Source organism: Rhizobium sp. PL01, assembly GCF_033447125.1.
Lineage (GTDB): Bacteria > Pseudomonadota > Alphaproteobacteria > Rhizobiales > Rhizobiaceae > Pararhizobium.
Genome location: NZ_JAWQUM010000012.1, coordinates 1 through 115343, shown reverse-complemented (window position 1 = coordinate 115343; position 115343 = coordinate 1). Strand labels below are relative to the sequence as shown.

Annotated in this window: 100 protein-coding genes and 1 riboswitch (1 of these 101 running past the window's edge); of the genes, 45 read left to right on the top strand and 55 right to left on the bottom strand. The window is 58.9% G+C overall.

Features of this window, described 5'->3' with window-relative positions; genetic code table 11:
• From aspT (R6X40_RS25155) to R6X40_RS25140, 4 genes are all read right to left on the bottom strand, one after another.
• Positions 1 to 1111, bottom strand: partial view of an aspartate-alanine antiporter gene (aspT, locus tag R6X40_RS25155; protein WP_318417155.1) — the 5' portion only. The gene continues 578 nt to the left of window position 1, outside the view; only the first 1111 of its 1689 coding nucleotides appear in the window; the start codon lies at positions 1109 to 1111; the stop codon falls past the left edge of the window.
• Positions 1112 to 1357: 246 nt separating this feature from the next.
• On the bottom strand, positions 1358 to 4069 hold the full coding sequence (locus R6X40_RS25150; RefSeq protein ID WP_318417153.1) for a decarboxylase: 2712 nt from the start codon (positions 4067 to 4069) through the stop codon (positions 1358 to 1360).
• 99 nt (positions 4070 to 4168) lie between these two features.
• On the bottom strand, positions 4169 to 5860 hold the full coding sequence (gene aspT, locus R6X40_RS25145; protein ID WP_318417151.1) for an aspartate-alanine antiporter: 1692 nt from the start codon (positions 5858 to 5860) through the stop codon (positions 4169 to 4171).
• 91 nt (positions 5861 to 5951) lie between these two features.
• Positions 5952 to 7577, bottom strand: coding sequence for a bifunctional aspartate transaminase/aspartate 4-decarboxylase (locus R6X40_RS25140; protein ID WP_318417150.1), 1626 nt, complete (start codon positions 7575 to 7577; stop codon positions 5952 to 5954).
• A gap of 454 nt (positions 7578 to 8031) precedes the next feature.
• Here R6X40_RS25140 and R6X40_RS25135 point away from each other — a divergent pair, with 454 nt between their 5' ends.
• Complete coding sequence (locus R6X40_RS25135) at positions 8032 to 8451, top strand: hypothetical protein (protein ID WP_318417148.1); 420 nt, start codon at positions 8032 to 8034, stop codon at positions 8449 to 8451.
• Between the two features lie 4 nt (positions 8452 to 8455).
• The gene (locus tag R6X40_RS25130; RefSeq protein WP_318417146.1) at positions 8456 to 9037 is read left to right on the top strand and encodes an OmpA family protein; all 582 of its coding nucleotides are present in this window, start codon (positions 8456 to 8458) and stop codon (positions 9035 to 9037) included.
• A 402-nt stretch (positions 9038 to 9439) separates the two neighbouring features.
• Here R6X40_RS25130 and R6X40_RS25125 read toward each other — a convergent pair whose 3' ends face one another.
• Complete coding sequence (locus R6X40_RS25125) at positions 9440 to 12010, bottom strand: SH3 domain-containing protein (RefSeq protein WP_318417144.1); 2571 nt, start codon at positions 12008 to 12010, stop codon at positions 9440 to 9442.
• Between the two features lie 363 nt (positions 12011 to 12373).
• Here R6X40_RS25125 and R6X40_RS25120 point away from each other — a divergent pair, with 363 nt between their 5' ends.
• From R6X40_RS25120 to R6X40_RS25110, 3 genes are all read left to right on the top strand, one after another.
• The gene (locus R6X40_RS25120; protein WP_318417335.1) at positions 12374 to 14302 is read left to right on the top strand and encodes an adenylate/guanylate cyclase domain-containing protein; all 1929 of its coding nucleotides are present in this window, start codon (positions 12374 to 12376) and stop codon (positions 14300 to 14302) included.
• Between the two features lie 77 nt (positions 14303 to 14379).
• Positions 14380 to 14847, top strand: coding sequence for a hypothetical protein (locus R6X40_RS25115; protein ID WP_318417142.1), 468 nt, complete (start codon positions 14380 to 14382; stop codon positions 14845 to 14847).
• Positions 14848 to 14996: 149 nt separating this feature from the next.
• A complete protein-coding gene (locus R6X40_RS25110; protein ID WP_318417140.1) occupies positions 14997 to 16142 on the top strand; it encodes an AI-2E family transporter in 1146 nt (381 codons plus the stop codon).
• Positions 16143 to 16321: 179 nt separating this feature from the next.
• On the opposite strand, the gene R6X40_RS25105 is transcribed toward R6X40_RS25110, so the two are convergent.
• The 4 genes from R6X40_RS25105 to ppk2 form a co-directional block, all read right to left on the bottom strand.
• Complete coding sequence (locus R6X40_RS25105; protein ID WP_318417139.1) at positions 16322 to 18136, bottom strand: hypothetical protein; 1815 nt, start codon at positions 18134 to 18136, stop codon at positions 16322 to 16324.
• 123 nt (positions 18137 to 18259) lie between these two features.
• A complete protein-coding gene (locus R6X40_RS25100; protein ID WP_318417138.1) occupies positions 18260 to 19225 on the bottom strand; it encodes a DUF2950 domain-containing protein in 966 nt (321 codons plus the stop codon).
• 24 nt (positions 19226 to 19249) lie between these two features.
• Entirely contained in the window at positions 19250 to 20701 is a 1452-nt protein-coding gene (locus R6X40_RS25095) for a DUF3300 domain-containing protein (RefSeq protein ID WP_318417136.1), read from the bottom strand.
• 311 nt (positions 20702 to 21012) lie between these two features.
• A complete protein-coding gene (ppk2, locus tag R6X40_RS25090) occupies positions 21013 to 21840 on the bottom strand; it encodes a polyphosphate kinase 2 (RefSeq protein WP_318417134.1) in 828 nt (275 codons plus the stop codon).
• A 567-nt stretch (positions 21841 to 22407) separates the two neighbouring features.
• On the opposite strand from ppk2, the gene R6X40_RS25085 reads away from it, so the two are divergent.
• The gene (locus R6X40_RS25085) at positions 22408 to 22713 is read left to right on the top strand and encodes a hypothetical protein (RefSeq protein WP_318417133.1); all 306 of its coding nucleotides are present in this window, start codon (positions 22408 to 22410) and stop codon (positions 22711 to 22713) included.
• 451 nt (positions 22714 to 23164) lie between these two features.
• Here the strand turns inward: R6X40_RS25085 and R6X40_RS25080 are convergent, their stop codons facing one another.
• Positions 23165 to 23419: a YMGG-like glycine zipper-containing protein gene (locus R6X40_RS25080; protein ID WP_318417131.1), complete on the bottom strand. Its 255-nt coding sequence runs from the start codon at positions 23417 to 23419 to the stop codon at positions 23165 to 23167.
• 494 nt (positions 23420 to 23913) lie between these two features.
• On the opposite strand from R6X40_RS25080, the gene R6X40_RS25075 reads away from it, so the two are divergent.
• Both R6X40_RS25075 and R6X40_RS25070 read left to right on the top strand, forming a co-directional pair.
• Positions 23914 to 24354, top strand: a complete 441-nt coding sequence (locus R6X40_RS25075) for a hypothetical protein (protein WP_318417130.1) — start codon at positions 23914 to 23916, stop codon at positions 24352 to 24354.
• A 3-nt stretch (positions 24355 to 24357) separates the two neighbouring features.
• Positions 24358 to 25584, top strand: coding sequence for an HlyD family secretion protein (locus tag R6X40_RS25070; RefSeq protein ID WP_318417128.1), 1227 nt, complete (start codon positions 24358 to 24360; stop codon positions 25582 to 25584).
• 335 nt (positions 25585 to 25919) lie between these two features.
• Here the strand turns inward: R6X40_RS25070 and R6X40_RS25065 are convergent, their stop codons facing one another.
• Positions 25920 to 26852: a DMT family transporter gene (locus R6X40_RS25065; protein WP_318417126.1), complete on the bottom strand. Its 933-nt coding sequence runs from the start codon at positions 26850 to 26852 to the stop codon at positions 25920 to 25922.
• Positions 26853 to 27166: 314 nt separating this feature from the next.
• Between R6X40_RS25065 and R6X40_RS25060 the strand changes: the two genes are divergently transcribed.
• The gene (locus tag R6X40_RS25060; RefSeq protein ID WP_318417124.1) at positions 27167 to 27565 is read left to right on the top strand and encodes a VOC family protein; all 399 of its coding nucleotides are present in this window, start codon (positions 27167 to 27169) and stop codon (positions 27563 to 27565) included.
• Between the two features lie 28 nt (positions 27566 to 27593).
• Here R6X40_RS25060 and R6X40_RS25055 read toward each other — a convergent pair whose 3' ends face one another.
• Positions 27594 to 28670: a D-TA family PLP-dependent enzyme gene (locus tag R6X40_RS25055; RefSeq protein WP_318417123.1), complete on the bottom strand. Its 1077-nt coding sequence runs from the start codon at positions 28668 to 28670 to the stop codon at positions 27594 to 27596.
• A gap of 191 nt (positions 28671 to 28861) precedes the next feature.
• On the bottom strand, positions 28862 to 29743 hold the full coding sequence (locus R6X40_RS25050) for a helix-turn-helix domain-containing protein (protein ID WP_318417121.1): 882 nt from the start codon (positions 29741 to 29743) through the stop codon (positions 28862 to 28864).
• A 115-nt stretch (positions 29744 to 29858) separates the two neighbouring features.
• Here R6X40_RS25050 and pobA point away from each other — a divergent pair, with 115 nt between their 5' ends.
• Positions 29859 to 31031, top strand: a complete 1173-nt coding sequence (gene pobA / locus R6X40_RS25045; RefSeq protein ID WP_318417120.1) for a 4-hydroxybenzoate 3-monooxygenase — start codon at positions 29859 to 29861, stop codon at positions 31029 to 31031.
• Positions 31032 to 31035: 4 nt separating this feature from the next.
• Here the strand turns inward: pobA and R6X40_RS25040 are convergent, their stop codons facing one another.
• From R6X40_RS25040 to R6X40_RS25020, 5 genes are all read right to left on the bottom strand, one after another.
• Positions 31036 to 31446 (bottom strand): type II toxin-antitoxin system VapC family toxin, encoded by a 411-nt coding sequence (locus R6X40_RS25040; RefSeq protein ID WP_318417333.1) that lies wholly within the window; start codon positions 31444 to 31446, stop codon positions 31036 to 31038.
• Positions 31443 to 31703 carry a type II toxin-antitoxin system VapB family antitoxin gene (locus R6X40_RS25035; protein ID WP_318417119.1) on the bottom strand — a complete coding sequence of 87 codons (261 nt, stop codon included), beginning with the start codon at positions 31701 to 31703 and terminating at the stop codon, positions 31443 to 31445. Before R6X40_RS25035 ends, R6X40_RS25040 begins: the two co-directional genes overlap by 4 nt.
• Before the next feature lie 115 nt (positions 31704 to 31818).
• Entirely contained in the window at positions 31819 to 33024 is a 1206-nt protein-coding gene (gene pcaF / locus R6X40_RS25030; protein ID WP_318417118.1) for a 3-oxoadipyl-CoA thiolase, read from the bottom strand.
• The gene (locus R6X40_RS25025) at positions 33025 to 33807 is read right to left on the bottom strand and encodes a CoA-transferase subunit beta (RefSeq protein ID WP_318417116.1); all 783 of its coding nucleotides are present in this window, start codon (positions 33805 to 33807) and stop codon (positions 33025 to 33027) included.
• A 10-nt stretch (positions 33808 to 33817) separates the two neighbouring features.
• Entirely contained in the window at positions 33818 to 34666 is an 849-nt protein-coding gene (locus R6X40_RS25020; protein WP_318417114.1) for a CoA transferase subunit A, read from the bottom strand.
• A gap of 135 nt (positions 34667 to 34801) precedes the next feature.
• Between R6X40_RS25020 and R6X40_RS25015 the strand changes: the two genes are divergently transcribed.
• Positions 34802 to 35557 (top strand): IclR family transcriptional regulator, encoded by a 756-nt coding sequence (locus tag R6X40_RS25015; RefSeq protein WP_318417112.1) that lies wholly within the window; start codon positions 34802 to 34804, stop codon positions 35555 to 35557.
• A 110-nt stretch (positions 35558 to 35667) separates the two neighbouring features.
• Here the strand turns inward: R6X40_RS25015 and R6X40_RS25010 are convergent, their stop codons facing one another.
• Together R6X40_RS25010 and R6X40_RS25005 are read right to left on the bottom strand one after the other, a co-directional pair.
• Positions 35668 to 36132 carry a DUF411 domain-containing protein gene (locus R6X40_RS25010; RefSeq protein ID WP_318417331.1) on the bottom strand — a complete coding sequence of 155 codons (465 nt, stop codon included), beginning with the start codon at positions 36130 to 36132 and terminating at the stop codon, positions 35668 to 35670.
• Positions 36133 to 36320: 188 nt separating this feature from the next.
• Positions 36321 to 36668 carry a hypothetical protein gene (locus R6X40_RS25005; RefSeq protein ID WP_318417111.1) on the bottom strand — a complete coding sequence of 116 codons (348 nt, stop codon included), beginning with the start codon at positions 36666 to 36668 and terminating at the stop codon, positions 36321 to 36323.
• A gap of 395 nt (positions 36669 to 37063) precedes the next feature.
• Between R6X40_RS25005 and R6X40_RS25000 the strand changes: the two genes are divergently transcribed.
• Positions 37064 to 38830, top strand: coding sequence for an SLC13 family permease (locus tag R6X40_RS25000; protein ID WP_318417109.1), 1767 nt, complete (start codon positions 37064 to 37066; stop codon positions 38828 to 38830).
• A 66-nt stretch (positions 38831 to 38896) separates the two neighbouring features.
• Here R6X40_RS25000 and R6X40_RS24995 read toward each other — a convergent pair whose 3' ends face one another.
• The 3 genes from R6X40_RS24995 to R6X40_RS24985 all read right to left on the bottom strand — a co-directional run bounded on the left by R6X40_RS24995 (position 38897) and on the right by R6X40_RS24985 (position 41700).
• Positions 38897 to 39382 carry a heme-binding protein gene (locus R6X40_RS24995; RefSeq protein ID WP_318417107.1) on the bottom strand — a complete coding sequence of 162 codons (486 nt, stop codon included), beginning with the start codon at positions 39380 to 39382 and terminating at the stop codon, positions 38897 to 38899.
• A 117-nt stretch (positions 39383 to 39499) separates the two neighbouring features.
• Positions 39500 to 40105, bottom strand: coding sequence for a response regulator transcription factor (locus tag R6X40_RS24990; protein ID WP_318417106.1), 606 nt, complete (start codon positions 40103 to 40105; stop codon positions 39500 to 39502).
• Positions 40102 to 41700, bottom strand: a complete 1599-nt coding sequence (locus R6X40_RS24985) for a sensor histidine kinase (protein WP_318417104.1) — start codon at positions 41698 to 41700, stop codon at positions 40102 to 40104. Before R6X40_RS24985 ends, R6X40_RS24990 begins: the two co-directional genes overlap by 4 nt.
• 264 nt (positions 41701 to 41964) lie before the next feature.
• On the opposite strand from R6X40_RS24985, the gene R6X40_RS24980 reads away from it, so the two are divergent.
• The 5 genes from R6X40_RS24980 to R6X40_RS24960 all read left to right on the top strand — a co-directional run bounded on the left by R6X40_RS24980 (position 41965) and on the right by R6X40_RS24960 (position 48286).
• Entirely contained in the window at positions 41965 to 42885 is a 921-nt protein-coding gene (locus R6X40_RS24980) for a LysR substrate-binding domain-containing protein (RefSeq protein WP_318417102.1), read from the top strand.
• 111 nt (positions 42886 to 42996) lie between these two features.
• Positions 42997 to 44421, top strand: a complete 1425-nt coding sequence (gene aldA / locus R6X40_RS24975; protein WP_318417101.1) for an aldehyde dehydrogenase — start codon at positions 42997 to 42999, stop codon at positions 44419 to 44421.
• Between the two features lie 25 nt (positions 44422 to 44446).
• Positions 44447 to 45664 carry a mandelate racemase/muconate lactonizing enzyme family protein gene (locus tag R6X40_RS24970; protein ID WP_318417099.1) on the top strand — a complete coding sequence of 406 codons (1218 nt, stop codon included), beginning with the start codon at positions 44447 to 44449 and terminating at the stop codon, positions 45662 to 45664.
• 19 nt (positions 45665 to 45683) lie between these two features.
• The gene (locus tag R6X40_RS24965) at positions 45684 to 47297 is read left to right on the top strand and encodes a GMC family oxidoreductase (protein ID WP_318417097.1); all 1614 of its coding nucleotides are present in this window, start codon (positions 45684 to 45686) and stop codon (positions 47295 to 47297) included.
• 29 nt (positions 47298 to 47326) lie between these two features.
• A complete protein-coding gene (locus R6X40_RS24960; protein ID WP_318417095.1) occupies positions 47327 to 48286 on the top strand; it encodes an NAD(P)-dependent oxidoreductase in 960 nt (319 codons plus the stop codon).
• A 43-nt stretch (positions 48287 to 48329) separates the two neighbouring features.
• Here R6X40_RS24960 and R6X40_RS24955 read toward each other — a convergent pair whose 3' ends face one another.
• The 5 genes from R6X40_RS24955 to R6X40_RS24935 are packed head-to-tail and all read right to left on the bottom strand — an operon-like array spanning position 48330 to position 52584.
• Complete coding sequence (locus R6X40_RS24955; RefSeq protein WP_318417094.1) at positions 48330 to 49091, bottom strand: ABC transporter ATP-binding protein; 762 nt, start codon at positions 49089 to 49091, stop codon at positions 48330 to 48332.
• Positions 49092 to 49093: 2 nt separating this feature from the next.
• Positions 49094 to 50158, bottom strand: coding sequence for an iron ABC transporter permease (locus R6X40_RS24950; protein WP_318417092.1), 1065 nt, complete (start codon positions 50156 to 50158; stop codon positions 49094 to 49096).
• The gene (locus R6X40_RS24945) at positions 50158 to 50865 is read right to left on the bottom strand and encodes a hypothetical protein (RefSeq protein ID WP_318417090.1); all 708 of its coding nucleotides are present in this window, start codon (positions 50863 to 50865) and stop codon (positions 50158 to 50160) included. The genes R6X40_RS24950 and R6X40_RS24945 overlap by 1 nt, the downstream gene beginning before the upstream one ends.
• Positions 50858 to 51481, bottom strand: a complete 624-nt coding sequence (locus tag R6X40_RS24940; RefSeq protein ID WP_318417088.1) for a hypothetical protein — start codon at positions 51479 to 51481, stop codon at positions 50858 to 50860. Before R6X40_RS24940 ends, R6X40_RS24945 begins: the two co-directional genes overlap by 8 nt.
• A gap of 17 nt (positions 51482 to 51498) precedes the next feature.
• Positions 51499 to 52584, bottom strand: coding sequence for an ABC transporter substrate-binding protein (locus R6X40_RS24935; protein WP_318417086.1), 1086 nt, complete (start codon positions 52582 to 52584; stop codon positions 51499 to 51501).
• Between the two features lie 366 nt (positions 52585 to 52950).
• Here R6X40_RS24935 and R6X40_RS24930 point away from each other — a divergent pair, with 366 nt between their 5' ends.
• Positions 52951 to 55053 carry an FAD-dependent oxidoreductase gene (locus tag R6X40_RS24930; RefSeq protein ID WP_318417084.1) on the top strand — a complete coding sequence of 701 codons (2103 nt, stop codon included), beginning with the start codon at positions 52951 to 52953 and terminating at the stop codon, positions 55051 to 55053.
• Between the two features lie 43 nt (positions 55054 to 55096).
• Here the strand turns inward: R6X40_RS24930 and R6X40_RS24925 are convergent, their stop codons facing one another.
• Complete coding sequence (locus R6X40_RS24925) at positions 55097 to 56431, bottom strand: ATP-binding protein (protein WP_318417083.1); 1335 nt, start codon at positions 56429 to 56431, stop codon at positions 55097 to 55099.
• Positions 56428 to 57165: a response regulator transcription factor gene (locus R6X40_RS24920; RefSeq protein ID WP_318417081.1), complete on the bottom strand. Its 738-nt coding sequence runs from the start codon at positions 57163 to 57165 to the stop codon at positions 56428 to 56430. Before R6X40_RS24920 ends, R6X40_RS24925 begins: the two co-directional genes overlap by 4 nt.
• A gap of 351 nt (positions 57166 to 57516) precedes the next feature.
• On the opposite strand from R6X40_RS24920, the gene R6X40_RS24915 reads away from it, so the two are divergent.
• From R6X40_RS24915 to R6X40_RS24890, 6 genes are all read left to right on the top strand, one after another.
• Positions 57517 to 58251 (top strand): MipA/OmpV family protein, encoded by a 735-nt coding sequence (locus R6X40_RS24915; RefSeq protein ID WP_318417079.1) that lies wholly within the window; start codon positions 57517 to 57519, stop codon positions 58249 to 58251.
• A 664-nt stretch (positions 58252 to 58915) separates the two neighbouring features.
• Entirely contained in the window at positions 58916 to 60442 is a 1527-nt protein-coding gene (locus tag R6X40_RS24910) for an ABC transporter substrate-binding protein (RefSeq protein WP_318417077.1), read from the top strand.
• 86 nt (positions 60443 to 60528) lie between these two features.
• On the top strand, positions 60529 to 61470 hold the full coding sequence (locus tag R6X40_RS24905) for an ABC transporter permease (RefSeq protein WP_318417076.1): 942 nt from the start codon (positions 60529 to 60531) through the stop codon (positions 61468 to 61470).
• On the top strand, positions 61470 to 62339 hold the full coding sequence (locus R6X40_RS24900; protein WP_318417075.1) for an ABC transporter permease: 870 nt from the start codon (positions 61470 to 61472) through the stop codon (positions 62337 to 62339). Before R6X40_RS24905 ends, R6X40_RS24900 begins: the two co-directional genes overlap by 1 nt.
• A 3-nt stretch (positions 62340 to 62342) precedes the next feature.
• Positions 62343 to 63554, top strand: a complete 1212-nt coding sequence (locus tag R6X40_RS24895) for an amidohydrolase/deacetylase family metallohydrolase (protein ID WP_318417074.1) — start codon at positions 62343 to 62345, stop codon at positions 63552 to 63554.
• Between the two features lie 38 nt (positions 63555 to 63592).
• Positions 63593 to 64093, top strand: a complete 501-nt coding sequence (locus R6X40_RS24890) for a RidA family protein (RefSeq protein WP_318417073.1) — start codon at positions 63593 to 63595, stop codon at positions 64091 to 64093.
• 16 nt (positions 64094 to 64109) lie between these two features.
• Here R6X40_RS24890 and R6X40_RS24885 read toward each other — a convergent pair whose 3' ends face one another.
• Positions 64110 to 64925, bottom strand: coding sequence for an IclR family transcriptional regulator (locus R6X40_RS24885; protein ID WP_318417071.1), 816 nt, complete (start codon positions 64923 to 64925; stop codon positions 64110 to 64112).
• Between the two features lie 112 nt (positions 64926 to 65037).
• On the opposite strand from R6X40_RS24885, the gene R6X40_RS24880 reads away from it, so the two are divergent.
• Together R6X40_RS24880 and R6X40_RS24875 are read left to right on the top strand one after the other, a co-directional pair.
• Positions 65038 to 66237, top strand: a complete 1200-nt coding sequence (locus tag R6X40_RS24880) for an aminotransferase class V-fold PLP-dependent enzyme (RefSeq protein WP_318417070.1) — start codon at positions 65038 to 65040, stop codon at positions 66235 to 66237.
• A 35-nt stretch (positions 66238 to 66272) separates the two neighbouring features.
• On the top strand, positions 66273 to 68120 hold the full coding sequence (locus tag R6X40_RS24875; RefSeq protein ID WP_318417068.1) for an ABC transporter ATP-binding protein: 1848 nt from the start codon (positions 66273 to 66275) through the stop codon (positions 68118 to 68120).
• A 57-nt stretch (positions 68121 to 68177) separates the two neighbouring features.
• Here R6X40_RS24875 and R6X40_RS24870 read toward each other — a convergent pair whose 3' ends face one another.
• The 9 genes from R6X40_RS24870 to R6X40_RS24830 form a co-directional block, all read right to left on the bottom strand.
• Positions 68178 to 69494: a hypothetical protein gene (locus R6X40_RS24870; protein WP_318417066.1), complete on the bottom strand. Its 1317-nt coding sequence runs from the start codon at positions 69492 to 69494 to the stop codon at positions 68178 to 68180.
• A gap of 222 nt (positions 69495 to 69716) precedes the next feature.
• Positions 69717 to 70151 carry a GtrA family protein gene (locus tag R6X40_RS24865; protein ID WP_318417065.1) on the bottom strand — a complete coding sequence of 145 codons (435 nt, stop codon included), beginning with the start codon at positions 70149 to 70151 and terminating at the stop codon, positions 69717 to 69719.
• Entirely contained in the window at positions 70123 to 70824 is a 702-nt protein-coding gene (locus R6X40_RS24860; protein WP_318417064.1) for a class I SAM-dependent methyltransferase, read from the bottom strand. The genes R6X40_RS24865 and R6X40_RS24860 overlap by 29 nt, the downstream gene beginning before the upstream one ends.
• Entirely contained in the window at positions 70817 to 71836 is a 1020-nt protein-coding gene (locus R6X40_RS24855; RefSeq protein ID WP_318417329.1) for a glycosyltransferase family 2 protein, read from the bottom strand. The genes R6X40_RS24860 and R6X40_RS24855 overlap by 8 nt, the downstream gene beginning before the upstream one ends.
• 590 nt (positions 71837 to 72426) lie before the next feature.
• A complete protein-coding gene (locus R6X40_RS24850; RefSeq protein ID WP_318417062.1) occupies positions 72427 to 74334 on the bottom strand; it encodes a bifunctional sugar phosphate isomerase/epimerase/4-hydroxyphenylpyruvate dioxygenase family protein in 1908 nt (635 codons plus the stop codon).
• Positions 74331 to 75218 (bottom strand): shikimate dehydrogenase, encoded by an 888-nt coding sequence (locus R6X40_RS24845; protein ID WP_318417061.1) that lies wholly within the window; start codon positions 75216 to 75218, stop codon positions 74331 to 74333. Before R6X40_RS24845 ends, R6X40_RS24850 begins: the two co-directional genes overlap by 4 nt.
• A gap of 66 nt (positions 75219 to 75284) precedes the next feature.
• Complete coding sequence (locus R6X40_RS24840; protein WP_318417060.1) at positions 75285 to 76298, bottom strand: TRAP transporter substrate-binding protein; 1014 nt, start codon at positions 76296 to 76298, stop codon at positions 75285 to 75287.
• A gap of 67 nt (positions 76299 to 76365) precedes the next feature.
• Positions 76366 to 77646 carry a TRAP transporter large permease subunit gene (locus tag R6X40_RS24835; RefSeq protein ID WP_318417059.1) on the bottom strand — a complete coding sequence of 427 codons (1281 nt, stop codon included), beginning with the start codon at positions 77644 to 77646 and terminating at the stop codon, positions 76366 to 76368.
• 10 nt (positions 77647 to 77656) lie between these two features.
• Positions 77657 to 78217: a TRAP transporter small permease gene (locus tag R6X40_RS24830; protein ID WP_318417057.1), complete on the bottom strand. Its 561-nt coding sequence runs from the start codon at positions 78215 to 78217 to the stop codon at positions 77657 to 77659.
• Between the two features lie 288 nt (positions 78218 to 78505).
• Here R6X40_RS24830 and R6X40_RS24825 point away from each other — a divergent pair, with 288 nt between their 5' ends.
• The 3 genes from R6X40_RS24825 to R6X40_RS24815 all read left to right on the top strand — a co-directional run bounded on the left by R6X40_RS24825 (position 78506) and on the right by R6X40_RS24815 (position 79806).
• Positions 78506 to 79144, top strand: coding sequence for a TetR/AcrR family transcriptional regulator (locus R6X40_RS24825; protein WP_318417055.1), 639 nt, complete (start codon positions 78506 to 78508; stop codon positions 79142 to 79144).
• 90 nt (positions 79145 to 79234) lie between these two features.
• Positions 79235 to 79495 (top strand): CopG family ribbon-helix-helix protein, encoded by a 261-nt coding sequence (locus R6X40_RS24820; protein ID WP_318417054.1) that lies wholly within the window; start codon positions 79235 to 79237, stop codon positions 79493 to 79495.
• The gene (locus R6X40_RS24815) at positions 79492 to 79806 is read left to right on the top strand and encodes a type II toxin-antitoxin system RelE/ParE family toxin (protein ID WP_318417052.1); all 315 of its coding nucleotides are present in this window, start codon (positions 79492 to 79494) and stop codon (positions 79804 to 79806) included. Before R6X40_RS24820 ends, R6X40_RS24815 begins: the two co-directional genes overlap by 4 nt.
• Before the next feature lie 59 nt (positions 79807 to 79865).
• Here R6X40_RS24815 and R6X40_RS24810 read toward each other — a convergent pair whose 3' ends face one another.
• The 11 genes from R6X40_RS24810 to R6X40_RS24760 all read right to left on the bottom strand — a co-directional run bounded on the left by R6X40_RS24810 (position 79866) and on the right by R6X40_RS24760 (position 93919).
• Positions 79866 to 80657: an ABC transporter permease gene (locus R6X40_RS24810; protein ID WP_318417050.1), complete on the bottom strand. Its 792-nt coding sequence runs from the start codon at positions 80655 to 80657 to the stop codon at positions 79866 to 79868.
• Entirely contained in the window at positions 80654 to 81523 is an 870-nt protein-coding gene (locus R6X40_RS24805; RefSeq protein ID WP_318417049.1) for an ABC transporter permease, read from the bottom strand. Before R6X40_RS24805 ends, R6X40_RS24810 begins: the two co-directional genes overlap by 4 nt.
• A gap of 60 nt (positions 81524 to 81583) precedes the next feature.
• Positions 81584 to 82762 (bottom strand): ABC transporter substrate-binding protein, encoded by a 1179-nt coding sequence (locus tag R6X40_RS24800; protein WP_318417047.1) that lies wholly within the window; start codon positions 82760 to 82762, stop codon positions 81584 to 81586.
• Positions 82763 to 82813: 51 nt separating this feature from the next.
• Positions 82814 to 83899 carry an ABC transporter ATP-binding protein gene (locus tag R6X40_RS24795; protein ID WP_318417046.1) on the bottom strand — a complete coding sequence of 362 codons (1086 nt, stop codon included), beginning with the start codon at positions 83897 to 83899 and terminating at the stop codon, positions 82814 to 82816.
• Position 83900: 1 nt separating this feature from the next.
• Positions 83901 to 85964, bottom strand: a complete 2064-nt coding sequence (locus R6X40_RS24790) for a hydantoinase/oxoprolinase family protein (RefSeq protein WP_318417044.1) — start codon at positions 85962 to 85964, stop codon at positions 83901 to 83903.
• Complete coding sequence (locus R6X40_RS24785; RefSeq protein ID WP_318417043.1) at positions 85961 to 87655, bottom strand: hydantoinase B/oxoprolinase family protein; 1695 nt, start codon at positions 87653 to 87655, stop codon at positions 85961 to 85963. The genes R6X40_RS24790 and R6X40_RS24785 overlap by 4 nt, the downstream gene beginning before the upstream one ends.
• 119 nt (positions 87656 to 87774) lie before the next feature.
• Positions 87775 to 90474, bottom strand: a complete 2700-nt coding sequence (locus R6X40_RS24780; protein WP_318417042.1) for a LuxR C-terminal-related transcriptional regulator — start codon at positions 90472 to 90474, stop codon at positions 87775 to 87777.
• Between the two features lie 152 nt (positions 90475 to 90626).
• Complete coding sequence (locus R6X40_RS24775) at positions 90627 to 91634, bottom strand: iron ABC transporter permease (RefSeq protein WP_318417041.1); 1008 nt, start codon at positions 91632 to 91634, stop codon at positions 90627 to 90629.
• A 78-nt stretch (positions 91635 to 91712) separates the two neighbouring features.
• Entirely contained in the window at positions 91713 to 92675 is a 963-nt protein-coding gene (locus R6X40_RS24770) for an ABC transporter substrate-binding protein (RefSeq protein WP_318417040.1), read from the bottom strand.
• Positions 92676 to 92691: 16 nt separating this feature from the next.
• Positions 92692 to 93486 carry an ABC transporter ATP-binding protein gene (locus R6X40_RS24765; RefSeq protein ID WP_318417038.1) on the bottom strand — a complete coding sequence of 265 codons (795 nt, stop codon included), beginning with the start codon at positions 93484 to 93486 and terminating at the stop codon, positions 92692 to 92694.
• 25 nt (positions 93487 to 93511) lie between these two features.
• Positions 93512 to 93919, bottom strand: coding sequence for a DUF1636 domain-containing protein (locus R6X40_RS24760; protein ID WP_318417037.1), 408 nt, complete (start codon positions 93917 to 93919; stop codon positions 93512 to 93514).
• A gap of 108 nt (positions 93920 to 94027) precedes the next feature.
• Positions 94028 to 94243, bottom strand: a riboswitch (cobalamin riboswitch).
• A 654-nt stretch (positions 94244 to 94897) separates the two neighbouring features.
• Between R6X40_RS24760 and rpsU the strand changes: the two genes are divergently transcribed.
• The 3 genes from rpsU to R6X40_RS24745 all read left to right on the top strand — a co-directional run bounded on the left by rpsU (position 94898) and on the right by R6X40_RS24745 (position 96798).
• Positions 94898 to 95134 carry a 30S ribosomal protein S21 gene (rpsU, locus tag R6X40_RS24755; RefSeq protein WP_318417035.1) on the top strand — a complete coding sequence of 79 codons (237 nt, stop codon included), beginning with the start codon at positions 94898 to 94900 and terminating at the stop codon, positions 95132 to 95134.
• Between the two features lie 749 nt (positions 95135 to 95883).
• Positions 95884 to 96159: a hypothetical protein gene (locus R6X40_RS24750; RefSeq protein WP_318417033.1), complete on the top strand. Its 276-nt coding sequence runs from the start codon at positions 95884 to 95886 to the stop codon at positions 96157 to 96159.
• Positions 96160 to 96351: 192 nt separating this feature from the next.
• Positions 96352 to 96798 carry an acyl-CoA thioesterase gene (locus R6X40_RS24745; RefSeq protein ID WP_318417032.1) on the top strand — a complete coding sequence of 149 codons (447 nt, stop codon included), beginning with the start codon at positions 96352 to 96354 and terminating at the stop codon, positions 96796 to 96798.
• Here the strand turns inward: R6X40_RS24745 and R6X40_RS24740 are convergent.
• Positions 96795 to 97754: a LysR family transcriptional regulator gene (locus tag R6X40_RS24740; protein ID WP_318417030.1), complete on the bottom strand. Its 960-nt coding sequence runs from the start codon at positions 97752 to 97754 to the stop codon at positions 96795 to 96797. The two genes, R6X40_RS24745 and R6X40_RS24740, sit on opposite strands and share 4 nt — an antisense overlap.
• A 136-nt stretch (positions 97755 to 97890) precedes the next feature.
• On the opposite strand from R6X40_RS24740, the gene R6X40_RS24735 reads away from it, so the two are divergent.
• The 6 genes from R6X40_RS24735 to R6X40_RS24710 all read left to right on the top strand — a co-directional run bounded on the left by R6X40_RS24735 (position 97891) and on the right by R6X40_RS24710 (position 104335).
• The gene (locus R6X40_RS24735) at positions 97891 to 98673 is read left to right on the top strand and encodes an ABC transporter substrate-binding protein (RefSeq protein ID WP_318417028.1); all 783 of its coding nucleotides are present in this window, start codon (positions 97891 to 97893) and stop codon (positions 98671 to 98673) included.
• A gap of 81 nt (positions 98674 to 98754) precedes the next feature.
• The gene (locus R6X40_RS24730; RefSeq protein ID WP_318417027.1) at positions 98755 to 99402 is read left to right on the top strand and encodes an amino acid ABC transporter permease; all 648 of its coding nucleotides are present in this window, start codon (positions 98755 to 98757) and stop codon (positions 99400 to 99402) included.
• Between the two features lie 11 nt (positions 99403 to 99413).
• Positions 99414 to 100073: an amino acid ABC transporter permease gene (locus R6X40_RS24725; RefSeq protein WP_318417025.1), complete on the top strand. Its 660-nt coding sequence runs from the start codon at positions 99414 to 99416 to the stop codon at positions 100071 to 100073.
• A complete protein-coding gene (locus tag R6X40_RS24720) occupies positions 100070 to 100834 on the top strand; it encodes an amino acid ABC transporter ATP-binding protein (RefSeq protein WP_318417024.1) in 765 nt (254 codons plus the stop codon). Before R6X40_RS24725 ends, R6X40_RS24720 begins: the two co-directional genes overlap by 4 nt.
• Positions 100835 to 101236: 402 nt before the next feature.
• On the top strand, positions 101237 to 102208 hold the full coding sequence (locus tag R6X40_RS24715; RefSeq protein ID WP_318417023.1) for a sugar-binding transcriptional regulator: 972 nt from the start codon (positions 101237 to 101239) through the stop codon (positions 102206 to 102208).
• Positions 102209 to 102280: 72 nt separating this feature from the next.
• Positions 102281 to 104335, top strand: a complete 2055-nt coding sequence (locus R6X40_RS24710; RefSeq protein WP_318417022.1) for a bifunctional aldolase/short-chain dehydrogenase — start codon at positions 102281 to 102283, stop codon at positions 104333 to 104335.
• Positions 104336 to 104483: 148 nt separating this feature from the next.
• Here the strand turns inward: R6X40_RS24710 and R6X40_RS24705 are convergent, their stop codons facing one another.
• The 3 genes from R6X40_RS24705 to R6X40_RS24695 all read right to left on the bottom strand — a co-directional run bounded on the left by R6X40_RS24705 (position 104484) and on the right by R6X40_RS24695 (position 108168).
• Positions 104484 to 105536 (bottom strand): substrate-binding domain-containing protein, encoded by a 1053-nt coding sequence (locus R6X40_RS24705; RefSeq protein WP_318417021.1) that lies wholly within the window; start codon positions 105534 to 105536, stop codon positions 104484 to 104486.
• Positions 105537 to 105599: 63 nt separating this feature from the next.
• Complete coding sequence (locus tag R6X40_RS24700; RefSeq protein ID WP_412178459.1) at positions 105600 to 106541, bottom strand: ABC transporter permease; 942 nt, start codon at positions 106539 to 106541, stop codon at positions 105600 to 105602.
• A gap of 118 nt (positions 106542 to 106659) precedes the next feature.
• Complete coding sequence (locus R6X40_RS24695; RefSeq protein ID WP_318417017.1) at positions 106660 to 108168, bottom strand: sugar ABC transporter ATP-binding protein; 1509 nt, start codon at positions 108166 to 108168, stop codon at positions 106660 to 106662.
• Between the two features lie 196 nt (positions 108169 to 108364).
• Between R6X40_RS24695 and mtnK the strand changes: the two genes are divergently transcribed.
• The 7 genes from mtnK to R6X40_RS24660 all read left to right on the top strand — a co-directional run bounded on the left by mtnK (position 108365) and on the right by R6X40_RS24660 (position 115080).
• The gene (mtnK, locus tag R6X40_RS24690) at positions 108365 to 109633 is read left to right on the top strand and encodes an S-methyl-5-thioribose kinase (protein WP_318417015.1); all 1269 of its coding nucleotides are present in this window, start codon (positions 108365 to 108367) and stop codon (positions 109631 to 109633) included.
• A complete protein-coding gene (mtnA, locus tag R6X40_RS24685) occupies positions 109630 to 110724 on the top strand; it encodes an S-methyl-5-thioribose-1-phosphate isomerase (RefSeq protein WP_318417013.1) in 1095 nt (364 codons plus the stop codon). Before mtnK ends, mtnA begins: the two co-directional genes overlap by 4 nt.
• Before the next feature lie 3 nt (positions 110725 to 110727).
• Positions 110728 to 111663 (top strand): transketolase, encoded by a 936-nt coding sequence (locus tag R6X40_RS24680; RefSeq protein WP_318417011.1) that lies wholly within the window; start codon positions 110728 to 110730, stop codon positions 111661 to 111663.
• Positions 111664 to 111665: 2 nt separating this feature from the next.
• Positions 111666 to 112667, top strand: coding sequence for a transketolase family protein (locus R6X40_RS24675; protein ID WP_318417009.1), 1002 nt, complete (start codon positions 111666 to 111668; stop codon positions 112665 to 112667).
• Positions 112667 to 113791, top strand: coding sequence for a RuBisCO large subunit C-terminal-like domain-containing protein (locus R6X40_RS24670; protein WP_318417007.1), 1125 nt, complete (start codon positions 112667 to 112669; stop codon positions 113789 to 113791). The genes R6X40_RS24675 and R6X40_RS24670 overlap by 1 nt, the downstream gene beginning before the upstream one ends.
• Positions 113769 to 113990 carry a hypothetical protein gene (locus tag R6X40_RS24665; protein WP_318417005.1) on the top strand — a complete coding sequence of 74 codons (222 nt, stop codon included), beginning with the start codon at positions 113769 to 113771 and terminating at the stop codon, positions 113988 to 113990. The genes R6X40_RS24670 and R6X40_RS24665 overlap by 23 nt, the downstream gene beginning before the upstream one ends.
• A gap of 385 nt (positions 113991 to 114375) precedes the next feature.
• Positions 114376 to 115080, top strand: a complete 705-nt coding sequence (locus R6X40_RS24660) for a GntR family transcriptional regulator (RefSeq protein WP_318417328.1) — start codon at positions 114376 to 114378, stop codon at positions 115078 to 115080.
• Positions 115081 to 115343: the final 263 nt, after the last annotated feature.

The window sequence follows — 115343 nt, the reverse complement described above, 5'->3', positions numbered from 1 at the left end:
CCGCGCTCGACACCACTGTTTCCGGGCCCACCACGTGCAAGATATCGCCGCGTTCCAGTATAATACCCGGTGCAAGTGGAATGGCCTGGCCCCCACGTGAAAGTGCGCGGAGATAGAGGCTACGCGCCCAGCTCTCCTTCGCCACGTCCTCGATGCTTCTGCCTTTCAGCTCGCGACTTGTCAGCAAGACGTCGGCGATCGATATCGGGACATCGAGAAGCTCGCGGTCCTCGACTTCCTCGCTTCGCGGACCGAGTAGGTTCACCAGAGTTTCCCGTGGGCCGGACACGGCAACGATATCCCCCGGGTTGATCTCATGCTCTGGAGCCGCTTCAAGGATCTGACCGTCTCGGCGCATACGCTGTATGAAAAGTCTGTGTTGCGGAAATATTGCCTCCGCGTCGATGATGGACATGCCGGCGATCGGGGCGTTGTCCGAGATCCGGTATGCGCGAACTTCAAATTTGCGCCAGGCCGAGGCGACGCCGCTTGTCGTGCGGGTAATCCCGTATTCTTTTTCAAGTTCCAGTGCCTCGGTGACCAGGTTGATGCCCAGCAGCTTGGGGCCGACGACGCTACAGAACAGAATGACGCTGACAGCGCCGAACATGTAGCAGACAGCGTCAGCCACCGCGATATGAGCGACAAACCTTGCCCGGTCGGCCTCCGGTAACGGCAGCGCATTGATCGCCTCGGTTGCCGTGCCCATGGCTGGGCTTTCGGTCAGCGAACCGGAGAGAAGCCCCGCGGCGAAACCGGGATCAAGGCCAAGCATCTTGGCCACTGCGATGGCTGTCAGAAGTCCCGTGACGCAGACGACAATCGCCAGCAGCACGGGTTTCATCCCGTCCCGCTTCAGGGCCTGTAGGAATTGGGGTCCGACCGAGTATCCGATGCCGAAGAGGAACAGCAGAAATAGAAACGATTTTGCTACGGCGGAAACCGGCACATGGGCGAACTGACCGATCAGAATGCCGGCAAACAATGACCCTGTAACCGGCCCTAGACCGAACCCGCCGAACTTAACGGCCCCGATGAGATAGCCGAGGCTGATAGCAAGGAATACGGCAAGCTCAGGATACTTGACCAGGAATTGTTCGACCCAAATCATAACCAGACTAGTTCCCCCTGCCCTGACCCAAAGCCTCGGCGACCTTGGCACCAACCCAAACCTTCACTTCAAACCGGGCAGTTGGAAAAGATCGCTACGATGGACGAGCTTCCCAGCGTTGCGGCGATATTGCCTCCTGAACCGCCGCCTCCTCATATCGCTTGCCTACCCGCAGCGCCGGCAAAGAAAGCTCAGACCCGTAGCAGTAGGCGCAAAGTTCCCCCCTGCGCCCTGCCAGCCCACAGGTCATCGTTTTGACTTGGCGGAGACGCTGTCGGTTTTGATCAATTTCAACCCCTTCGTTTTTTCATAGCCATGGATCTCTTTCACATCGAGCTTGCGCATGAAGTCGATCGTCTCCTGCGTCAAAACCTGACCGGGCACCATGATCGGGAAGCCCGGAGGATAGGGAATGACAAAGTTGGCTGAAACCATGTCTGGCCCTTCGCGCAAACGCCGGTCGCATTCGGCACCGATAAGCGGCACGTATTCGCACACGGAGGCATCATACGCTTTGAAGAAGGCTGTGCGCATGTCACCTTCAGGTGTCGTCCGCCCTGCATCTCCGCGGAACACCTCGTGGAAGTGGCTGAAGTTCGGAAGGTCTGGCACGTCGGTCATCAGCGACTTTACGCGTGCTGCGAAGGCTGCACGTTCACTCTCGCCGCCGTCGGCCAGGCGCTTTTCGATGCCGTGGCATATCTCAACAAGAACGCGGATGAGATGCGCGACGTCGCTGCGGGTATTGTTGATGTTCGACTGCAGCAGCACGCTATTGCGTGACGTCTTGTTCAGCTGGATGCCATAGTCGTTCGCCAGCAGCCCCTTGAATTGCGTTCCGTCAAAACCCGCCGTGCCGCAAACCAGGGTCATACGCGTGGGATCGAGGTAAAACTCGTCTTCCCGCATGGCTTTCACCACCGTGGCCCACGTCGAGCCGGGTGTCAGATAGTCCTTGAACCCTGACTGCCGGTATGTCTCGGGGATCATCTCGTCGGCACCAAGGACGCGTAGATATTTCGAGATCAGCGGATGCTCGTTGATCGATTGGCGGATTTTGAGCGCGATTTCGATCGCGTTCATCACCAGGCCATAGCCATCGAGCTCCATCTGCCTGCGTGCAACGTCGAGACTGGCGATCAGCTGCTGGTTCGGACTGGTCGAGGCATGCGTGAAGACCGCTTCATGAAATTGGGCCTCGACCGTGTGGAAATCCACGTCCTTGACCAACAGCATCGATCCCTGCCGGATCGCCGACATCGACTTGTGCGTGGAGTTGGTCTGGTAGACGCGGAGGCGCACGAGACGGGGGTCGGGGATCAGGTGAGCGGCGAGCAGGGCTTCTTCCGTAGGATTATCGCCGAGGTCCGCTTGCTGCTTTTCATAGGCCTTAACCGATCCGGGATCGCGCAACCATTCCTCGAGATCGGCGGCAGCACCCATGGCCGTACGTGGACGTAGGAACGGCGAGAACCGGGCAAATCCGGACCATGCTTCGTCCCAGAGGAAAATAAGGTCCGGCTTGATGGCGAGGCACTCCTCCATCACGCGTCTGACGTTGTACATGTGCCCATCGAAGGTGCAGTTGGTCAGGTCAAGCAGCCGCAGCCGATCAAGACGGCCCTCCGTCTTCAATGCCAGCAGCGCCCGTTTGATGGTGGCCAACGGAACAGCGCCATACATTGAATATTCCGTCATCGGGAAGGCTTCGACATAATACGGCTGCGCGCCTGTCAACACCATGCCGTAGTGATGGGACTTGTGGCAGTTGCGGTCGACGATTGCGATGTCGCCAGGCGCTAGCAGCGCCTGCACTGCCATCTTGTTGGACGTGGATGTGCCGTTCGTAACAAAGAAGACGTGGTCAGCACCGAAAGCGCGTGCCGCCATTTCCTGCGCGCGCTTGATGGTACCTGTTGGCTCCAGAAGGCTGTCGAGACCACCGGTCGTGGCGCTGCTTTCGGCCAGAAACAGGTTGAGCCCATAAAACTCGCCCATATCGCGAATCCAGTCCGACTTGAAGACAGATTTTCCGCGCGCGATAGGCAGTGCATGGAATGTGCCGATTGGCCGCCGCGCATATTTCTTCAGATTGTCGAAGAAGGGCGTTTCGAAGCGCGCCTGCACCCCTTCGAGGATGGAGAGGTGCAGCTCTAGTGGCTCTTCGACTGCATAGAAGACGCGCCGCACGCTATCCGCTGCCGGGTCGCCAGCAATGTGTTCCACGTTGCGGTCGGAGAGCAGGTAGATGTCGAGTTCCGGCCGGATCCGCTTCAAAGCGCCAGCGAGACGAAGCGCCGACATATCGGGGCCTTCCTTTTCCCCGAGCGGGTCCAGTACGGAACGAAGCGCCGGTGCGTCATGGCGAGAGCGGTAGGGAAATCCTTCGGCGAGGACCACCGAAATAATATCGGGGTTGAGTGCCGCAGCGCAGAAAGCATCCTCGAAAGATCCCACCAGGATGGGCTCATAGATGAAAGGATCCTCGGAGCGGCGCAGCTTGCGGATCTCGGCGGCGAGTGCAGGCCATCTCGTGGCTGGCTGGCTGTTGACAAACAGAACTTCGAAGTAAGGCCGGCGGCCACCGGCTTCACCGTTGCCATGCGGCAGGACGTCAGCCACTTCGGTCGCCGACAGGTCCTCATGAACGTCCCACTCGCTCGGCCGCCCACGATAAGCATGCGTGAGCAGTGCGTTAGAAATGCGCCGTGCGAGCCTTGCGGCTCCGCCCGCCTCATTTGTTGCAATCCTTTCCATCAGTGCCGCGAGCAATCGCGCGCCGGGATAGGCGTGGTACTCTTCTGTCGCAGCGACAGCGGCGATCGCCGCCTCCAGCGCCGCTCGCTCGCCGCGATTGGCTGCCCAGGCATCGGCCAATGTGGTGATTTCGCGCCAGTTGTCGGCACGTGCCGAATGGATGAGCAGAAACTGGTCGACACTTTTGGTCTTGTTTGGCATCTGATGCTCCCAACTGGTCCGGATGCGCTGGCCATTGCGACCAGTCCTCTACGACGATATGATGTGGCCGCAATGCGGATTGCAGCCACCGTCAAGCGGTTAAGCAAGCAGCATTACGATCACCATTCCCCAGATCGTCAGGAGTGTGTTGCCAATGGCGTAGGTTACTGTGTAGCCCAGTGCCGGCACCTGGCTTTTGGCAGCATCCGTGATCATTCCGAGGGCCGCAGTTGTGGTGCGTGCGCCGGCGCATGCCCCGAACAGAATGGCCGGATCGAACTTGAACAGATACCTGCCCGTGTACATCGCCAGTATGAGCGGAATTGAGGTGGCAAGCATGCCCCACAGGAAGAGGCTGACGCCGAGCTCCTTGAGCCCCGCCACGAACCCGGGTCCGGCGCTGATGCCGACCACCGCGATGAAGATGTTCAACCCGACCGAGTTCATGAACCACACGGTCGATGACGGTATCCGTCCAAATGTCGGACGCACGGATCGCAACCAACCGAAGACCAGACCGGCGATCAACGCCCCACCTGCTGTCGATAGCGTCAACGGGACGCCCGCGACATTCAACACGAGCGAGCCAATCAGCGCACCCAAGGTGATCGCAGCGCCGATGAACGCAACATCGGCAACGTCGGTGGCACGGTCGGCATAGCCAATGTTTTTTGTCGCCGACGCAATGTCTTTCGACCGGCCGACAAGTGTCAGGATGTCGCCGCGATGGATGATCGTATTCGACAGAATCGGGATGACTGTTGCAGTCGCGCCCCGAACGATCTTTCGCAGGAAGATACCGCGGGCGAGCGGCAGCTTGGCAATCTCGGAGAGCGGTTTGCCATCAAGTTCCTTACTTGTGACATACACATCGACACCTTCGGCTGGAACATTCAGCAGTTCGGGATCATTGACCTCCTCAGCTTCGTGACCCAGCACATCGACGAGAACTTCCCGCGGGCCAACCAAAGCAACGATGTCACCCGCCTTTAAAGTTGTGTCGGGGGCTGCTTCCTGGATCGAACCATCCCGGCGAAAGCGTTCAATGAAGACACGTGCGTTGGGTACGAGTGCCTCAGCCTGCGTCGCGGTCAAGCCGACGACGGGACCACCGGGCTTGATCCGGTACGCCCGTAGTTCAAAGCGATGCCAGGCCGATCCTGCCCCACCCAATTCGGCTGCAGCGCTGTGGCGTGTTTCGTAATCTTTGCACGCGGCCGCGAGGTCGATGCCGAGAAGTCTAGGGCCGATGATACCCAATATAACGGCCGAACCCGCTGTACCGAAGATATAGGTTACCGCATAGGCGATCGGCATTGCGTTCAGCATCGTAGTCGCCTGATCCGGCGGCAGGCCGGTACGGTTAATCGCATCGGTAGCTAGACCCATGGAGGCCGAGATCGTTTGAGACCCTGCGTAGAGACCGGCGGCGGAGCCGACATCATAACCCGCCAGCATCGCGATGATGACCGGGACGGCCAGGCAATAGATGCAGACGACAACAGCAAAGGCGGCCTGAGGCAGACCGTCGGATGCTATGCCGCGTACAAATTGCGGACCGACGCCGTATCCGACGGCAAACAGGAACATCAGAAAGAAGACCGATTTAACGTTCGGTGAGATGGTAATTCCGAGTTGTCCGATGATCACGGCGGCAAGCAAGGTTGACGTGACCGCACCGAGGCCAAGTCCTTTATAAGTAAACTTGCCAACGAAGTAGCCGATTGCGAGTGACAGGAAGAGGGCAATCTCTGGGTATTTTTGAAGCGTTGAGGCGAACCATTCGAACATGATGATATGATCTCCTGACTGGGCTATGGACGGGTCCTCACGACAGTTGCGACCTCACCATTCAAGGTGAAATCGCAATATTGGGAGCTGGCTACGGTTGTGCCAGTTCACCCTTTGCTGCGCGATACGCCTGCAGGTAACCGCGCGCGACTGCACGGATTGCGCGCCCGATAGAATCGTAGGCTTCGTCAGGCAGGTTGGCGAAGGAGACGCGCACCGACCAGTTCGGCGCCTCGAAGCCGGATCCGTTGAGAACCACGATGCCGTGATCCTCCGCGAGCTTGAAGGCAATATCGAGCGGATGAACGTTTTCCTTCATCCAGTCGGTCACTTCATCGCCGACATATTTCCGCGCCCAGAATTCATAGTCGATAATGCCGTAGTACCGGTCGAAGTAGGGGCGAGGTTGAAACTCGATCCCCATCCCGTTCATCAACTTCTCGAAGCGGCGCTGGCAGATGGCCATGCACGCCTTCTGATAGATCTTGTCGACGTCCATCATCTCCACGAGACCGAACAGTGACATCATCACCTGCTGTGGAAGCGAAAGGCCGGCGGTGTGGTTCAGCGCCACGTCACGACTGTCGGCAACGATCCTGTCGATGAACTTCACGTCGCGCGGCGTCAGCGTCAGCGCCTGATAGCGCTTGTCGAGCAGCTTCTGGGTCGCCTCCGGATGGCTGCGGATCATCTTGTCGAAGATATTGTCCTGGGCAACCGCGACGACCCCGAGACGCCAACCCGTGCAGCCAAAATACTTGGAATAGGAATAGACGCCGATGGTGTTGTGCGGCAGGTGACCCATCACAGACTCGAAATTCGGGACGAAGGTGCCGTAGACGTCATCCGTCAGGATCATCAGGTCGGGCCGCTTCGTCTTGACGAATTTCACCAGTCTATCCATCGTCTCTGGATCGATAGCCACGGCCGATGGATTGCCGGGATTGACGATAAACAAGGCCTTGACCGTCTTGTCTTCAAGCGGCTTCAGATCATCATCCGTGAGCTGAAAACGATCCTCGGCATCCGCTGAAATGTGAATTTGCTTCAGCGCGTAGTCTTCGAGATGCGGCATTTCCAGATAAGGCGTAAAGATCGGCGTGACCATCGCGATCGTATCGCCGGCATTCAAAAGCCGGGCATTCTTCAAAGCCTTGAAGATGTAGCACATCGCAGCTGTTCCGCCCTCTACAGGGTAGAGGTCGAATTTTTCCTTTGGGCGATGGCCGGCGCACATGGCCCACATCAGGTACTCGTGGGTAATGGCCTCGTTGTGCACCAGGGACCGGTCAGGCACGGGATAGTGGTCCCCGATGATTGAATCGGTCAACTCGTTGACGAATTGGTCGGGTTCGAAGGCGAATTTGAGTATTGCAAAATCCACAACCGCTTCGAGCGTCTCGGCGCCTGGCGTGTCAGGATCGCCTTTTCGCTTTTGTACCCAAGCTTTGAAACGGCTGTGGCAACCGTCCATCGGAGGCATGCCTGCGAGTCCGGCAACGTCATCGTGGAAAACACGTTTGGACTCGGTCAGCGCGAATTGCCCGAGCAGAAAGAACGCCTCGCGCGCACGCGTTGCAACCCAGTTCGGATTGCCTCGCCCAGCGTTCAGATAGGCGCGCTCCGACTTGTCGGCCTGCGCTAAGCGGATAAGCTCGTCCTTGATTTCGAATGGGCTGAGATCCTGGAATTTGGCGTAGATACCGGCGTTGGTCATGACCGTTCCTCCCTGAAAGGCAGCACTCGCCAATCGCGTTCTTGATGCTGCTGTTACTGTCAGTTTGTGCAACCATCATTTGAATGGACCCGACATGGAAGTAGTTTACGCTGTAGTCTGGGGTAGAATACGTTGGAAACGGCTGTGTTTGAACGGGGCGCGAAGTAGAACGGGCACGGGCAGACATCGATTAAATGTGCTGCAGAGCGGTCTACGCGCGACGATAGCTGATACCAGCTTTGGGATGTGTGCGATGGCGGCTGATCTGGTATGGCCAGATTTTACCGCTGGAAAATCCCGCGCGCGTCGGCAGCGAAAAACCCCGTGCTGTTTCCAGCAAAGAGCTCGATAGTACGGCCAAAGCCTACCGTAACATACGTCTTCATCCTCCCCCACTTCGGGCAATCTGTCGTCAGCTTGGCGTGGCCGGCTCCCTGACGGAAAAGAGGACGAAATGTTGAAGATCAGAAATCTAACGGCGGCGGTAGCTCTCGCCTCCATAAGCTTTATCGGGACGGCATCCGCGCAAACTTTGAGCTACGCCGACGCCGTCACGAAGCTCGCCGACGATTGCGGGACAGACATCCAGAAGCTGTGCAAAGGCCTTAATCTCGGTGGTGGCCGAATTGCCACTTGCCTGCAACAGAACTCGGCGAAGGTGTCGCCGGCGTGCAAAGGGACGTTGTCCACGGTGTTCCAGTCGATCGGCCAGCGCCAACGGGCACAGATGTCATACGAACAGGTTTGCCAGCGAGACATGACCAAGAGCTGCTCCGGCGTTAAAGGGGACGGTTTCGTCCTTGCCTGCCTGATGACAAAGAAGCGCGTGAGCGCTGAATGCAAACAGGTGATCACCGATGCGGGATGGAGATAAGCCGATGACAAGAATTCTTGCGAAAGCATTTGCTTTGGCGGTCACCGCCGTGCTTCTCCCCAACTTGGCGTCCGGTCAGGAAGTATCCCAGGAGCGGATCGTCAAAGGGCTTGGAAAATTGACCGCGGCGGCCCCCGCTATCGATATGGAAATCCTGCAACAGGAGGCCATCAAGGGCGGAGGTCAACCGATGTCGGCGCTGCCCAACTGGAAGCGGATCGCAAAGCTGCCGCAGATGGTGGTCGAGATCAATTTCGAGAACGACTCGGTTGCCATCCAGCCGAAGTCCTATCGCACTCTCGGCCTGCTTGCCGACGCCCTGCACCACCCGAATCTATGGCACTACAAGTTCCTGATTGTCGGTCATTCAAGCGCGACAGGAGACGCGAAACACAATCTCGAACTCAGCGATCAGCGGGCAGCCGCCATCAAGGAAGCTCTGGGAACGACGTTCGCGGTGGACCCGCAACGCCTATATGCCGTCGGCGTGGGCGAGCATCTTCCCATCGAAGGCACTGATCCCGATGCTTCGAAAAACCGCCGCGTGCAGCTCATTAACCTCGGGGTCTTCAAGAAAAGGTCCTGAACGATGGATATCTGACCGCACGGCACCCGTATGATGCCGTGCGGGGAATTCTCCATCTGATCCAGGAGAACAGTTCACAGGGTCGTCAAGGAAAGATCGACATATCGCGCTGGCGTGCTGCGGCCATCGTCTCGGTGAAACGAGGGATCGGACTTCGCGTCGCGCCCTGCAGAGCGCAATTTCGGTCGTCTAGTTTGTATTGATCGATTGCATGAGGCGAACCTCGCGGAATTGACTGGAAGCTGGCCCGCGTGCGCGGGCCGCAGAATATCGTACACAAGGCCGAGCTCCCATCCGATGGAAGGGAGATCGGAAAAACCCTACATTGCGGTTTTCTCGCGTCACATGCAGCTCTTCAACGCCAAAGGACTGCACCGGCTGAACTTGGGGAGACGGAGCCGTTCATCGCCCGCGCCCTCCACCGCCTCGACCGCCACCACCTCCACCGCCCCGGCCACCGCCGCCGCCATGATAGATCGCTCCGCCACCCCGGCCGCCGCCGCCGTGGAAACCACCTCCACCGCCGTAATTGCCGCCGCCGCGATTGTAGTTCTGGAAGTTTCCACCCTGTTGCGGAGAACGCCGCCCGTAGTCGCGGTTCAGCTCATACTGATTGCCGAACTGCCGTCCGGTCCTGTCAAAATTGAGGTGATCCGGCGCCCTCTCAAGAGCGCGCTGCTGGTTGCGCCTGGGAGCGGGCTTGTTGGCCCGGTTCTGTAGGCGTTGTGTTGCTTGTGGTCTCTTGTCTGCTGCACGCTGTTGTGCGTTCTTGAGATTTTCCCCATCCGGGCGCTGCACTAGTTGCCAGCCGTCCGGTGAGTGCTTCTGCCACTGTCCATCCTGGCGCCGATAAACACTACCGTCGCGCCCTGCATAGACGTCGCCGCCCTTGCTTCCGACGACGAAACCTTTGTCGCCCTCCGAATTGCGCCAGCGCAGACCGCCGGCACTGCCCGTCGAACCACCGCTGATGCGTGCGAATTCACCGCCGTGTTTGACCGAAACGCTTCCCCATGAACCATAGAGATTTTGCCCCCCGCGCGCTGCGAAGGCGTTGCCCGTACGCGGATTATAGGCTGATATAAACCCGCGCTCACCGTTCGGCCCTGCGACCGCACCGGCACGAATATGGGTTCCGGTGCTTGGGTTGTAAGCAGAGCCGGCGATCAGGCCCCGATCAGGCCCGTAGGCATAACCGTAACGCCCGAAGGTACCATAGGCGGGGTTGTAAAAAGCACCGACGCCATAACTTATCGGCGGGGAATAAGACGGCCAGTTGTCATTGTAGTCATCGTCCCAATAGGGCGGATAATACCAGCCTGAACCCCACACAAGAGTATCCCACGCCAGGTAAGCGCCGAGATAGCCGAGCGTGTACCCATACCAGATGGCATCGTCCTCGGTATCATAGATCCGCACATAGGTGGCGTTGTAGACCGGTGACGAAGGAGGGATCGAATAGATTTCATCGGCGACGGCGCGGGCGACAGCGAATGGCCCGGTCGGGGTATCTCCGACGAACCAGATACCATCCTTGAGCACGAAGTACTTTTCGGCAACCTTGATCACCTGTTGGCTCGCATTGACCGCATAGAACATCGACGTGCCTTCGATCGGTTCGAACTCCGGCTCGCCGTTGTAGCTCACCTCAACCTTCACCGATCCGTCGGTCAACACGCGCGCCAGTTTCGGAATGCTGGCCTTCAGCCGTGCCTCTGCCGCTTCGGATGTGCCGGGTATCGAAGCGCGCACTGCCGAATAGGACGCATCGTCCGGTATGCTCAGAAAGCCGGTGGGCAGACTGGTGGTCGCGAAGACCCAGGGACCATCGAGCGATGTCGACGAAAACCATCTGCCGGAAAGAAGCGTGTACCAGGTCTTGCTCGCCTTGTGATAGAAGACGGCGCTCGTCGTATTCGACACCCATTCGAGATCTGTGCCCGGCACCGGCTCGAGAACTGGCTTTCCTTCGAAGTTCATCAGTTCCGCCGGCTTCTCCGAATAAAACACCTTTGGCACCGTGTTCTCTGCAAATCGAACCGGCGGAAGTGCTGCTTTCGCGTCTTTCCAATTCTCGTCCCCAGGCAGTTTGGAAACAAGATCCGGAATAGTGTCCGCCTCCGCCCAGCCGCTCTCCAGAGCCGTTGATGTCAGCCAGTTCTTCTCGTCTCTAAGATAATACGTATTTCCTGTATCGACCTTGAACAAATCCCAGTTCGTATTGGCGACAAACGAAAGCCCCTGTACGCCTTTCACCGGTGCAGCAACCGCCTTGCCGTTGGTCTGAACCAGGATCGCTGGCGTTTCGCTGGTGAAGATCGGTGGCGGATCAGACTTTATGTCCGTCACATCGGCGAGCCGCTTGTAGTTTGCGAGGCTGGCTGTCAGGCGGTCCTGCGAGACGACGATCGGCTCCGTGGGCACGAGCTTGCCCACGTCAAGCGACAAATCCGAAAGCTGCTTGCGCTCCAGTGTCGAAAACTCCACGCGCGTGGCCTTGATGTCGGTCAGCGTGACATTGTCGGTTTCATCGTCAGCGACGGTTTTGGCGGAGAATCCAATGATCCCGTAAATCGGCTTTGCCTCGGCGGAAAGCTTGAGCTCAGTTGCAACGAGCGCTTCCAGCCGGGTGAAATCGGGCCAATCGGTTATCTGCGGCTGAAAGAGCGTAATCGTCGCTCCGGTTTCGGTAGTGAAAACTCTCGGCCATGCCGGTGCGTTGGAATCGGATTGATTGAGATATCTGTCGGCAACAAAGCCGTTCGCTCCGGAATAGCTCACCGCACACCAGGAGGCTCCTGCGTCGCACTCCTTGATGTCGACCTCCTCGCCTTGCGGAATAATCCGCATCGCGTTGAAACCGGTCCCCGGACCCGTTCTGAGATTCACATTGGCCGTCAGCACGGCGGGGTCGGCAAAGGCGGACGTCGAGACAAATGAAGCAATCGTCAGATAGGCGAATATTCTACGCATGACCGTATTCCTTGATGGAGCTGCGCCGGATCTGCCGCATGCCTTTGGCTTCCCTTGTACCGTCACGTCTTGTTCGAGCCATGCCGGCTAATATTGCGTCTTTGCACCGGTGGCATGTGCAGCGCCGGAGACTGTCCCGATCGCCATGAAACTCGCCCAACTCCGATAACCAGAGTGTATCTGGTCATCATCGGGCTTGGACGTATCTTACCGGAGTATACTGACTGACAACGCGTAATATGGTGTTTTTATCGACCCTTTAGCTCTAGTCAGGACAAGGCACATTGCGGGCATGTCTTGTGCCGAGGTTATCCAGTTCGCGTAGTCCAGCGCTTCTGCCTCTGATGCCGAGTGGGTCTTATCGTGCACTGGTCAAAGCCACTCAGGGTGCATCTCAGCGTATTGGTCGTGGCGCTGCTTCTGTGCGTCGCAATTCCGCTGATCTGGATGGCTTTTGCGCAAGGACGACATGCGGCGATCCTGGCCGGCGAAAAGCAGATGCGCGAGATGAGCCTGCGTGTTGTCGATGGGTACCGGAATGCCCTGGCGGAAGGCTACGAGGCCGCCTCAGTCGCATCCGTTTTTCCCCAGCTGCTGTCACCTCCACCTGGCGAGTTGGCTGCCAAACAGGATTACCTGCTGCAGGTTCTGCGCAATGCCCCCAATATCAGCACCATATATACGGGTTATCCCGATGGCTCCTATTTCCAGGCGATCCGTATTGGCGACGATCCGAAATTGAAGGCCGTTCTTGCCGCACCATATGGCGCAAGATTTGCGGTGCGGTCGATCACTCAAGACAGCGGGCAGGAGTCCGCCAGCTCGACAATCCGGTTCATCGACGACCATGATCGGTTGATCTTCGAACGCACCCGGCACGATTCTCAATACGACCCCCGTCAGCGCCCTTGGTATCGCTCGGTACTTCGTTATGGCAGAGCTGTCTCGGTCGGCCCGTATGTTACAGCGGTTCTCAAGTCTTCAACGATTACCATGGCCGTACCGATGAGGGGTAATGCCCAAGTGATCGTCGGCGTCGATATCCATCTGGAGATTGTCGGCCGATTGCTGAACAGCAAGGCGATCTCATCGAACGCCCGCAGTTTCATTATCGACAACCGAAAGCGGCTTGTCGTCCATTCTGATCCCGCCATCATGGCAAGGATCATCGATACGCTCACGGATAGTCGACGGGCCGACCAATCCGAGCTCTTGAAGATGGATGAGACGATTGAACCGGTGATCGGTAGGGGATCGGAAACGCTCCCGTTGTCCGAGGGGCTCACGCGGTTGAACCTTGAACGTCGAACCTATCTGGCAGAGATTGCGCCCATCGCTTTCGCAGAGCTGTTCCAAGGCAGCCGGCTTGCAATCGTGGTGCCGCTTGAGGATCTTCTGCAACAGACAAACCGGCTGCTGATCCGCAATCTGCTGATCGCATCCGCACTCGTTGCCGCAGGTGTCGTCGCCTCCATCCTTCTTTCCCGCATGATCAGCCGGTCTCTGTACCAACTCGCCAGCGAGGCGCGGAAGATCGGAGACCTTGACCTTATCAGCACGAAGACGCCCCACTCCCTGGTTGCCGAAATCAACACGCTCGCAGGTGCCCTCTCTTCCGCGCAGCGGGCCGTCGGGCAGTTCGCCCTTTACGTGCCGCGCGAGGTGGTACGGCGCATCGTCGATCCATCGGGTGGAGCCGTCGTTAAGGCAAGTAGGCAGGATGTCACGGTGCTCTTCACGGACATCCGCGATTTCACCACGATTTCGGAAAAGCACTCGCCCGAAACCGTCGTTGAAATCCTGTCTGCCTATTTTGAATGCCTAAACCAGGTTGCCGAGCGCCATGGCGGAACTGTCGTGCAATATCTCGGCGATTCAATCTTCGTGATGTGGAATGCGCCCGTGGCTGACAGCCGGCATGTGGAAAACTGCTGCCGCTGTGCCCTTGAGATGAAAGCTGAAATTGATGGTCTGAACGTCGAGAACAAAAAGGCCGGTCGCCCCGAGCTTCTCACCCGCTTCGGCGTGCATACCGGCCCCGCCGTTGTCGGCAGCTTCGGTGCCATCTCGCGCAAGCAATACAACGCGATGGGCGACACCATCAATGTCGCCTCAAGACTGGAGGGACTGAACAAGGAGTTCAGCACATCCATCCTCGTCAGCGCGCCCGTGCACGAAATCGTCAAGGATTCCTTCAGTTTCCGCTCGATCGGTCTCGTCACACTCAAAGGCCGTGTCGGAAGAATCGAGGTATTCGAGCTCGGGGCACCTGGCGACGAGTCATTGTACTAGCGATGTTCACGTATGTTACTTCAGGGGCCTTCTGTCAGAGCGTATTCTTCGGCAACCAACAATCAGGAGCCACTGATATGTCGCAGACACCCCTTGATCCGAACGCCCCCGTTCCCAGCGCGGACGAACTACGCAGGGAGATGCTTGAGAAGCAGCTGGCCGAGATGGAACGTGAGGACAAGCTCAGGGACCTCAAGCGTGAGCAGCTCTCGAAATTTGCTGACGAGTTCTTCAACAAGCATGTCGGCGAGCAGGAGCGGTCGATCATCCGGAACGTCGTTTCGAGAGCCGTGAAAGACGGCAAGATGGAAGCCCTGGTCTACAGCTTCCCCTCCGATTTCTGCACCGATAGCGGTCGCGCCATAAACAGTGCCGACCCCGATTGGCCTCAGACCCTGCAGGGCAAGGCCAAAGAACTTTTCGACCGTTTCAAGGAAGTGGCCCAGCCGCAGGGCTATCGGCTGAAGGCCATGGTGATCAATTTCCCCAACGGCGTTCCCGGTGACATTGGGTTTTATCTCAACTGGGAACCACCTGTCGCGTGATCCGGTCCGGTATTCAATTCGAACCCAATCCCGCTTCTCGCACCTGCTGCCAGAAAAATCCGCACGCCCTTTAAGCATCGGCTGTAATTTTATGTCTGGCGGCAGGCAACTTTGAACGTTCCCGGAGATTTCACCGAAAGAAGATACCTATGGACGAAACACTGATTTCGTCCGCCGAAGAGGATGCCAGCGGACGCTCCACCATTGAAACGCGTATCACCGACTTCGTGCGCTTGGCCGTCATTGTTCTGTTGGCCTACTGGTCATATACGCTAGTTGCGCCCTTCATACTGATCGTCATCTGGGCGGCCATCCTGACCGTTGCCCTTTATCCGTTCTACGAAGGCCTTCGCACGCTGCTCGGCGGGCGCCGGCGCATCGCTGCGTTTCTGATCACGGTTGTAGGCCTCGGTATCATCATCGGACCACTCGCAGCCATTGCTTTAAACTTCGTGGAAGCCACGCAGTGGCTGATCGAAAAGCTGACGACTGGCACGCTGCATTTTCCCGCGCCCTCGGAAGCCGTGCGTAGCTGGCCCCTGGTCGGCGAGCGGATATATTCGGCCTGGAACCTTGCGGCCACAAACCTTGCAGGAACCCTGGAGTATCTGCAGCCGACACTCGTGCAAGCCGGCAGGTTCATTCTCGGAAAGAGCGCCGCAATCGGACTGGGCCTGCTCAGCTTCATCACCTCGATCATCATTGCGGGTTTTTTCTTCGGCCATGGGCCAAAGCTTGCCTGGGGTGCCAGCCGTTTTGCCGAGCGGATTGCCGGACAGAGGGGCATCGGGTTCATCCGCCTTGCCGGTGCCACGATCCGAAACGTGGCAAGTGGCGTCATTGGGGTTGCCATCGTTCAAACGCTGTTGGCAGGACTGGTGCTCCGTTTCTTCGCCATTCCCGCATCCGGTGGCCTGACCTTCATCATCCTCATTCTCTGCATTATCCAGATTGGCCCGGCGCTCGTTCTCCTGCCAGTCGTGATCTGGGCCTGGGCGACGCAGGATTTCACATATGCGCTGTCCTTGACGCTGCTCCTCGTGCCCGTCGCCGTAATCGACAACATCATGAAGCCCCTGCTTGTCTCTCGAGGCCTTTCAACGCCAATGCTGGTGATCTTTATGGGAGTGATCGGCGGCACGATCGCCTATGGCCTGATCGGCCTTTTTCTAGGGCCAATCGTTCTCAGTGTTTTCTATGATTTGCTGGTTGCGTGGGTGCGGGTTCAGGTCTCCCCTTATCAGTTGCCGCCACCGTCTGAACGCACGGTTTCCGAAAGTTTGAAGGAGTTTTAAGCGCGTTATTGTCTAAGAAAAACATACAGCTGTCGGCCATCTCGCTCATCCCGGAGCGGCATAAAATTTCCGCCACGGCGAGGCTGCTTCCCAGTCAATGGGTCGGCGTTTCTTATGACAATGGCGAATGGCCGGTATTTCTTTCGGAAAATTCGATTTCATTTAAGCATGAAATGCTTTTAGTTCCGGGAAAGGTGCACTTCCGCGACAGGACCTTCGAAACCGGACGCGGGGGTCGGGGATATGGCTAGCCCAGATTTTCGTAATCCATCCATAAAATGGTCCTGATCTTCCGCGCGCATCAGGCGCATCGCCACTTCCCTGCGCGTGTCCTGGAGAACCTCGGGTGCATTGGCCTCTAGCCACCGTCGCTCGACCTGTGCCTGGACAAGTTTCCCTGTCTGGCCGTAGGTGGCGGCAAGGATCAGATGATAGACTGGATTGTCCGGGAGGTTTGAAGCCTGGGCCAAGCGTTCGGCGGCCTGGTAATCTTGTTGCATGTAAGAGCATATCGCCATGGCCGACTGGAAATATCCCATCGGTCCCGGACTGCGCTCTATACTCTTTGAGATTAATCCGCAGCCTCGGTCCCACTGACCAGATAGAGCCAAACGCAAACCGTATTCACCCACGAATTCGGTATCGTTGGGATTGATTATAAACGCGCGTTCGCCAATGGCCAGCGCGCTGTTGACATCGCCGCGGAAAAAATGGGCTAGCATTTCGGCCTCAAGGGCACGCACATTGCGCGGATCGAGCTCAACAGCCTTTTCTGCGGCTTGTCTGGCGAGGTCGATCGAGGGTTGCCCAGGCAATTTCGCTCGATAGCCAAACCGCAGGTCGTCCAAGTAGGTGAACGATAATAGTGCCCAAGCTGTCGCGTAGTTGGGAAATTCGAAGACAACCTGCTTAAGGCAATTTTGAACCTGGGCATGCGCTTGCTTGCCCAGGTTGGCTCGGTATTCGTAATAGGATGACGTGCACGCGTAAGCCTTGGCATCCTTCGATGCGGTTTCAACAATTTCTGATGGATTGGCCTGGAAGATAACCCCATAGGGCTGCGCAAGCGCAGTCGCGATTTCGCTCGCCATCAACGTCTCGACGTCGAAAATCTCGCGCTGGCCGAGCTGCGCGTCATAGGCTTTCGTCCAGACAATAGCGCCGTCGGCCTGGTTGACAAGGCGAGCGGAGAGCCGCAGCCGGTCTTGGTCTAATCTGATCCTGCCCTCCAGCCCATAGAGCGGCGTGGCCGAGCCGTTCGCTGCAGCTTCAGTGGGAATGGTTGGCGAACTTCCCGCAATGACCACGATTTCCTTGAACCGGGCCATCTGAGAGATCACTTCATCAGTGAGGCCGCGAGCGAGAGCGGCTGAGCTTGGTGTCCCTGTGATGTCTTCGAACGGAGCAACAATAACCTTGGGGATTTTCGGCGTGGTAAAAGCGACGTCACTCTGTTCTTTCGCCGGAGACTGTTGGAAGGCCGTCCAGTCAACGATGGCCCAGATACCGAAACTCAAGAATAGAGCAGCAGTAGAAAGCGACACTAAGGCCGTCGTTCTGGTCTTGAACCAGCCGGAGTGCTGCTGCACTGGCTGCTTACTGCCTCTTGGCTCCAACGCATTGAATCGGGTGAAAGCTGGAACATACCCGCCCTTCGGTATTGTAATGAGAACGTGATTCCTCTGACCCGCAAGCAGATAATAATGTTCAAGCGCGCGGCGAACCCGGCCTGCCTCTATGCGGACGACAGGATCGTTCTGGGCATCAAACGTCTCATTGCGACCAAAGACCTCGAGCGCAATTGAATAGGCTTTGATGCGGTCCGCACGGCCCTGCAAAGCTTCTTCGACCACGTAACACAGAAATTTTTGAGCACGGCCGGGAGCGTCGAATGCCGGACTGGCCCGGATTCTCTCAAGCTGATCACGTATATCCTGGTCCAAGGGCGGAGCAAAATCATCCACCGAAGCCGTATCCGGACGCACAAAACCCATCGTCAGGCCCCCACCTTACGCATCGCTAAAAAGGTACATATCGGCACGCCTAGGTATTCTTCGGGAGTGTACGCAACAAAAAGGAGCGACGCAACGCCATTTATATTGAAATTTTACTCCTGATTACTCGCTGACGACGCTCCACTTGTCTCCGGGATTGAATGTACGGATCTTCTCGGCCACGCCGGAGGTGTGATCTCCAAGATCCGCCTCGTAAACAACACCGGCTTTGTTGACGACAAATGTTTTGACGCCGGTGAAGCCGTATTTCACGGGCCAGGCGACCAATCCAAAACCCGCGATCATGTTGCCATTGATGATATAATCGAACTTGCCACCGGCAACATTCTCCCCCTGGCCGGTGAGGATCCGGTAGCGGTAGCCGTTATAGCCCAGACCCGCCTTGGCCTTTTCAAGAGCATTGCCATCGACCAGGGCCGGACCGGCGGGACTTTCATCGCCATCCCCCTGCTCGGATGGCCAGTAGAGCCCATCATGTGTCCGATCGCTGCTGATCAGCTTCTGCGCATATTCCAGCACGCCGTCGCCGTCGCGATCTTCAGAGGCGTAATCTTCTTGCGCGTCGACATAGGCCCGTACTGTATCGATGGTCGAAATTTCGTTTTCACCAACGCGACGGTTTGCGATTTCTTCAAGTCCGGCATAGGTGTCGAACACCCATTTTCCGCCTTCCGTCTTTACCAGAGGGAATGGCAAGGGCCAAAGCTGGTTTCCGATCTCCAGTACCTTCGCCTTATCCTGGTCCTCGAGGACAACCTTTTCTTTCACGCCGGTTTCGATCGCAGCAAAGTTATCGGTCGCGCCGTCACTCGCCTTGGCTTTCGCCGCATCCAGTCCGAGCAGTTGCGCCAACTTGTCAAAATCGCCACCGGTGACGGTCGTTTTGAAAGCCTCGACCGCCTGTTCGGGCGTATCGAATTCGGGCGGGCTGTCCGCCGACATATACTCCTCGAGTGGCGGATCCTTGTCCTGATCCGCAGCAAAAGCTGGCCCCGTCAACACTGTTCCGCTGAGAAGCAGCGCCCCGAAAGCGGCGAACATCAGTCCTTCACGTGCAGTTTTCATCATCGTTAACTCCTGACCACCTCTGTGTTATCGACCACGTCCACCGCCGCGCCCGCCACCGCCACCACGATGAATCTGACGCCCGCCGCCGCCGCGATTGCCGCCCATCGACTGCGGCCGGCGCTGCCCGCCTCCGTTCATCGATTGGCGGCCGCGGTTCGAAGACGCCTGCGTTTGGCGCTTGTTGCTAACGTTTCCGACCGCAGAGCGATTACCGGACCTGTTGTTGGCCTGCCCACCCGGTTTCGGTTTATTAACCTTGCGGTTGGCGTTGTTCGGCTTGTTGGAAACCTTGTTGTTGCCAGCTGCGGGCCGGTTGGCGGCCGCATTGCCACCGTCCTTTCGTGCTGCCGCAGCCTGACCTACGTTGTTACCAGCGTTGCGGTTGGCATTGGCTGCCCGGTCGCGGTCCGCGCGTTGACGGTTGGCATCGACCTTGCTCTTGCGAACGTCATCCACCGTCACCTTGGGCCTGTTGGTCACGCGGTCGCCACCATTGCCGCGAACATCCTTGGCGCGGTTGGCGATGTTGTTGCCGCGATTCGATTTGAAGTCGTTGGTGAATTTGCTGCGGTCGATATTGGCGATCTGGTTCTTGTCGAAGTTGATCTTCGACCGGTCAACATTTTTCCAGTCGACGTCGCCCATCTTGAACTTGTTGCGGTCGATATCGATGTTGTTGAAGCATTTGTTGCAATCGATATCGACATCGCCATTCCAGCGGCCGCCCCAGACACCCCCATCGCCCCAATCGACCACGGATGCCCAGATCGCGGCGCCGGTTATGGCCGCTGCAAAATAGGGTGCCGATGGATAATAGTAGCTCTGATAGGGCTCGTCGTAGTAGGCGATCGGCGCCTGCACGTAGCCAGGCTCATAGAGCATTTCCGGCTCGTATTTCGGAACGTAGATCTTTTCCGGGTCTGCCGCCCGGATAATGACGTTCTCGCCCTGCGTTTCGACCTTCACCTTTTCGTCCGTCTTGATGACACCGCTGGCTACCGCTTTGTCGCGGAGGTTCTGGATCGCCATCAGCACGTCCTTCTGCTGATAGGCAAGAGCGCTGCCGAGTGCCTGCGTCCAGTCAAGGTCGTCGCTCATCATCCTGACGATTTCTGGATAATTGAGCACCGAGATGACGCTGTCGTCCCAGCTGTCCTTGGGCTTGGCGTCCTTGTCCTTCTTTTTCTGATCGAGGAAACGTTGCGCCTCGATGATCTGCAGCGGAAAGAGCGAAGCGGAAGAGATCAACGCCACCAGTTCATCGGGATAAAGCGCGATGCGCGCTACCAGCACCTCGAGTTCGTCCTCGGTCAGCAGATCCGGCGTTTCATCCGTCTGGCCGCCGCTCGCAGCTGCTGGGGAGGCCTGCTGCTGCGCTTGGACAGGACCTGTTGCACCACCCGCCAAGCCAATCGCCAACGCCAGAAGGGTGGCCGACAAAGAGCGTGAATATATCGAAAGTCCGCGGAATTTCATCACTTGAATCCTCACGTTCGGCCGCACCGAAGATGCCGCTCAGCTATGGACAGAGTTGAAACACCACCCGGAACGGAGCCAGTATGGGCTCCAACGACCAGGCGACGGCAGTCAGAAAGATCAACCCGCGGGCCGATCCTGCGCTTTCATCCCGGCGAATGGTAGTATTCCACCTGTAGATACATGTAACTTCGCGTGCGTGACGCCATCAGTCAATGATGTGGCAGCAGCCATCGGTGCACAGCCCTTCGCCGGTGGTGAGACGACCGCCAACGTGCCGGCGCAGCGGCGCCACAGAAAGTGACCTTCGATCAGGTGACATCCGGCACGGTTCGACGCGAGCTTGTATCCTCTGTGTAGTCGGCCGGCCGCTTCTGGCGTTTTCCAAGATCCGGTGGATCAAACTTCACGCGCTCATAGGGAATGGACTGCAGGATATGCGATATGCAGTTGATACGTGCACGCTTTTTATCGTCGGAGGGAACGACCCACCAAGGCGCATGCTCGCTGTCCGTCATACGCAACATGTCGTCATAGGCGCGCGAATAATCCCACCATTTCTGATAGGACGTGACGTCCATGGGGCTCAGCTTCCATTGCCGCACCGGATCGTCGATACGGCGCTGGAAGCGGCGCTCCTGCTCTTCGTCACTGACGGTGAGGAAGTATTTGAGGATAATCGTGCCGCTCTCGACGATTGCCGCCTCGAAACGTGGCGCGAGTTCCAGAAAACGGCGCGCCTTCTTTTCACTGCAAAACCCCATGACCCTGTCGACACCCGCCCTGTTGTACCAGCTGCGATCAAAAATCACGACCTCGCCGCCAGCGGGCAGGTGGGCGATGTAGCGCTGCATGTACATCTGGTTTTTTTCGCGATCACTCGGCGCCGGCAGTGCGATAACGCGAAAGACACGCGGACTGACGCGCTCTGTAATGCGCTTGATGATGCCGCCCTTGCCGGCCGCATCGCGGCCCTCGAAAATGATGACAACACGCGCGCTGGTCTTTTTCACCCATGCCTGCAGATGGGCAAGCTCGATTACAAGTTTCTCCATCTGCTTATCGTAGTCGCGCACTTTTTTATCGCCACTTTCCTCAGACGATGCGGATTCGCTCTTATCGTTCTGTTTCTTTCCCATTGTCGTGCCTCCCACATCAGGACTTCATGTTAATTGTGTCGAACTACTCAGCCTTCCCGTGCCGCAAGCACGTAAACTATGGAGGGCGTCGTCGATATCCAAAGGCCAATGCGCTCGATCAGACCGGCCGTTGCAAACACCGCGCCGCCTCCTGTCTTGGATAGTTTCGCGACGATACCAAGAGGCGCCGAATATCGCGGATGGGGATGACGTCGTAAAAGAGTGTCATCACGACAAGGAAAAGAAAACCCGGGAAAATCGCCCAGGAACATGGGTGACGCTTTGGACGTTAAATTTCGGTATTCCTATAAAATCGATTGCGAGCAGCAACTGCTCCCATCTTAGCGTGCTTTCAAAGCGGGAGCCTGTAGCATCACGTAGCCTCTATCGGTCGAACGGACATAAGCTCTTGCAAACACCTCAATTACCAAGGCGGCCAAACGCGTTTTCCTACGCGGGTTCCATGAACACGCGTAGTCTCAAGTATGTTACGTTAAGCTTTGCCCGCAACATCCTATTGTGATGGTTCGCAACACCGGAATGGTGTCGTCAGACTGGAGGTTGGCAATGAAGGAGCGAACCAGCTTTAACTCGGGGGATGAGGGCCTAGCTGCAGTGCTCCGGCGGTTTCCAACACATGCGGCCCAGATGCGGACCCTCATAGAGAGAAATGAGAATTTTCGAACTATGTGCGACGACCTGGCATGCGTTGAACAGGCTCTGCTGGCGGTCGAACAGATGCCGAGCGACATCCGCGACGATCGGCGACGCGAGTTCACCGAACTGGTTGATGGCCTTGCAGTTGAGATCGAGCGGGCACTCAGCCAAGTAAAAATTGTCTCAATCGGCGCGTACATTAATCGATCGCAGTGACAATGATCGTTTGCTCAGAGGTGTTGTGTTGAACCTCAGGATCAAGCCAAGCAGGCGCTTGACGTGGGACAACCGTATGCCTTGATCGTGCCTGCAGTCCCGAACATGGTCCATGGATTTCATGGCGGATTGTTTGGGAGATGGCAGGTAATCCCGGCTGCGCTTCTGTCTCGATCCTTCCGCGAGTCACGGGCGTATGGATCGCAATGGTTGCCTGAAGCAAGGCTTCTCGGTTCTCATTTCCACTCCCTGCGAGGATTGCAAGGTGGGGAAAAGAAACAACAAGTTCGGAAGGGATCTTCTAAGCCGGACTTGCCGGCCGGCCGCGCAGCTATCAGGTCGACGACAGAGAGGTGGCGTCATGCAAATGCAACCGCTCTAAGTCATCGACGATAGTCTCAGCGTCCTCTGGGCGCAGCTCGCAACAAGCCTTAAGAGGATGGACAGTTCGTTATCGGCAGCGCGCCTCGAAGCGCCGACCGTTGCGATCACGATAGACGCAGTAGCCTTGGCGCTCGTGGGAACGGCCGATAAGGTTGCCTACAACTCCACCAGCCACGGCGCCAATAGCTGCGCCACCCCAGCTATTGCTGACAACGCCGCCAATTATCGCTCCGGAGCCTGCTCCGATTGCAGTCCCTCGTTCTGTCGCCGTGCAAGACGTTAGGGCAACAATTATTCCAACCGCAGCGACAAACTTCTTCATGGCAGTTTCCCTTACTTCAAACTGAGAGTTTCACCAGATTGATTCAGCATCTATGCAATCCGTGCATTTGTCCATAGTGCAGCCGCACGCTAGGTGACCTTCCTTCTCAGTCGGCCGTATCACGACAAGCCGGCTGGCCGCTTAACACAGCTTGTGGTCGGACAGCCGTCGCCCGCAGCATGTCAAAGCGTCGAGAAGTTGATTGTCGGGAAGAGTGAATCGCCCTTCATTTCGTCACTCTGCCATTTTCGGCTTTGTTGGCGATGCACTGGTGTTTTCTGAAGTGCGAAACAGATGGCGCACCAAATAACAAGGGCTCAGCAGTTCGTCGGAAATATATCCAGACAGCTTGGTAGACAGCTCAACTGTTCGTAATATACGCTGCATAAAACGCGGAAGATTTACTCATCTCGGCGGGTTCTTCGCCAGGTAAAACAGTATTTTTCCCGTTTATGTAGCCGAACCGCAACTGTGCTCCGCCAGGGAGGATATAAGTGGCCGAACCGATTCATCCAGCCGCTATCGAACACTTACCTGTTTTCATCACGCAGCCTGGACAAACTGACTACCTCTTCAATGGGGTCGTGGTTTTTCTGCTGATCGCCGTCCTCGTCGTGGGGAACCTGTACTTTCAGCTTCATTCCATTCCCGAGCGCAGGGCGCACCGGACCAGCAAGGTGCAGATGGAGATCGTGGCGATCCTGGCACTGATCTCGCTGTTCACGCACAATCATCTCTTCTGGATCGCTGGTCTTTTGTTGGCCTTCATTCAGATACCCGATTTCTCATCTCCGCTCTATTCAATAGCGCAGTCGCTGGCGAAGCTTTCCGGGCGTGATGCCGCTGCAACAGGAGATCCGGCGTTAATCATTGAAGAGCCAGTCAACGCAATCGACCCTGCGGCCAAGACGGACGCACATGGTGGGGGTATTTGAACCATGTTTGAATTGATGCTCTGTTCAATGCTGACGATCCTCCCCGACTATCTCATCCGCCGATATGCCCAGGGAAAACGGATCGGGCGCGAAATTACCCTTTACAGCGTGTGGTATGAACTGCGGTGGGGTATCACCGCGTGCCTGTTATTGACCGTTTTGCTGATTACGATGATTTTCTATTTTCACCCCACGACGAAGAGCGTCACGGCGGTGTTTAGAACCGTGACAATTCTACCCGAAACGGTGGGCCGCGTTGAAGAGGTCTATATCGGTATCAATCAGAAGGTCGAGATAGGTACACCGCTGTTCCGGATGGACGGTTCCGAGCAGGAGGCGGCCCTTGAGACCTCCCGCCGCCGCATCGCGGAAGTCGTTGCTGAGACGGAAGTAGCTCAAACCGAACTTGCTGGCGCAAATGGACAAATCCGGGAGGCGCAGGGCGCCTATCAGATGGCCGTGGACGAATACGAAATGAAGGCGCAGCTCTTGAAAAGTGATGCTGTTTCCAGGCGGGAAGTCGAACGTTTGAAGACATCCATCGACAGTCGTCAGGGCGCTGTGGATTCAGCATTAGCCAAGAGAAAGACCTTGGAGACGCAGCTTTCTACCCTGTTCCCCGCTCAAAAAGCGAGCGCTGAAGCTGCGGTGGCCCAAGCGCAGGTTGAGCTGGACAAGACCGTTGTCAAGGCGGGCGTTTCAGGCTCGGTCCAGCAATTTACGTTGCGCCCTGGCGACATTGTCAATTCGATGCTGCGTCCTGCTGGCATCTTGGTGCCCAGCGAGGCAGGTAGGGTGGCTCTCATAGCGGGGTTCGGGCAGATCGAGGCACAAGTTCTGAAGCCGGGGATGATTGCCGAGGCGACCTGTATCGGCCGACCCTTCACCATCATTCCGATGGTGGTAACCGCCGTCCAAGATGTCATTGCAGCCGGCCAATTGCGGCCGACGGATCAGCTTATCGATGTGGCCCAAATGAGCAAGCCTGGAACCCTCACCGTCTTTCTGGAGCCGCTCTATCCTGGACAGCTGGAGGGAATTCCGCCGGGAAGCAGCTGCATTGCCAATGCATATACAAACAACCACGACGCGCTCGCAGACAAGAACATCGGCGCTCTACGTTGGGCCTTCCTGCATATGGTGGATGCGGTCGGGCTTGTGCATGCCATGATCCTGCGAATGCAGGCCGTGCTTTTGCCTGTGCAAACACTGGTTCTGTCCGGTCACTGAAGCCGCCGTTGTCAACGGGAGAGAAAAACAGGCCAGCGTTGGCTGAATGTTTCAGCGGATAGCTGCCACTGTCCATGGTCAGAATGTAAGCTTAGGGGATAGCTTGTCGTAAGCCAAGCAGTCGGGGGTTCGGAGGCGAGACAAGCTCTGGGAGAAAGTCTTGAGCAGAAACTCTGCGCGGGTCGATAGCAAGTGCTTGAGATGTTGGTGCAGAAGAATTTCCAGCGTTCCGCCCGGTGCGTCTGACGGCATCGTGATCCCGGCTTTGCGGGGCATGCTGCAGCGCTGAATATTTGCCGATGGGTGTTCTTGCCCAACCTCACCGTGCGGCTGGGCTATCCGGCTTCCACCGTGTTTTCTTGAGCTGCTGGCGATGAGAGCGCGAAAAGACCGGCGATGACGATCAGGCAGGCGCCGGCGATAGTCGTGAGATAGGGGATTTCGCCGAAGAACAGGAAGCCCCACAGCGGCGCCCAGAGCATGCCGGTATATTCGAACGAAGCGACGACGCTTGCCTTGGCGATCCGGTAGGCATGGGTGAGCAAGGTCATGGCGATTGCGGCGATCACGCCGCATGAGCCCATCAGCAACGCATCTGTCGGCGTCGGCCAGACCCAGGGGCGGATCAGGAACTCAATCGACTTGTGGTTCGCCTGGTGAATGCCGGTCAGATGAAAGAACCCGGCGATCGCCAGCGCACCTGCGAGATAGACGCCATTCTGGTAGAAAGCCATCACGGAAGCCGTCGTCCCGGTCCCCATCTTACGGGCCATCAGCATGGCCAGCGCATAGGTGATGGCTGACGACAGCGACAGCAGTGCTGCAGGTTCGAAAAGCCCTGCCCCGGGTCTGAGCATGATTACGACGCCGATGAACCCGACGAAGACGGCCGTGATGCGCCGCCAGCCGACGGTTTCGCCAAGGATGAAAGGCGCCAAAGCGAGCATGAACAGCGGCACGGTAAAATAGAGTGCGACGGCATCGGCCAACGGCAGCGCGGGAAAAGCCATGTAATAGGTGGTGTAGCCGACTAACAGCAGAGCGGCGCGCCAGATCAACGGCCAGAATTCGCGCGTGAAAAGCGTACCTGTGCCCCCCTCGAAATGCACGAGCAGCAGCAGGATGGGCACGGAGACGAGACACCGGAACGAAACGACCTGCGTTAGCGCATAATCGCCCGATACCGCCTTGATAACCGCATCCTGAAGCGAGAAGACGAGGATGCCGAGACTAAGAAAGAGAATTCCGAGCGTGGCGCGGTTCTGCACGTGACTGCCCCAGTTGAACTTCACCATACTGAATTGAGAAAAGGCCTATCGCCCTTCCCTTCGCGACATTGGTGAGCCGAGCGTCAAATATATTTTCGGCCGCCCGGCTCACCCACCCCACAAAGCAGATCGTCGTTGGGAACGCGGCTTTTTGCAGCTTGCAAGCCTGCGATGGGTCGGGCCGCAGTGTAAGCTGTGAAGAATGGGATTGCGGATCTCCGCCTTGCAACATATCGACGCGGTATCGATCGTCGCCATCTGCGACATAAAAGATTTTGACCGGAAAACTGTAAACGCCGCAAGCTCCCGCACACATGCTCCATCATATTTCGTTCGGGATATCCGATATGGAACGCGCGGCCGCATTTTACGATGCGGCTCTCGCGCCGCTCGGCTATGTCCGTGTCTGGGAGGATCTTGTTGCCGGCGATCCCGATCAGGCGATTGGCTGCGGGATTGCTGATGTTGGTGACAAGCTGGCGATCAAGCTGCGACCAGACGGGCAGCGCCCACCCGGTCCGGGGTTCAATTTGGCCTTGGCATCGCCGAGCCGTCAGGCGGTCGATGATTTCCACAGAGCGGCGCTGGAAAACGGCGGCCGCGACAATGGTGAGCCTGGCCTGCGCGCGGGCTATGGCCCAAACGATTATGCAGCCGTCGTCATCGATCCGGACGATCACCCTATCGAAGCTGTTTTCAATGCGCCGGTGTAAGACCCGCCCCCCACCTCGGATGCGATCATCAAACAATCCGGCCGCGTGCAACAACGGGCCAGACGGCTGAAATCTCGCCCTGCTCGATGATACTAACCGCATCGACCAGATTGGTGACGACGCAGGCGTGATTGGGCACGATCCGCAGCCTGTCGCCAACCTTCAAATTGATCGGGCCTTCGCTGACGAGGCGGCCATGTTCTTCCGAGAGCTGGTCGATGGCAATGTCGTTGCGGCCGAGCACATGGCCGTATCCGGACAAGCCGAGCAGGTCGGAGGTCAGCGCCTTCGAGCCCGCATCGACGATGGCGCGATTGGCGGCGGGGACTGAAACGACAGTCGCAAGGACGGTGAGGGCGCAGTCGTCCCATGTGCAGGCTCCACGCGAGACGAGCGAGCGGTCGTTATAAACATAGGTTCCTGGCCGGTATTCGGTTGTCACCGGTGCCTTGGCCGCCTCCATCATCGACGGTGTGCCGCCCGACGTGATCACCGGAACCTTGATGCCTGCCGCTTCGATGAAAGCCTTGGCACGGTTCATGAAGGATTCGACAGCGGCCGCATCATTTGCCGGCGGATAGGTCATCAGTCCGCCAAACACGAGACCGGGCGCCTTGGCGATCCGTTGTGCGAGGGCTGCTGCTGCTTCCGGGGTCGGCACGCCGCAGCGGTCAGCTCCGGTATTGCACTCCACCAGCACGCGCAGCGGCGCCGGTTCCGAGGCGAAAGCCATTGAGAGGCCGTCGATGACGGTTTCGTTGTCGGCAACGACGCTTAGCCTTACTTTTCCAGCAAGAGCCGTGAGATGGCTCAGCTTCTCGACGCCGAGGATATTGTAGGTGATGAGAACGTCCCGGATCTCCGGGCTGGCCGCAACCATCGCCTCCGCTTCGGACACCTTCTGGCAAGTCACGCCGATGGCCCCTGCCCGCAACTGCATCTCGGCCACCGCCGGCAGCTTATGCGTTTTGATGTGCGGGCGAACCTTCAATCCATGTGCGTTGGCATAGGCCTGGAAACGGTCGATATTGCGCTGGGCGATGTCAAGATCGACCAGAACGGCCGGAGTGCTTACGGTCTGAAGCGTCGATGGGGCCTTGCTCATGCGGTCTCCGAAAACTCTGATGCCATTTTAGACGGCAGCGTGCTGTGCCTGTCGCGCAGATTTCTATCCGGCAAACTTGCGGCAGTCCATGCGCTCTGCGTTGATTACGACAATCCGATATGCTGGCTGGTTCCTTGCCAAGGTCCAGCAGACAACGATCGGCGGTTGCAAGTGCGCAGAGCGCCCATGGTTCAGTCTTCCCGACCCTGTCTACGGCGCCATTGCCGCGGTGAGAGACCTGCTCGCGCCAGGAAAAAACGGGAAAAATAAGCCGGATCGATAAACCCGAGCCGGAAGCCGATTTCCTGTACCGGGATTTGCGTAAACAACAGTTCGCGCTGAGCTTCGTCGATCAGCTTGCCGTTGATCAGTGTTTGGGTGCTGCTGCCGGTCAGCTGTTTGACGATTCGGTTGAGATGTGTCGGGGAAATACCGAGAGCAGTCGCATAGAATGATACGGGCTTATGCGAGCGGAAATGCTGGTGAATCAGTCCGGTCAGCCGGTTCAGCCGTCTATCGTTTTCCGTTGTCCCGCCGTCTTCGTCACCCTGCCCTGCAGCAGACAGGCGCGCCGTCAGCCTGAGTGCGGATGTCAGGTATGCCTCCCAAAGATCCGCCGGTCCTGTTCGCCGGGCTGCTGCTTCTGCGGCAAGGCGATGCAGCGTATCGGCGATGTAACGGCTGTCGGCATGGTCCGGCGGCAGCGCCGTCAGACGCGGGAGGCCTAGCCACGCGCCAAACTGGCTGTGATCGCCCGGCATGGTTTTCAAGCGCTTCGTCAGCACCGTGAAGACATAACCGTCAATATCCTTCGAGAACCGAAAACCGTGACGGGAAAGGGGCGGTATTGTGATGACAGCAGGCGCGGCGATCGCCTCCACAACGTCGCCAAAAACCGCATCGCCTGATCCTGCCGCAATGTACAGGATCTGAAAGAACTGCTCATGGCGATGCAGCCTGATCTCCCAGTGATGCAGGCTGCTGCGTGACGGGATCGTTTCGCAATGCAACCAGAAACCGGGGGAATCGCCGTTCTTTTCGCCGTAGAGGTCGTAGGTGGGGATTGCGCGCATCTAGGCTCCGTAAAAATCCGGAATGTTCGATTTGTGCAATTTCTTGGGTTCAATGTCCATGGAGGCAGTCCCGTACCGGTGCAACAATTGGACTGCACTGTTTCGGGAGGAAAAGATGCGCACGCAGGTCGTCATTATCGGTTCGGGTCCGTCCGGACTGCTGCTCGGGCAATTGCTGGCGAAAACCGGCATCGAGGCCGTCATTTTGGATCGTGTCGACAAAGACTATATTCTTGGCCGGGTCCGTGCGGGGGTGCTTGAGCAAGGGACCGTCGGGCTGATGGATAAGGCCGGTGCAGGAGCACGGATGCACGCCGAGGGCCTGCCCCATAACGGTTTTTCCCTGGCCTTCGACGGGCGCGATCATCGCATCGACCTCAAGGACCTGACCGGCGGCAAGGGTGTCATGATCTACGGCCAGACCGAGCTGACGCGTGACCTGATGCAGCACAGGGAGGCAATCGGAGCCACGACGATCTATGATGCTTCGAATGTCTGTCCGCATGATTATGATGGCGAGTCGCCCTATGTGACCTACGAGCGAGATGGCATCACGCATCGCATCGATTGTGATTTCATCGCTGGATGCGACGGCTTTCACGGTGTCAGCCGCAGGTCAGTGCCGGAAAAATCGGTCACCACATTCGAAAAAGTCTATCCATTCGGCTGGCTTGGTCTGCTCGCCGATGTGCCGCCGGTCAATCACGAACTGATCTACGCCAACCACCCACGCGGTTTCGCGCTCTGTTCGATGCGCTCGGAAAGCCGCAGCCGCTACTACCTGCAATGCGCTCTGGACGAGAAGATCGAGGATTGGAGCGATGACCGGTTCTGGGACGAGCTGCGCCGCAGGCTTCCTACCCACCATGCGGAGGCACTGGTCACTGGCCCGTCCTTTGAAAAATCGATCGCGCCGCTGCGCTCCTTCGTGGCCGAGCCGATGCGATTCGGCAGTCTTTTCCTTGTCGGCGACGCCGCCCATATCGTGCCTCCGACGGGCGCCAAGGGTCTCAATCTGGCGGCGAGCGATGTCCATTACCTCTATGCGGGCCTCTGCGAGTATTACCGGGAACGTTCACCTGCCGGCATCGATGCCTATTCCACCCGTGCCCTTTCCCGTGTGTGGAAGGCTGTCCGCTTCTCCTGGTCGATGACGACGATGCTGCACCGGTTTCCGGACACCGGTGCATTCGACCAGAAGATTCAGGAAGCGGAACTGGATTATCTCACCCACTCCCGCGCAGCGGGGACAGCTTTGGCGGAGAATTACGTGGGGTTGCCTTACTGAGGCGTCAGTCTGCGGCTGTCCAGTCTTCGACTTTTAAATCTGCAATACGCCGGAACTCACGTGTGTTGTTGGTAACGCAGATCAGCCCTCTGGCCTTTGCTTGCGCTGCAATCAAAGTGTCGAAGGAGCCGATCGGTGTTCCGAGAGCGGCGAGCTTTGCCCTTACGTCACCAGCGATTTGCGCGTCATCGCGATCAAAGGCGACCAGATGAAAGTCCTGTGTCAGAAGACGTATGCTCTCGAGATTGAAGTCCACTCTCTGGCTTCGATAGGCGCCGTAGTACAATTCGTGCAATACGACGGTGGAAAGGCCTATGGCACCAGCCTCGCATGCGAGTGCACGTTGGACCAGCCGCTCGGACTTTTGACCGATGAGGCCAATGAGAGCATTGGTATCAAGAAGATAGCGCATTATCGGAAGAGATTTCCCAGGGCAGGATTATCTTTGATCTCAGGTTGCTGGCGGCCGTCTACCATGAAGTCGTCGCTGAACCCACGGGCTATTGCGGCCTTCAAACCACTCCAGGTTTCTTTGTTTTTTACCGACGGTCGTAGGATGACGGCATCACCTTCGCGCGTGATTTCAAGCTCATCGACGTCGAAGCGGAATTCTTTCGGTAGCCGCACCGCCTGCGAGTTTCCCGATTGGAATACTTTTGCACGCTGGGTCATTGGTATCTCCACGGACAATATATACAAAGAAGTATATACGAATCCCCTATGACGACAAGAAGTCCTTTTGCGAGCAACTTCTGGAATGCCTCACGCTTCACCAACCTCTCCACCCTCAGGCACGTTCCAGCGCGATCGCGATCCCCTGCCCGACGCCGATGCACATCGTCGAAAGCGAATAACGGCAGCCGGTGAGTTTGAGTTCGAGTGCTGCGGTGCCGGTGATGCGGGCGCCGGACATGCCGAGCGGGTGGCCAAGCGCGATGGCACCGCCGTTGCGGTTGACGCGTGGGTCATCGTCGGCAATGCCGAGCTGGCGCAGGACGGCAAGGCCCTGGCTTGCAAAGGCCTCGTTGAGTTCGATCACATCGAACTGGTCCTGCGTCAGACCAAGCCGAGCCATCAGCTTTCTTGAAGCCGGCACGGGGCCGATGCCCATGATGCGCGGCGGCACGCCCGCTGCAGCGCCACCCATGATGCGGGCGAGCGGCGTCAGACCGTGTTTCTTCACTCCGGCTTCCGACGCAATGATCAACGCCGAGGCGCCATCGTTGACGCCGGAGGCATTGCCCGCGGTAACGGTGCCGCCTTCCTTCTTGAACGGTGTGCCGAGCTTGGCGAGCGTCTCGATCGTCGTGGTGCGCGGATGTTCATCCCGGTCGACGACGATCGGCTCGCCTTTGCGCTGCGGAATGGTTACGGATGTGATCTCCTGACCCAACCGCCCATTCTCTTGCGCCGCTGCGGCCTTGTTTTGCGAACGGACGGCGAAGGCGTCCTGATCCTGACGATTGACCTTGTAATCCTCGGCGACGTTTTCGCCTGTTTCAGGCATGGAATCGACGCCGTATTGCTTCTTCATCAGTGGGTTGATGAAGCGCCAGCCGATCGTCGTGTCGTGGATTTCCGCTGCACGCGAAAAGGCGCTTTCGGCCTTGGGCATCACGAAGGGCGCACGCGACATGCTTTCGACGCCGCCGGCTATCATCAGATCGGCCTCACCGGCGCGGATGGCGCGGGCGGCCGCGATCACGGCATCCATGCCGGAGCCGCAGAGCCGGTTGATGGTCGTGCCCGAAACCTCTAACGGCAGTCCGGCAAGGAGCAGTGACATGCGCGCGACGTTGCGATTGTCCTCGCCCGCCTGATTGGCACAGCCGAAAATGACGTCATCGACCGCCTGCCAATCGACGCCGACATTGCGCTGCATCAGCGCCTTGAGCGGGATGGCTCCAAGATCATCGGCGCGGACGGAGGACAACGCGCCGCCGAAGCGGCCAATCGGGGTGCGGATATAATCGCAGATATAGGCCTCAGTCATTTATGCGGCTTCCTTGTTGCCCTGATGGGCTTTCTTGGTGCGGGCGTTGATGTCGCGCAAGGTCTGAAGCTCAATGTTCGTCGGAACCGGTGTATCAATCACCGTTTCGGCGAACTTGATCGGCCAGCCGCAGTTCTCGGCAACCTGCTCGCGGGTGACGCCCTTATGGATCGAAACGACGGTCAGCTCCTTGGTGACCGGATCCGGCTCAAGAATGCACAGGTCGGTGATGACGCGGGTCGGGCCCTTGGTCTTCATGCCCAGCCGTTCGCGGTGGTTGCCGCCTTCGCCATGGCCCATGGACGTGATGAAGTTGAGCTTGTCGACGAAGCCGCGCTTGGAGAGCGCCATGGTGATGAAGATTTGGCCGCAATTGCTGGCGATCTCCGGCGCGCCACCGCCGCCCGGCAGGCGGACTTTCGGATGGTCATAGGGGCCGACGACCGTGGTGTTGAGGTTGGCGAACTTGTCGATCTGAGCGCCGCCGAGAAATCCGGTGGTGATGCGGCCGCCCTGTAGCCAGTAACGGAACATCTCCGGTACCGAGACAGTGAACAGTGCGGTGTCGCAGAGCTCGCCATCACCGATCGACAGCGGCAGAACATCCGGCTTGGTACCCACCGTGCCACTTTCGTAGATTAGCGTGATGTCAGGCGCATGGGTGAGACGTGCGACATTGCAGGCGGCGGACGGTGCGCCGATGCCGACAAAACAGACGTCGTCATTGGTGAGCGCGCGCGCGGCGGCAATGGTCATCATTTCGGTGGGGGTGAAATCACTCATCGTTGTCTCCTCACGCTGCCTTCTTCGCATGCCTGGCAAAGTCTTCCGGCCCGGACTTCATGATGTTCTCTTCGATCCAGGCCTGGAAGGTATCGCGGTCGCGGGCGATCTCATCCCAGGCGATGTAGAAGGCGTTGGAGCGCGGATAATAGCCTTGCGCATAGGACGGGAAGGCCCCGCCCGGCACTTCGACGACCGCAGTCACCGCCCAGGACGGCAGGACGACAGAGTTCGGAGATGGAGGGTTGAGTTCATCGACGATCTCCTCGACCGTGACAATCGAACGCTTGGCACCAAGCACCGCTTCCTTCTGAACGCCGACGATACCTTCGAGCAGCACGTTGCCCTTCCGGTCGGCCCGCAGCGCATGGATGATTGTCACATCCGGGCGGATGGCCGGAACGGCCGCCAGCACTTCGCCGGTGAAGGGGCATGTGACCTGTTTGATGTTCGCGTTCACTTTCGTCAGATCTGCACCGATGTAACCGCGCAGCATCGCAAATGGCAGGTTGGCAGCGCCTGCCTCATAGGCGTTGGCCATGGCGGCGTGGGAGTGCTCCTCGATCTCCAGCGGCCGCGGCCACTGGTTTTCAACGGCATCGCGGAAACGGTGCAGCGAGCCGACGCCGGGATTGCCGCCCCAGGAGAATTTCATCCCGCGTGCAGCGCCAGTGCCGATCAGCTGGTCGTAGAGAATGTCCGGCGTCATGCGGATCAGGAAAAGATCCTTCTTGCCCTGCCGGATCACTTCATGACCGGCGGCATAGGGGATCAGGTGGGTGAAACCCTCCATGGCGACGGTATCGCCATCATTCACGTACTCGGAAATGGCTTCCGCCAGCGAAATCAGTCGTGCCAAGGCATTCTCCTCCTGAGCTGTCATCACAGATGGCGCAAATAAGCACTCGAATCCGTATAGCGTCAAATATTTCGTGCGTTATTTAATTTTTGTTCGTATAACGCACAATATGGATTGAGTTGCGGGAGCTTTGGCATGCGGGAATCGGATTTTGTCAGCGGCTTTGCGCGCGGCCTCAAAGTCATCGAAGCTTTCGGAGAAACGCGGCCGAAACTCACCATCGCCGAGGCGGCCAAGCTGACGGCGCTCGACCGGGCAACGGTCAGGCGCTGCCTGTTGACGCTCGCCGATCTCGGTTACGCTGACTATGACGGCAAATTTTTTACGCTGACACCGAAGGTGCTGCGGCTTGGCCATGCCTATCTGTCGGCAACGCCCCTGCCCTTAATCATTCAGCCATATCTCGATCAGCTCTCGGAAAAGGCCGGGCAAAGCGCCTCGGCGTCCGTTCTCGATGGGACGGAAGTGGTCTATATCGCCCGCGCCTCGCAGAAACGGGTGATGTCGATCAACCTGTCGCCCGGCTCGCGCCTACCCGCTTATTGCGCGTCGATGGGGCGGGTTCTGCTGGCCGCCTTGCCGGAGGCCGAGGCGCGCGGCATTCTGGACCGCTCCGAACTGAAGGCGAATACGCGGCTGACGAAAACAGACCCGGAGATCCTGATGGAGGAACTCCGGAATATCCGTGCCGAGGGGTGCGCCGTGATCGACCAGGAGCTGGAACTGGGGCTATGTTCCATCGCAGTACCGATCGAAAACGACCGTGGCCGGGTGGTTGCGGCCATCAACATTGGCGCGCCGGCCGCCCATGTGCCCGCCGCTGAAATGGTGAGGCGTTATCTGCCTTTGCTGAAAGAGACGCAAAAGGCGCTGCGGCTGGTTTTGCGTTAAGCCGAGTATTGGTTCGAATTCGCTCCCGGCTTCGCAGGCTTAGTCTGGGCGAAGCCGCTGCTGCCTGACGGCAGCAGCGGACTCAACTGCCGAAAAACGGCAAATGCTATTTATCCTTTGGGCGTGATTGCCATGAAGACGTTCTGTGTTCCCCCAGGTGCCTTCGCCACTGCATAGACGTCGTAAGCCGCATTCGGATTGTCTCCCATGCCCAGCGACCCGGACGGCATGCCGGGTACAGCCAACCCGGCGATGACCGGCTTTTCATCAAGCAGCTTACGCACCGCCTCCAGCGGCACATGGCCCTCAAGGAAGTAACCGGACACTGTGGCGGTGTGGCATCCCTGCAGATTGTCCGGGACCCCGAGACGCGCTTTGATGGGTGTCAGATCATCACGGTCCTCAATTTTGACGTTAAACCCTTCGGCCGTCATTGCCTCCGCCCAGAGATGGCAGCAACCGCAGTTCGGGTCTTTGTAGACGATCATCGTCTCCGGTGCGGCAAAGGCTTGCCCCAAACCCGTGAGCGTGGCCGCGATGACGATGCCCGTGCAGATAAAGCGTCTTCTATCCATGTTCATGCCGTTGTTCCTTCACGTCGTGTATTCCAATGTTTTGTCAGCTTGTTGCCGGTGGCTGACACCGTCGCTCCGGATAAACGCCGCCCTTTGACGAGGCCGTCTTCGGTCGGCATGTGCCCGTGCACGATCCCGGCCCGGTGCCCGTTTGAGCGACCGTGCTGGCGTGCTTCTATGATGTGGGATCAGGCCCTGGGAGGCCGTGCCGGCGGATCGACCTGCGTCGATGTAAGGAGCGGATATCGCGCGCGCAAAAATTGATGGGCGGTCCAGACCGGATTGAGGAGCGCCGCCTGTTCGTCCACTGCATGGCCGACAAAGGCCGTGGCGCAAAGCACCGCCAGCGGACAAGCTACGCCACCGCAGCCCGACGTCTCGTCGGGGCCGCAGCACATGTCTTCCGCCATATCCATCGCTGTCATATGCGTCGAAACTGACGACGCCATGGCGCTACTGGCCACGCCGATTGTGACGGGACCAAGGATGATCCCGAGCAGCGCGGATAAGAGCAGAGCCCGATGGATGATCGACATGAATCTCATGGGGCCAATTTGGCATAGCGCTGGTGGTGATGAAAGGGGGCGCGCGAAAATGTCCCGGTATGCCGCGTGGAGGCGGCCCCTCCGACGAAAAGCGCGGCCTGAAGCAGACAGGAAGAAAACGCAATGGCGGACATCCTCTTTCGCCCGCAGCTGCAGCCAGGGCATCCGGCCGACTCCAATGTCTTCCATTGAATGGGCGTTCTGTTTTTCCGTTTCATGTGGAAAGAAAGGGGCTCGTCCTTTACCCGTTTTCGGCAATAACGTGACGTACACTACCGGCCGGATGAAAACGGATAGCCGACAATGTGAAATACAGAAAATTTGTTTTGACCGCATGCATCAAAATGCGGTCTTGAGCGTTTATCTGCGCCCATCAGGATACATTCATGCAAACAGACCAATGGCTTTCCCTTCTCATCATTGCGTTGATGATGGCTGCATTCGTGTGGGGGCGGTATCGCTATGACATCGTTGCGGCAGGGTCTCTGCTGGCCGCTGTTCTCGTCGGCATCGTTCCGGCCAAAGACGCATTTTCTGGTTTTTCCGATGATATCGTCATTATTGTCGGCAGCGCTCTGGTCGTTAGTGCGGCGATATCGCGGTCTGGCATCATGGATGTGGCGCTGCGGCACCTTTCCCCTGAGAAGCGGTCTCCCCGGATGCAGCTTGTCATTCTGGTGGTCATCGTTGCGGTGCTTTCCGCCTTCATCAAGAATATCGGGGCGCTCGCGATCATGATCCCGGTGGCCATCCACATGGCGCGAAAATCCCGGGTCTCTCCCTCGATGTTCCTGATGCCGATGTCGTTTGCCTCGCTGTTGGGCGGGTTGATGACGCAGATTGGCACGTCGCCCAACATCATCGTTTCGCGGGTGCGCGAGGAAATTACCGGGACGCCGTTCACGATGTTCGATTACACGCCCGTGGGCGCGGCCCTGACCGTGACCGGGATTATCTTTCTTGCCGTTTGCTACAGGTTGCTTCCTGAACGGGTGAAGGAGGAGGCCTCGATGGACGAGGCCGTGAAGATCAAGAACTACACCACCGAGGCGAGCCTGACTGCACAATCGTCTGCGGTCGGCCGATCGATCAGCTGGCTGCAAAAGCCGGCACATGGCGATGCAATGGTAACCGCGATCATCAGCAACAATGACCGGAAACGCACTCCCCTGCCCGATACGATTCTCAAGGAAGGCGATGTCCTGATCATTGAGGGAGAGCAGGGCGCCCTCAACAAGATCGTTAGTGAGGGAAAACTGCAGCTGTCCGACCGGACTCCCGAAAAGGACCGGGCGAAGGACGTCAGCGCGGTGGAAGCGATCGTTGGAGAACACTCGCGGCTGATTGGCCTGAGTGCCAAGGATCTGTCGCTGTTTGAGAATACGGGCCTCAACCTGCTGGCTGTCAGCCGCCGAGACAAGCGGTTTGTCGAGCGTCTGGGTGAAATCAAGATCCGCAACGGTGACGTGCTGGTGCTTCAAGGCGACTTGCAGCGTCTGCCCGATATGCTGCGGGAATGGGGCTGCCTGCCTTTGGTGGAACGCGATGTGAAGCTCGGCAGTGTCCGCAACGGGCTGATTCCGGTGCTGATCCTCGTCGCGACCATGGGTGCGACAGCTTTTGGCGGCGTACCGGTTGCGGCGGCATTCTTTGCCGCAGCATTCATGATGGTTGCAAGCGGATCGCTGCCGCTGCGCGGCCTCTACGGATATCTTGATGCGCCCATCCTGCTGATGCTGGCGGCGCTGATCCCGATCAGCGATTCCCTCAAGACCACGGGAACGACGGATGTCATCGCCGACCTTTTGTCGCGCACTGCGGAAATGCTGCCCCCTTATGGGGCGCTGGCGTTGATATTGGTGGCTGCGATGGCGGTGACGCCATTCCTCAACAACGCAGCGACCGTGCTCGTCATGGCGCCGATCGCGGCAACATTTGCGGAAAAGCTTGGCTTTGCGCCCGATGCCTTCCTGATGGCAGTGGCGATCGGTGCCGGTTGCGATTTCCTGACGCCGATCGGACATCAGTGCAACACATTGGTGATGGGGCCGGGTGGCTACCGGTTCGGCGATTACGCCCGCCTTGGATTGCCGTTGTCATTGATCGTGCTGATCGTCAGCGTTCCGATGCTATTGCTGACCTGGCCAATATAACGATGGCATTCGCCATTGGTGAAAACCACCCGCGACGGGCGCCGCGAGTGGTTAAGTCGTCAGAGCTTACTTGAGTTGATCCTGCACCTTGGCAATGGCCGCATTGGCGCATGCCTCGTCGAGATGACCGCCCGGTGCTCCGCCGACGCCGACAGCGCCGATGGTTTCCTTGCCCATCTTGACCGGCACGCCACCGGCCAGAACGAGGAAACCGTCTATGGCGACGAGCTGTGCGGCACTCTGGTTCTTCTGGATGTTCTCGACCATGACGCTCGTCGGAATGCGGGCGGAAACGGACGTAAACGCCTTGTCGCGTGCTGCATTGACCGTATGCGGTCCGGCATTGTCGGCGCGCAGCAGCGCACGAACCACACCTGCCCTGTCGACGACGGCCGCGGACACGTTGTAGCCATCGGCGGCGCAGGCGGAGACAGCGCTCTGTGCCAGTTCTACCGCGATATCCAGCGGCATGTTGTTTTCCTTGAGAACCTCGGCAGAGGCTGCGGATGTCAGGGCAAGTGCAATCGAGCCGGCAAGCAGTATACGGTTCATTTCATCTGTCTCCTATCGTGAACGCGATGCGGGAAAGCGCCTTGCTTTCTGGTGATAGGAATAGCTGTGCAAACGCCGATACCGAATCCGCAGCGGGACCAACCCGTCTAGGTATTTCTACCTACGAGGCACGTCCGCGCCGGCCGACGTCAACTGCACGAAGTCGGCGACGGAACTGGTCCCCAGCTTGTCGGCAATATTGGCCCGGTGCGCATCGATGGTTCGTGCCGAAACGGTGAGCGCGACGGCAATTTCTTTTGTGGCCCAACCGCGGCAGACCATGTCCAGAACCTCCCGTTCGCGCTCCGTCAGGCCCCGCAGCAGTTCCATCGATTCCTCTTTTTCGAGGACACGCTCCAAGGCTTGGAACGCGGCATGTATGGCGTCCAGTAGCACCTGTTCATCGATCGGTTTGGTCAGAAAATCGAGGATACCCGCCTTGAAGGCGCGGCGGCAGGCATTCACGTCTCCATGGCCTGTGATCATGATGGTTGGCCAGCCGATGCCGCGTTCCAGCAGCCGTTCGTGCATCTGCAAGCCGCTAATCAGCGGCATACGCAGGTCAGCCAGAATGCATCCGGGACGTTTCGGATCGACATGGGCAAGGAACGTGGCCGGATCACCGAATGTCTCGACTGTCATACCGTAGGTACTGAGAAGCAGTTTTATCGCCTCGCGGACCGGTTCGTCGTCATCGATCAGATAGATCTGAAACTGCTTCATTGCGCGGCTTTCAGGTGTTGCTCGGCAAGTGGCAGTGTAATGGTGAAAGTGGCGCCACCCGATGTCTGGTTGCGGGCGTCGATATGTCCGCCGATCCGCTCGATCAGTGAAGCGCACAGGGCGAGACCGAGCCCCATTCCATCGGGTTTCGTCGTGAAGAACGGTTCGAAAAGGCGCGGCAGCGTGTCCGCGTCGATACCGGTGCCGGTATCGGTCACCCGAAGGATCGCACCGTTCTCCGACATGATCGTCTCGATACGGATGGTTCTGCTTGCCGTATCTGCATCCTGCAGCGCGTCGGCAGCATTTCGGATGAGATTATGCAGCATCTGCTCCATTTCGATGGGGTCGACGACCGCCTGCGGCGACGGCGTGGCGAGATCGAGAATGAGACCGATCTGCCGCTTTTCAAGATCGGCGCGCACGAGTTCGGCGATATCGGTAACGATCTGGTTGAGATCAGCCAGAACAGGTCTCTGCTCCCGTTTGCTGATATAGTCGCGCATTCGCTTCAGCATGGCCCCGGCGCGCTTGGCTTCACGCACATTGGCGGCGAGTGCCATGGAGAGCAAGGTGGGGTCAGGGCTATCGGCTGACGCAAGACGCTGAGCCGCCTGGCTCTGGCTCAAAAGCGCGGTCAGGGGCTGTGTCAGTTCATGGGCAATACCCGACGCCAGTTCACCCAGAGCATTGACCCGCAGGGCATGGGCAAGTCTTGTTTCGTGCTCCTGAAGATGGGCTCTTCGCTCCGCTTCCTCTGCCGTTTGCTGCAGTTTCCGGGCATTGGCTTTCAGTTGCCAGGTGAACAACAGCAAAAACAGGACCAGCAATGACGCAAGCGCAAAGCCACCGATCCTGGCCCCGTTGATAATATCCGGAACGGATAGCGGGCGCGTTACGTCCACCCTGAAGGGCTGGCTCTGACTGTCGATCACCTTGCTGAAATGCGGTTGTGGCAAGATGCTGTCAACCGCGCTGCGGCCATCAACCTCGTCGTCCAGCACCGTTTCGCCGTCAAGGCTGATGCGCACCTGCGCCCAGGCGGGCCGCTCTTCGCCCTCGATCAGCAAGGCCGGGTCGATCTGGACAACGATTGCCAGGCCAGGGCTGTCTGCCGTCGCGCGCTTGCCCAGAAGGTACCTGCCTGGATAGGCGGGGTTGAGATAGGTCCGCACCTCGCCTTGCCTTTGTCTGGCAATAGAGCTTGCGATGGGCGACAGATCGGTTTTCTGCGGGCCATCCGGTGTGGATATCAGTGTCGTTGCCTCGGGGGAGCCTTCTGATGGAAACCGTACGAGATCGATCGCGGCAATGCGTGGATAGAACTGGATAATGCTCCGGAAGACTTCGCCAATCGCTGTTTCAGGCAACTCGGGCGCTGCCTTGATCAAGGCTACCAGACTGGTCAGATGTGCGTCATGCTGCGCCGTCCGCTGGGAGATCAGCCGATGGATCGTTTGCCCCGTCGCAAAGAGTTCGTCCGATGCCCGTTGATATTCAATCCGCATCGACAGGCCGGCAAACAGCCCGATCAGGCCAAGCCAGACGAGCAGGGAGACCGTCAGGCTCTTGAGTGGGAGATGTCGCCAGTTCATGTCGTCAATGCCTGTCCAAGTGTGCCGAGCCGCCATTCCATCGCCGTTCATCCGAACGGGCAAGACCGGATGGATCGTAGCACAACATCAATGGTGCGGAAGGCGGAAGCTTCCGCGTGCGGTGCAACGAAGCCTTGCCGCCGGTTTCGTAACACCAAAAACGGTGCCGGGAAAATCAGAAACTTGACGGGACCGGGACGTCTGAACATAGATGGACGGACGCCTCGGCTGATTCAGACCACTGAATTTTATGGAAGCGATGGAATGCGGAAATTACCTGCGCTTTCGGCGATGAAGGTGTTCGAGGTCGTCGGTCAGACACGCAGCTTCACGCGTGCGGCACAGATGCTCAACCTGACGCAAAGTGCTGTCAGCAGGCAGGTTCGCAATCTCGAAAAGCAGCTGGGCGAAAACCTGCTGATCCGCCATCACCATGATCTTGAACTGACGCGCGCCGGCGCCGAACTGCTGGCAACGCTGCAGTTGGCTTTTCACAATGTCGAGCAGACGGTGCGCTCCATCATGGAGAAGAACAACCACAACCGGCTGCGCATCAACGTGCCGCCGACCTTTGCCAAACGCTGGCTGATGCCCCGGCTGTCGCGCCTGCGGCAGGCCCTACCGGAGATCGAGATCAGCCTCAGTACCGATCTTAGGGACACACTGGCCGAGCGCAGCCTGCTCGATTGCGCCATCCGTTTCGGCGATGGCGAATGGCCGATGCTGCAATCGCGAATCCTGATGACCGAACGGCACATCGCCGTCTGCGCGCCCGGCCTGTTGGAGGGAGCCAACCGGAACGGTCATATCGACCTGTCATCCTTCACGTTCCTGCATGTGCTGGCTGCCGCTGACCAGCGCTATCTCACCTGGCAGCATTGGCTGGACGCCGCCGGCCTTAGCGACACCGATGTGCGGGGCGGACTGGAATTCGACCTTCTCGATCTGGTGATCGAAGCTACCTGCAACGGGCACGGCATTGCCGTGGTTGATCGCTTCATGGTCAGCAGTCAACTGCAAAGCGGCCAGCTCGTGCCGGTGCTCGACGTCGAAGTCGAAGGTCATGAATCCTACTGGCTGGTCACCCGCACAGATCAGCCGGAAGCCGCCAATGTCCAGCATTTTCGCAACTGGCTTCTGAACGAGGTGGCGCTGCATCACGGCCTTCGCGGCGATGCAAAATGAGCAGGGGCGAACATTCGTTTTTGGAATGCTTGGCCCGACAATAAGTCGCTTGCGAAAAGGGGGCGAGGTCCCGTCTACTGCCTGAAACAGAATGTGTTTTCGGGTGGGCTCATGACGCAGCATCGCAACTTTATCGGTGGGCGCTTTGTCGAGGCTTCCGGCTTGCCCGGGATAGAGGTGCGCAACCCCGCCAACGGCAAAATTTTCGCCACGGTTCCGGCGGCTACCGACGCGGATGTCGTTTCGGCAGTCGAGGCAGCCAAGAGTGCGCAGAAATCCTGGCGCAAGCTGCCTGCGATCCAGCGTGGCGATGCCCTGCGGAAACTGGCCGATGCCATTGAGCGTCATGCCCCAAGGATTGGCGAGGCACTTGCGTCGGAATCCGGCAAGAGCCTCGCCGACGCGACGGCTGAGGCTATCTATGGCGTCGAATTGATGCGCTATCATGCGGAATGGGCGCGCCGCGTCGAGGGCGAGGTTATCGAAAGCGATACGCCCGACGAAACCCTGATGTTGAAGCGTGAGCCGATCGGCGTCGTCGCCTGCCTGATCCCGTTCAACTTTCCGATCTATACGCTGGTGCGCAAGATCGCCCCTGCCCTGATCACCGGCAATGCCGTTGTGATCCGTCCGAGCAACAACACACCGACTTCGGCCTTCGCGTTTGCGCAAGCCGTTCTGGAGGCTGGTCTGCCGGCAGGCCTCGTCAACATCATGACGATGTCACACGATGTTGCTCGCACCATGTGCACGCATCCGGCGGTCGGCATGATCACGCTCACCGGCAGCGTGGCCGCAGGCCAGACGGTGCTTGATTACTGCAAGACCAATATCGCCAAACCGTCGCTCGAACTTGGCGGAAAGTCGCCCGTCATCGTCGAGCCTGATGCCGATCTCGATGCGGTTGCGCGCTTGATACTCGGGGCGAAGACCGCCCATTGCGGACAGGTCTGCACCTCGGCTGAACGTCTTTATGTGCACGCCTCGATCCACGATGTTCTCGTCGAGAAACTGCGCACCGGCTTTGCGGCCCGCCGTTTCGGCGACCGCGCCGCCGATCCTGACATCATGGGGCCTCTTGCCAATGCGGCGGCGCGCGATCGTATTCACGGGATGGTCGAGCGGGCCAAAGCTGAGGGCGCAACGGTCGTTGCCGGTGGCGTGGTTCCGGACGGCGATGGCTATTTCTATCCGCCGACCCTGATCACCGGCTGCCGTCAGGATATGGAGATCGTCCGCGAAGAGGTGTTCGGCCCGGTGCTGGCGGTTCTCTCTTACGAAACGTTTGACGAGGCTTTGGCGCTGGCCAGCGATCACCAGTTCGGGCTCGCTTCGGTGCTGTTTTCGGAAAACTACCGGAAGGTGATGCAGGCGGCGAGCGAGATCGAGGCAGGCGAGCTTTATGTCAACCGTTTCCCGGCTGATCCCTATCAGGGCTATCACGCCGGCTGGAAGAAATCCGGCCTTGGCGGTGACGACGGCAAACACGGCATGCTGGAATTCACGCAGACGCGACTTGTCATCCTGAAACATTGATCACCTGGCGAGGGAGGAACCACCCATGAAGATCGCATCGCTGAAGACCTATGTGGTTGCCGTTCCGCCGCCGCATGTGGGCGGCATGTACTGGATTTTCGTCCAGCTCGAGACGGCCTGCGGCATTACCGGCGTTGGCGAAATCTATGCGACCTCGTTTCATCCCTCAGCCATGGTTCCGCTGATCGACGATGTGTTCCAGCGCTATCTTCTGGATCACGACCCGCACCAGATCGAGCGCTTCTGGCGGGCTGCCTATTCCAGTGGTTTCACCCAGCGCCCTGACACGACGATGATGGGTATCGTCTCTGGCCTGGAAATCGCCTGCTGGGATATTATCGGCAAGGCGGCGGGGCGGCCGGTCTCCGATCTGCTCGGCGGCACCGTCAACGAAAAGCTGCGGGCCTATACCTATCTCTACCCGAAGAATGCCGCTGGTGACTACGACTACAACGACCCTGATCTGGCCGCCGAAGAAGCCATCCGCATGGTCGAGATGGGCTTTACAGCCGTCAAGTTCGATCCGGCCGGCCCCTACACCAACTATTCCGGACACCAGCTTTCGATGGGGGTTCTCGACCGTTGCGAACTCTTCTGCTCCAAAATCCGCGAAGCGATCGGCAGCCGGGCCGATATCCTCTTCGGAACGCATGGGCAGATGGTGCCATCCTCGGCGATCCGGCTGGCGCGACGGCTGGAGAAATACGACCCGCTGTGGTTCGAGGAGCCGGTGCCGCCAGGACAGGAAGCGGCCATGGCCGAAGTGGCGCGTGCCACGTCCATCCCGATTTCGACCGGTGAACGGCTGACGACCAAATACGAGTTCCAGCGCGTGCTGCAGCTCGGCGCCGCCGCGATCCTGCAGATGAATGTCGCCCGCGTCGGCGGCCTTCTGGAAGCCAAGAAGATCGCCGGCATGGCTGAAGCTTTCTATGCCCAGATCGCGCCGCATCTCTACAACGGTCCTGTGGGCGCCGCCGCCAGCATCCAGCTTTCGGCCGCGACGCCCAACTTCCTCATCCACGAAGCAATCATGGATTTCGGCGGTTTTCACGGCGACGTGCTGAAAACGAAGCTGCAGTTCGATGATGGCTATCTCATTCCTTCGCGCGAACCGGGCCTTGGCATCGAGCTCAATCTCGATGTCGTCGAAAAACACTCTCCCTATACCGGCGACCGCCTGCATCTGCAGATGGCAGCCGCGCCCGCCGACATCAAGGAATTCATGCCCGCCAGCGGCTGAGCCTGAACAGAGACCTGTCATGATCTACGACTTTGTCATTATCGGCGCAGGGTCGGCTGGCTGCATCCTTGCAAGCCGCCTGAGCGAGAACGGCCGCTATAGCGTTCTCCTCATCGAGGCGGGCGGCAAGGATTCGTCCTTCTGGTTCAAGATCCCGATCGGCTATGCGAAGAGCTATTACAATCCCAAGGTCAACTGGATGTATTCGACCGAGCCGGAGGCGGAGCTTGACGGGCGGCGTATCTACGTGCCGCGCGGCAAGGTCCAGGGAGGGTCGGGCTCGATCAACGCCATGGTCTTCGTGCGGGGCGCTGCCGATGATTTTGACGACTGGGAAGCGGCCGGGAACCCGGGCTGGGGTGCGGCGGATGTCCTGTCCTTTTTCAAGCGGCTCGAGACCCATGAAAAAGGCGCCTCACACTGGCACGGCGACAAGGGACCCATCCATGTGACGCCGATGCGCGGCATGACCCATCCGGTCACCGACGCCTACCTAAAGGGCTGCGAAGAACTACAGCTGCCATCGACAGCGGATTTCAACGGTGCCTCGATCGAAGGCGCTGGTGTCTACGATATCAACACCCGCAACGGCCTGCGCTCGCATTCCAGTGCCGAATATCTGCGCCCGGCCCTGAAGCGCACCAATCTGTGGATTGAACGCCGCGCCTTTGCACAGCGGCTGGTCTTTGCGCCGGACGGACGCGTAACCGGCGTCGAGGTTCTGCAGGATGGCGTTCGGCGGACATTTTCTGCGCGGCGCGAGGTGATCGTCTCGGCCGGCGCGATCGACACGCCAAAACTGCTGCAGCTCTCAGGGCTTGGCGATGGCGAAGCGCTTGGCGCGAAGGGCATAGAAACCCGTCTTCACCTGCCCGCCGTTGGCGAAAATCTTCAGGATCATCTGGCTGCAAGCTTCTATTATCGCGCCAACAGGCCGACGCTGAACGGTGTGTTCGGCAGTCTGTTCGGGCAGGCGCGGCTCGGTCTGCAATATGTGCTGACCCGCAAGGGACCTTTCGCCATGAGCGTCAATCAGGCGGGTGGGTTCTTTCGCGGCACGCCAGCGGAAACCCGGCCGAACATCCAGCTCTATTTCAATCCGCTATCCTACCGCATTCCCGTCGATGCCAGCGCGTCCATGGTCCCGGAGCCCTATCCGGGTTTTCTGATTGCCTTCAACTCCTGCCGGCCGACGAGCCGCGGCCGGATTGCGCTTGCCTCTGCGAATCCGGGGGAGGCAGCGCTGATCCAGCCCAACTACCTTTCGACCGACCGCGATATCAATGACGTGATCCAGGGCAGCCGGCTGGTGCGCCGGATTGCATCGGCGCCTTCTCTCGCCGCCATCATAGACGCCGAAGTTTCTCCATCGTCATCGGCCGCCAGCGACGAAAGCCTGCTGGATTATTTCCGCGCCAATGCCAGCTCGATCTATCATTTTTGCGGTAGCTGCATGATGGGGCCGAATGCAGCGATATCGGTGGTGGATGCGCGGCTTCGGGTGCATGGGATCGAAGGCCTGCGCATTGTCGATGCCTCGGTCTTTCCCAACGTCACAGCCGGCAACATCAATGCACCGACGATGATGGTCGCGGAAAAAGGTGCTGCGATGATCCTCGAAGACGCGGCTTGAGACCTGACGACCAAGGCCGGACAGCGCAGATGGAAACCGGTTTCCACCTGCATTCCGAGCCCAACCTGAAACGGAGTACGGATATGCGTTACGGCTTCATCGGACTTGGGCATCTCGGCCAGCATCTGGCGGGCAGTCTTGTGCGCGAAGGTTTTTCGCTCACCGTTCACGATCGCGAACGCAGCCTCGCGGAGCCACTGCTTGAGCGTGGAGCACTGTGGGCGAGCAGTCCGCAGGCGCTGGCAAGCGACGTCGACGCCGTCATCACCTGCCTACCCTCGCCGGCCATTTCAGAGGCCGTGCTGACCGGCGCGGATGGAATTTTATCCGGCTTGAAAGCTGGCGGAACGTGGATCGAGATGAGCACGCTCGATCAGAACGACATCGAGCGTCTTGCCGCTGTCGCCGCCGCGCACGGCATCCGCATGCTGGAGGCTCCGGTGACCGGCGGCGTTCATCGCGCGGCGGCCGGGGACATCACCGTCATCGCCGGTGGCGACCGCGACCTGTTCGAAACGCACCGGCCAGCATTGAACGCTATGGGCGGCGAGATCTTTCATGCCGGGCCACTCGGCAAGGCAGCCGTGATCAAGGTCATCACCAACATGCTGGCCTTCATTCATCTTCTGGCAACCGGCGAGGCCCTGATGCTGGCAAAGACGGGCGGCATTGATCTGACCGATGCCTTCAACATCATCAAGGCGAGTTCGGGCAACAGTTTTGTGCACGAGACGGAGGGTCAGGTCATCCTCAACGGCAGTTACAACATCAACTTCACCATGGACCTCGCCTGTAAGGATCTCGGCTTTGCACTGGGTTTCGGCAAGCAGTTCGGGGTGCCGCTCGACCTCGCGTCGCACACGTTGCAAACCTTCATCCGGGCCCGCTCGACCTATGGCGGCGATGCGTGGTCGTCGCAGGTGGTGAAACTGCTCGAGGATGCGGTGGGAACCGATCTGCGCGCGCCGGGCTTTCCGCCGGAATTGTAAGACTGGGCTTTCGTTTACAAGGAAACGGCCGGCATCGCCGCGTTTAATCAGAATTGACCACGCCATAGCTTGCAACGATGTTGGACACCGGCCGGCCATCGTTGGAATAGGTCAGGTGTCTCATCGGAATGCCGTAGAGCTCCGAAAGCCGTTCCTCTGTGCAGACCGCTTGGATACTCCCTTCCTGGCACCGGCCTGCCCCATGCAACAGGACAGCCCGGTCGGCGATTTCCAGCGCATGGGTGGGCTCGTGCGTTGTCATGACAATGGTCAGCCCATTGTCCCTGGAGAGCTTTTTCAACATCGCCAGCATCAGGGCTTGATTGTGAAAATCGAGCGCGGATGCTGGTTCGTCAAGCAGGAGAATTTCTGCTTCAGATGCGAGTGCACGGGCGATCAACGCCAGCTGGCGCTCGCCCCCGGACAGTGTGCCGATGGCCCTCTCGGCAAACGCACTCAATCCGACAAGCTCTATGGCATCCGCCGCAAGCGAGCGATCCTTGGACGTCGGGTTGGAAAACAACCCGACATGGCGAGCCCGTCCCATCAGCACGACATCGCGGACGGAGTAGCTGAAGGGGGTGGCAAATTGTTGCGGTACGTAGCCGACCGCGCCGGCACAGTGGACGGTGCCCGCGGTCGGCGTCGCAAGACCGGCTAGGCACTTGAGCAACGTTGTCTTTCCCCGGCCGTTGCGGCCGAGTAGGACGACTGTCTGCCCTCTATCCAGAGAGAAGGAAAGATCTTCGAACAGGAATGGTGCATTGGCGACATAACGGAACCCGACCGCGTGCGCCTCGATCATTCTTACCATCCTTCGCTCCGTGTCCGGTGCAGAAGCAGCATGAAGACGGGTGCGCCGACGATCGCTGTCAGCACGCCGAGCGGGATTTCGGCCGGGACAAGCGATCTTGCCATTGTGTCGACGAGTAGCATGAAGCTTGCGCCGAGGAGTGCGGCCGCCGGCAAGAGCCGGTTATGGTCCGGCCCGACCAGAACGCGGGCGAAATGCGGAACGACCAGCCCGACCCATCCGATAATGCCGGAATTGGCAACGCTCGCCGCAGTGATGCCGGTCACGCAGCATAGGATGAACCAGCGGCTCGGCTCGACCCTGAGGCCAAGCGCCCTCGCCTCCTCGTCGCCAAGCGACAGGATGTTGATCCGGAAGCGCATCAAAAGCAGCGGAATGGCAAAGAGCGCGACGATCGGCACCATGTAGAGGGCGCGTTCGGGCGTGGCGCTGGCAAACGATCCCATCAGCCAGAAGACGATCGCAGGCAGCGTATCGTTGGGATCGGCAAGATAGGTTGCCAGCGATACCAACGCGGAGAATAGGGCGGAGACGACGATGCCGGACAGGACCAGCATCAGGATCGAGGAGCGGCCCGCTTTCCGGCTTGCCAACACCACGAGCACGAGCGCGCCCAACCCGAAGGCGAACGCCATGGACCAGAGTGCAGCGGCGCCGAGGCCGATCAGGATTGCCAGAACGCCACCAAAGGCGGCGCCTGAGGAAACGCCGATGACATGCGGATCGACCAGCGGATTGCGGAACACGCCCTGAAGGACGGCACCCGAAAGCGCCAGTCCGGCACCGACAAAAGCGCCGATCAGCATGCGCGGCACCCGGACGAGCTCGACGACGCGCCAGACAGAGTCTGCCACCGCAGCGCGCCCGTCACTGAGGCCGAGCCAGCCGCCGACAAGGGTCATCAGATCGGATAGGCCCACGGAATAGCGGCCGATGCTGAGGGCGGCGATGCATGACAGGAACAGCAGAGCAACCAGGGCCGGCATCACCAGCCTTTGGGTTCCGGCAGTCCGGTCAGCCGCATTGAACGAGGCGTTTTCCTTCACGAGCGACGACATCAGCTCGCAACGCCAGAAGCCGTGCCTTTGTCGAGCGCGAGGGCTTCATCCGATCCGATCAGGGCCTGCAGGATGTTGTGGAACAGATTGGGCTGGTGCCGCGGATCGGAACAGAATTGCTCGATATGGTCGCCATTGTGCACGAAGACCTTGCCGCCACCCGGCATCTGCCAGACCCAATCGACCGGTCCCTCATGGATGGAACCGTCGGCGGTCGGCCCGCCGATCAGGCATAGCGCCTGTCCACTTTCCGGGACGTCCGTATAGCCCCGCGCATACTGGCCGAGAATGCCTTCGTGGCGGTGGAAGTTCTCGAAATCCATGCGTCCGAAATAGGCGCCCGGTTCAGCCTGCCGGATCATCCAGTTGGTGAACGGGCGCGGGCTGACGGTCTTGAACGGCGACAGGCACGGAAGCCAGGGCAGGATGATGTGCCCGTTGATCAGAAAATGGCCGCCCGCTGCCAGATAGGCGACCAGCTTCGGTTCGATCGACTTCATGAAAATCTGATCGTGCATTCCCGAGACGAACAGCACATCCACATCGTCGAGCGCGATGTTTTCCAGATCATAGATATCGAGCGGGCTATAGCGCCAATCCTGGGGAACGAGGCCACCCATGCGGTCTATATTGTAGCTTCTGGTGGAGCGGACATAGAGCAGATGCGGCCGCCTCCCACCGCGAAACGTCGCTGCCTGTTCAACCACGTCCCTGTACCTCCGCCTTGAGCCACGGATAGAAGCCGTTGAGAAAACGTGTTGTTGCCGGCATGAAGCGGCGGCCGTGATGGGTATGCGGGTCGATCGTCGAGGCGATCAGCCGCCCACCGCCGGACAAAGGCTGGTCATACATCAGACAGCCCTCGTCATTGTCGAGGTTGAGGATCGGTGTCGTGCCTTCGGCAAAGCGGAATGCGCCAAAGAAATGCCAGCACATGTCGGCCAGCGGGATGGCCTTCGCCATCGAATGACCGGGGTTGGGCTGGTAGGCTTCCATGCGCCCACCAGGCTTCATCCACCATTTCCAGTCTTCCGTCTCGCGCGAAAACCACTGGACGGAGACGACATCAAGCCATTCGTCCATTCGGTTCGGTTCGAAAACGATGAGGAAACCGCCATTGGCGAGATAGTCGTTCAGCTTTCGCGCGTGGGTCTGCAGCAGCGCCTGGTTGGAGAAGTCGGGGACGACGATTGCCTTGAAGCGGCTGAGATCGACGCTATCGAGCGTGCGCAGGTATATCTCTTCGTCGATATAATCCTTGTAGTCCTGATAGCATTGCAGGTGCGCGCCATCGCCGGACGTGATGAAGCCGATATCTTTCACGTCGCCCCCCTTTTCTGTTACTTGGACGTGCCGAATGCCTCGGCGTAACCGGCGCTCTTGCCGTTCCAGTCCATCTGCACGAGCTGGTCGATCTGTGCGGCGGTCAACTGCTTGCCGTAGAGCAGCTGAAAGCCATCGGTAACCGCTGCGCGCATGTCGGTCTTGAAGAGGTCCGGATAGCCGATTTCGGCGAACCACTGGTAGGCAAGCTCGCCGCCCGCAGCCGTTGCGGGGTCGATGGCCGGGGTCTTGTAGACGCGTCCGTTCTTGACGGCATCAAGTGCCCCAAGAACCGGGTGGGCAAGAATGTCGGCCGGCTTGATCGCATCGTTGTAGTAGTTGACGAAGATGATGTCCGGCTTCCATTCGAGCAGCGATTCCGCGCCGACCTTGACCGAGCCTTCGGTGAAGCCTGCTTCGGTGGCAGCATTGGCAAGACCGGAGGCGGCGAAATAAGGCTCTTCCCGGCCGAAGACGACGAATTCATTGTCGTTCATGCTATCGATGAACGCGATGCGGGGCTTGGGCCGTCCGGCCTTTTCGAGAACTGCAGCAATATCGGAGACGGTCTTGTCTTCCCAATCAAGGAAAGCCTTGGCGCGGTCTTCCTTGCCAAGAATCTGGCCCAGCATGGAGACGTAGCCGCGGCGCGTTTCGCGTGATTCCGTGCTGACGGTGGCGACCTTGATGCCGGCATTTTCCATCGGTGCGACCCGTTCGTCGCCCTTGGCCTGCCATTGTACGACAACATCCGGACCGGTCTTCAAAATCTCTTCGACGTTTGGAATGAAGTTCGGGGCCACCAGGTCGGTGCGAATATCAGCGATCTCGGGGAATAGCTGGCCGATCACCCCTCCCATGAGGGCAGCCTTGGCGCGCGGATTGATCGCAGTCAGGCGCTGCGTGCCGCCGTCGAGCGCAATCAACGCTTCCGGGATAGGCAGCGGAAAAATTGCGACGCTATCGACGGGGCGTTTGATGTTGATGTCTTGCCCGCGCGAATCCTTGACGACGATGTCGTCGGCACGTGCCGGGGAAAATGTCAGCGCTGCCAGGCTTGCGAGCAACGGCAGGAGAGAGCGGGAATATGATGGTCCGGTCATGAAGACACCCCTTTAGCGAACATGTCATTCGCATAGTAATCATGACTTAGATAGTCAAGTATTCGTTTTGGGAGAAACGAACGCGATTGATCCTGTGGTTGCCTTCGAGGGGGCGCTGTCAATGCCGTGCGTCGTGCCGGAACCGGCAATGGAGCAAGCTGAATGTCCGCATGATTGGAGATAATACTCAAGGTAAAAATCTGAATAATATCTGGTAATATTAAATAGTTTCAATGCTATAAAGGGTAATTATATGACTGTATAATTTGGCTTGCAAGATGGCTGAAGCCCGCTATCCTGCCACTGACAGGCTGTCTGGCCAAACGTGGCGGCAGCAACAATAGCAGAGTGGACGAGGACCAGCCGATGACGAGAGATCCCCGCTACGACGTGCTCTTCGAACCGGTGAAAATCGGACCTTTGACGGCACGCAACCGCTTCTATCAGGTCCCCCACTGTTCCGGCATGGGTTATCGCTATCCCAATGCCGAGGCCCATATGCGCGGGATCAAGGCGGAAGGCGGCTGGGCTGTCATTTCGACACAGGAGGCCGAAATCCACCCAACCTCGGACCTGACGCCGGCGAACGAGGCCCGGCTGTGGGATGACGACGATATTGGCGCGCTGTCGATGGTTGCCGACAAGATCCACGCGCATGGGAGCCTGGCGGCGATCCAGCTGGTTCACAACGGTCTTCACGTCGCCAACCGCTTCAGCCGCATGATCCCGCTTGCCCCGTCGCATGTCGTCGGTGACGGGCTGGATCCGGTTCAGGCGCGGTCCATGGACAAGTCCGATATCGCCGATATGCGCCGCTGGTACCGCAACGCCGCCATTCGCGCCAAACAGGCCGGCTTCGACATCATCTACATCTATTCCGGCCACGACATGAGTGTGATCCAGCATTTCCTGTCGCGGCGGCACAACCATCGGACGGATGAATATGGCGGCTCGTTCGAGAACCGGCTGCGGCTGTTTAGAGAAATTCTCGGCGATGCACGGGACGTCGTTGGCGACACCTGCGCGCTTGCCGTCCGCCTCGCTGTCGACGAGTTGCTTGGCCCTTCCGGCATCACCTGCGAGGGTGAAGGACGCGACATTATCGAGGCGCTGGCCGAGGTGCCCGACCTCTGGGATGTCAATCTGTCGAACTGGTCGAACGACAGCCAGACATCCAGATTTTCCGAGGAAGGGTTTCAGGAGCCCTATATCCGCTTTGTCAAATCGGTGACCACCAAGCCTGTCGTCGGCGTTGGCCGCTACACCTCGCCGGACAGCATGGCGCGGGTGATCAAGCAAGGCATCATGGATTTCATCGGCGCGGCGCGACCCTCCATCGCCGATCCGTTCCTGCCGGTGAAAATCGAGGAAGGCCGCATCGACGATATCCGCGAGTGCATTGGCTGCAATATCTGCACCTCCGGCGACAACACCTCCGTTCCCATGCGCTGCACGCAGAATCCGACGGTGGGCGAAGAATGGCGCAAGGGCTGGCACCCGGAAAGGATCGCGGCGGCCGAAACTGCGGATGCTGTGCTCATCGTCGGCGGCGGACCGGCAGGGCTTGAGGCAGCGCGTGCGTTGGCGCAACGCGGACTGGATGTAACGGTTGCTGAGGCAGGCCGCGAATGGGGCGGCAGGGTCAGCCGCGAAAGCAGGCTACCGGGGCTCGCAACATGGGCGCGGGTGCGCGACTGGCGGGTCGGGCAATTGAAGACCTACCAGAATGCGCAGATATATCTGCAAAGCCCTCTCAGCGCCGACGATATCCTGCAATATGGCATCCCTCATATTGCCATCGCCACCGGCTCGCATTGGCGCTCGGATGGTGTCGGCCGCACCCACTGTCTGCCGCTGGAGTATCTGCAGGCGGGCGTGACCGTATCCCCGGATGCCTTGCTGACCGATGGAGCGAAGGCTGTCCCGGTGGACGGTCCGGTCGTCATTTTTGACGACGACTGCTTCTACATGGGCAGCGTGCTGGCCGAACTTTTGGCAGCATCCGGCCGGAAAGTGACGTTTGTGACGCCAGAGGCTCAGGTCGCACCCTGGAGCAACCATACATTGGAACAGGCCCGGATCCAGCGGCGGCTGATCGATCTGGATGTGACGATCATCACTGCCCACTGTCTTGCCGGCCGCACGGCCGAAAGCGTTGAACTGGCCTGCATCTATAGTGGAAAAACCCGCTGGATCGATTGTGCCACGCTTGTCCCGGTCACGGCCCGTCTTCCCGATGAAAGCCTCTGGCTGGAGATGATTGCTCGCCGCAACGAATGGGCAGATGCGGGGATACAATCCGTGACCCGCATCGGCGACTGTCTGGCGCCCGGATTGATCGCGGCAGCAAATTATTCGGGCCATCAATATGCGCGGGAGTTTGGAACGACGCCGTCAAGAGATGCAGCGCCGTTCATGCGCGAGGACATTGCAATGATCCGGTCAACCGCCAGGGCAGCCGGTCGTTAAAGAGTACGCCGCCGTTTTAAACCATGCGCGCAGACAGGCGTCGTCACACCGCCAAAAGAAGGGTTTTTGGAGTGAGTATCTTGACGGTCAGGCCTGTGGGCCTGGCATCGGACAGCTCCAACAGACCGTGATGGGCCTGAACGATATCGGCGACGATGGAGAGACCAAGCCCGAAGCCTGCCTTCCCTTCCACCCGGGCGTGGTCCACCTTGAAAAAGGGTTCCAATACCCGCACTCGCAGTTCGCTGGGGATACCCGGACCATCGTCCGACACGGTAATTTCATAGTCCGCTTTTGTTTCCGTCAGGCGAACCGTGACGTGGTCAGCGAACTTGACGCCGTTGTCGCAGAGATTGGTGATTGCGCGCATGATCGCCAGCGGCTTGCAAAGAGCGATCATTCTATCCGGTCCGGTATAGCGGACCTGGAAGCCAATATCGGTAAACTCGGCGCAAACGGTTTGCAGGATGCTGACGATATCGGCCTTTTGCATCGGTTCAATCGCATAGTCGTCCTTGATATAATTCAGGCTTTCGGCGAGCAGGCGATCAATGCGAACCACATCCGCCAGCAACGCCTCGCGCAGTGGCCCTTCTTCGAGGCGTTCGGCGCGCAGACGCAACCGAGTGAGAGGGGTCCTCAGATCATGACCAATTCCCCGCAACATGCGCGTTCGCGATTCGACCATCACCCGGATGCGGCTTCGCATACCGTTGAGTGCCCGCGAAAGCGCCACGATTTCGACAGAACCGTGCTCACTAAAAATCTGGGAACTATTTGCAATGTCGGCCTCGTTGGCGGCCTGGGAAATCCGCTTGATCGGCTCGGTAATTGTCTTGATGGCAAAGAGGAAGAAGAACAGCACCAGCACGACGATGGCAACGATGTAGTAGGATCCCTGGCTGACGGTCGCGCTGGTCAGAATGGCGTCCGGAATGCCGCTGAGAACGAGAAGCGTGGTCTCGTCGACTTTTAATGCGAGGACCCTCTCGCCGTTGAGAAATGTACGCCAACCTCCAATGGGCTGCGTTACGCCATCGGTTGGGAATAGCCATTCGACGATGGATGCAGCAACGCCGCCGACCTCGGGCGATTCCGTAAAACGTTCGCTGACCGAAGCCGGCTCAAGCGAGAGTTTCCAGCCTGCCCGGCCGGCGTTGGCAAGGATGGCATTCCGCTCCTGCGGATTGGAGAATCTCAAAAGCTGCGCAATGGTATCGACCCGCTCGGTGATGGTTTCCATGTTCGGTGCGCCGGCGTCGCTTCTTGCCCAGCGCTCCAATGCACGCCCCGCGACAATCACCGTTAGCAAGGCCGCAATGATGATGAAGGTAATTTGGCCGCGGATGGTGCCGGGGAAGAAACGGTTCAACCTCATATCTCTTCGACCGCTGCCGTGAAAATATAGCCGCCGAGCCGGACTGTTTTGACGAGTACGGGGTCGCGCGCATCCACCTCGATCTTTTGCCGGAGGCGGCTGATGTGAACATCGATGCTGCGTTCGATTGGTCCGGCAAGCCCAGCATGTGTTACCCCGAGCAATTGTTCTCGCGTCAAGACGCGGCCTGGGTTCCGGCAGAATGCCAGCAGCAGATCGAATTCGTGCGTTGTCATCGCCACGCGGGCGTCGCTGGGATTATGCACTTGCCGCCGCAATGGATCGAGACGCCAGCCATCGAAGCGCAGCAGTCTTTGCCGGGGACCATTCAGCGGCGGCAGCGCCGAGCGCCGGAGAAGGCCGCGGATGCGGGCGATCAGTTCGCGCAGGTTGAAAGGCTTGGTGACGTAGTCGTCGGCACCGATCTCAAGGCCGACGATGCGGTCGATTTCACCATCGGCCGCCGTCAGCATGAGAATGGGAATGTTCGTGGTGACGCGCAGGCGGCGGCACAGGCTCAAGCCGGTTTCCCCCGGCAGCATGACATCCAGAATGACCAGATCGAAGTTTGTGGCCCGCATCCGGGCATCCATCGCCACTCCATCTGCGGCGATCTCGGCTACCATGCCGCTTTCGTTCAGACTATCCCGCAGCATTCCCGCGATCTGGGCATCGTCCTCGACGATCAGAATTCGGGATGTGTCCGGCAAAACTCGACTTCTCTCCCCGTGCATCCTGCCCCGCTCTCTTTGACCGATCGATTGAACTAGCATGGCTGTCCCGGTTTTTGACCTGTGCGAATGTTAAGATTTGTTGCGGGATCGCGCCGATGCCGGGCGGCGTGAAACATGCCGCAACATTATCCAACATTGCAGCCATTTCCAGCGTGGCAAAAGAAGACAGCGAAAACCGCTGCTTCGGCGCTGACCTATTCGCATGGGCCGAAGGTAGGAACCGGAGATTTCATGCCTTACGACCTTCTCTTGACGTCCAGGCTCCATGGCCTGCTCCCGATAGCTCTTCTATCGGCGCTGATCACACCGGCATCCGGATATGCCGGAGACCTCCCGGTTGGCGGTGACACCATGGCGGCGGCCACACCCATTCCAGACCGCTTCGGACCAATCGTTCAAAAGCTCCATGACTGGGAGGTGGTTATCGGTGCCGGCGTCATGTACCAGCCGAAATACGAAGGAAGCAGCGAAATGGAAATTTCGCCGCTCCCTTTCGTCTCGGCGACACTTTTCGACCGGTTAACCATCGATCCATCTGGCATCGGGTTGAAGGCCTATGAACAGGGACCCTTTGAGCTGGGTGTCAATGTCGGCTACGATTTGGGCCGTTCAGAGGATGACTCGGACGATCTGCGCGGTCTCGGTGATATCGATGCTGCGGCCACGATTGGCGGTAAGGCCAGCCTGAACTACGGCCCCGCCACCTTCTTCATTTCGGTCGACAAGATGATCGGCGGAAGCGATGGCCTTGTTGGTAAAGCTGGTGTCGAAATCACGCAACCCGTCACTGAAACCATCATTCTTGGCGCCGGGGCATCCGCGACGTTTGCGGACAAGAGTTATATGGAGGCTTATTTCGGTATCGACGCAGGTCAGGCCGCCGGCTCGGGCTACAGGACCTACAAAGCCGGTGCCGGGGTAAAGAGTATCGATCTTTCAGTCTCTGCGACGTATCTTATCAACGACAACTGGACACTGCGCGGTGAGCAGAAGCTGGGCGTCCTCCTTGGCGACGCCGCTGACAGCCCCGTCGTCAAGCAAACCCTCCAGCCCTCAAGTTTGTTGGTTCTCGGCTATCGGTTTTAAGCGGGTTTAGTCACGGCATCTCAGTGCCTCCGGTCAGCGTGCCGTGGGTCCGCTATCACCGTGGACGATGTTTTTGTCGTTTGCGGCACTCGGCTGGTTGGGGCGAGGCGGGATCAGCTGCCCGACCGACCTGCCACAATTCCATTCCCAAACCACGTGAAAGCCAGATCGGCGCGTCGTTTTGCGTTGGCAAGCGGCTTGCCATCGCTGGTCACAGAATGCGTAATTTCCGGTTGTGCCAAACAACCTACCTTTCCCCCCGAAGTGTTTGGCGGCAACGCGTTGGGATTGGGAAAAGAGCCTTCGATTCTTATCGTGTAACGGAAAGTTGCGGGCAAAGGTGCAGCTTTACCGTAAAGGCCAGTCGCCGTGGCGGGCTATAAACTATGAGTATCCGTCCGAACGATTTATTCTCCGGGGTTGTGTTGCAAGGCGTTATTTCGAGGGCCAGAACCCGCACGAAGCCCAGTATCCCCGGCAGGCGCCGTTCATCCGATGTTTTCTAGCCGACACTCGCCTGCGATCAGTGCCGGCAAGGCAGAATGCCGGTCGGCTCGATGGTCATCCCTCGCCGCTACATTTTCCTATTGACAGAAACTGAGTGCCCATTATTCTGTTATAAGAATACATATAACATAATAATGGAACAAATGGGAGCTCCAGCATGAAAACGATCACCGCGCTATTACTCGGAACGGCACTGACAGTCCTTCCTTCCAGCCTGTTTGCACAGGAGAAGGGCGGCATCGTCAACGTCGCCACGATCGGGGAGCCGCCAACGCTCGACCCCATGTCATCAACGGCCGATCTCGTCGGCATCGTCACACAGCACATTTTCGAGACGCTCTACACGTTCGACAAGAACTGGAAAGTCACTCCGCTTCTGGCCGAAAGCCTGCCTGAGATCAGCGCCGATGGCAAAACATATACGATCAAGCTGCGCACCGGCATCAAGTTTCACGACAATACAGACATGACATCCGACGATGTCGTCGCCTCGCTTCAGCGCTGGGAGAAGATTGCATCGCGCGGCAAGCAGGCAGCAGGCTTCATCACCTCCATTGAGGCGGTCGATCCGGCAACCGTCAAGATCAACTTGACGCAGCCCTATGCACCGCTGGCCTCGCTGCTCGCGTTCAACAATTCCGCTGCCATCATCATTCCGTCTGAAAAGCAGGATGATGTGATGAAGGACTTCATCGGTACCGGTCCTTACATGCTGAAAGAGCGCAAGGCCGACCAGTATATCCAGCTGACCCGGTTTGATGGTTACAAGTCGCGCGACGGCGAGAGCGATGGTTATGGCGGCGCCCGCCATCAGTATCTCGATGAAATCCGCTTCGTGCCGGTTCCGGATCCGAACACACGCGTCGAAGCGGCGGTCTCCGGCCAGTATGACTACGTGGATTCCATCCCGGTCGAATCTTTCGATAAAATCAAGGCTTCGACTGCGACGCAGCCAATGATGCTGAAGCCGTTCGGTTATCCTGTCTTCGTCTTCAATACGGCTGAAGGTGTGAGCAAGAACGTCGCTGTACGCAAGGCTATCCGCCAGGCGCTGAGCATGGAAGACATGATGGCGGCCGCATTCGGCAGCCCGGATTTCTTCTCGCTTGACGGTGCAATCTATCCGGAGGCCTATTCTTGGCATACCGAAGCGGGCACAGACGGCGCCTATAATGTTGCGGATCCGGAAGGAGCTGCGACGGCGTTGAAGGCGGCCGGTTACAATGGCGAGCCACTGCGGATTTTGACCAGCCGCCAGTATGAGTTTCACTACAAGATGGCGCAGGTTGCTGCGGAATATCTGAAGCTTGCGGGCTTTACCGTCGATATGCAGGTTGTTGATTGGGCAACGCTGACCCAGCGCCGCGCCGATCCGAAGCTGTGGGACATCTACATCACCCATAGCCCCTTCCTGCCGGAACCGGCTCTGATCGGTTCGCTCTCGACCAGCTCGCCGGGCTGGTGGGATACGCCTGCCCGCAAGGCGGTAGTGGACGCCTTCACGGCGGAAGTCGATCCCGACAAGCGCGTTGCGCTGTTCGCTGATGTCCAGAAGGCAATCTATGACGATGTCGCCTTCATGAAGATCGGCAACTTCAATGCGGTCGCCGCCAAGTCGACCAAGCTCGAAGGTGTCGATCCGGCTCCGTGGCCGTATTTCTGGAACGCATCGATCGCGAAATGATCGTTCGGTAATCGAAGACACCGGCTCATCAGGGCCGGTGTCCGTTCCGGACCTGCGGGCTCCCGGGGCATAAGGATCAGGCTTTCATGATACGGTACATTTTCCAGCGCCTCTTCGGCATGATCGTCGTGATGTTTCTCGTCGTCACGATCGTCTTCGTGATCGTGCGTGTTACGCCCGGCGATCCGGCTGCGGTCATGCTCGGGCCGGACGCCACGGCCCAGGATATCGCGGATTTGCGCACACAGCTCGGCCTCGACCGTTCGCTCGGCGTTCAATACCTCTATTATATGGGGCAGTTGCTGAAGGGGGATCTCGGTCAGTCGATCTTCCTCAATATGCCCGTGACTTCGGCCCTGCTCGACCGGGCTGAACCAACCTTTTTCCTGACGCTGTTCTCGCTGCTGATCGCCAGCGCCATCGCTCTGCCGATCGGCATCTACGCAGCCTACCGCCGTGGTTCGATTTTCGACCAGGCAGCGACGGCGCTGGCGATGCTGGCAGCCAGTATTCCGAGCTTCTGGCTGGGCCTCATCATGATGCAGGTCTTTGCCGTCCGTTTCGATCTGTTTCCGGTATCCGGTTATGGCGGACCGGGGTCGACCTTTACGGAGCGGATGTATCATCTGGTATTACCCGCCTTTGCACTCGGGATCGTCTCTTCGGCGCTGGTGCTGCGATTTACCCGTGCGTCGATGCTCGACGTTCTCGGCGATGACTATATCCGGACTGCCCGTGCCAAGGGCCTGATCGAGCGCCGTGTCATCCTCAAGCATGCCTTGAAGAACGCGCTGATCCCGATCCTCACCGTCATCGGCCTGACGGCAGCGGTTCTTGTCTCCGGAGCGGTAGTGACCGAAACCGTGTTCGGTTTGCCGGGCATCGGCAATCTGGTGGTATCTGCCGTGCTTAGGCGCGATTATCCGGTCATTCAGGGGGCATTGCTGGTCATCGCTGCGCTCTACGTCCTGATCAATTTTGCAATCGACATGCTCTATCTGCTGGTCGATCCGAGGGTGCGTTACTGATGACAGCAATCGTCTCCAAACCGGCGCTCAGCGAGCGCAGCAAGTTCATCCAGCGGCTTTTGAAGCGCAAGACGGTGGCATTCGGGCTGATTGTTCTGACGGTCTTTGTGCTTTTGGCAATTTTCGCACCGCTGATCGCACCCTATTCGCCGTCGAAACTGTCGATCATCAACCGGTTGAAGCCGCCGAGTGGCACCTTCATCTTTGGCACGGATGAGTTTGGCCGCGACGTGTTTTCGCGGACGATCTATTCGGCGCGGCTGTCCTTGCTGGTCGGCGCTGCCGTGGTGACGCTGTCTGCTGTTATCGGTGTGACGCTCGGGCTGATTGCCGGGTTCTTCAAGCAGTTCGATGCACCGATTGCCCGGTTGATCGACGCGATGATGGCTTTTCCGGACATCCTTCTCGCCATCGCATTGGTGGCCGCACTCGGGCCATCGCTGACCACCGTCATCATCGCGCTCAGTATCGTCTATGCGCCGCGCCTCGCGCGTATCGTCCGCGCGTCCACGCTTGTGATCCGCGAGCTGCCTTATATCGAGGCGTCCCGTGCGCTGGGTATTTCAACCCGGCATATCATGACCCGGCATGTGCTGCGCAACCTCCTGTCGCCCATCCTCGTGCAGGGCACGTTCCTCTTTGCCAGCGCCATGCTGGCGGAAGCAGGCCTGTCGTTCCTCGGCCTCGGGGTCAGCCCGGAAATCCCCACCTGGGGCACGATGATCTCAGCCGGACGCCAATATATCGGCCAGGCCGACTGGATGACGCTGTTTCCGGGATTTGCCATCATTCTCTCCGTGCTGTCGCTGCAGATGGTTGGCGACGGACTGCGCGATCTTCTCGATCCAAGACTTCGAAAGGACTTATGAATCATGTCTTCCGGATATGAGGCGAAGGGGCCTGTGCTTCTCGCCAACGTCAAACCCATGGCTTTCGGTGCCGGTACGCCCAACGGCCTGATCGATATCCTCATCAATGCGGATGGCCGCATTGCCGAAACCGGCCCGTCGCTCGCGGTATCTGGCGATGTCAAGCGCATCGATGGCAAGGGTGCGTGGATCTCGCCCGGCTGGATCGATCTGCATGTGCACATCTGGCACGGCGGCACGGATATTTCGCTGCGCCCATCCGAATGTGGCGCCGAACGTGGCGTCACGACGATGGTCGATGCGGGGTCTGCCGGTGAAGCCAATTTCCATGGTTTCCGTGAATATATTATCGAGCCATCCCGCGAACGCATCAAGGCGTTCATCAATCTCGGTTCCATCGGTCTCGTCGCCTGCAATCGCGTGGCGGAACTGAGGAGCATTCAGGATATCAACCTCGACCGGATTCTGGAGGTCTATGCCGAAAACAGCGAGCATATCGTCGGCATCAAGGTGCGGGCGAGCCATGTCATTACCGGCTCCTGGGGTGTGACACCGGTCAAGCTTGGCAAGAAGATCGCCAAGATTCTCAAGATCCCGATGATGGTGCATGTCGGCGAACCGCCGGCGCTGTATGACGAGGTTCTGGAAATCCTCGGCCCCGGCGATATCGTTACCCATTGCTTCAACGGCAAGGCCGGTTCGAGCATCATGGAAGACGAGGATCTGTTTGATCTGGCCGAGCGGTGTGCCGGCGACGGTATCCGGCTGGATATCGGTCATGGCGGCGCATCCTTCTCGTTCAAGGTCGCGGAAGCGGCGATCAAGCGCGGCCTTCTGCCGTTCTCGATCTCGACCGATCTGCACAATCACTCGATGAATTTCCCGGTCTGGGATCTGGCCACGACCATGTCGAAACTGCTGGTGGTCGGCATGCCGTTCGACAAGGTGGTGGAAGCGGTCACGCAGGCACCGGCCTCCGTCATCAAGCTGTCGATGGAAAACCGTCTCGCCGTTGGTGAGCGTGCCGACTTCACCATCTTCGATCTCGTCGATTCCGATATCGAGGCGACGGATTCGAATGGCGACGTCTCGGTTCTCAACCGCATCTTCGAGCCGCGCTATGCCGTCATTGGTGCCGAGGCGATTTCCGCCAGCCGCTACATTCCCCGCGCCCGTAAGCTCGTGCGCCACAGCCATGGCTATTCCTACCGGTAACCGGCCATTTTCAGTCTTTGCAGGACACAGGAGTTCGCGTGAACAGTTCCATAGCAACCGCCGCCGGCAGGACAGGCTCGCCCGCAGAGCGGCTGGCCTCACTCGGCCTGACGTTGCCGCCGCCGCCGCCGCCGATCGCCAATTTCGTGACGCATGTGCGCGAAGGCAATATGATCTATCTCTCCGGCCAGGGACCGCGTGAAGCCAACGGCTTCATGCACACCGGCAAGGTGGGTACTGGTGGCGTCAATGTCACCGATGCCTATGGGCACGCACGGCTGACCGGCATCAATCTGTTGGCGGTGCTGCAGGATGCGCTGGGCGACCTTGCGCGGGTGCGGCGCGTGGTCAAGCTGCTCGGCATGGTCAATGCGGAGCCCGATTTCGAAGATCATCCGAGCGTGATCAATGGCTGCTCCGACCTCTTCGTCGCGGTTTTTGCGGACGCCGGTCATCATGCGCGCTCGGCCGTCGGCTTCGGGTCTCTGCCAGGCAACATCACCGTCGAGATCGAAGCGATCGTCGCCCTTCACGGCTAAGGAACAACCCGGCATGTCAATGGCTGCGCCAGCCCATCAAGGTTTCGATCCGCTCCGCCGACGCGCGGACATGGGACGTGTAATGCGTCTCGTCGGAAAAAGCCTTCTGCTCGGGCAGTACGATCGAGATCGTGGCAACGCACTGGCCGTCGCGATCGCAGATCGGCGAGGCAATGCAGGCAACGGCATAGTCGGATTCACCGGCCTGAATGGAAAGCCGGGCATGCATGGCGTCCGCAGCCGCGGCGGCCAGGGTTGCCGGGTCCACATCGGCGCGGCCGGTGGGCGACGAGCGGGCGCAGCGCTTGAAAAGCTCGATGCGCTCATCATCCGGCAGGTGGCCGACAAGAAGGCGGCCAGACGCGGTCCAGTTCAGGGGCACCCGGGTTCCCACCCGCGACGTGACCTGAAAATGGCTGGGACCTGCGGCCATCGCCAGCACCAGCATATGATCGCCGTCTCGGCCGCACACCTGAACGGTTTCTGCAGACTGGCGGCAAAGATCGTGCATCTCGTGGGTGGCGACGTTCATGAAATCGAGCGAACGGGCGTAGGCCAATCCGTAATGATAAAGCCGCGCGCCAAGCCAGATCATGCTGTCGGCATCGCGCGTCAGGAGATTCTTCTCCACGAGGTCGTCGATGATCACGTAGACGGTAGACAAGGGTGCTCCGATCGCCTTGGCGATAGCGTAAGCCCCGGACGGCGCACCCGTCTCATAGAGGTAATCGAGCACCTGCAGGGCGCGGTCGATACCGCTGACGCGCGAGCGCTTTTCGCTCTTTGCATTGTCAACGGCGGCAGTGGAAACAGGCTGGGTTTTGGTATCCAAGACAAAAGCTCACATTGTGATTTTGGGACGTTATTACATTATTATGGCATAGCTGTCGACTGCCAGAAGACAACGTCTTCGAATTGTGACAGCGGAATTTTTGGAGAAGACAATGCCCATTGAAGACATCCGCACATCGCTTGGCCTGCGTCCGGTCATCAACGTTTCGGGGACGATGACTGGCCTCGGCGCCTCCATCGTGGTACCGGAAGCTATTGCCGCGATGACGTCGATCCTGCCGCAATTCGTTGAGATGAACGATCTGCAGCGCAAGGCGAGCGCTGTGATCGCGCGGCTGACCGGCGGTGAGGCCGGTTTTGTCACGGCATCCTGCTCGGCGGGCATCAGTCTGGCCGTTGCAGGTACAATTACCGGCAATGACCTGCTGGCCATCGAAAAGCTGCCGGATGTCAGCACCCAGAAGACAGAGATCCTGGTGCAGATGGGGCATGTCGTCAGCTATGGTGCGCCGGTGGATCAGGCCGTCCGGCTGGCGGGTGGTAAAACGGTGATGATCGGTCAGGCAACCTCGTGCCACCGGTATCACATGGACAATGCGATCACCGAAAACACGGCGGCGGCACTCTACGTCATCTCGCACCATGTCGTTGATTACGGCCTATTGAGCCTCAAGGAATTTGCCGACATCGCCCATGCCAAGGGCGTGCCTGTCATCGTCGACGCCGCATCGGAATATGACCTGCGCATCTTCCTCGAACAGGGCGCCGATATCGTGCTCTATTCGGGTCACAAGTTTCTTGGCGGACCGACCTCCGGCATCGTCGCCGGCAAGAAGGAGCTGGTTCGCAACGCCTTTCTCCAGAACATGGGCATCGGCCGTGGCATGAAGGTCGGCAAGGAGAGTGTCTTCGGCGTGATGGCGGCACTCGAAGCCTGGGAGACGCGTGATCACGACGGTATCCGCGCCCGCGAAACGGGCTACCTGCATCTGTGGCGCGACATGCTGGAGGGCCGTCCGGGCGTTCAGGCGCTGATCGAACCGGATCCGACCAACAACCCGCTCGATCGTATGCGCGTCATCATTTCGGCGCCCGAGGCACATATCACCGCCTGGGATCTTGCCGACGCGCTGGCGCGCGGCACGCCGCCGATTATCGTGCGCGATCATGAGGTTGAACACCGTTATTTCTATCTTGATCCCTGCAACCTGCATCCAGGCCAGGAAACGATCGTTGCCCGCCGGCTTGCGGAAGAACTCGACAAGGCGAGAGCCTCGAACGAGATCATCGCCACGCCGTTGGAAAACCGCAGCAAGCACCGTTTCGACGGCGCCTTGCGCTGGCCGGATTGATCCGAGCGCTTCGAAACCCAACAGAGGATTCCGCCATGGCCCGTTCACACGCCCAGAAGATCGATCCCGTGCAGCCCGTGCTGTCGGTGGAGAACCTGACGACATCGTTCATGGTCGACGGGGAGTGGAAACCGGTCGTGCGCAACGTATCCGTTGCGGTCGCCCCCGGCGAAACGGTGGCGATCGTCGGAGAATCCGGCTCCGGCAAGAGCGTCACCTCGCTGTCGATCATGCGTCTGCTTCAGGCCGATACCAGCCGTATCGAAGGCAGCGTCATGCTTGACGGACGCGATATTCTAAAACTGCCGGAAACGGCGATGCGCAAGGTGCGTGGCAACGACGTCGCGATGATCTTTCAGGAGCCGATGACGAGCCTTAATCCGCTCTTCACTATCGGCGACCAGATTTCCGAGGCGCTGCTCTGTCACTCGGCGATCAGTAAGCGCGATGCCCGGGCCGAAACCATCCGGCTATTGGAAAAGGTGCGCATTCCCGCGGCCGCTTCCCGTTTCGACGAATACCCGCACCGGTTCTCCGGCGGCATGCGCCAGCGCGTGATGATCGCCATGGCGCTGGCGTCGCGGCCGAAACTGTTGATCGCCGATGAGCCGACGACGGCGCTTGACGTCACCATCCAGGGACAGATCCTCGATCTCATCAAGACGTTGCAGGAAGAGGAAGGAACCTCCGTTCTCTTCATCACGCACGATATGGGCGTTGTCGCCGAAATTGCCGACCGGACGGTGGTGATGTATCGCGGCGAGCAGGTGGAAACCGGCCCGACGAGCGACATCTTTTTCCGTGCCAATCATCCCTATACGCGCGCTCTGCTGTCCGCCGTCCCGGTGCTGGGTTCGATGAACGGCAAAGACCGGCCGATGCGCTTTCCCATCGTCGATGCGGCAACCGGAAAGTCCGACAGCCCCGTCGAAACGATCGATACCGTAGTGTCCGGCAAGCGGCCAGTGCTGGAAGTCAGGAATCTTACCAAGCGTTTCGATATTCATTCCGGCCTGTTCGGGCGTCTGACCAGCCGCGTTCATGCGGTCGAAAATGTCTCGTTCGATCTGCACGCGGGCGAAACCCTGTCGCTGGTGGGCGAATCCGGTTGCGGCAAATCCACCACCGGCCGCGCCATCATGCGCCTGATCGAGCCACAGGCGGGCTCCGTCCGGGTCGATGGCACGGAAGTCCTGACGCTGGACAAGAACGGCATGCGCGACATGCGCAAAACCGTCCAGATGATTTTTCAGGATCCGTTTGCCAGCCTCAACCCGCGCATGCGGATCGGGGCGGCGATCGCCGAACCCTATCTGGAACACAAGATGGGAACCGAGAAACAGGCACGGGATCTGGTGGCCGATCTGCTGGTCAAGGTCGGTCTGACTGCTGACATGGCGTCGCGTTATCCGCACGAGTTTTCCGGCGGCCAGCGCCAGCGTATCTGCATCGCCCGTGCATTGGCGCTCGATCCGAAGGTGATTGTCGCGGATGAGAGCGTCTCGGCGCTCGACGTTTCGATCAAGGCACAGGTGATCAATCTGCTGCTTGACTTGCAGCAAAGCCTCAACCTCGCCTTCCTGTTCATCTCCCACGATATGGCCGTCGTCGAACGCGTCAGCCATCGCGTCGCTGTCATGTATCTCGGTGAAATCGTCGAGATTGGCCCACGTGCTGCGGTCTTCGGCAATCCGCAGCATGCCTATACGAAAAAGCTCATCTCGGCCGTGCCGATCCCCAATCCTGACCGGCGCCGCGAAAAGGGCAAGATCGGCAACGACGAGATCAAAAGCCCGATGCGGCCGGCGGATTACAAAGTCGTGCCGATCCAGTATCGAGAAGTGTCGCCGGGGCACCTGGTGGCGACGTCAGATCACTCGTGAAATGAACGTGGTATAGCGTGATGTCTCATCGGCGTATTCAGCCGGATTTAAGTGACGTCAATTGCCGTTGATATAGACGACGGCAAATTCGTCGCCATACGCTTTGTGCCAACCGGAAAGCTCGTTGAAAAAGGGAATCCGCGCGTCATTCGGCAATAGGAGTGCCCATTTGATGTCGTGTTCTTCAATCGTTTTTTGGAGAATGGGCTTGCCTGCAGCGGTGCCCATTTCAGCCGTCGCATTCATGAAGCCATTCAGGAAAAGCTGATCGGTCCGGCCATCGATGTAGGTCTTGATTCCGTGAAAAATCAGCGTGCCCCCGAAATTGTAGCTGTTGAACACATTACCCGACAGACCTTGCGTCTGGGCAAAAGCGAGTGCTCCCGATGCGGATGTCTTGTCGCTTGGAGCGACTGTCGAAAAATTGAGGAAGATTGCACAGACGGCAAACCAGCTTACCAAAATCACACCGGTGATCTGCCGATAATGTTTGACGATGGCCCGTTCAAGTCCGTCGCGGGATTGTCCTATCCACTTGCGCGTCGACAAGGGCGGAAACTGTTCCGCGACGTCGACCGCCAGGACGATAGGCACCAGCAGAAGCCAGAGATACTGGAAGCGCGAATAGGCCAGGAACAGATGCAGCGTGAAGATGAAGAAGGCTGCATAGGTCCAACGGATGCGAATTCTTGTAACCAAGAGGGCGGCGACGACGGTCAGAAGCAGGACTTCGGGCAAAATGTCCGTGCGGGCATTGAAGGGGTTCCATTCGCTGATATGGGCGACCGCTTCATTGCCGGACGCGACCGTGAAGGTCGCGAGTATGGCCTGTATGCCATAGGGATTGATCAGGGTGACCAAAGGGCATAGAAGACCGAAGGCGATCCATTGGGCGAGAATTCGTGGTTGCGTAAAGCGGGCGCGCTCCAAAAAGTCCAACCCGGCAAACGCCGCGATCACGAAGCCGAAGGTAAACGTGCCGTGCAGATTGGCCCACAGCGCAATCAGGGCCAAAAGCCAGAACGGGGGTGCCCGGCGTTCACGGGCAGCTTGAAACAGAACCGCCGTCCACAAAACGACGATGGGAAGGCTGAAGATGAGCGGCCGGGCGTTGTAGACGGCGCTGGCGAAAGACGTGACCACCATGACAACGGCGATAGCGATAATCGGTTTTAGATCTGCGCTCAGATACCACGCCAGAATGAATGTCGTCAGGCCGGCTGCCGCGATCGTTATGACGATCACGCCGCTCCAGCCGAAGGCCTTGTAACCCGACGCCAGCAGCACCTGGCCCAGCCACTCCTTGGCAATCCATGGCTGGCCTGCAAACGTATGCGAATAGGTATCGGCAACCGGAATTATCCTGTTTGCCAAGATGTCCAGGCCCACTTTCACCTGCCACCAATTGTCGGGATCAAGCAAAAGTTCCGACGAATACAGAAGTAACTGAGCGGTGACAGCCAGGACCATCGACAGGCAAATAACCAACCGGATCTGCCGGCTCTGCTCCATAGACGCTTGTTCATCGCCAAAGGCAGGTATGTTTTGCGGAATTGCCTTTTCGAAAGTTATCTCAGTTGCAGCCATGATCCACTCTCAAAATGCAGTGTCGTCGGAAGGGGTGCGCAGCGGGGCGGGAACGAAAACGAAGCGCGACGATGCGAGATAAAAGAGAACCGAGTACACGCAGATTCCGGCCAGATGAACCCACGGATTATTGGTGAGGCCAAAGGAAAGTGCTGTGAAAACAACAGCCAAATTGGCCCCATAGGCAATCGCAAAACTCAATGCGTATCGCAGCATCGTGCCTTTGCGCAGGAGTGATGCATCTGCAAATGTCCAGCGGCGGTTGAGAGTGAAACCAAGCACCAGCCCGCCGGCATACCCAAGAATGTTGGAGAGGATGTCTCCGCAACCAACCGCGAGTGCCGCCAGGATGATGGCGTATCCAAGCGCGGTGTTGAGCAATCCGACCGCAGCGAACCGCAGGAGGCGCCTGGCTTCAAAGAGCCTGTTTGACCGCGTGAACAAAATACTGAGCCCCCATTGGAACAGTGGCGAGGTAGCGCTCCAGTGGCCGCAATTTTGCGAGAAAGCGCGGAAAGAAGAGCCGATAGACGGTTTCGGTGTTGAAAAATCCCGCCTGGACCATACGGCTCTTCATCTGGCCGGCGTTGATCAGTACGGCATTCTCGTCGAAACTGCAGTTCCGGACCGCATGCAGTGTCAGCGGATTCCAGGGATTGTGCTCAAACAAGAAAAAGCTCCCGCCCGGCTTCATCACCCGGCCGATTTCGGCGAGAAGGCCGACATGGAATTCCGCAGGAATATGGTGGAAGACGCATGCTGTGAAGACGAGGTCGAAGTGATTGTCGCCGTAGGGAATCGTCTGGCCGTCAAAAGGCTGGCAATGCGCCTGGCCCGGAAAACGGGTCCGGGCGATGTCGAGGGATTGGGACGACGGATCAAGGAGAACAATCTCGCTATCCGGGAAGGCTTCGCGCATTGGCCCCAGCGAGTTACCAACACCGGCGCCAAAATCGAGGATTCGCAACGGTTTCTTACCGCGCCGCTGCAGAACCGCAGCCACGTCGTTGATTTTGTAATGGGCAAAAAAAGCTGGCGTCTCGCCGCTTAGCCGAATACTGGCGGCGTGCTCCTGCTCATACTCGTCGGCAAACTTGTCGAACTCAGCCTCAAGCACCGGCGGCTCCCCTGGCGAGGGTCTGCAGGCGATGTACATGCAAATCAGCCCCCTCCGCAGCCGTGTCGCAGCATACAATTTCATTGATGATGTAAAGCGGCCGCCTTTTCGTCTCCATGTACATGCGCCCGAGATATTCGCCAAAAATACCCAGTACCAGCAGCTGGACGCTGCCCAGGATGAGCACGATTGCGGCCAAACTCGTCCAGCCGGGGATAACGTTGCCGTCCAGCCAGGAGACGATGGTGTAAACCAGCGCCACCAGGCCGATCAATCCGAAGATCATGCCAAGGTGCGAGGCAAAGCGGAGCGGCGCGATCGAAAAGCTGGTCATCGCATCCACGGCCAGCAGGACCATTTTGCGCAGCGGATAATGTGTCGTACCGGCAAAGCGGGCTTGCCGGTGATAGTGAAAGGCGGTCTGCTTCAAACCGATCCAGGTGACCATGCCGCGGATGAAACGATAGCGCTCCGGCATGGCATTGAGATGATCGACGGCACGACGGCTCATTAAGCGGAAATCGCCGGTATCCGCCGCAATGTCGATATCGACCATTCGCCGCAGTAGCCGGTAGAACAGCGATGCAGACGTTCTCTTGAAGAGGCTCTCGCCAGCGCGCTTCAGCCTCTGGCCATAGACGACGTCAAAGCCTTCGTCCATCTTCATCATCATCGGGCCTAGCAGTTCTGGCGGATCTTGGAGATCGGCGTCGAGGATAAGTATCCTTTCGCCTCTGCAAAGCTCGAGCCCAGCGCTCAGCGCGATCTGGTGACCGTAGTTTCGCGACAGGTCGATCGCAACGATATGGGTATCTTTGCGGGCAAGGTCGAAGATCGCTTCCCGCGTCCCATCCATGGCGCCATCGATGACAAGGACGATCTCGTAGGACGAGCCGGTTTGTACCTCACAGACCGCGGTGACACGCCGGTGCAATTCTGCGATGCCGTCCCGTTCATTGTAACACGGGATGACGATAGAAAGTGCTATTGCCTGTTTCGCCGCAATGTCCATCCGTCCCGGCACCCGTTGCTCCCCGTTGTTCGCTTGGGTTTAAGGCATCGCGATTAAAAATCCGTTCTCGGGGAGCTGAAACCGCCTTGGGCGTTGGTTGGGAACGGTTCGTCGGGGCTTCGGCGAACAGAACTGACTGGTGGGCCGGTGGAAGCACCGAGCTGACCGCTCTTTGCGGAAAGACGACCGTGAATCAACGAGCCCGCCATCTGACGGATGGCGGGCCTTAAATTGTCTTGCAATATGAGCGTCGGAAATGGCCCCAATATAAAAGTCAAAAACGCTTTTGCTTTAAACGCCGTTCTGGTTTCAGCCAAAGTAACGACATAAGAAAATTAGCGTTTGCTTATGGAGAAGTCCCGTCACTTGTTTTCGGGCAAGGGTAATAAAAAGTGACGGATGACGCGGGAAATATCGCGGAAAAATATTTCCGACCGGCTTTGACCAGCCGCACCAGCCATCCTGGCCGTTCTTCAAAATTTGCACGGTTTTTGGCGGCTACTGCAGCGAAGCCTGGAAAGGCGACAGGATCGAAGCGACGCCGGGGCACTAAAAAAAATGCTGTGATCACGGGCCGCGTTTCTGACGCACTATGTTGACCGTTTTTGAGCAATGACTGGCATGCCTTCCGGCCGAATCTGCTTCTTGAGAGCGGCGATACGGAAGATGGCGTTGGCAGCGCCGTAGCCGCGATAGCCACGCCGCTCGACGATCTCGAAAAAGAAGCCTTCGCCATAGGTGCCGCTGTAAAGCTGGAAGAATTCGCCGTGTTCGTCGCGGTCGTAGAGGATGTTTCCCGCCTTCAGCCGCTCGCTTAACTGGGGATCAAGGCCGAAGCGGGCTTCAACATCCTCGTAGTAGTTGGGCGAAATGTGCAGTGAGCGGAAGCCGTTCTGTTTCAACACGTCCGCCGTTGCAAAAATATCGTCGGTGCTGAACGCCAGATGCTGGATGCCCGAGCCGAAGGTTTCGGCAATGAAATGGCCGGCGAGCGTGCGGCGGTTTTCCGCGCCGTTCAGCGTGATGCGCAAAGTGCCTGCTTCATTCTCGATCACCTGGCTGCGCACGACGCCAGCAGGATCGATGATATCCACCATCGGCGTCTTCTGCGTCTCGAAGATCGCGGTATAGAACAAAAGCCAGGTCAGCATTTCTTCATACGCGACCGTCTGGGCGATATGGTCGATCGCGCAGAGATGCGCCGACTGGCTTTTGTCTTCATTTGCGACCGGTACGAAATCGATATCCCAAATGCGGCCGAGATCGGTCTTCTCGTCGAGCAGATAAATCAATCCGCCGCCAACGCCGCGAATAGCAGGGATTTCGAGTTCACCACTTCCGACCGGTTGGTTGAAGGGCTCCGCTCCCAGTGCCACGGCCCGGGTCATGGCCTCGCCGGCATCATCGACAACAAGCGTCACCGCATAGGCCGACGGTCCGTGCACCGCATAGGACGCATTGGCAAATCCGGCGCGTTCGGTGTTGACCAGCAGCCGGATGTCGCCTTGGCTATAGACGCTGACCTGCTTGGTCTTATGCCGGGCTGTGTTGCGGAAGCCCAGTGTGCGCAGAAGGGCGATCAGGTCTGTCGCGTCCGTGTCATCGACCGAGAACTCTACAAAGCCTACAGCCTTCACAGGTGCACGCTCCGGCATCTCGACAACAGTAAGGCCTGAAGCATTCGGATTGCGGCGCACGCGGTCTCCCAACGTGATCAATGAGCGATAGCCGTCAGCGGCAATCGCCTTCGCGGAACCACCTCGGAACTGATCGTTGAATATTTCCAGCGAGAAGTAACCGTCGTACCCTGTCTCGGCGATCGCGCTGGTAAAGGCGGTCACCGGCAGGTCGCCCTCGCCCGGCATGTTGCGGAAGTGGCGGCTCCAGTAGAGCAGGTCCATGTCGATCAGCGGCGCGTCCGCGAGTTGGACGATGAAGATCTTTTCCTTGGGGATTGAGCGGATCGAATTGATATCGATCTTGCGCGACAGCGTATGGAAGCTGTCGAGGATGATGCCGATACTGGCATGATCGGCGCGCCGGACGATTTCCCAGGCATCGCGATGGTCGAAAATGTGGCGTCCCCATGCCAGTGCTTCATAGCCGACCCGCAGGCCTCGTTTGGCAGCCCGTTCGCCCAGTTCATGGAAGTCTGCCGCAGCCCGGTCGATACCGCCCAGCGATACCGGTGAGACATTGGAGCAGACCAGCACGAGATCGGTACCAAGCTGTTGCATGATGTCGAACTTGCGCTCGGCGCGATCGAAGGTGCGGGTCCGATGCGGCTCCGGCATGCCTTCAAAATCGCGAAACGGCTGAAACAGCGTGATCTCCAGACCGTGGTCGCGGACCATCCGGCCGACATCCGCCGGACTGCCATCGAAGGCCAGAAAATCGTTCTCGAAAATCTCGACGCCGTCGAAGCCCGCCTTGGCAATCGCCGCGAGCTTTTCCGGGAGCTCGCCGCTGATCGATACGGTCGCGATGGAGGTTTTCATTGCGAGACCTCGCTTGAGTGGTTGCCGGATGTCAGGCTGTCGAAATGCTGTTTCATCCGGCCGGCATCGGGCTCGCGTCCGGTAAACAGGCAGAAGGCCCCGACGGCCTGGAAGACGGCCATGCCACCGCCGTTCAAAACCCGGCAACCGCGCTGCCTCGCGGTCTTCAGAAGCTCGGTTTCCAGCGGAAAATAGACGATCTCGGCGACCCAGTGACGGGGTGAAAGTAGTTCCGGCGGAAGCGGAGTACCGGGATATCTCGCCATGCCGGTCGGGGTCGCGTGGATCAGGCCGGCCGCGGATCGCATTGCCAACGCCAAATCGCCAGGTGCCGTAATCGTCGCCTCCGGGAATAGCGCGGACAAAGCCTGCGCCAAATATGTTGCCCGTTGCTGGTCCAGATCGAAAACCGCGAGGCTCCTCAGCCCCAGCGACAGGATGGCATAGGCCGTGGCAACACCGGCACCACCGGCACCGATCTGGACTGCCGCGCCGAGATCTGCGCCCGGTAAGCCACGGCGAAAACTCTCGGCGAAACCCCACCAGTCGGTGTTGTGGCCGTATCGGCGGCCGCCCTTCAGGACGACGGTGTTCACCGCGCCCAATGCGCGTGCCTCATCGGAGAGTTCATCGAGATAGGGTATGACCAGTTGCTTGCAGGGATGAGTGATGTTGAGACCACTCAAGCCGTGCTGTTCAGCCTGCGTCAGGAGATCGGGCAGGCTGTCTGGGGAAAGGCCTCGCTGATTGAGGTCGATTAGTTCGTAGTCGTAGGCAAACCCTTGGGCTGCACCTTCCTGCATGTGCATCGCAGGTGTCAGCGAAGCCTGGATGCCCGCGCCGATCAATCCGGCTTTCAGGGGTTTCAGACATGTGTCGACCATGGCAGCAGGTTCCGTGCTTGTCAGAAAAGATGAGCCGGCCCACCGCAAAGCGGGCCGGCGAGGGCATTACTGGCCGCGGGCTGCTGCAAGCTCCTTGAAAAGCAGCGAGACGGTATCAGCGCCGATTTCGCCACTGAACTTGTCAACCAGCGGCTTGACGGCATCACGCAGCTTTTGTGTTTCTTCCGGGCTGAGCTCAGTCACTTCCATGCCGGTCGCCTTGATCTCGGCCATGGCTTTGGCATCCACCTCGCGCGAGACCTTGCGCTGATAGTCGCGCGCCTCGGTCGCGGCGGACTGGAGGAGGGCCTTTTCCTCATCGTTCAGCTTGTCCCAGAAGGTTTTGCTGATCAGCACGATCTGCGGATTGTACTGATGACGGGTCACCGTCATATACTTCTGCACTTCGTAGAATTTGGCGTTGAGGATGTTGGCCGCCGGATTTTCCTGGCCATCAACCGTGCCGGTCTCAAGCGCCGTGTAGAGTTCCGTATACGGCAACGGCACAGCATTGGCGCCGAGGCCGTTGAACAGCTCTATCGGGATCGGCGATTGCAGAGTGCGGATCTTCAGGCCCTTGATGTCTTCAAGCTTGGCCACCGGATGGCGGTTGTTGGTGAGATTGCGGAAACCCAGCTCCCAATAGGCAAGGCCAACGAGACCCGTGTCGGGCAGCTTGTCGGACAGGCTCTTGCCAAATGGGCCGTCCATGATCTTGTCGGCTTCTTCGCCGCTGTTGAACAGGAACGGCAGGTCGACTGCGCCGAACGCCTTGACGTTGCTGGACAGAATACCCGCGTTGAGCACCAGCATCTCGACAACGCCCCCCTGCAGCGCCGAGACGGTCTGTACGTCACCGCCGAGCACGCCGCCCGGGAATAGTTTTACATCGATCTTGCCACCGCTCTTTTCCTTGACGATCTCTGCAAACTTTTCCATGCCGGTGACCTGCGGGTGGCCTTTGTTGTTGGCACTCGCAAATTTCACTGTCGTTTCACGGATTTCAGCCGAAGCTGTTCCTGCGAGCAGCAACGCTGGCAGAGCAAGCCCCAATGCCAGTTTGATCATCTTGTTCAACATGCTTTCCTCCCAGATTTTGGCCGGTCTTTCCCGGCCTGTTGAATGATTTTCAAAGCGCCCTTCCGCCTCAATGCCCGAACCAGGCGACCGGCGCGGTCACCAGTTGCGGGAAGAGAACGAGGAGGAAAAGCACGATCAGTTCGGCGATCAGGAAGGGCATGACACCCTTCATCAGATCCTCCATTGACAGCTTGGAAACGCCACAGATGACATTGAGCACCGTGCCAACAGGCGGGGTGATCAGGCCGATGGAATTGTTGATGATGAACAGCACGCCGAAATAGACCGGATCGATCCCGGCCTGCTTGATGACCGGCATGAGCACAGGCGTCATGATCAGGATTGTCGGCGTCATATCCATGGCAGTGCCGACCAGCACGATCAGCACCATGATGGCGATCAAAAGCAAAGTCTGGTTGTCCATCAGCGGCTCGAGCAATGCGACGAGATCGCCGGGAACATCCGCAACGGTGATCAGCCAGGCGGAGACCGCGGCGCAGGCAACGAGGAACATCACGATCGAGGTGATCTTTGCCGCTGCCACGAAGACCTGAAACAGCCGCGACGGCGGCAATTCCCGGTAGATGACCATGGCGACGAACAGTGAATAGACGGCGGCAACAACGCCAGCTTCCGTCGGCGTAAAGACGCCGAATTTCAAGCCGAACACGATGATGACAGGCAACATCAGCGCCCAGATGGCATCGACGAATGCTTTCAGACGGACCGCGCCGCTTTCCCGTGGTGGTAACGCGAACTGTTCCTTGCGGGCCACCAGCAGCCAGGTGACGCAAAGCGCCAGCGCGATCAGCAGGCCTGGCACGATGCCGGCCAGGAAAAGCTTGGTGATCGAGACGCCGCCGACAACACCGTAGAGAATAAAGCCGATCGACGGAGGGATGATTGGACCGATGACCGAGGCGGAAGCCAGAAGGCCGCCGGTGCGGGCCGGATCATGGCCAGATTTCAGCATCATCGGGTAGAGGAGTGCGCCGAGTGCTGCGGCATCCGCCACCGCCGAGCCGGACAGGCTGGACAAAATGCAGGCTGCAAAGATCGCCACGAAACCCAGTCCACCCCGCACATGGCCGACCAGCGCCATGGCGAGATTGACGATCCGGCGCGACAGGCCGCCAGTGTTCATCACTTCGCCGGCCAGAAGAAAGAAGGGCACCGCCATCAGCGGAAAGCTGTCGGCACCGTTCATGACATTCTGGGCCACGATCTGGGCATCGAAGATACCCATATACATCATCAATGCCACACCGCTGATGATCAGAGCGAAGGCAATCGGTACGCCAAGTGCCATGGGGCCGAGCAGGGCGCCGAGGAAAATCGTCAGGGTCATCGCTTTCTCCTCAGATCTTCGCGCCGGTGACGGCTGGCGGTGCGGGGTGATCATCGAGAGCCACCTGCTCCTCGCTATCACGGACGAATTCGGCGGTGGTTACATCGATGCGGCCGCTTGCGACGCAGAAAGCGTCCCAGAGGATGATGAGAAAGGTCGGAATTCCGAAGGCAAGGCCGGCGCTGTAGAACAAGCCCATGGACAGGCCGGTTGCGGGCATCGTTGCCGGCAGGTTGATCAGCGTCTGTGTCCAGCTGCCGCTGATCATCAGCGCCGTGGCAAACAACATCAGCCCCTGCCCGGCCAGAACGGCCAGTTTGGCGCCCGTTGGTGACAAACGCTTGATCAGCGAATCGACGCCGAGGTGGCCATGCTCCCGCATGGCGACAACGGCGCCGAGAAATGTCAGCCAGATGAAGAAGACCCGGGAAAGCTCCTCGGACGAGGTGATGCCCTGATTGAAGGCATAACGCAGGACGACATTGCCAAACACCAGCACAACCATGGCAGCGAGCAGAAAGGCGATGATCACCTTCAGCCCGAAAAAATAAAATTCGATGATGCGTGTCATGCCACTCCTCCCCAAATGGATTCCGCCAACGGCGACAGGCTGCCATGTTCTGCATCCGCAGCGGCCGCACAATACCGTGACCAGATATCCGCGCCGATGCCTCCTCCTCAGGAACATCAGGCGCAAGTAACAAAATGTACGAACTGGTACGTATGTCAAGAGGCATCTATTGAAAGCAGGCGGCAAGCTCATTATGACTTGATGGCATGCCGGGTAGCTGGATGCAGATTCTCGTGCGGGAGACACGCGGGTTTGAAGACCGGAAGCGCCGGGAGGGAGCGGCGGAGCATGGCAATAAAGGTTGAGAACGGCAGGAAAAACGATCCGCAACGCACGCAGGAGAATATCCTCGAGGTGGCGACGGAGGAATTTTCCACGCACGGTCTTGCTGGCGGGCGCGTCGATGCCATCGCCGAGCGGACCCGCACATCCAAACGCATGATCTATTATTATTTCGGCAGCAAGGAAGGTCTCTATCTAGCGGTGTTAGAGCGCTCTTACCGCAAGATCCGCACACTGGAAGCAGACCTCCAGCTCTCCAATCTGGAGCCGGAAGAAGCGCTGCGGGTGCTGATCTCGACCACCTTCGACCATGACGAGGCGCATCCGGATTTCGTACGGCTGGTCAGCATCGAAAACATTCACCATGCTGCCCACATGCTGCGCTCGGAGGCGATCCGAGATCTCAACGTCTCTGTCATCGAGACAATCGCCGGCATTCTCGAACGCGGCGTCGACCAGCGTGTTTTTACACGGCAGGCCGATCCGATCGATATTCACATGATGATCAGCGCCTTCTGCTTCTTCCGCGTCTCCAACCGTTACACCTTCGGCTCGATCTTCCGCCGCGACCTCTCCGAACCCGCAACGCTCGAACGTCACCGCACGATGATCGCCGATGCGGTTATTGGCTATCTGAAGGCGTAAGCTGCCAAAGCCCCCCATTCGCTTAAACAATTCATTTCGAGTTTAACTTGTGCTAAGACGTACACAAGTTAACACATAGGACGGCGTGTAATGGCTGGAAGCTCTACAATGACGATCCGCGTTTCCACGGAGCTCAAGAAAAAGCTTGAGCGGCTTTCTGATAATACGAGGCGCAGTAAGTCCTTTCTGGCCGGGGAAGCAGTAGCGGCCTATGTCGAGCAGGAACTCGCCATCATCGACGGTATCAAGCGCGGTATCGCTGATGTCGAAGCTGGACGCATCGTGACCCACGATGATGCGATGGCTGAAATCTATGCCGCTATCGAGGAAGCGAAGGCCGGCCGCACGTGAAAAGACCGGTACAGTGGTCTCGCGATGCGCTGGATGACCTGAAAGCGCAGATCGTTCACATTGCGGCAGAAAATCCGACTGCGGCGAGACGCGTTGCCGATCGGATCAGGGACACGGGAAATGCCGTTGGCGAGATGGCAACAGGCCGTCCCGGCCGCGTGGTCGGCACCTACGAGAAGATCGTTGCAAAACTGCCCTATATCGTTGCCTACTCTATCACCGAAGCTGGTGGACGCGAGATGATTTCCATCGTTCGCGCCATCCATACGTCGCGCGATTGGCCGGATGAAGAATGGCCGAAATCGCACTGAAAACGGCACCTGATGGTTCGGCGATATTCAGACGCTGATACTCTGTTTAAGAACGATTTTTAGTTTCGGCGCAGCATGAAATGGATGGAAGCAAGCGCGACGCAGGCCACCGACACCAGGAAGATGGCGCCCGACATGGCGTAAATCACCGGCGATGCGCCCGAGTTCATTTTACCGAACAGGACGACCGGCAAGGTGTTCTGACGGCCGGCCAGGTAGAAGGCGCGTGTAAACTCGTTGAGCGATAACAGGAAGGAAAAGATGAAGGCGCTGATCAGACCCGGGCGGATCAGTGGCAAGGTAATATCGACGAACTGCCGCCACCATGTTGCCCCCAGATCAGCTGCAGCCGTCAGATAGGAACGACGCACAGCGGCAAAGCTGGTGAGGATGACGATGAAGGCGAAGGGCATGGCCCACAGGAGATGACCGGCGATCACGGTCAGGCTGGATGCTTTGATGCCACTGCGCGTGAACACCGCCGACAATGCCAATCCCTGAATAACCCCCGGCACGAACATCGGCAGGATCACGGTCAGGAACCAAGTTGTCCGTTGGGCGCGCAACTCGAAATAGGCCAGCGCAGCCAAAAGCGACATGCCGGTCGCCAGCACCGCTGTGATCGTCGCGATCATCAGGGACTGCTGCAACGCCCCCACAAGTGCCCGGTCATTTGGCAACGCTGCATACCATGTGAGGCTGAGATCGGACAGGCGCGGCAGGCCGGGCTGCAAGGCGGGATTGAAGGACACGGCGAGCAGATAAAGCGGCGGCGCGTAAATAACGATCAGACCTGCGATGGTGATTGCCCACAACAGGATGCGGTTGAAAAAGCCTTCACTGATCATCATGGCGATTGATCCTCAAACAGCGAGGCAAGGCCGAAGACGCGGTTGCCGATCAGCACGAGACCGAAGATCACGATGAGGACGATGGTGGAAATGGCGAACGCCAGTGGATAATTGGCGACGCGCATGACGTCGTTGATCATCACCGAGACGATCGATGCCCCGGCGCCGCCGAGCATCTGCACTTCGGTGGAAGAGCCCACCACCATGACGAAGACGAACAGGAAGCCCGCGAAAATGCCGGACATCGTCAGCGGCAGCAGAATACTGGTCAGACTTTTCCAGAATCCGGCACCCAAATCCTGGGCTGCGGCAAGAAAGGTCGGATCGACACGGCGCATCGACAAGAGCAAGGGGAAAGTCGCAAACGGCAGATAGGACGCGACCAGCCCGACGACGACAGCAAAATTGCTGAACAGCAGCCAGTCGAGCGGCGCATTGATGATGCCGATATCCTGCAGCCAGGTATTGAGCACCCCGGTACGCCCCAGCACCAACCGCCAGGAGAAGGATCGGATCAGATAGGACGTGAAGAAGGGAATGGTGATCAACGCCAGCAGGATGATGCTGAGCCTGCGCCCGGCGAGGAAATGTACGGCATAGGCTGTCGGATAGGCGATGAGCAGGCACAAGAGCGCGGTGCCGAATGCTTTGACCAGCGTCGAGACGATCACCGTCCAGCGCCCCGCCTCGAGTATGCCCCCATATCCTGCAAGGCTCAGGTCCGGCTTGATCCAGTAGGTCGAAGGGTCCCAACTCCAGAAACTCCAGACGACGACGATGGTTAGCGGCACCAGTCCAAGCGCCAGGATCGCCAAAAGCGGCGGCGTCATCAGAACCGATGAAATGGGCAGGCGCGGTCCGGTCATGATGATCCTTCAAGGGTTGGCGGCAGCGGCGGGAAGACCTGCCGCTGCCAGTCATCGATCTCAGGCGTTGCGCAGCTTCTGCCACCATTCTTCGTAGAGCTGGAAATTATCCGGCCGGGCATTCTGCCAGTAGACCTTGCCGGCAAACTTCGCCTTCACATGCTCGGCCAGCTTCTCGACCTCCTCCGGCTTGTATTCTTCCGGATGGGCCTTGGCGTAGGCAACGTTGTTGTCCGTCGGCACGAGATAGCCGCGCGCCTGGCCGAGTTCGCAGCCATAAAATCCGCCGAGCAGGCCGTTGACGAATTTATGGGCCGTGTCGGAAACGCCGCGGTCGCCAGCACCCTTGAGCAGAACCATGTTGTTGCCCCAGCCTTCGTAACCTTCGACGGGAGCCGCATATTCCACCTGCAGCCCGCGTTTGCGGCCTTCGTATACGATCGGCTCCCAGCCGGTCATCGCATCGACTTCCTGATCGGCAACGAGCTGGACGCCCTGCTCCCAGCCATTCCAGAATGTGCGGAACTGGCCGTCGGACTTGTGCTTGATCAGGAATTCCATGACCAGGCCGAGTTCGGATTCCGACAGGTTGCCGGGATCGGCGATCGGCTGGTTTTCGCTTTCCTTCAAATACATGGCGGTAAAGATGGCGCTGTTGATCCAGGCATCCTCCATCGCCACCCGGCCCTTCAGTTTCGGATCGAAGATCGCGCCATAGCTGTCGATCTTGCCGAGTTTATCGGGGCGGTAGATGATCGAGTCGGCATTGACGACAGCCGGAATGCCGTACTGTTTTCCGTCTTGCTTGAGGTAGGGGATGTCCTTCGCCCATTGCCAAAGGCTTTCGTAGTTTGGAATTTTGGCGGTATCCCAGGGGATGATCACCCCCTGACGCGCCAGTTCCTTTTCGGCACCGCCCTGAAAGCCGCCGATGTCGAAGAGATCGTTGGCATTGCCGGCAGCGAGGCGAGCAATGACTGGACCGAGATCGTTGCCGTTATCGGTGAATTCCGGTGCGACGCCGTTCTGCTTGGCAAACTCCGGCCATTTGTCGCCGATATCCAGCGTCGCCGTCGCCCAGAAGGCGACTGTGGCTGCATCCTGTGCCGCAACCCGCGAGGCAAAGCTCAAGCCCCCGGCAGACAGGGCAATCCCGCCCGCCCCCATGAGCTTGAGGAAATCACGCCGCTGCACATTGCTGTGTGGCCGAGGTAAAAGTGGTCTGCTCTGCTTTGTCATGATCATTCCCCTTCTTGGTTCTTGGCATGCGTTGGTCAATCAACTGTGGCTTCATCCCGCCGGCGGTAATCCAGCACTGGAAATCAGCACCGCTGCGTCGGGCTTGAGGCCGACGGGGACCTGTTGTCCGGGGGAAAACTGCCCGACATCGGCGTCTGCCTCAATGGCAATCACCAGCGTCTGGCCATCCGCAAAAGCAAGTTTCAGATCGCGATGCAGGCCGCGGAACGTTGTTTCGACGACTGTCAACGTCAGAGCGTTCAGCGCATCTTGTTTGGCAAGAAACAACCGGTCCGGCCGGATCGCAACGACACTTGCAGCAGAATCGACAGCGGCTTGTGATCGTACCGGCAGCTTTTGCCCGCCGACGGTCGCTTCCGTTTGGCCCCCATTCGAGACGACCTTTTCCGGCCGCAGCAGCGTATCGATGCCGACGAAGCGAGCAACAAAAGCATTGGCAGGTGCTTCAAAGAACCGCGCGGGTGCGTCCACCTGCTCGATGCGGCCCTTGTGCATCACGGCCATGCGATCCGACAGGCTGAGCGCCTCGTCCTGATTGTGCGTGACGAGAATGAAGGTCGCGCCCGTGCGCTTGTGCAGCCGGCCGAATTCATCGCGCATCTGCTGGCGAAGGCGTTCGTCGAGGCCGGTCAGGGGTTCGTCGAGCAAGAGAATGCCCGGCTCCATCACCAAAGCACGGGCAAGCGCCACGCGCTGCCGCTGGCCACCGGACAGGAGATTGACGTCGCGTGGGCCGAAGCCCGAGAGTTCAACCAGATCCAGGGCATCGTCGATCCTGGTTTCCAGCGAGGTGCCGGACAGGCCTTTCAGGCGCAAACCATATCCGACATTTTGCGCAACGCTCATGTGGGGGAACAGAGCGAGGCTCTGGAATACCGTATTGACCGGCCGCTTGTTAGCCGGCAGATCGCCGACATCCTTGCCGTCAAAGGCAACACGCCCCGATGTTTGCCTATCAAAACCGCCGATGAGCTTCAGAAGCGAGCTTTTCCCGCATCCTGACGATCCGAGCAGTGTGAAGAACTCGCCGGCCTTGATATCGAGGGTTACGTTGTCGAGCGCTTTGACCGGTCCATATTCCCGGCTGACACCATCGATCTGGATCGATATCGCCATATTATCCCGCCTCGCCACGGTTTTCTCGGATGATCAGGATACCGGTATCCGTGACCTCAAGCACCTGGTTTTCCAGAACAAGTGTCGTCGCCGTCGCCTCCTCCACGATCATCGGCCCTTCGATTAATTGCCCCGCTCCCAGCAGGCCCCTCTGATAGACCGGGCAGGAAACCCACCCGACCGCTGCGCCGAAATAGACGTCGCGACGGGTCGTCATCGCGGATTTTATACTATTACCGGTTGCAGGCAGCGACGGCAAGGTGATCACGGGGCCATTCAGAACCGCTTCGAGGTGCAGGGTGGTGATTTCGATGCCAGCATTGGCCAACCGGAACGAGTAGGCCCGCTCGTGAGCCGCATGGAAGCGCTCGGCAAAACTCTCGGCATCGTCATGGCGGTCAAACTGGGCAAAGACCCCATGTTCCTGCCCACGATACCGGGCTTCAACCTGATAGGTGAAGCGGATGTGCGCATCATGACCCTTGGCAAAATAGGCGACGGCTTCGCTTTCGAGGTCGTCGAACCGGCTCGATAGCTGGCTCAATGCTTCCACTGTCAAAGCGGAGAACCACGTGCTGCGAAAATCGGCGCGGGGTTCCGCTGCCAGCATGCCCCAGGCGGAAAAAATACCGGGATGCGGAGGGATAACGGTTGCCTTGACACTCAGGTCCCGGCCAAGGCGGGTGGCGAGCGCCGGTCCGGCACCGCCGCTGACAACAAAAACCGCATCGCGTGGATCATGGCCGCGCTGCACTGTCACCAGCTTCAGGGCGTTGATCATGCTGGCATGCGCGATGTCGATAATGGCGACTGCCGCATCCTCGATGCTCATGCCGAGCGGGGTGGCGATGGTGGCGATCGCGTCGGCAGCCTTCTGTTTGTCCAGATGCATGCTGCCGCCGGCAAACGTTGCCGGATCGAAGATGCCGACAGTCAGAATGGCATCTGACAGCGTCGGCTTTTTGCCGCCATGTCCGTAGCAGGCTGGTCCGGGCGTGGAACCGGCACTCTCGGGGCCGACTCGCAATGCACCCCGGTCGTCCAGCCGCGCGATGGAGCCACCGCCGGAGCCGATCTCGACGATATCCACCACCGGCACCTGCACGGGGTGGCCCGGGCGGAGGCGGGTGTGCTCGAGCTTGTAATCGACATTCAGGGTCGGGCGCCCGCCATGGATCAGCGAGCACTTGGCCGTTGTGCCACCGACATCAAGCGACAGGACTTCGCTTTCGCCGAGAGCCTCGCCGATCCGGGCCGCGCCTGCAACCCCGCCTGCAGGGCCGGATTCGACGAGGGTGAGCGGGCTGTCCACCGCCTGATCAAAAGTCGAAATGCCGCCGTTGGACTGCATGGCGTAATAGGGGCAGGTCAGGCCGCGCTTCATCAGCGCCTCTTCCAGCCGCTCGAAATAATACTGGATAATCGGCTGGACATAGGCGTTCAGAACGGCCGTGTTGGTGCGTTCATACTCGCGCCAATGCCGTGATACGGCATGGCTTGCGCAAACCGTCACTTCCGGAAGTGCGTCCGCCAGAATGCCCGCGCACAGGACCTCATGCTCGGGATTGGCATAGCTGTGCAGGAAAAGAATGGCGATTGCCTCGATCTTCTCCTCCTTGCAGCGGGCAATGATCGGCCGCAGGTCATCAAGTTCGAGCGGCAGGACGATGTTGCCCGAAGCGTCGAGACGTTCGCGCACTTCAAAGCGCAGTTCCCGGGGAACGAAAGGTTCGGGACTGTGGAACTGCAGATTGTAGAGGTCGGGCCGGTTGCCCCGGCCGATTTCCAGAACGTCGCGAAAGCCTGCCGTGGTTACCAGCGCTGTGCGTACGCCTTTGCGCTCGGTAATCGCATTGATGACGGTGGTTCCGCCATGGGCAAAGAACGTGACATCCCGCGTTCGCAGCCCGCACGTCTCTTCTGCCGAAGTAATGGCGTTGAGCACGCCCCTGGATTGGTTTTTGGCGGTTGTCAGGCTCTTTGCCGTGAACAACTCGCCGCTGCGCTCGTCATATCCGACGAGGTCGGTAAACGTGCCTCCGACATCGGTTGCCAGTCTGATCATCCTGAAACCTCCGCGTTGTATCCATAAAGTTGAGAGGCTTGTGCCTCGGTCAGAAAACCGTTGCGCAAGTCTTGCTCGATGAGCATTGGCTCGCGTTTGCAGGCATCGCCCCATCCACCGCCGCCGCCGGTGATGACGCGCAAAACGTCGCCCTTATTGAGATCGATATGGGCCACGCGGCCATAGGTTTTGACTGCGCCGCCCTGTACGGGGGCGATCTGCAAGGCATTGACTGTTCCTTGCCCGCCACCATCCATACCCCATGGCTGCGTCGTGGTGCGCCCGAAGCTGCCATACGCGGATGCGTCCGTGCTGAGGATCTGATATTCGCGCACAATACCGAAGCCGCCGCGCCGGCGCCCCGCGCCTGTGCCACCCTCGACATTGAAGCCATAGCGCATGACCCGCAGCGGAAACCGCGCCTCGATCACCTCCACGGAGTAGTTGTAGGTGTCGCCATCCGTGAGTGCGATCAGCGCGCCGGCGCCGTCCCGGTGCTCGCTGGCACCCCAGCCGCCATGCTGCGGCTCGATGTGGATGAAAGGCTGGCCGCTGCGATCTTTGCCGGAAATGTAGACGACGCACAGACTGGAATAGGACCCGGCGGAAAACCGCGATGGCATTAACGGTGCCAGGGCCTTCCAAACCAGTTCCGAGGCATGCACCGACCCCTCGTAATACCAACCGGTCGGGGATGGCTTCTCGGCGGTGAAAATGGTTCTCGGGGGGGCGATGACCGTTAGCGGACGAAACCAACCTTCGTTGGACGGGTCCTGTGGCCCGACCATGGCCTTGACGATCGTTCTCACTGCCGACTGCAATGCGCCTCGCGCACAGTTGATCGGCCCGGCAACGGCTGGTGGGCAGCCGGTGAAGTCGATTGTTATACCATCGCCGGCAATGGTCACCGCCACCTTGACGTAGATCGGCTCCTGGCTGACACCGTCCCCGTCAATGATATCGGTTGCCTCGTAGCGGCCGTCGGGAAGAGCCGCAATCGCTGTCCGGCTGCGAATCTCGCTTGCGTTGAGAAGATTGGCGAAAGCGGCCTGAACGATCGAAGCTCCGTACCGGGTGGCAAGCTCTGCCATGCGGCGTCCTGCAACTCTGACGGTTGCCACCTGCGCATTGAGATCGCCAAGTGCCACATCGGGCAGACGGACATTTTCGCTGATGATGTGCAGAATTTCATCGGAAAACACATCGGCGCGTACGATCTTGACGCCCGGGAGGCGCAGCCCCTCCTGAAACACCGACGTGGCATCTGGAGCAAGGCTCCCCGGTACTGATCCGCCGACATCCAGGTAATGGGCGACATTGATGGCATAGGCCAGGATATCGCCACCGACGAACAGCGGCTTGACGATGGCGAAGTCGCAGGCATGGGTTCCGCCCGCATAGGGATCGTTCGAAAGCAGGATGTCGCCATCCGCCAGCTTGCCGTTGAACTTTTCGATAAGCGCCTTGACCTGCACGCCGAACGTGCCGGTAAACAGCGTGATGCCGTTCATCTGGGCAACGAGTTCGCCATCCGCAGTCAGGAGGCCGCAGGCAAAATCGAGCACTTCGTAGATGACCGGGCTCATGCTGGTGCGGGCCATGACGATGCCCATCTCATCGACGGTCGCCGTCAGTTTGCCTTCGATGATCTCCTGGGTCACAGGGTCGACAAGTCTCCCGCCGGTGGTCATCGTCTGCGAACCCTCCATGCACTTATTGAGGGTAGACTAGGAGGGTTTGAGGCGCATCGGTAGCTGGTCAGATGGGTGGTTGGGTTTTTCGCATCCTACCCGTTTGGGTAGGTCCTTGATTACGGCAGCATGCCGGAGTTTCGTCCGGCCGTAACCGCTGCCGTGCGGGTGGTGACGTTGAGTTTGGCAAAGATATTACGCAGGTGAAATTTGACCGTGTTGTCGCTGAGGTCCAGTTGGCGGCCGATTTCCTTGTTGCTGAGACCTGCACTCAAAAGGTGCATCACGCCGCGCTCGCGCTCGGTCAACCCACCCGATTCGTTTATCCCACTGGCCGCCGCCGCGTTCGCTGCAGTGACGTTGGCCAGCGTTGGCATTGCCGGACCGTCAAGAACCTGGGCCAGGCGTTGCGATATCACAGCCGGGATTTCCATCAAGGTCGCCAGACGTCGCAGAGCGTTGGTGAAATCAGCACCTTCAATCTGCAGGATCGCGCGGTAATTCGCAATTGGTTGCGACAGGAGCAGGTTCGACAGGCACGCTGCGGCCTTGTCGGGCCGCCCCTCAGCCTGCAATAAGCGAATGTCGAGAAGGTCTAACTCGATCCGGCGCGGCACATGGGGCTTCAACGCCTGCTGTGTTCTTAGTCGGTCGAACACATCGCGTGCCCGTGCAATATCGCCACGCGCCGCATAAATTCGCGCCCAAAGGAGAGCCGGAACACAGCCGCGCAGGTTCAGGCTCAGATTGTTGGCAGCATCGGCGTAAGCAGCCTGCGTCGTGAAGCCGCTGGTTTCGGCGTAACGCACCGCGTCCTCGATATCGCCCGTAGCGACGAGAAGCGTGACGCGCTCGCCGTCGATCAACCGTGTCAATCGTTCGAAGCCGCGACGCCGGGCGGTCGCTCTGGCACTGTCGATTGCGGCGTGAGCCGCGAGCACATTGCCGTTGAGGCGAAGCACCCGCTGCTGTGCCATGAAGCCTGCAGCCAGAAGATCGAACCAGGTATCGTGGCGCTCCAGGTGCGGCAGCGCCCAGGACAGAGCGCTGGACGCGGCATCATGATCGCCGCGCATCGACAAGACTTCACTGAGCAATACCTGGCCCACTGCATCGAGATCGCTGCCCTCCCCGATATTGGATTGTGCCTCTGCAATCAGGCTCCGATAGGCATCCTCGGCACTCGCGCTGTCGCCGCTGAAGAATGCCGCCTGGCCGATATGGGTATAGAGATGCATGGCGCCAAAATCCGCGCCGCCATCGCGAAACGCCCGCATGGCAAGCTGCCCGTAGTGTATGGCGCGATCGAGGTCTGTGCGGATAAGGAAATTGTAGGCCAGCATGTTGAGTGCCAGTGCACGGTGAATGAGCTGCACATCGCTACCGTACGCCAGGTCGTCTTCCAGGGCAGAAAGATCGGCAGTGCTGGCCCAACGGTCAGTATAGAGCGACATCAGCACGCGCACGACGCGCAGATCACGAGACAGCGTCTGGCCGGTGCACGCCCGTTCGGCGATCGCCAAATAGTGGTTGGCGGCGTCGAGCTGCCCTGCCTTGGCGCTGATTACGCAGAGGCCGAGGGTTGTTAGCGGGTAGCCGGAAAGATTGATGTCGGCGGCCTTGGCGATCAATGTCTGAAACAGCAAGGTGCCGCCACGCGTGGTCGCGTAGACCCGCCGCCATCCGCCGGACGTCTCGATGATTTCAGCCGCCAGTGCTGTGTCGTCCGCCAAAAGGGCATGACGGACTGCAGCCTCGCAATCGTCGCGGGTTTGAAACCAGCGTGCGGCCTTTCGCAAGATATCCTGCGTTTCTATGCCAACGCGTATCGCCTCCTCCTTGAGGAAGCTGTTGAACACGGGGTGACACCGGATCCACATTCCCTGGGCATCCAGAACCGCGATCGGCAGCGCATGGTCCGCGAGCCGATTGAAGAGCGTGGCAGCGTCAGGGCTGCCGCAGATCGCTGCAGCCAGCGTGCGGCTGATGGCAGGAAGCGACGCGGTTTCGACGAGGAAATGCTGAATGTCCGAGGGTAGGCTGGAGAACACCTGCTCGGACAGATACCGGGCCATTTCGGCGTTGCTGCCATCAAACGATTCCAGAATGGAGGCGCTATTGCTGCTTTCGGCGACAAGTACACGGACCATTTGCAACGCCACAGCCCAGCCTTCGGTCCGCTTGTTCAGTTCGCCGATTTGTTCGCGCGTGAGTTTTTCAGCCCGCCCAACAAAAAACTCCTGTGCTTCCGTCTCTGAAAAGCTGAGATCGGCAACGCCGATCTGTTTGAGCTCCCCATTCAACCGCAAAGCGGAGATCGGAAACCGTGGAGCGCTGCGGGAAATCAGGACGAATTTGACGTGGGTGAGGTCTTTTGCAGCCAATAGTTTTGCCAGAAGGGATTCCGTCGCATCCGTTTGGGCAAAATGGTAATCGTCCAGGAAAAGCGTGACCGGGGTTTCGATCCGCCGCAACCGGGTGACGAGTACGGATAAAAGCGTGGCGACGGGCATGCTGTTGGCATCAAGGCCCCGTCCTTCGCCCGGTTGCAAATCCTGCAGGGCTTCCAGCAAGGCGACGAGGAGATGGCTTTGGTCGCAATCATCTACCTCCAGCGGCAACCAGACCAGATTTGCCCCTTGGTTTCTCAATGAATCGTACCATTGCGCGGCGAATGACGTCTTCCCGTAGCCGGCAGGCGCAATGATGGTCGTCAGCCGGAGAGGCCCCAAACGTTGCAACTGCTGGAGCAGATTGCGGCGCCTGATATGTTGGCCGCCATGTACCGGCGGTTGAAATCGGTTTTGATGCGTGACCATTCCGTATGTTTGCTGAGGCGGGCGCCAGATTGCAAGTTACCGATGGAAATAAGCGTCCCCTAAATTCCGAAAACCTGATGCATTTCGATTGTTCCTCAGCCATATGCGCAAAATCGCCGGTTTATATAATGGAATAGTTGCGATATCTCGGCTCAACGCCGCAGGATTGCGATAAAGGCGAGACCACCGACCAGCCCCGTTATGATGCCGATCGGCAGATCCTCTGGCGCCATGACAACGCGGGCAGCGATATCAGCAAGAATCAGCACCACTGCACCGGTTAGCGCCGACAGCGGGATAACCCGGACATTGTCGCTACCGGCGACAAGCCGGACGAAGTGGGGCACCATCAGCCCGACAAACCCAATGGCGCCGGAGAAGGCGACCATCACCCCGGTCAGAAGAGCCGTGACCACGAAGAGTTGTGCCCGGAACCGTACGACTGGAATGCCGAGTGTCGCTGCTGTTTCATCGCCCATGGCCAGCGCGTTGATTTCCCGCGCGCGCAAGGTGAACCAAGCGAGGCAGGCACTGAGAACTACGGCGGGATAGACAAGGTGCGGCCATTGGGCCAGCCCCAGGCCACCGAGCATCCAGAACACCACTGTATGAACGGCGCGTGGGTCGCCGAGAAATATCAGGAGATTGGCCAATGCGGTGGCAACGAAGGCGACGGCAATGCCCGATAGGACCAGCCGATCGGCCGCCTGCCCTGAAAAGCGGGTGACCGCAACGACAGCGATGGTTGCCAGAAGCGAACCGATGAAAGCAAACAGCGGCACGGTGACAAGGCCAAAAATGAGGCCTGTGTGAAGCAACGCCAGGATTGCGCCAAGTGCTCCGCCGGAGGAAACCCCGAGAAGATGCGGGTCGGCGAGTGGATTGCGCGTGACGGACTGCAGCACGGCCCCGACCACGGCAAGACCTGCGCCGACCAAGGCTGCCAGAATGACGCGCGGGAAGCGGACATCCCAGACGATGCTATCGCGGCCGGCCGACCATGTGACCTCGATGAAGCCGGGTGACAGCTTGTTGGCAACGATGGACCACACGGTGCCGAACGCGATAGGTGCCGCGCCCAGAGAAACGCCCGCAGTGATGCAAAGGCAGATCAGGGTCGCCGATGCAATTATGGTCAGAAGAAATCGGCCACCGGTCATGTCATGTCCATCTTGTACGCAGAAAGCAAAGGCCGGGCAGATCAGCCTGCCCGGCCGGATGTTTCGGATTAGCGGTTCCTACATGTTGCGCGGGTGAAACGCGTCGGCCAGGCGGCCGATCGCGTCGATATTGCGCGGGCCGGGTGTCGCTTCGACATAGTCGAGCACGACGAAACGATCATTCTTGACCGCATCAAGGCTTTTGAAGGCAGGGTTTTCCTTCATGAAGGCGATCTTCTGCTCGGCGGTCACGTCGCCATAATTTACAATGACAATCACCTGCGGATTGCGCTCGATCACCGGTTCCCAGGATACTTCGGTCCAGCTTTTCTCGATATCTTCCATGATATTGGCGCCACCGGCGGCCTCGATCATCGCGGTTGGGATACCGAACCGTCCGGATGTAAATGGCTTCTCTGTTCCGGAATCGTAGACGAAGACCCGCACGGGGTGTTTGACCTCGCCAATCCGGCTCTTGATGTCGGCAAGCCCTTTTTCGTAGCCCGCGACGAGGGTTTTCGCTCTGTCATCGACGCCGAAGATCGCGCCGAGGTTGAGGATATCGACATACATGTCGTTCATCGTCGGCTTGGCCTTTGCCATGACATGAATGCAGGATTCCGTCAGCTCATAGACCTTGATCTTGAACGGATCGAGTGTTTCGGGCGTCACCTCGCCGCCAACTTTCATGCCGTAGTTCCAACCGGCGAAAAGGAAGTCGGCGTCGGCATTGAGCAGCACTTCCTTGGTTGGATACTTTTCCGACAATTCAGGGAGTTCCTTGACCCCTTCGCGCAGCTTTTCATCCAGCGTCTTCCAGCCGGAAATGCCGGTATAGCCAACCATGTGGTCCTGCAGTTGCAGAGCCAGCATCATCTCGGTGAGATTGACATCGTTGGAAATCGCCCGCTGCGGAGCGCTATCGAAGGTGACGTCGCGGTTGCAGCTCTTGACGGTGACCGGATAGGCAAACGCCGGCATGGCGATGAATGCCGTGGCGAGGAAACCCGCAGCGGAGGCGAGCAGGCGGAAAGAGGGCATGATTGGTCCTTTCGGTTCAGGCGGTCTTGAGGGAAAATGAAAAACGCGCGGCGGCATTGCCCTGTGCGGGGTGAGAAAGGGCCGTTACGCCGAAGGTGGTCGAAATTGCGTGGGTTGTCAGTACTTCGTTCGGGAGGCCGAAACCGACCATCCGGCCATCGCGCATCAGCGCCACATGGGTGGCAAACGCACCGGCCAGGTTGATATCATGCAGCGTCGTGACGATGGTTAGCTTCAGCCCGGCCAGCAGATGGAGAATTTCCAGCTGGTGGCGGATATCGAGATGGTTGGTCGGTTCGTCGAGAATGATGATGTCCGGCTCCTGCGCCAGTGCGCGGGCAACCAGTACCCGCTGCTTCTCGCCGCCCGACAGCGTCGCGAACTGGCGATTGGCCATAGGGACGAGATCGAGATGTTCGAGGCAATGGGCGACCTGCGCTCGATCATTGTCCGTCCAGCCTGTCAGGCCTTGGCGCCTTGGAATCCGGCCCATCATCACCACATCAAGGACGGTGAACGGGAAATCGGCCGGCATCTCCTGCAGCACGACGGCAACTCGACGGGCCGCAGCCTGGGCGGAAAGCGTGCGCATATCCTCGCCGTCGATTTCGACGCGGCCTTCCAGTGGTGTCACGCCACGATAGAGGCAGCGCAGCAGCGATGTCTTGCCAGCACCATTCGGCCCGACGATGGCAAGCCGGTTGCCAGCCTCCAGGGAAAAGCTGACGTCGCGAACGAGGAACAGATTGGTTTTTGGCCCCCAACTCACGTTCAAGACGTTCAGGCTGGCACCCCGCCCGTCGCAGCTCATCGATTGTCTCCCGGGATCACGGTTTTCATTGAACGCGCTCCCCGCTATGTTCCGAAACAAGGAAGGCGGCCGGAATGCGGGCAATGGTCTTGCCACCGAGACCGCGAGGGCGTTCGGCTTCGCGTGTCAGGCCATCCGGCCGTTCGGCATAGGTCGTGGCGAAATCCACCAGCGCGCCGATATCCGTATCCGGTGCGATATCACCAAACAGATAGGTTGCCTTGCCGCTGGCCTGGAACGCGATCGTGCAGGGCCGCCGGCAACCTGCCATGCAGACGGTACCCTCGATAGAGAAGTCGGACCCACTGCCAACACCTAGGCGCGACAGGCTGTTGTTGAGGCGGGCGAGCAGTTCCAGTCCCGGGCGGCACGCGGTTCCGGTGATCCGGCAATCGGTGCAGACGGTTATGATGTGCTGTGGATGATGCGCCATGTTTTACCCCCGGTGGCGACGTCCGGAGTCCACATGGCGATAAACTGCAGGCGCGCAACAGCGCTGCTTTCAAGCCAGATTTTTTCCATCGGAACACCCCGTCCGTTGCAGTTGATCATCGATGATGGCAGGTCTCCTGGCTCGCGGGTCAGTGCGCATCCACCCCTTCCCGGCTTTTGGCCAGTGGGATGTTGTGAATGCACTCTCCGCTTACAGTTGCGGGGGCAGCCACGGTTTTGGCCCCTGATGGGTCATCCTCACCGTGTTCCCTTTTCAGCCGCTCCAGGGTCACCTGGAAGCAGCACCATCAACACGACATTTCGCATGATTCCACCGACCAAACAACGCCGGATACCGATCTTTCAATATCCTCGTTACGACTGTAATGTTATTCAGTTACATGATATTGGTCAAGTGCCGCAGTTGCCAACTGTTGTGAGTAGCGCCCACAATTTGGACGATCTCACTGGGCCCGATCACCCTTGGTGAAAACACTCCCGAGTGTATCCCCTTGCACGATGTGGTGGAGAAAATGTCTGTTCCCGCGGTAACCGCCGGCCCGGCAGGTTGAGCATAATTAGGTTCCATCAACTGTGTCGGAGCGTAAAATGCATTTTCTCAATCTCGCTGAACACCCGGAACGAAGCGTCGCGATCTTTGCCCTTGTCGTGTGGATCGCAACGATTGGACGGGCGATTGCCATTACCCATGGCTGATGCTGAGTTCAGCGACAACGAGGCCGGAGGGTAAGAGCGGCCAATAGTGGCCTTGGCTGTGGGGTGTTTTGGCCTGTTCTTCAACGTTTCCGGCCGAAAATTGTCAGATTGATGAAGGGCGTTCCTGCTAAAGTTTGAGGGCATGCGCAAAAGTCTATGCGAATTATGTGAGAAATTTTGCCCTACGCTCTGGATTTGGTTCGTAAATTGCTCTACTGCCCCTGCCATCTCTTTAGTGAACATCAGACTTTGAAAGATTCACATGCAAGTATTGGTTCGCGATAACAACGTCGATCAGGCTCTCCGAGTGTTGAAGAAGAAGCTTCAGCGCGAAGGTGTCTTCCGTGAAATGCGTATGCGGGAAGCATACGAGAAGCCGTCCGTCAAAAAGGCGCGCCAGAAGGCTGAGGCAATCAGCCGTCAGCGGAAGAACGCGCGCAAGCAGCTTCAGCGCGAAGGCCTTCTGCCTGCGCCGAAGAAGAAGCCAATGACCCGCTAATATCAGCGGTTTCTGACGAGATTGGGCTTTCTAGTCCAAGGCGTGTCCGGCATCCGGGCGCGCCTCGTCTTGTTTTTCAATGATTTGATTTGGAAGACTCGGGTTCCCCCTGCCGTGACGCTCGGTGCTGGGCGAAGTCAGTGGTCGGCCGATAGCACCGTCGTGCAAGGTCACCGCCTGCCCTGTTATGGTCATCGCCTTTTGCGCTCAAACGATTCGGTCAAATAACTGTCGCTATTTCCGGGGCGCTGCCGCCATTGTGCTCGCTGAAAGCCTTGGCCTTGCCCCATCCGCGTTCACTGACGCCGATGCCCGCCATGTTTCGGCGGTTCACTCTCCTGCGGACTGGCGGTGGTCACCTCCCGCCACGATCATCTCGTCTCTGCTTCTCTGGCGTTCAAGGGGCGGGGTGTGATCATGTTCCCGCATTGCCGAAAACAGATTTGAGTTCCATGCCGCATACTGCCGCTGTGAAGCTTCGGGGAATTTAACGCAAAAGGAAATATTTCCTACACATAGGAATTTTATTCCTATCTACTTCTGATTGATTCTAGAGGTAGATCAATGGACCAGTCCCAAATCGACAGAGATCGCGGCATTCGGCTTAAGCAGGCCATGGCGATGCGCAAACGTGCCTCCTTGCCCCATGTGTCGCGGCCTGGCTGTTGATGGTCCGTAACGAAACACTTTCAAACCGCAGAATTTACCAGGTTCGCTTTTAAGCGGCATAAACCAATGGAAGTTTCAATATGGCAACCTATTGCAACATCACGCTGAACGCCAACATCCCGCATGGGCCAGATATTCTCGACAAGCCTTGCAAGGTTGTCTCTAGCTACCCTAATGGCAGCTTTTCCCTTCCGTATTCCGCCACTGTGTTTGCTTGGCCAACCGCCAATACGGTGCGCATCAGCTCCCCGACGCTGAACATCGATGCTGCCTGGGTTGGCGCCAGTGGTGGGACGTTGTCAATTCAAACCGGCGCCGGCCTCACTTACGGGATTACCAACTTTGCCAAAATGTGAAAAGGCGGTTTCTTAGGTCGATGCCTCGCTGATCCGATCTCACAAGACCGGCCGCTGGGCTGCTGTCCGAACGGACACGCGCAGCGGCCATGTTCGTGCGAGCCCGTGTTGCGGGACCCCAACGCTTACGCTAAGCCTCCGCCGCACCAACGGCAGGGAACTTGTCGTTCGGTGAGACGCGCGGAGGAAAATATGCCGGATCGATCGCTTGTCACCTATGTCGGCGTTGCCCATCCGTGGATGTGCGATGTCATGGGGCATATGAACGTCCGTCACTATGCCGCGATGTTCGACGATGCGAGCTTCCAGCTTCTTGGTCATATCGCCGGAACCGAAGCTCTCGCCGATACAAGCCGCGGCTGGGCCGATGTTCGTTCCGAAGTCGAATACAAGCACGAAACCAAGGCTGGCGCGCTGCTGACGATCCGCTCTCGCGTGGTCAAGGTCGGCCGCAGCTCGGTGACATTCGAACAGGTCATGTCCGGCTCGCTCGACGGTGTCGTCCATGCAGTCAACAGAACGGTCAGCGTCCGGTTCGATCTTGTCGGGCGCGTCGCCGTTGCTATCGACCCTGCCATGCGGACGCGCGCCGAGGCGCTTCAGGCCGAAACAGCAGTGAACGATGACGGCGTGGATTAAGCGCCGTAGATGCGCTCCTCGAGCGGCGTTTCGGCGATGGCGGTCTGGATGCCGGTGATGAGCGCCTTTTCGGCGCGGTTGATGATCTTTTCCGGGTTTATCAGCAGGAAGACATCAATTGCGGGTGGTGTCTCGTAGGGTGGCAGCCGCCATAGCACCCCGTCCGCGACGTCGCGCCGTGCGACATGGAGTGGCAACGGCCCGATACCGAGCCCCGCCACGATCATCCGCCGAACCTCTTCGAGACTTGATGACACACCAACCACATTGGTGGCGAGCTTTGCCTCGCTGCGCAGAAGTGCCACGGGCCGGAGGACATCCGCAACATTGTCCGTGTGGAACGAAACGGACGGTTCGCCCTTGAGGTCGGCGAGCTTCAAGCCCTGTTGTCCGAAGAAGCGGTGATCCGGCCCGCAGAAAAAGCCAAAGAATTCCCGGTACACCATCATGTAGTCGAGGGCGGCATCGCGGTTACTGACGAGGCATAGTCCGAGGGATGCCCGCTTTTCGCGGACTTGCCGGGTGACGTCACCGCTGGTTGCGACTGTGATGGTCAGCGTAGCGCGTGGGTGACTGCGATGAAACGCGGTCAGGGCCCTGTCGAAGATCGGCGAGATGACATGGCTGGCGACCGCGATCGTGACATGGCCGGTAACGTCGTCGCCGACGCCGCGCACCAACTGCGGAAGCTGTGAAATCGTGCCGAAGACCTCGATACTCTGCTCATAGAGAAGCTGGCCGACATCGGTCAATTCGAAACGGGTGGCGTCACGCTCGACCAAACGCCGTCCAACCCGATCTTCCAAACGCCGAAGCGCATTGCTGACACTCGGTTGCTTGAGGTTGAGCTGCTCGGCGGCACGGGTGATGCTCTTGACCTCGGCGATAACCACGAAAGTGCGCAGAAGATTCCAGTCCAGTTCCCAGACCAGCCTTTCGGATCGTGATGGTATCATTCCTGAAATCTATGCCTTCTATTTACATTATCTATTTGCGCAATAATAGCACAAAGGCAATCATCAAATCCGGAAGGCGCGTACACGCGTACCCAAGCGACAGAGAATGCGCTTTCATCCAGAGGAAAACAGCAACATGAAGACACTTATTTCAGGCCTCATGGCCGCTACCCTGGCCCTTGCTGCCAGCTTTACCGCTTTCTCGGCCAGCGCCGACGATCTCGAGGCGATCAAGTCCTCCGGTGAAATCCGTATTGCCATGTCTGGCCAGTATCCGCCGTTCAACTTTGTCAACGAAAAGAACGAAGTTGTTGGCTTCGATGCCTCGATCGGAACGGCGATCGCCGAGCGCGTCGGCGTCAAGGGGACGCTCGTCACCACGGCCTGGGATGGCATCATTGCCGGCCTGCTCGCCAACAAGTTCGACACGGTCGTCGGTTCGATGACCATTACGCCGGAGCGCGAGAAAGTCGTCGATTTCGTCGGTCCATATTATCACGCCGGCCGGGCGGTTTTCGTCAATGAAGCTTCGGCAGTCCAGAAACTGGACGACCTGAAGGGCAAGACGCTCGGCGTCACGCTTGGCGAAACACATGAGAAATGGGCCCGCGAACAGGGCGGCTGGGACGTGCGCACCTACAAGGGTCTGCCTGAGCTGCTACTTGAGCTGAAGGCTGGCCGCGTCGATGCCATTGTCGTCGACAACATCCCGGTCATGGTCGCCGTCAAGGAAACCGGCGAAAAGGTCCGCCGCCTCGAAACGCCTGACATCGAAGGCGGCAGCGTCGCCATCGGCATCGCCATCCGCAAGAACAATCCTGAGCTGAAGGCTGCGATGCAGAAGGCTCTCGACGAGATGATGGCGGATGGTTCTTACGAAAAAATCGCCATGGAATGGGTCGGCAGCGACATCCGCTGATTGATCGATAATCAGGAGCATTTGGCCGGCTAGGAGAAGCCGGCCAAATGCCGTTCGCAGGCCTCTTCCGGAGTTTTTCCCATGGATTTCCCGCTGATGCTGCGCGTCTTCCCGTTTTTCGTGGAAGCCGCTTGGGTCACCGTGCAGATATCGGTGCTATCGTTATTGCTTGGCCTTGGGGTGGCAGCCGTTATCGCTTCGGCGAAGATGTCGGGCGCGTTTGCCCTGAGGGCATTCGGAAGTCTCTATGTTAGCGTGTTTCGCGGCACGCCCTGCCTGATCCAGCTGTTCGTCCTTTATTTCGGCGGTCCGCAAATCGGTATCAATCTCGATCCTTTTGCTGCGGGTGTTATCGGTCTCGGCTTGAACATCGGTGCCTATATGGCCGAATCCATTCGCGGCGGCATTCTGGGCGTTGATCGGGGTCAAGTGGAGGCTGCGCGCACCATCGGCTTTAGCCGGCTGCAGACGTTGCGTCTTGTGATCCTGCCGCAGGCCGCGCGCCTGATGATCCGCCCGCTCGGCGTCAATGCCATCGGTCTGATCAAGGGATCGGCGCTGGTTTCGACGATCTCGGTCGTCGAACTCACCTATACGGCGCAACGCTTCATCGGCTCCACTTACAAGCCGTTCGAAATCTTCGGCATTGCCGCCTTGCTCTATATGATCATCGTTTACGTCGTGGCGCGGGCGGTCGATGTCCTCGACCGGCGCTACGCAATCAACTGAGGGAGGGTAGCATGCAAGGTCTCGATTTCAGCGTTGTTACGCCCTACACCGACATCCTCCTCATGGGGGTATGGTGGACAGTAGTTCTGACCGTCACCGGAGCAGTCATCAGCTTCTTCTTCGGCATTTTCTTTGCCGTAGCCGTGCTTTATGCACCGAAGGTGATTGCCTATCCGATCCGCTTCTTCATGTGGCTGTTCATGGGAACACCGCTGCTTTTGCAGCTGTTCCTGATCTATTTCGGCCTCGCCCAGATCGGCATCAATATCCCGGCGCTCGCCGCCGGCATCATTGGCCTTGGACTTCACTTCGCCGTCTATAACGCCGATGTCATGCGTGCAGGTATCGTCTCTGTCGATGTCGGGCAGACGGAAGGTGCACGCAGCATCGGTTTCGGCCGGTTCCAGACGTTGCGCTATATCGTCATTCCGCAGGCGGTGCGCAACACGCTGCCCTCGATCGGCAATAACCTGATCGTGCTGTTGAAGGAATCATCGCTGGTCTCGATCATCGGTATTGCCGAACTTGTGCATTCCGCACAGTTGGCCATTAGCGAAACGTTCCGGCCATTCGAATTCTACATCACGGTGGCAGCACTGTACTACATACTCAATCTCGTCCTTGAAACCGGTTTGCGGCAGGTCGAAAAACAAGTGGAGGTATCCCGATGACCGTCCAGCGGCCCATGGTCGAGGTAAAGAGCGCCCGCAAAGCGTATGGTGCGCTCGAAGTCCTCAAGGGGATCGACCTCTCCGTCACGCGCGGACAGATCGTCGCCATTATCGGCCCGAGCGGTTCGGGCAAAAGCACCCTTCTGCGCTCCATCAACCATCTCGAAACGCTGAACGGCGGCGAGATCTGGCTTGATGGCGTGCAAGTCAATCAACCCCTGCGCGGCTCGGCTTTCGAGCGCCACATCAATGTGGTGCGGCAGCAGATGGGCATGGTGTTCCAGCACTTCAATTTGTTCCCTCATCTGACCGTGCTTGAGAACATCACCATGGGTCCGGTCATTCTCAAGGGCATGGCTAAGAAGGCCGCCCGCGAACTTGCGATCGAACTGTTGTCGAAGGTCGGGCTGGCGGAGAAGGTGGATGCTTATCCGTCACGGCTTTCCGGAGGGCAGAAACAGCGCGTGGCCATCGCCCGGGCGCTCGCCATGCAGCCGAAGGTGATGCTGTTCGACGAAGCGACGTCGGCACTCGACCCGGAACTGGTGGATGAGGTCAACGCGGTGATGAAGCAGCTTGCCGCCGAGCACATGACCATGCTGATCGTCACACACGAGATGCGCTTTGCCGGCGAAGTCGCTGACCGCGTCCTGTTCATGGACGGCGGCGTCGTGGTCGAGGAAGGGCCACCAAGCGAGATCTTCCGCGCACCGACACAGGAACGCACCCGGTCCTTCCTGAAGAAATACCTGGCTGCTTGAATGGTGTGATCCGTTATGCTGGAAGCTGATTTTCCGGCATAACGCCTGACGCCGAAGCGCGAACTTCTTTGGTATCGCTGCGATAGGCATTGTCGGTATTGTCTGCAGGGCCTGAACCTCTTCCCCGAGATTGTGATCATTTCCTTTCACACCGTGAAAAGGCGTCGCCGAGCCGACTGTCTATGCCGTAAAACAGCGCCGTTACCACGCTGACTTGGCGGCACATGAGAGGTGGTTTTCCTTCTGCTGCTGTTCGGCCTGCGTACTCTGGGCGCCTCCCTTCAGTGCGCATGCATTGCCTCACCTGATATTGGTGGTGCGAGAGATGTCCTTCCAAAGGGCGGATTTGACTTTTGTCAACGGTGATGACTATTGTCTAACTCGGCAATTGAAGGAGACGTGATGCCCATCCGGTCCACTGATCAGATCCTGCACAAGGCGGCGTGGCTCTACTATACTCACGGTCTTCGACAGGATGAAGTGGCGCAGCGACTCAATATTTCCCGCGCGTCTGTCGCAACCTATCTGCGGCGCGCGCGCGAAACTGGCATCGTCAACATCGCGACATCGACACAGCTGTTTGCGGACGATATCTTGGCGCGCCAGTTGGAGGATGCGCTCGGCCTGACCTCGGTGTGGATTGTGCCGGAAGACCGGCAGGCCATGGATCCGACTGCGGAAATGCCGGTTGTTGCTGCCGCCGTGTTCCTGGAGTTGATCAACAAGGGTGATCGTGTCGGCGTTGCCTGGGGACGCACGGTCTACCATCTGGCCGATGTCATGCCCTATGCCGATCTGCAGGATGTCACCGTCGTCCAGCTCTGCGGAAATCTTGGTGCGCCGTACTCCTACAGACCTGATCAGTGTACGACTGAAATCGCCCGGCGTCTCAATGCGGAGGGCATCAATGTCTATGCACCTCTGGTTCTGAGTTCTGAACAGCTGGCTGATGCACTGCGTGCCGAACCGGTGATCCGCGAGCAGATGGCGACGATTTCCGATTGCCAGCTAGCGCTCTATTCGGTTGGCGGCATCGAGGATGACAGCCATCTGGTGAAATGCGGTGCCCTGACGGCGGAGGAAATGCACGCGCTAGGGGAGACGGGCGCCGCTGGCGTTATTGCCGGCCAGATCATCGACCGTGATGGCCAGTGGTTGGACTGCGCCCATAACCGCCGCTGCATTTCCGCCGATCTCGAATCCATTCGCGCGATCGGCAAGCGCATGATGGTGGTGCAGGAAGACAGCAAGTTCGAACCGCTTGTGGCTGCGATCAGAGGCGGCTTTGCCTCGCATCTGGTGGTGACCACCTCCATGGCCAAGCGGCTTCTGGAGCGCTGGGGCACCGAGGCCCGGAGCCGCACCACAGCATAGACGATCCCAATCATATCCTGATCCGCCCGGCGAGGACCGGGCTTGAAAACCTGTCCGAGGGAGAAGTAAACAATGAAGAATCTCTGGAGCGATACTGACGCCGAAGCGATGGTCGCCACCTATGCCACAAAGGGCATCAACCGCGATCTGGCGTTGCGTACCTATACGACGCGGCTGCTCGGCGGCGATCCGAGGCTGGTCTTGCATGGGGGCGGCAACACCTCCGTCAAGACCACGGTCAGCGACCTCGTCGGCGATGAATGGGACGTGCTCTGCGTCAAGGGCAGCGGTTGGGATATGGGCATCATCGAGCCCGCGGGCTTGCCTTCCGTCAAGATCGCGCCACTCCTGAAGGCCCGCAAGCTGACCAAGCTTTCCGACGAGGATATGGTGACGCTGCAGCGCGCCAACCTCATCGATCCGGCCTCGCCGAACCCTTCCGTCGAGGCGCTGCTGCATGCCTTCATCCCGCACAAGTTCGTCGATCACACTCATTCGACCGGCGTGCTGGCCATTGCGGACCTTGAGGACAGCATGGCCGTCAGCGCCAAGGTTTTCGGACCGAAGATGGGGCTGGTTCCCTATGTGATGCCCGGCTTCGACCTCGCCAAGCTGGCCGCAGAGGTCTTTGACCGCGACCCGACGGTGGATGGGCTTATTCTCGACAAGCACGGCATCTTCACCTTCGGCGCAACGGCGAAGGAAGCCTATGACCGGATGATCCATTATGTGACGCTGGCAGAGGACTATGTTGCGCACAACGGCAAGGACCCCTTCACACCGACCCCCCTGCCCGCAAACCTTGCCAAGCCCAACGATATCGCCGCCATGCTGCGCGGCGCGGTTGCCGTCTCCAAGGGCGAAGGCAGATATGACCGTATGGTCGGCGAGTTCCGCACCTCACCGGCGATCCTCGATTTCGTCAACGCTGCGCAGGTCGAAGATATGGCGTCGCGCGGCGTCTCGACCCCGGACCTGTCGATCCGCATCAAGACCGGACCGATGGTGCTGCCGGCACCGGATGCGGCCGATCTCAGCGGCTACAAGGCGGTGATTGCCGAGCGTGTTGCAGCCTTCGCCAAGAATTACACGGCCTATTTCGAGGAAAATGACGGCAGGGACGACGTCAAGCGCGTCATGCTCGATCCGATGCCGCGCCTGATGCTGGTGCCGGGGCTCGGCATGTTCGGCTATGGCCGTACGCTGAAGGATGCGAAGATCGCCGCTGATGTCGGCGAGATGTGGATCGAGGCTGCACGCGATGCCGAATCCATCGGCCGTTTTCAGCCGGTCAGCAAGCCTGACTTGTTCGATCTCGAATACTGGTCGTTGGAACAGGCGAAGCTCGCCGGTGCCAAGGCCAAACCGTTCACCGGTCAGATCGCTGTCGTCACCGGCGGCGCGGGCGCAATCGGTGCTGCTGTCGCCAAGGCTTTTGCCCGCGAAGGCGCGCATGTGGTCGTGCTTGATCTCGACGGCGCCAGGGCGGCAGAGGTGGCAAAAGCGATTGGCAACCAGTCCATCGGCCTCGCCTGCGATGTCACCGACGCAGCGTCCGTCCGCATGGCCTTCGACAAGGCCGTCACGACCTATGGCGGTGTCGACATCGTCGTCTCGAATGCCGGTGCTGCCTGGGAAAGCCCGATTGCCACCATGGACGATGCGTTGCTGCGCAAGAGCTTCGAGCTCAACTTCTTCTCGCACCAGAGCGTGGCGCAAAATGCCGTGCGGATCATGAAGGAGCAGGCGACCGGCGGTGTTCTCCTGTTCAACGCCAGCAAGCAGGCGGTCAATCCCGGTGCTAACTTTGGCGCTTACGGCCTGCCCAAGGCGGCGGCGCTGTTCCTGTCACGGCAATACGCGCTGGAACATGGCAAGGATGGCATCCGCTCCAACGCCGTCAACGCCGATCGGATCCGCTCCGGCCTACTCAATGACGAGATGATCGCTAACCGCTCGGCCGCCCGCGGCCTGTCGGTCAAGGACTATATGGGCGGCAATTTGCTTGGTCTTGAGGTCACTGCAGACGATGTAGCCCAGGCCTTCGTGCATCACGCGCTGGCCGAACGCACCACCGCCGATGTGACAACCGTCGATGGCGGGAATATTGCTGCGGCGATGCGATAAGCACTCAAAATACGCAGCAAAAAATCTGGAAGGCCGTTTGCAGCCACTTGCTGCGAGCGGCTTTTGTTTTTTGGTTTGAAGCCGAAAAGTGACGTTACAACAAAAAAAGGGCGGCTCGAAAGCCGCCCCAAGTTTCGCCAGGAGTAACTTACTTGGCGTTGGGATTGGGCATCCATGCTGGCATGGCGACATCGGCGTGGGCGAACTGCGGCAGCTTGGCGCCGAGCTCTTCCATGTTCTTGATGTCGTTGTCGTTGAGATCTTTCTGGGTGATCAGTGTCGGTGGGACGATGACGCTACGGCCCGGATCTTCACCGGCGAGCATCATGGCCAGCGTGCGAACCGAGACCTGGCCGACGACGGCCGGGTTGGTGGCGGCAGTTGCGGCCCAGGCGCTGTCCGGCTCGCGCATCGCGGCGATATCCGAGGTCGAGATGTCGGCAGAGTAGATCTTCACGCTCGAGGACATGCCGGCTTCGTCGACGGCGATCTTCACGCCCTTGGCGAATTCGTCGTAAGGCGCAAACATCACGGTGATGTCCGGATTGGCCGTGATGACCGAACGGGCTTGGTTTGCGACCGAGTTGGCAATCGGGTTGTCCATGGTGCCGAACATCGCGGCTTCATTGATGCCCGAATACTTCTTCTTGAATTCCTTCCAGGTCTCGTCGCGGCGGTCGAGTGGCGCAATGCCGGCGACGTAGACATAGCCGGCCTTCCAGCTTTCGCCATTGTCCTTGATGGCCTGTTCCAGCGCCAGGCGGGCAAGGTCACGGTCGGACTGTTCGACCTGCGGGACCTTGTCGTTCTCGACATTGACGTCGAAGGCGACGACCTTGATACCGGCGTCAACTGCGCGCTGGGCCGCTTCCTTCATGGATTCGGTCAGGCCGTGCTGGATGATGATGCCCTGAACGCCCAGCGCGATCGCCTGGTCGACCATGTCGGCCTGCAGGGCGGCGTCCTGGCGGCTGTCGAGTACGCGCAGATCGACGCCGAGCGCCTTGGCCTGCGATTCCACACCCGACAGATAGGACTGGAAGAAGTCGCCGGTCGACAGGTAGCGTACCAGCGCGATTTTGACGTCACCCGGTTTGTCGAATGGCGCTGGCATATCGGCGGCAAACGACACGCCTCCCAGCGTCGTTGCAGCCAGCATGCCAAGCGTGAGCTTTGAAAAAGTTCTCCGCGTAAAAGTCATAAGGGTCTCCTCCACAATAGACTTGTTGTTTGATTTGCAGTCCCGCACGGAGCTTCGCGCTCGCTAGCGTTTGCCCCTCCTCGAGAGCGCAAAGGTGAACACCAGGGCGATGACGAGCACGAAGCCCTTGACGAAATCCTGGGTGTAGTAGGGCGCATTCATCATCGTCAGCCCCTGCAGCAGCACACCGACGAACAGCGCGCCGATAGCGGTGCCGAACGCGTTTGGCTTGGCAGCGCCGAGGACAGCAAAACCGATGAGGGCAGCGGCAACGGAATCCAGCAGCAGGTTGTTGCCCGATGCGATATCGCCGCGCCCAAGACGGGCCGCGAGCAAGATACCGCCGATCGAGGCGAAGACGCCCGAAATGATATAGGCCCAGATCTTGTAGGCATTGACAGGTGCGCCCGCGAGCCCGGCCGCGCGCTCGTTGGAGCCGACCGCATACATCATCCGGCCGAAGCGGGTGTATTCGAGGAAGAACCAGATGAGGATGGCGAGCACGATCAGTACGACCACCGAAACCGGGACCAGATTGGGCAGCACGAAGTCGAAGCGGTGGCGGCCGAGCGCCAGGAAGGCGGGACTGAAAGTGCCGGTGGCGGTCGAACCATCCGGCATGCTCATGCCTGTTGCGATCGAGCGGCCTTCGGTTGGAATGCGCTGCAGCCCGACGAGCAAGAACATCATGCCGAGCGTCGCCAACAGGTCCGGCACGCGCATGTAGACGATCAGGAAGCCGTTGATCAGGCCGACGATTACGCCAATGGCAAGGCAGACAAGCGTCGTCGTCAACGCATCGCCGCCCATAACCACCATCACGTAGGACGATGCCATCATTGCGGTGGTGGCGACGGATCCGATCGACAGGTCGAAACCGCCGACCACCAATGTTGCGGTAACGCCGAGCGCCAGAATGCCGGTGATCGACACGGACTGGAAAATGAAGACGGCACTCTGCGGCGAGGCAAAGCCACTGGTCATGATGCAGAAATAGATGATCATTCCGAAGAGCAGCGTGATGAAGCCATACTTGATGGCGATCTCGCGCGGCGTCAGCGACGCCGCTATCGGTGCAGCCTTGCGCGCTGATGGAGTGACAGTTGTCTGTTCAATGCTCATGTCAGAGTACCATTTCATGTTGGCCGGCAATTTCGGCCAGAAGTCTGTCGACATTGATGTCGGCGTTACGATGTTCGCCGACCAGCGTGTGCTCCGACATCACCAGAATGCGGTCGGCGATCTCGAAGGCTTCGTCCAGTTCGGTGAGAAAGACGATGGTGGCGCGGCCGGAGGCGGAGGCCCGCAATTTCGCTGCTATATCCCGGCGCGCGGAAATATCGACGCCCTGGAACGGTTCATCGAGGATGAGCAGGCGCGAGGCCTGGCTCAGCCAGCGGCCGACCATGACCTTCTGCTGGTTGCCGCCCGATAGCGTGTTCATCTCGTCGCGCTCGGTGCGGCAGACGATGCCCAAGGCTGAAATCTGCTGGCGCGCCTGTGCCCGCTCTGCCCGGCGATTGGAAATGCCGAAATTCGAAATCCGTTTCAGGAATGGCAGGCTGACATTTTCGTAGATATTGAAATCTGGAACAATGCCACTGTCACCGCGATCCTTGGCCACTAGAAATACGCCCTGGTCGATCGCCGCGCGGGTCGTTCTTGGCGCATAGGTCTTGCCGTCCAGCATCATCGATCCGGAAACCGGCAAACGGGCGCCAAACAGGGTTTCCGCCAGCGCTGTCTTGCCGACGCCGACGAGACCGGTGACGGCGACGATTTCACCATCGCCGAGCGTAATCGAAAACGGTCTGGCCCCACGTGCAATGGTGAGTTTTTCCGCCTTGAAAACCGGGGCCGTGCCGTCGCGGACGACGATGTTGCTCAGGCTGATCTTCTGTCCGAGCATGGCATTCACCGCGCCCTCGTAATCGAGGTTCGGGCTTTCGAAAAGCCCGGCAATGCGGCCATCGCGCAGCGAAACGATGGTGTCGGCAAGGCGCCGGATATCCGACATGCGATGAGAGATATAAAGAATGGCGACACCGCGGGCGCGCAGCCGGTCGACAAGTTCGAACAACCGGTCGGCCTCCGCGCTCGACAGTGACGAGGTCGGCTCATCGAGAATGAGCACCTTGGGCTCATGCGCCATGGCGCGGGCGATCGATACCATCTGCCGGTCAGCCAGCGAGAGATCGGCGACCGTGGCATTGAGATCAATGGCAAGCCCCATGCGGTCGGCGACGGCCTTGGCCTCGCGGCGGACACGGCGGGGATTGAAAATGAGATGGGCACCACGGCCGTTCAAACGGTCGAGCGTGAGATTGGTCGCAACATCGAGGTCGGCGACGACACCGTCATTGATGTTCTGGTGCACAGTGACGACACCGGCGCGGATGGCTTCGGCTGGCGTGGCTGGCGCATAAGGTTGTCCGGCGAGCGTGATGGCGCCCGCGTCACGGCCATAAACGCCGCTGACGACCCGCACCAGCGTCGATTTTCCTGCCCCGTTTGCGCCCATCAACACTGTGACGGCTCCGGCGCGCAAAGTCAGATCAACCCCACCCAGCACCTGGATCGGACCAAATGATTTGCGCAGACCCTCAATACGGAAAACGTGTTCCTGTATCATCTGCTCCTCCCTGACTATCATGCTAAGACGTCATCTAATCAAATGTCAAGCCCATTGACATTTGACAGAATGGTGGCTTACCAAAAGAGAAAGGACGGCGTGACAGCAAGTGGAGACGCATCGCGCTGGGAGCGGAATGAGGAGTGTGACGGGTGTTTTCTGCCCGGCACGCCGCTCCGGACCGAGAGGAGGAATCATGAGTACCAACACTTTCGAAGCGCTCACGCCCGAAACCCTGCCGCCGCGGCTGGGCAGCAATGCGGCTCTTTCAGGCAGGATCGGCGCGGATAGTGCACACTGGAAAGTGCGCGAGGTCGGCGACGGCAACCTCAACCTTGTTTTCATCGTCGAGGGGCTGACCGGCAGCGCCATCGTCAAGCAGGCATTGCCGTATGTGCGCCTTGTTGGCGAGAGTTGGCCTTTGCCGCTGAAGCGCTCCTATTTCGAATATCATGCACTGAAACGCGAGGCTGAGCGCGATCCCGGCATGGTGCCTGAGGTTCTGTTCTTCGATCGCGAACAGGCGATTATCGTCATGGAATTCCTGACGCCGCACGTGATCCTGCGCCGGGCGTTGATCGAGGGACGGCAATTGCCCAAGATCGCCCGTGATCTCGGCCTGTTTCTCGCCCGTACGCTATTTCGCGGCTCCGATCTCTCCATGGAAACCCGCAAGCGCAAGGAAGACCTGGCGCTCTTCGCTGATAATGTCGAGCTGTGCGATATCACCGAAAATCTGGTTTTCTCCGACCCATATTTCGACGCCAAGCTCAATCATTTCACCACGCCGCAGCTTGATGGTATCGTCGCCGGATTGCGTGCCGACCGTGATCTGAAGGTCGAAGCGCAGCGGTTGAAGCACTTGTTCACGGCCAATGCAGAAACGCTGCTGCACGGCGACCTGCACACCGGCTCGGTCATGGTCACCGATACCCAAACACGCGTTATCGATCCGGAATTTGCCTTCTACGGTCCGATGGCGATTGATGTCGGCATGCTGCTGTCGAATTTCTGGATGAGCTATTTCTCGCAGTCCGGCCATGAGCAGAATGGTAGCCGCGAGGACATGCGTGCCTACCTGCTCGGCGTTCTCGTCGAGACCTGGGAAACATTTCGCGCCGAGTTCTCGCTTCTGTGGCGTACCGAACGCACGGGCATTCTCTATCAACGCACATTGTTCGAGGACCAGGGCGATCATCTTGGATCCGAGCAGGCGCTGGGCGAAGTGCTGCAGACATTGTGGACGGATATGCTCGGCTTTGCCGGCATCGAGATGCATCGCCGCATCCTCGGCCTCGCCCACAATGCGGATTTTGAAACCATCGAAGACCCGGACGTCCGGGCACGCTGCGAAACCAAGGCGCTCAAGCTTGGGCGCCATCTTGCCGTCAATCGGCGCCGCATCCACAGCATTGCCGAGATCAATGCGCTTGCGGAACGCCTCGAGAAGGAGTCAGTCATTTGAACGTCGGAGATCGCCATTACCATACCATCTGGCTCAACGAGGATGGCCAGTCCGTCGATATCATCGACCAGCGCTGGCTGCCGCATGAATTCCGGGTCGTTACGCTGAAGACTGTCGATGACATCGCAGTCGCGATCCGCGACATGTGGGTGCGCGGTGCGCCGCTGATCGGGGTCACGGCCGCCTATGGCGTCGCCATTGCTATGCAAGGCGATGCTAGTGATGCGGCACTCGATACCGTCTGGGATGTTTTGCACGAAACCCGCCCGACCGCGATCAACCTTCGCTGGGCACTGGACGAGATGCGCAATGGCCTGCGCAAGGTGCCGGTTTCCGAGCGCGCTGCCGCGGCTTATCGCCGTGCGGCGGAGATCGCCGAGGAAGATGTACAGCTCAACCGCAGCATTGGCGCCAACGGATTGAAGGTTATCCGCGAGATCGCTGCCCGAAAGAAACCGGGCGAGCCGGTCAATATTCTAACCCATTGCAATGCCGGTTGGCTGGCAACTGTCGATTATGGGACCGCCACCGCGCCGATCTACATGGCGACCGAAGCTGGAATACCGGTCCATGTTTACGTGGACGAGACACGGCCGCGTAACCAGGGTGCACAGTTGACCGCCTGGGAACTCAACGGCCACGGCGTGCCGCACACCTTGATCGTCGACAACGCCGGCGGCCATCTTATGCAGCATGGTCAGATCGACATGGTGATCGTCGGCACTGACCGCACCACAGCTGACGGTGATGTCTGCAACAAGATCGGTACCTATCTGAAAGCGCTTGCTGCCAAGGACAATGGCGTCCCGTTCTATGTCGCCCTGCCCTCTCCGACCATCGACTGGACGGTGCATGACGGCGTGAAGGAAATTCCGATCGAGGAGCGCAACAGCGACGAAGTTACCTTCGTGCAGGGCCGCGCTGCCGACGGCTCGATTGCCACGGTGCGCATCTCGCCCGAGGGTAGCCCGGCTGCCAATCCGGCCTTCGACGTTACCCCGGCCCGGCTGATCACCGGCCTGATCACCGAGCGTGGCATTGCCGAAGCCTCGCAGCAGGGGCTGAAAGCCCTGTTTCCGGAACGGAGCTGAACCATGAGCCTGTCCAACCATCAAACCACCGAAGACGTCGCCGCCGGCATTCGCAAGCGCGTTTTCCTGCATACAATGCGCAACAATGGCGGCTATCTGAGCCAGGCCTGCTCGGCGGCTGAAAGCCTTGCCTTCCTCTATAACGAAGCTCTGACGCTCGGTGACCCGACCTTGCCAAAGGTGCCGCTGCCGTTCGGCGGTGTGCCATCCGCCACCAATTCGGACGCCTTCACCGGTGCAGGCTATCATGGCCCGTTCACCGCTGAGTTCGACCGGCTGATCATTTCCCCGGCGCATTACGCACTGGTGATCTACTCGGCATTGATCCAGGTCGGCCGCATGGACGAGCATGCGCTTGATCATTTCAACGTTGATGGCGGCTCTGTCGAGATGATCGGCGCCGAACACAGCCCGGGGATGGAAGTGACCACCGGCTCGCTGGCGCAGGGCCTTTCGATGGCATCGGGCATCGCCTGGGCGCGCAAGCGCAAGGGTGAACCCGGCAAGGTCTGGGTCTACATGTCGGACGGCGAATTCCAGGAAGGACAGACCTGGGAGTGCCTGGCTGCGATGGCTTATCACGGCATCGACAACATCCGCGTCATCGTCGACGTCAATCGCCAGCAATGTGACGGCGCCATGTCGTCGGTGTTGGATCTCGGCGACCTTGCCGCTCGTGTTGCCTCGTTCGGCGTTACCTGCCGATCGATAAACGGTCATGATCTCGATGCCATGCGCGAAGCTGCTGACAGTGCCGAGCCCGGCAAGCCGCTGATCATCCTTGCCAACACCTCGCCTTATCAGGGCATGGAATTCCTGAAGAAGCGTTTTCCGCGCCTGCACTATGTCCGCTTCAAGTCGGCCGACGAGCGCCGCGAAATGCAGACCGCCATCGCCGCCGAACTCGGTGTCGATGAAGCCGAAATTGCGAGAGCCTGATCATGGTAGACATCGTCAATCGTCCCTATGCCAAGGCCTTTGAGGCATTTGCCTCGGCTCGCCCGGAAGTCCTCTGCCTTTCGGCCGACCTGACCTCGTCCTGCGAAGTCGATGGTTTCCGCGACCGGCATCCCGACCAGTTCCTATCGCTCGGCATGGCCGAGCAGAACATGTTGTCCTTTGCTGGCGGTCTCGCCATGCAGGGCTTTCGGCCGTTCCTGCACACCTTCTCGGTGTTCCTCTATCGCCGGCCCTACGACCAGCTGATCAACTCTATTGCCTATTCCAACCGCAAGGTGCGGTTGATGGGCTTCCTGCCGGGCATCACCACGCCGGGCGGCATCACACATCAGGCAATCGAGGATATCTCGGTGATGCGTGCCATCCCGAACATGACGATCCTCGAGTGCGGCGACGCCACCGAAGTCGAAACTGTGCTGGAAGTGGCGGACAGCATCGACGGCCCAGTCTACGTCCGCGTTCTGCGCGGCGAAGTACCAAGACTGTTCTCGACCCCGTTCGAATTCAACAAGCTGCGGACCTTGAGCGAAGGCGATGACGTGCTCGTCGTCACATCAGGCGTTTGCACGGAAGAGGCGCTGCGTGCCGCCGAGCCCCTCAAGAGCCGCGGCATTGGTATCCACCACCTGCACGTTTCGACGCTGAAACCGTTTGATCGCGACGGCCTGATCAAGGCTGCGCGCGGCAAGAAAGGCGTCATCACGCTGGAGAACCACACCATCAATGGCGGCCTCGGGTCGCTGGTGGCGGAAATTCTGGCGGAGGAAGGGCTCGGCGTCAAACTGCGGCGTCTCGGCCTGCAGGATACGTTTGCGCATGGCGCCTCCAAGCCATACCTGATGAAGAAATACGGGCTCGACGCCAGCGCGCTGGTCTCTGCCATCGGCCAGCTTCTCGGCAAAGATCTCGATATCGACGACGCGGAACTCGAAGCCGTGCGGATCGACACTGTGCATTCTGCCCAGAAAGCGGAGGCACTGTAATGGCCCGTTTTTTGGTGACCTACTGGATTGGCGTTGCCAGCGAAACCGAGGCCCGCGCCCGGGCTCTGGAGATCGCCGTCGAGCAGACGGTGGAAATTCCCCGCGATATCGTGCCAACCGGCTACATTGAGGACGAAATCCTCGGGCGGATCGAGAATGTCCACCCCTGCCCCGATACGCGCGGCGGCTTTCTAACGGAAATTTCCTATAGCGACGACGATATCGGCGACGATTTTCCGCAACTGTTGAACATCGTCTTCGGCAATTCCTCGATCCGGACACAGACCCGGGTCGAGACGATGACGCTGTCGCCGGCGATCACCACGCTATTGTCGGGGCCGCGGTTCGGAATACCGGGAATGCGTGCGCGAACCGGCGTCAAGCAGGGGCCGATCCTGATGTCGGCCATCAAGCCTGTCGGACTTCCCACCACTGAACTTGCGGGGCTCGCCCATCAATTCGCCTTGGGCGGAATGGATTACGTCAAGGACGACCATGGACTGGCCAACCAGAAGACTTCGCCATTCGCCGATCGCCTGAAAGCCTGCATCGACGCCATCGGCGATGCCAATGGGAAGACCGGTTTTGCCACGACCTATGTGCCGAATATCACCGGCCCGTCCGATCAGATATTCGAACGTGCCTTTATGGCCAAGGAGATGGGGGCTGGCGGCGTCATGCTGGCGCCGTCGATTGTCGGTTTCGACGTGTCGCGTGCCTTGGCCGCGAACCCGGATTTCGACCTGCCGATCGTTTCGCATCCGACTTTCGGTGGCACCAATGTCATCACCCCGACAACCGGTTTCTCCCATCGCTTCTTCTACGGCATCCTGCAGCGGTTGATGGGAGTCGATGCGGTCATCTATCCGAATTTTGGTGGACGGTTCAGCTTTTCCCGCGATGAATGCCTGGCGATCGTCGATGGCTGCACCAGTGATCTCGGCGGTCTGAAACCCATCCTGCCTGCGCCAGGCGGTGGCATGACCTTCGAGCGCGTACCGGAAATGCGCGATGCCTATGGGGATACCGTCATGTACCTGATCGGCGGGGCCTTGTTGCGCGAAAAGTCCGACCTTCCGGCTGCCTGCCGAAAACTTATCGATGCCGTTCGAGCGACCCGTTGAACCAGTTGGTCGTACACCGCAGGTCGCGGCGAGCATCAATCCCGATTTAAACGGCTGCCGGGAGAGGAATGGCGAAGATCTGTTGAAGACGATGGCCGACGCGGTGGATACACTTGCCGCGCGGCAAATCGTTGATGCCGGTCACGAATGCTCCAGCGGCTCGATGCCCGGATTGCCGTTTACAAAGCCGGCAGCTTAATCTTCATCCATCATTGCCACCAAATATGTGCGGCCGGTCGGATTGCTGAAGGCAACCGATCAAAGCGGTCTGTTGCGATGTCAGTGGCGGTCGAGGCTCCGGGGCCCTCAACAGAAGACTGCTCGGGCGCCTCCAATGACGTGCTGATCATCAAGATCGTCACTTATCTGTTCAGTCTCTCTCTTTACGTTTGATCATTGCGATCCAGCATCATGATCACATTTGCGGGGGTATCCGCCTGAGGGCGCGGGGATGGCCAATCGCATCGGAGGCCCAGCCATGATGAATGGCAGTGGCGAAGGAATGAGAAATCGTGCCTCGACCCGGCCTCGGATTGTCCATATTGATATCCTCACCCAGAGGAGGATCAGGGCTCTTGAAACGGATGGATGCGGTCGGACTGGCTTCGCTAAGCAAGCTGCCAATGGAATCGATGAAACAATGGGCCTATCGTTGTCTGCGTCGGGCCATCATGACCGGCCGCTTTCCTCCGGGGCTGCCGGTTACCATTCAGGGTCTCGCGGAAATGCTGCAGGTCAGTGCGATGCCGGTGCGCGAAGCGCTTCACAGGCTTGTCGCCGACGGTGCGCTTGAGCATCTCGACAATCGTCGTGTCCGGGTACCCGATATCGACCCGGAAAAATTCGACGAGATCATTGCAGCGCGCATCGCACTTGAGACCATCGCGGCCGAGCGCGCCCTGCCCTCCATCGATTCCCTGCGGCTTGCGCGCCTGCAGCAACTCGATGATGAGATCGAGGTCGCCTACAACGCAGGCAATATCGAGCAAGGCATTGAAGCCAATTTCACATTCCACCGGTGTCTCTATGAGGTCCGCTCGTCGGCCGTTCTTCTGCCGCTGATCGAATCCGTCTGGTTGCGACTTGGCCCTTTCATGCGCGAGGCGACGGAAAACCTGGATGAGAGCTACCGCATCGACCGGCATGCTCAGGCTTTGGAAGCGATTGTTGCCAGGGACGTAACCGCCCTCAAGGCGGCCATCACTGCCGATATCCAGGACGGGGCTGGACATCTCGGCCACAAGCGGTTTCTCGATGTGGAGTCGCGGCAGTTCACTGCGCGAAAATAACGGTGTCGCACCCCTCTTCTCCGTCACGGCCATTACGAGGGGGCTGGCCTGCCAAAATCCCAACTATTTACCCGGGTTTGCCGTTCATTCGGGTTGTTTTAGAAATACAGTAGCAATAACAGCCACTTACGAAAAACCTCATTTTCTTTCCCAGTCTGTGTTGACTTCTTTTGGGGTGTGGGACTATAAACCGCTCACCAACGAGGGCGGCGGCGCTGCTGGCGACCGACGAACTCGCTCTGAAGTTTCTTACGAAAGTTTGG

What these genes read in the sequence shown, in the direction of transcription:
- R6X40_RS24880 (WP_318417070.1), top strand. Translation starts at nt 65,038, where the DNA reads ATGCCCATTGAAGACATCCGCACATCGCTTGGCCTGCGTCCGGTCATC.
- R6X40_RS24835 (WP_318417059.1), bottom strand. Translation starts at nt 77,646, where the DNA reads ATGACCCTGACGATTTTCCTCGGCGCCCTGCTCGGCCCCATGGCACTT.
- mtnK (WP_318417015.1), top strand. Translation starts at nt 108,365, where the DNA reads ATGAGTACCAACACTTTCGAAGCGCTCACGCCCGAAACCCTGCCGCCG.
- R6X40_RS24875 (WP_318417068.1), top strand. Translation starts at nt 66,273, where the DNA reads ATGGCCCGTTCACACGCCCAGAAGATCGATCCCGTGCAGCCCGTGCTG.
- pcaF (WP_318417118.1), bottom strand. Translation starts at nt 33,024, where the DNA reads ATGACTGAGGCCTATATCTGCGATTATATCCGCACCCCGATTGGCCGC.
- R6X40_RS25060 (WP_318417124.1), top strand. Translation starts at nt 27,167, where the DNA reads ATGCTCCATCATATTTCGTTCGGGATATCCGATATGGAACGCGCGGCC.
- R6X40_RS25080 (WP_318417131.1), bottom strand. Translation starts at nt 23,419, where the DNA reads ATGAAGAAGTTTGTCGCTGCGGTTGGAATAATTGTTGCCCTAACGTCT.
- R6X40_RS24930 (WP_318417084.1), top strand. Translation starts at nt 52,951, where the DNA reads ATGACGAGAGATCCCCGCTACGACGTGCTCTTCGAACCGGTGAAAATC.
- aspT (WP_318417151.1), bottom strand. Translation starts at nt 5,860, where the DNA reads ATGTTCGAATGGTTCGCCTCAACGCTTCAAAAATACCCAGAGATTGCC.
- R6X40_RS24970 (WP_318417099.1), top strand. Translation starts at nt 44,447, where the DNA reads ATGAAGATCGCATCGCTGAAGACCTATGTGGTTGCCGTTCCGCCGCCG.
- R6X40_RS24955 (WP_318417094.1), bottom strand. Translation starts at nt 49,091, where the DNA reads ATGATCGAGGCGCACGCGGTCGGGTTCCGTTATGTCGCCAATGCACCA.
- R6X40_RS25115 (WP_318417142.1), top strand. Translation starts at nt 14,380, where the DNA reads ATGTCGCAGACACCCCTTGATCCGAACGCCCCCGTTCCCAGCGCGGAC.
- R6X40_RS24695 (WP_318417017.1), bottom strand. Translation starts at nt 108,168, where the DNA reads ATGATACAGGAACACGTTTTCCGTATTGAGGGTCTGCGCAAATCATTT.
- R6X40_RS24725 (WP_318417025.1), top strand. Translation starts at nt 99,414, where the DNA reads ATGCAAGGTCTCGATTTCAGCGTTGTTACGCCCTACACCGACATCCTC.
- R6X40_RS25005 (WP_318417111.1), bottom strand. Translation starts at nt 36,668, where the DNA reads ATGTCGATCATCCATCGGGCTCTGCTCTTATCCGCGCTGCTCGGGATC.
- R6X40_RS24770 (WP_318417040.1), bottom strand. Translation starts at nt 92,675, where the DNA reads ATGCCCTCTTTCCGCCTGCTCGCCTCCGCTGCGGGTTTCCTCGCCACG.
- ppk2 (WP_318417134.1), bottom strand. Translation starts at nt 21,840, where the DNA reads ATGGGAAAGAAACAGAACGATAAGAGCGAATCCGCATCGTCTGAGGAA.
- R6X40_RS24965 (WP_318417097.1), top strand. Translation starts at nt 45,684, where the DNA reads ATGATCTACGACTTTGTCATTATCGGCGCAGGGTCGGCTGGCTGCATC.
- R6X40_RS24905 (WP_318417076.1), top strand. Translation starts at nt 60,529, where the DNA reads ATGATACGGTACATTTTCCAGCGCCTCTTCGGCATGATCGTCGTGATG.
- R6X40_RS24665 (WP_318417005.1), top strand. Translation starts at nt 113,769, where the DNA reads ATGCCGTTCGAGCGACCCGTTGAACCAGTTGGTCGTACACCGCAGGTC.
- R6X40_RS24840 (WP_318417060.1), bottom strand. Translation starts at nt 76,298, where the DNA reads ATGTTGAACAAGATGATCAAACTGGCATTGGGGCTTGCTCTGCCAGCG.
- R6X40_RS24995 (WP_318417107.1), bottom strand. Translation starts at nt 39,382, where the DNA reads ATGAACCGTATACTGCTTGCCGGCTCGATTGCACTTGCCCTGACATCC.
- R6X40_RS24850 (WP_318417062.1), bottom strand. Translation starts at nt 74,334, where the DNA reads ATGAAAACCTCCATCGCGACCGTATCGATCAGCGGCGAGCTCCCGGAA.
- R6X40_RS25070 (WP_318417128.1), top strand. Translation starts at nt 24,358, where the DNA reads ATGTTTGAATTGATGCTCTGTTCAATGCTGACGATCCTCCCCGACTAT.
- R6X40_RS24730 (WP_318417027.1), top strand. Translation starts at nt 98,755, where the DNA reads ATGGATTTCCCGCTGATGCTGCGCGTCTTCCCGTTTTTCGTGGAAGCC.
- R6X40_RS24670 (WP_318417007.1), top strand. Translation starts at nt 112,667, where the DNA reads ATGGCCCGTTTTTTGGTGACCTACTGGATTGGCGTTGCCAGCGAAACC.
- R6X40_RS24660 (WP_318417328.1), top strand. Translation starts at nt 114,376, where the DNA reads ATGGATGCGGTCGGACTGGCTTCGCTAAGCAAGCTGCCAATGGAATCG.
- R6X40_RS25130 (WP_318417146.1), top strand. Translation starts at nt 8,456, where the DNA reads ATGACAAGAATTCTTGCGAAAGCATTTGCTTTGGCGGTCACCGCCGTG.
- R6X40_RS24780 (WP_318417042.1), bottom strand. Translation starts at nt 90,474, where the DNA reads ATGGTCACGCATCAAAACCGATTTCAACCGCCGGTACATGGCGGCCAA.
- R6X40_RS24830 (WP_318417057.1), bottom strand. Translation starts at nt 78,217, where the DNA reads ATGACACGCATCATCGAATTTTATTTTTTCGGGCTGAAGGTGATCATC.
- R6X40_RS24740 (WP_318417030.1), bottom strand. Translation starts at nt 97,754, where the DNA reads ATGATACCATCACGATCCGAAAGGCTGGTCTGGGAACTGGACTGGAAT.
- R6X40_RS24920 (WP_318417081.1), bottom strand. Translation starts at nt 57,165, where the DNA reads ATGCACGGGGAGAGAAGTCGAGTTTTGCCGGACACATCCCGAATTCTG.
- R6X40_RS24845 (WP_318417061.1), bottom strand. Translation starts at nt 75,218, where the DNA reads ATGGTCGACACATGTCTGAAACCCCTGAAAGCCGGATTGATCGGCGCG.
- R6X40_RS24675 (WP_318417009.1), top strand. Translation starts at nt 111,666, where the DNA reads ATGGTAGACATCGTCAATCGTCCCTATGCCAAGGCCTTTGAGGCATTT.
- R6X40_RS25010 (WP_318417331.1), bottom strand. Translation starts at nt 36,132, where the DNA reads ATGGATAGAAGACGCTTTATCTGCACGGGCATCGTCATCGCGGCCACG.
- R6X40_RS24710 (WP_318417022.1), top strand. Translation starts at nt 102,281, where the DNA reads ATGAAGAATCTCTGGAGCGATACTGACGCCGAAGCGATGGTCGCCACC.
- R6X40_RS25150 (WP_318417153.1), bottom strand. Translation starts at nt 4,069, where the DNA reads ATGCCAAACAAGACCAAAAGTGTCGACCAGTTTCTGCTCATCCATTCG.
- R6X40_RS25140 (WP_318417150.1), bottom strand. Translation starts at nt 7,577, where the DNA reads ATGACCAACGCCGGTATCTACGCCAAATTCCAGGATCTCAGCCCATTC.
- R6X40_RS25050 (WP_318417121.1), bottom strand. Translation starts at nt 29,743, where the DNA reads ATGCGCGCAATCCCCACCTACGACCTCTACGGCGAAAAGAACGGCGAT.
- aldA (WP_318417101.1), top strand. Translation starts at nt 42,997, where the DNA reads ATGACGCAGCATCGCAACTTTATCGGTGGGCGCTTTGTCGAGGCTTCC.
- R6X40_RS24720 (WP_318417024.1), top strand. Translation starts at nt 100,070, where the DNA reads ATGACCGTCCAGCGGCCCATGGTCGAGGTAAAGAGCGCCCGCAAAGCG.
- R6X40_RS25000 (WP_318417109.1), top strand. Translation starts at nt 37,064, where the DNA reads ATGCAAACAGACCAATGGCTTTCCCTTCTCATCATTGCGTTGATGATG.
- R6X40_RS24925 (WP_318417083.1), bottom strand. Translation starts at nt 56,431, where the DNA reads ATGAGGTTGAACCGTTTCTTCCCCGGCACCATCCGCGGCCAAATTACC.
- R6X40_RS24760 (WP_318417037.1), bottom strand. Translation starts at nt 93,919, where the DNA reads ATGGCGCATCATCCACAGCACATCATAACCGTCTGCACCGATTGCCGG.
- R6X40_RS24980 (WP_318417102.1), top strand. Translation starts at nt 41,965, where the DNA reads ATGCGGAAATTACCTGCGCTTTCGGCGATGAAGGTGTTCGAGGTCGTC.
- R6X40_RS24985 (WP_318417104.1), bottom strand. Translation starts at nt 41,700, where the DNA reads ATGAACTGGCGACATCTCCCACTCAAGAGCCTGACGGTCTCCCTGCTC.
- R6X40_RS24900 (WP_318417075.1), top strand. Translation starts at nt 61,470, where the DNA reads ATGACAGCAATCGTCTCCAAACCGGCGCTCAGCGAGCGCAGCAAGTTC.
- R6X40_RS24915 (WP_318417079.1), top strand. Translation starts at nt 57,517, where the DNA reads ATGGCGGCGGCCACACCCATTCCAGACCGCTTCGGACCAATCGTTCAA.
- R6X40_RS25035 (WP_318417119.1), bottom strand. Translation starts at nt 31,703, where the DNA reads ATGACCCAGCGTGCAAAAGTATTCCAATCGGGAAACTCGCAGGCGGTG.
- R6X40_RS24735 (WP_318417028.1), top strand. Translation starts at nt 97,891, where the DNA reads ATGAAGACACTTATTTCAGGCCTCATGGCCGCTACCCTGGCCCTTGCT.
- R6X40_RS24715 (WP_318417023.1), top strand. Translation starts at nt 101,237, where the DNA reads ATGCCCATCCGGTCCACTGATCAGATCCTGCACAAGGCGGCGTGGCTC.
- R6X40_RS25135 (WP_318417148.1), top strand. Translation starts at nt 8,032, where the DNA reads ATGTTGAAGATCAGAAATCTAACGGCGGCGGTAGCTCTCGCCTCCATA.
- R6X40_RS24805 (WP_318417049.1), bottom strand. Translation starts at nt 81,523, where the DNA reads ATGACCGGACCGCGCCTGCCCATTTCATCGGTTCTGATGACGCCGCCG.
- R6X40_RS24750 (WP_318417033.1), top strand. Translation starts at nt 95,884, where the DNA reads ATGGCAACCTATTGCAACATCACGCTGAACGCCAACATCCCGCATGGG.
- R6X40_RS24950 (WP_318417092.1), bottom strand. Translation starts at nt 50,158, where the DNA reads ATGTCGTCGCTCGTGAAGGAAAACGCCTCGTTCAATGCGGCTGACCGG.
- R6X40_RS25105 (WP_318417139.1), bottom strand. Translation starts at nt 18,136, where the DNA reads ATGGGTTTTGTGCGTCCGGATACGGCTTCGGTGGATGATTTTGCTCCG.
- R6X40_RS25015 (WP_318417112.1), top strand. Translation starts at nt 34,802, where the DNA reads ATGCGGGAATCGGATTTTGTCAGCGGCTTTGCGCGCGGCCTCAAAGTC.
- R6X40_RS24960 (WP_318417095.1), top strand. Translation starts at nt 47,327, where the DNA reads ATGGAAACCGGTTTCCACCTGCATTCCGAGCCCAACCTGAAACGGAGT.
- pobA (WP_318417120.1), top strand. Translation starts at nt 29,859, where the DNA reads ATGCGCACGCAGGTCGTCATTATCGGTTCGGGTCCGTCCGGACTGCTG.
- R6X40_RS24775 (WP_318417041.1), bottom strand. Translation starts at nt 91,634, where the DNA reads ATGACCGGTGGCCGATTTCTTCTGACCATAATTGCATCGGCGACCCTG.
- R6X40_RS25110 (WP_318417140.1), top strand. Translation starts at nt 14,997, where the DNA reads ATGGACGAAACACTGATTTCGTCCGCCGAAGAGGATGCCAGCGGACGC.
- R6X40_RS24895 (WP_318417074.1), top strand. Translation starts at nt 62,343, where the DNA reads ATGTCTTCCGGATATGAGGCGAAGGGGCCTGTGCTTCTCGCCAACGTC.
- R6X40_RS25125 (WP_318417144.1), bottom strand. Translation starts at nt 12,010, where the DNA reads ATGCGTAGAATATTCGCCTATCTGACGATTGCTTCATTTGTCTCGACG.
- R6X40_RS24935 (WP_318417086.1), bottom strand. Translation starts at nt 52,584, where the DNA reads ATGACCGGACCATCATATTCCCGCTCTCTCCTGCCGTTGCTCGCAAGC.
- R6X40_RS24765 (WP_318417038.1), bottom strand. Translation starts at nt 93,486, where the DNA reads ATGAGCTGCGACGGGCGGGGTGCCAGCCTGAACGTCTTGAACGTGAGT.
- R6X40_RS24855 (WP_318417329.1), bottom strand. Translation starts at nt 71,836, where the DNA reads ATGGACATTGCGGCGAAACAGGCAATAGCACTTTCTATCGTCATCCCG.
- R6X40_RS25085 (WP_318417133.1), top strand. Translation starts at nt 22,408, where the DNA reads ATGAAGGAGCGAACCAGCTTTAACTCGGGGGATGAGGGCCTAGCTGCA.
- R6X40_RS24745 (WP_318417032.1), top strand. Translation starts at nt 96,352, where the DNA reads ATGCCGGATCGATCGCTTGTCACCTATGTCGGCGTTGCCCATCCGTGG.
- R6X40_RS25100 (WP_318417138.1), bottom strand. Translation starts at nt 19,225, where the DNA reads ATGATGAAAACTGCACGTGAAGGACTGATGTTCGCCGCTTTCGGGGCG.
- R6X40_RS24795 (WP_318417046.1), bottom strand. Translation starts at nt 83,899, where the DNA reads ATGGCGATATCGATCCAGATCGATGGTGTCAGCCGGGAATATGGACCG.
- R6X40_RS24810 (WP_318417050.1), bottom strand. Translation starts at nt 80,657, where the DNA reads ATGATGATCAGTGAAGGCTTTTTCAACCGCATCCTGTTGTGGGCAATC.
- R6X40_RS24680 (WP_318417011.1), top strand. Translation starts at nt 110,728, where the DNA reads ATGAGCCTGTCCAACCATCAAACCACCGAAGACGTCGCCGCCGGCATT.
- R6X40_RS24700 (WP_412178459.1), bottom strand. Translation starts at nt 106,541, where the DNA reads ATGATCATCTATTTCTGCATCATGACCAGTGGCTTTGCCTCGCCGCAG.
- R6X40_RS24820 (WP_318417054.1), top strand. Translation starts at nt 79,235, where the DNA reads ATGGCTGGAAGCTCTACAATGACGATCCGCGTTTCCACGGAGCTCAAG.
- R6X40_RS24785 (WP_318417043.1), bottom strand. Translation starts at nt 87,655, where the DNA reads ATGACCACCGGCGGGAGACTTGTCGACCCTGTGACCCAGGAGATCATC.
- R6X40_RS24910 (WP_318417077.1), top strand. Translation starts at nt 58,916, where the DNA reads ATGAAAACGATCACCGCGCTATTACTCGGAACGGCACTGACAGTCCTT.
- R6X40_RS25095 (WP_318417136.1), bottom strand. Translation starts at nt 20,701, where the DNA reads ATGAAATTCCGCGGACTTTCGATATATTCACGCTCTTTGTCGGCCACC.
- R6X40_RS24790 (WP_318417044.1), bottom strand. Translation starts at nt 85,964, where the DNA reads ATGATCAGACTGGCAACCGATGTCGGAGGCACGTTTACCGACCTCGTC.
- R6X40_RS25055 (WP_318417123.1), bottom strand. Translation starts at nt 28,670, where the DNA reads ATGAGCAAGGCCCCATCGACGCTTCAGACCGTAAGCACTCCGGCCGTT.
- rpsU (WP_318417035.1), top strand. Translation starts at nt 94,898, where the DNA reads ATGCAAGTATTGGTTCGCGATAACAACGTCGATCAGGCTCTCCGAGTG.
- R6X40_RS24705 (WP_318417021.1), bottom strand. Translation starts at nt 105,536, where the DNA reads ATGACTTTTACGCGGAGAACTTTTTCAAAGCTCACGCTTGGCATGCTG.
- R6X40_RS24825 (WP_318417055.1), top strand. Translation starts at nt 78,506, where the DNA reads ATGGCAATAAAGGTTGAGAACGGCAGGAAAAACGATCCGCAACGCACG.
- R6X40_RS25025 (WP_318417116.1), bottom strand. Translation starts at nt 33,807, where the DNA reads ATGAGTGATTTCACCCCCACCGAAATGATGACCATTGCCGCCGCGCGC.
- R6X40_RS24800 (WP_318417047.1), bottom strand. Translation starts at nt 82,762, where the DNA reads ATGACAAAGCAGAGCAGACCACTTTTACCTCGGCCACACAGCAATGTG.
- R6X40_RS24990 (WP_318417106.1), bottom strand. Translation starts at nt 40,105, where the DNA reads ATGAAGCAGTTTCAGATCTATCTGATCGATGACGACGAACCGGTCCGC.